General features: G+C 40.3%; 109 protein-coding genes and 1 tRNA gene (1 of these 110 running past the window's edge). 66 read left to right on the forward strand and 44 right to left on the reverse strand.

Annotated features, from left to right (window positions below):
- A partial coding sequence (locus B5X76_RS06425; protein ID WP_139375222.1) for a transposase occupies positions 1-290 on the reverse strand: 290 nt, incomplete at its 3' end.
- An 88-nt stretch (positions 291-378) separates the two neighbouring features.
- Here B5X76_RS06425 and B5X76_RS06430 point away from each other — a divergent pair.
- The 9 genes from B5X76_RS06430 (at position 379) to B5X76_RS06470 (ending at position 14,885) form a co-directional block, all read left to right on the forward strand.
- Positions 379-2,955 (forward strand): SusC/RagA family TonB-linked outer membrane protein, encoded by a 2,577-nt coding sequence (locus B5X76_RS06430; protein ID WP_079642295.1) that lies wholly within the window; start codon positions 379-381, stop codon positions 2,953-2,955.
- A gap of 11 nt (positions 2,956-2,966) precedes the next feature.
- Entirely contained in the window at positions 2,967-4,409 is a 1,443-nt protein-coding gene (locus B5X76_RS06435; protein WP_079642296.1) for a RagB/SusD family nutrient uptake outer membrane protein, read from the forward strand.
- Positions 4,410-4,474: 65 nt separating this feature from the next.
- Positions 4,475-5,986, forward strand: a complete 1,512-nt coding sequence (locus B5X76_RS06440; protein ID WP_079642297.1) for a hypothetical protein — start codon at positions 4,475-4,477, stop codon at positions 5,984-5,986.
- Positions 5,983-6,483 (forward strand): protein-disulfide reductase DsbD domain-containing protein, encoded by a 501-nt coding sequence (locus B5X76_RS06445; protein WP_079642298.1) that lies wholly within the window; start codon positions 5,983-5,985, stop codon positions 6,481-6,483. Before B5X76_RS06440 ends, B5X76_RS06445 begins: the two co-directional genes overlap by 4 nt.
- A 37-nt stretch (positions 6,484-6,520) precedes the next feature.
- On the forward strand, positions 6,521-7,624 hold the full coding sequence (locus tag B5X76_RS06450) for a TlpA family protein disulfide reductase (RefSeq protein ID WP_079642299.1): 1,104 nt from the start codon (positions 6,521-6,523) through the stop codon (positions 7,622-7,624).
- 533 nt (positions 7,625-8,157) lie between these two features.
- The gene (locus tag B5X76_RS06455; protein ID WP_079642300.1) at positions 8,158-8,619 is read left to right on the forward strand and encodes an Lrp/AsnC family transcriptional regulator; all 462 of its coding nucleotides are present in this window, start codon (positions 8,158-8,160) and stop codon (positions 8,617-8,619) included.
- Positions 8,620-9,140: 521 nt separating this feature from the next.
- The gene (locus B5X76_RS06460; protein WP_245800996.1) at positions 9,141-10,160 is read left to right on the forward strand and encodes an APC family permease; all 1,020 of its coding nucleotides are present in this window, start codon (positions 9,141-9,143) and stop codon (positions 10,158-10,160) included.
- Positions 10,161-10,354: 194 nt separating this feature from the next.
- Positions 10,355-11,239: an ABC transporter ATP-binding protein gene (locus tag B5X76_RS06465; RefSeq protein ID WP_079642302.1), complete on the forward strand. Its 885-nt coding sequence runs from the start codon at positions 10,355-10,357 to the stop codon at positions 11,237-11,239.
- The gene (locus B5X76_RS06470) at positions 11,232-14,885 is read left to right on the forward strand and encodes an ABC transporter permease/M1 family aminopeptidase (protein WP_079642303.1); all 3,654 of its coding nucleotides are present in this window, start codon (positions 11,232-11,234) and stop codon (positions 14,883-14,885) included. The genes B5X76_RS06465 and B5X76_RS06470 overlap by 8 nt, the downstream gene beginning before the upstream one ends.
- 67 nt (positions 14,886-14,952) lie before the next feature.
- Here the strand turns inward: B5X76_RS06470 and B5X76_RS06475 are convergent, their stop codons facing one another.
- Entirely contained in the window at positions 14,953-15,741 is a 789-nt protein-coding gene (locus B5X76_RS06475) for a Cof-type HAD-IIB family hydrolase (RefSeq protein ID WP_079642304.1), read from the reverse strand.
- Between the two features lie 127 nt (positions 15,742-15,868).
- Here B5X76_RS06475 and B5X76_RS06480 point away from each other — a divergent pair, with 127 nt between their 5' ends.
- Positions 15,869-17,047: a class I SAM-dependent methyltransferase gene (locus B5X76_RS06480; protein ID WP_079642305.1), complete on the forward strand. Its 1,179-nt coding sequence runs from the start codon at positions 15,869-15,871 to the stop codon at positions 17,045-17,047.
- A 19-nt stretch (positions 17,048-17,066) separates the two neighbouring features.
- Here the strand turns inward: B5X76_RS06480 and gloA2 are convergent, their stop codons facing one another.
- From gloA2 to B5X76_RS06500, 4 genes are all read right to left on the reverse strand, one after another.
- Positions 17,067-17,453: an SMU1112c/YaeR family gloxylase I-like metalloprotein gene (gloA2, locus tag B5X76_RS06485; protein WP_079642306.1), complete on the reverse strand. Its 387-nt coding sequence runs from the start codon at positions 17,451-17,453 to the stop codon at positions 17,067-17,069.
- Position 17,454: 1 nt separating this feature from the next.
- Positions 17,455-18,357 (reverse strand): DUF72 domain-containing protein, encoded by a 903-nt coding sequence (locus B5X76_RS06490; protein ID WP_079642307.1) that lies wholly within the window; start codon positions 18,355-18,357, stop codon positions 17,455-17,457.
- 87 nt (positions 18,358-18,444) lie between these two features.
- On the reverse strand, positions 18,445-19,725 hold the full coding sequence (locus B5X76_RS06495) for a Gfo/Idh/MocA family protein (protein WP_079642308.1): 1,281 nt from the start codon (positions 19,723-19,725) through the stop codon (positions 18,445-18,447).
- Between the two features lie 255 nt (positions 19,726-19,980).
- Entirely contained in the window at positions 19,981-22,635 is a 2,655-nt protein-coding gene (locus B5X76_RS06500; protein WP_079642309.1) for a heavy metal translocating P-type ATPase, read from the reverse strand.
- A gap of 132 nt (positions 22,636-22,767) precedes the next feature.
- On the opposite strand from B5X76_RS06500, the gene B5X76_RS06505 reads away from it, so the two are divergent.
- The 7 genes from B5X76_RS06505 to B5X76_RS06535 all read left to right on the forward strand — a co-directional run bounded on the left by B5X76_RS06505 (position 22,768) and on the right by B5X76_RS06535 (position 31,617).
- Positions 22,768-23,700: a tyrosine-type recombinase/integrase gene (locus B5X76_RS06505; protein ID WP_317042858.1), complete on the forward strand. Its 933-nt coding sequence runs from the start codon at positions 22,768-22,770 to the stop codon at positions 23,698-23,700.
- 13 nt (positions 23,701-23,713) lie between these two features.
- The gene (hpf, locus tag B5X76_RS06510; RefSeq protein WP_079642310.1) at positions 23,714-24,058 is read left to right on the forward strand and encodes a ribosome hibernation-promoting factor, HPF/YfiA family; all 345 of its coding nucleotides are present in this window, start codon (positions 23,714-23,716) and stop codon (positions 24,056-24,058) included.
- Positions 24,059-24,219: 161 nt separating this feature from the next.
- Positions 24,220-24,582 carry a DUF6686 family protein gene (locus tag B5X76_RS06515; protein WP_079642311.1) on the forward strand — a complete coding sequence of 121 codons (363 nt, stop codon included), beginning with the start codon at positions 24,220-24,222 and terminating at the stop codon, positions 24,580-24,582.
- Positions 24,583-24,772: 190 nt separating this feature from the next.
- Entirely contained in the window at positions 24,773-25,300 is a 528-nt protein-coding gene (locus B5X76_RS06520; protein ID WP_079642312.1) for a ferritin, read from the forward strand.
- Between the two features lie 310 nt (positions 25,301-25,610).
- Positions 25,611-28,289 (forward strand): outer membrane beta-barrel protein, encoded by a 2,679-nt coding sequence (locus B5X76_RS06525; protein ID WP_079642313.1) that lies wholly within the window; start codon positions 25,611-25,613, stop codon positions 28,287-28,289.
- Positions 28,286-29,257 carry an NAD(P)H-quinone oxidoreductase gene (locus B5X76_RS06530; protein ID WP_317042859.1) on the forward strand — a complete coding sequence of 324 codons (972 nt, stop codon included), beginning with the start codon at positions 28,286-28,288 and terminating at the stop codon, positions 29,255-29,257. Before B5X76_RS06525 ends, B5X76_RS06530 begins: the two co-directional genes overlap by 4 nt.
- A gap of 74 nt (positions 29,258-29,331) precedes the next feature.
- Positions 29,332-31,617 (forward strand): GH92 family glycosyl hydrolase, encoded by a 2,286-nt coding sequence (locus B5X76_RS06535; RefSeq protein WP_079642528.1) that lies wholly within the window; start codon positions 29,332-29,334, stop codon positions 31,615-31,617.
- A 43-nt stretch (positions 31,618-31,660) separates the two neighbouring features.
- On the opposite strand, the gene B5X76_RS06540 is transcribed toward B5X76_RS06535, so the two are convergent.
- Positions 31,661-32,512 (reverse strand): AraC family transcriptional regulator, encoded by an 852-nt coding sequence (locus tag B5X76_RS06540; protein ID WP_079642315.1) that lies wholly within the window; start codon positions 32,510-32,512, stop codon positions 31,661-31,663.
- Between the two features lie 147 nt (positions 32,513-32,659).
- Here B5X76_RS06540 and fucP point away from each other — a divergent pair, with 147 nt between their 5' ends.
- From fucP to B5X76_RS06580, 8 genes are all read left to right on the forward strand, one after another.
- The gene (fucP, locus tag B5X76_RS06545; RefSeq protein WP_079642316.1) at positions 32,660-33,916 is read left to right on the forward strand and encodes an L-fucose:H+ symporter permease; all 1,257 of its coding nucleotides are present in this window, start codon (positions 32,660-32,662) and stop codon (positions 33,914-33,916) included.
- Positions 33,917-33,928: 12 nt separating this feature from the next.
- Positions 33,929-34,258 carry an L-rhamnose mutarotase gene (locus B5X76_RS06550; protein ID WP_079642317.1) on the forward strand — a complete coding sequence of 110 codons (330 nt, stop codon included), beginning with the start codon at positions 33,929-33,931 and terminating at the stop codon, positions 34,256-34,258.
- A gap of 2 nt (positions 34,259-34,260) precedes the next feature.
- Entirely contained in the window at positions 34,261-35,925 is a 1,665-nt protein-coding gene (locus B5X76_RS06555) for a UxaA family hydrolase (RefSeq protein WP_079642318.1), read from the forward strand.
- A gap of 164 nt (positions 35,926-36,089) precedes the next feature.
- Positions 36,090-37,394 carry an alpha-L-fucosidase gene (locus tag B5X76_RS06560; protein ID WP_079642529.1) on the forward strand — a complete coding sequence of 435 codons (1,305 nt, stop codon included), beginning with the start codon at positions 36,090-36,092 and terminating at the stop codon, positions 37,392-37,394.
- A 1-nt stretch (position 37,395) separates the two neighbouring features.
- Positions 37,396-38,160, forward strand: coding sequence for an SDR family NAD(P)-dependent oxidoreductase (locus tag B5X76_RS06565; RefSeq protein ID WP_079642319.1), 765 nt, complete (start codon positions 37,396-37,398; stop codon positions 38,158-38,160).
- A 102-nt stretch (positions 38,161-38,262) separates the two neighbouring features.
- Entirely contained in the window at positions 38,263-39,117 is an 855-nt protein-coding gene (locus B5X76_RS06570; RefSeq protein WP_079642320.1) for a fumarylacetoacetate hydrolase family protein, read from the forward strand.
- A gap of 90 nt (positions 39,118-39,207) precedes the next feature.
- Positions 39,208-40,038 carry an amidohydrolase family protein gene (locus tag B5X76_RS06575; protein ID WP_079642321.1) on the forward strand — a complete coding sequence of 277 codons (831 nt, stop codon included), beginning with the start codon at positions 39,208-39,210 and terminating at the stop codon, positions 40,036-40,038.
- Between the two features lies 1 nt (position 40,039).
- On the forward strand, positions 40,040-40,828 hold the full coding sequence (locus B5X76_RS06580) for an L-fucose dehydrogenase (protein WP_079642322.1): 789 nt from the start codon (positions 40,040-40,042) through the stop codon (positions 40,826-40,828).
- A gap of 55 nt (positions 40,829-40,883) precedes the next feature.
- On the opposite strand, the gene B5X76_RS06585 is transcribed toward B5X76_RS06580, so the two are convergent.
- The 5 genes from B5X76_RS06585 to panB form a co-directional block, all read right to left on the reverse strand.
- On the reverse strand, positions 40,884-41,942 hold the full coding sequence (locus tag B5X76_RS06585; RefSeq protein WP_079642323.1) for a patatin-like phospholipase family protein: 1,059 nt from the start codon (positions 41,940-41,942) through the stop codon (positions 40,884-40,886).
- A gap of 55 nt (positions 41,943-41,997) precedes the next feature.
- Positions 41,998-42,783 carry a murein L,D-transpeptidase catalytic domain family protein gene (locus B5X76_RS06590; RefSeq protein WP_079642324.1) on the reverse strand — a complete coding sequence of 262 codons (786 nt, stop codon included), beginning with the start codon at positions 42,781-42,783 and terminating at the stop codon, positions 41,998-42,000.
- A gap of 84 nt (positions 42,784-42,867) precedes the next feature.
- A complete protein-coding gene (locus B5X76_RS06595) occupies positions 42,868-43,923 on the reverse strand; it encodes a L,D-transpeptidase (protein ID WP_079642325.1) in 1,056 nt (351 codons plus the stop codon).
- A 282-nt stretch (positions 43,924-44,205) separates the two neighbouring features.
- Positions 44,206-44,805, reverse strand: coding sequence for a hypothetical protein (locus B5X76_RS06600; protein ID WP_139375223.1), 600 nt, complete (start codon positions 44,803-44,805; stop codon positions 44,206-44,208).
- Positions 44,806-44,816: 11 nt separating this feature from the next.
- On the reverse strand, positions 44,817-45,632 hold the full coding sequence (gene panB, locus B5X76_RS06605) for a 3-methyl-2-oxobutanoate hydroxymethyltransferase (RefSeq protein WP_079642530.1): 816 nt from the start codon (positions 45,630-45,632) through the stop codon (positions 44,817-44,819).
- A gap of 200 nt (positions 45,633-45,832) precedes the next feature.
- Between panB and B5X76_RS06610 the strand changes: the two genes are divergently transcribed.
- The 7 genes from B5X76_RS06610 to B5X76_RS06640 all read left to right on the forward strand — a co-directional run bounded on the left by B5X76_RS06610 (position 45,833) and on the right by B5X76_RS06640 (position 51,242).
- The gene (locus B5X76_RS06610) at positions 45,833-46,576 is read left to right on the forward strand and encodes an RluA family pseudouridine synthase (protein ID WP_079642327.1); all 744 of its coding nucleotides are present in this window, start codon (positions 45,833-45,835) and stop codon (positions 46,574-46,576) included.
- A gap of 12 nt (positions 46,577-46,588) precedes the next feature.
- Positions 46,589-47,203: a TlpA family protein disulfide reductase gene (locus tag B5X76_RS06615; RefSeq protein WP_079642328.1), complete on the forward strand. Its 615-nt coding sequence runs from the start codon at positions 46,589-46,591 to the stop codon at positions 47,201-47,203.
- A gap of 135 nt (positions 47,204-47,338) precedes the next feature.
- Positions 47,339-48,172, forward strand: a complete 834-nt coding sequence (pyrF, locus tag B5X76_RS06620; RefSeq protein ID WP_079642329.1) for an orotidine-5'-phosphate decarboxylase — start codon at positions 47,339-47,341, stop codon at positions 48,170-48,172.
- A gap of 160 nt (positions 48,173-48,332) precedes the next feature.
- Positions 48,333-49,187 (forward strand): ABC transporter ATP-binding protein, encoded by an 855-nt coding sequence (locus B5X76_RS06625; protein WP_079642330.1) that lies wholly within the window; start codon positions 48,333-48,335, stop codon positions 49,185-49,187.
- Complete coding sequence (locus B5X76_RS06630; protein ID WP_079642331.1) at positions 49,171-49,983, forward strand: hypothetical protein; 813 nt, start codon at positions 49,171-49,173, stop codon at positions 49,981-49,983. Before B5X76_RS06625 ends, B5X76_RS06630 begins: the two co-directional genes overlap by 17 nt.
- A complete protein-coding gene (locus B5X76_RS06635; RefSeq protein WP_079642332.1) occupies positions 49,984-50,361 on the forward strand; it encodes a GntR family transcriptional regulator in 378 nt (125 codons plus the stop codon).
- A gap of 2 nt (positions 50,362-50,363) precedes the next feature.
- Entirely contained in the window at positions 50,364-51,242 is an 879-nt protein-coding gene (locus B5X76_RS06640) for a hypothetical protein (RefSeq protein ID WP_079642333.1), read from the forward strand.
- Positions 51,243-51,275: 33 nt separating this feature from the next.
- Here B5X76_RS06640 and B5X76_RS06645 read toward each other — a convergent pair whose 3' ends face one another.
- Genes B5X76_RS06645 through B5X76_RS06660 form a run of 4 tightly spaced genes read right to left on the reverse strand, consistent with a single transcriptional unit; the run spans position 51,276 to position 54,816 of the window.
- Positions 51,276-52,085, reverse strand: coding sequence for a phosphate ABC transporter ATP-binding protein (locus B5X76_RS06645; RefSeq protein WP_079642334.1), 810 nt, complete (start codon positions 52,083-52,085; stop codon positions 51,276-51,278).
- On the reverse strand, positions 52,040-52,843 hold the full coding sequence (locus B5X76_RS06650) for a PstA family ABC transporter permease (RefSeq protein ID WP_245800981.1): 804 nt from the start codon (positions 52,841-52,843) through the stop codon (positions 52,040-52,042). The genes B5X76_RS06645 and B5X76_RS06650 overlap by 46 nt, the downstream gene beginning before the upstream one ends.
- A 50-nt stretch (positions 52,844-52,893) precedes the next feature.
- On the reverse strand, positions 52,894-53,781 hold the full coding sequence (gene pstC / locus B5X76_RS06655) for a phosphate ABC transporter permease subunit PstC (protein ID WP_079642336.1): 888 nt from the start codon (positions 53,779-53,781) through the stop codon (positions 52,894-52,896).
- A 48-nt stretch (positions 53,782-53,829) separates the two neighbouring features.
- Positions 53,830-54,816 (reverse strand): PstS family phosphate ABC transporter substrate-binding protein, encoded by a 987-nt coding sequence (locus B5X76_RS06660; protein WP_079642337.1) that lies wholly within the window; start codon positions 54,814-54,816, stop codon positions 53,830-53,832.
- 170 nt (positions 54,817-54,986) lie between these two features.
- Between B5X76_RS06660 and B5X76_RS06665 the strand changes: the two genes are divergently transcribed.
- The 6 genes from B5X76_RS06665 (at position 54,987) to B5X76_RS06690 (ending at position 61,585) form a co-directional block, all read left to right on the forward strand.
- Positions 54,987-57,086, forward strand: a complete 2,100-nt coding sequence (locus B5X76_RS06665; RefSeq protein ID WP_079642338.1) for a HEPN domain-containing protein — start codon at positions 54,987-54,989, stop codon at positions 57,084-57,086.
- Positions 57,087-57,101: 15 nt separating this feature from the next.
- Positions 57,102-57,905, forward strand: coding sequence for a uroporphyrinogen-III C-methyltransferase (cobA, locus tag B5X76_RS06670; RefSeq protein ID WP_079642339.1), 804 nt, complete (start codon positions 57,102-57,104; stop codon positions 57,903-57,905).
- Between the two features lie 183 nt (positions 57,906-58,088).
- Positions 58,089-58,658, forward strand: coding sequence for a precorrin-2 dehydrogenase/sirohydrochlorin ferrochelatase family protein (locus B5X76_RS06675; RefSeq protein WP_079642340.1), 570 nt, complete (start codon positions 58,089-58,091; stop codon positions 58,656-58,658).
- An 8-nt stretch (positions 58,659-58,666) separates the two neighbouring features.
- The gene (locus tag B5X76_RS06680) at positions 58,667-59,362 is read left to right on the forward strand and encodes a phosphoadenylyl-sulfate reductase (RefSeq protein ID WP_079642341.1); all 696 of its coding nucleotides are present in this window, start codon (positions 58,667-58,669) and stop codon (positions 59,360-59,362) included.
- 35 nt (positions 59,363-59,397) lie between these two features.
- Positions 59,398-60,288 (forward strand): sulfate adenylyltransferase subunit CysD, encoded by an 891-nt coding sequence (gene cysD, locus B5X76_RS06685; protein WP_079642342.1) that lies wholly within the window; start codon positions 59,398-59,400, stop codon positions 60,286-60,288.
- Positions 60,289-60,340: 52 nt separating this feature from the next.
- Entirely contained in the window at positions 60,341-61,585 is a 1,245-nt protein-coding gene (locus B5X76_RS06690; protein WP_133585070.1) for a sulfate adenylyltransferase subunit 1, read from the forward strand.
- Between the two features lie 23 nt (positions 61,586-61,608).
- On the opposite strand, the gene B5X76_RS06695 is transcribed toward B5X76_RS06690, so the two are convergent.
- The gene (locus B5X76_RS06695; RefSeq protein ID WP_079642343.1) at positions 61,609-62,430 is read right to left on the reverse strand and encodes an alpha/beta fold hydrolase; all 822 of its coding nucleotides are present in this window, start codon (positions 62,428-62,430) and stop codon (positions 61,609-61,611) included.
- A gap of 157 nt (positions 62,431-62,587) precedes the next feature.
- On the opposite strand from B5X76_RS06695, the gene B5X76_RS06700 reads away from it, so the two are divergent.
- A tRNA-Arg gene (locus tag B5X76_RS06700) sits at positions 62,588-62,661 on the forward strand.
- 223 nt (positions 62,662-62,884) lie between these two features.
- Here B5X76_RS06700 and B5X76_RS06705 read toward each other — a convergent pair.
- Both B5X76_RS06705 and lysS read right to left on the reverse strand, forming a co-directional pair.
- A complete protein-coding gene (locus tag B5X76_RS06705) occupies positions 62,885-63,595 on the reverse strand; it encodes a DUF4397 domain-containing protein (RefSeq protein WP_079642344.1) in 711 nt (236 codons plus the stop codon).
- A gap of 121 nt (positions 63,596-63,716) precedes the next feature.
- Positions 63,717-65,423: a lysine--tRNA ligase gene (lysS, locus tag B5X76_RS06710; protein ID WP_217699628.1), complete on the reverse strand. Its 1,707-nt coding sequence runs from the start codon at positions 65,421-65,423 to the stop codon at positions 63,717-63,719.
- Between the two features lie 309 nt (positions 65,424-65,732).
- Between lysS and B5X76_RS06715 the strand changes: the two genes are divergently transcribed.
- From B5X76_RS06715 to B5X76_RS06740, 6 genes are all read left to right on the forward strand, one after another.
- A complete protein-coding gene (locus B5X76_RS06715) occupies positions 65,733-65,981 on the forward strand; it encodes a type B 50S ribosomal protein L31 (protein ID WP_079642345.1) in 249 nt (82 codons plus the stop codon).
- A 68-nt stretch (positions 65,982-66,049) separates the two neighbouring features.
- Complete coding sequence (locus B5X76_RS06720) at positions 66,050-67,237, forward strand: putative sugar nucleotidyl transferase (RefSeq protein WP_079642346.1); 1,188 nt, start codon at positions 66,050-66,052, stop codon at positions 67,235-67,237.
- A gap of 30 nt (positions 67,238-67,267) precedes the next feature.
- The gene (tpiA, locus tag B5X76_RS06725; protein WP_079642347.1) at positions 67,268-68,032 is read left to right on the forward strand and encodes a triose-phosphate isomerase; all 765 of its coding nucleotides are present in this window, start codon (positions 67,268-67,270) and stop codon (positions 68,030-68,032) included.
- Between the two features lie 4 nt (positions 68,033-68,036).
- Entirely contained in the window at positions 68,037-68,876 is an 840-nt protein-coding gene (gene prmA, locus B5X76_RS06730; RefSeq protein ID WP_079642348.1) for a 50S ribosomal protein L11 methyltransferase, read from the forward strand.
- 2 nt (positions 68,877-68,878) lie between these two features.
- Positions 68,879-70,252 (forward strand): Mur ligase family protein, encoded by a 1,374-nt coding sequence (locus B5X76_RS06735; RefSeq protein WP_079642349.1) that lies wholly within the window; start codon positions 68,879-68,881, stop codon positions 70,250-70,252.
- A gap of 70 nt (positions 70,253-70,322) precedes the next feature.
- Positions 70,323-70,652 carry a helix-turn-helix domain-containing protein gene (locus B5X76_RS06740; protein WP_079642350.1) on the forward strand — a complete coding sequence of 110 codons (330 nt, stop codon included), beginning with the start codon at positions 70,323-70,325 and terminating at the stop codon, positions 70,650-70,652.
- A gap of 59 nt (positions 70,653-70,711) precedes the next feature.
- On the opposite strand, the gene B5X76_RS21950 is transcribed toward B5X76_RS06740, so the two are convergent.
- The 8 genes from B5X76_RS21950 to rpsF all read right to left on the reverse strand — a co-directional run bounded on the left by B5X76_RS21950 (position 70,712) and on the right by rpsF (position 74,969).
- Positions 70,712-70,879, reverse strand: coding sequence for a hypothetical protein (locus tag B5X76_RS21950; RefSeq protein WP_176141006.1), 168 nt, complete (start codon positions 70,877-70,879; stop codon positions 70,712-70,714).
- A 127-nt stretch (positions 70,880-71,006) separates the two neighbouring features.
- On the reverse strand, positions 71,007-71,567 hold the full coding sequence (gene scpB / locus B5X76_RS06745) for an SMC-Scp complex subunit ScpB (protein ID WP_079642351.1): 561 nt from the start codon (positions 71,565-71,567) through the stop codon (positions 71,007-71,009).
- A 9-nt stretch (positions 71,568-71,576) separates the two neighbouring features.
- Positions 71,577-72,701, reverse strand: a complete 1,125-nt coding sequence (mqnC, locus tag B5X76_RS06750) for a cyclic dehypoxanthinyl futalosine synthase (protein ID WP_079642352.1) — start codon at positions 72,699-72,701, stop codon at positions 71,577-71,579.
- A gap of 27 nt (positions 72,702-72,728) precedes the next feature.
- Complete coding sequence (locus tag B5X76_RS06755) at positions 72,729-73,385, reverse strand: HAD family hydrolase (RefSeq protein WP_079642353.1); 657 nt, start codon at positions 73,383-73,385, stop codon at positions 72,729-72,731.
- 6 nt (positions 73,386-73,391) lie between these two features.
- On the reverse strand, positions 73,392-73,712 hold the full coding sequence (locus B5X76_RS06760; RefSeq protein ID WP_079642354.1) for a hypothetical protein: 321 nt from the start codon (positions 73,710-73,712) through the stop codon (positions 73,392-73,394).
- Between the two features lie 167 nt (positions 73,713-73,879).
- Positions 73,880-74,323: a 50S ribosomal protein L9 gene (rplI, locus tag B5X76_RS06765; protein WP_079642355.1), complete on the reverse strand. Its 444-nt coding sequence runs from the start codon at positions 74,321-74,323 to the stop codon at positions 73,880-73,882.
- Positions 74,324-74,337: 14 nt separating this feature from the next.
- On the reverse strand, positions 74,338-74,601 hold the full coding sequence (rpsR, locus tag B5X76_RS06770) for a 30S ribosomal protein S18 (protein ID WP_021072256.1): 264 nt from the start codon (positions 74,599-74,601) through the stop codon (positions 74,338-74,340).
- The gene (rpsF, locus tag B5X76_RS06775; RefSeq protein ID WP_079642356.1) at positions 74,601-74,969 is read right to left on the reverse strand and encodes a 30S ribosomal protein S6; all 369 of its coding nucleotides are present in this window, start codon (positions 74,967-74,969) and stop codon (positions 74,601-74,603) included. Before rpsF ends, rpsR begins: the two co-directional genes overlap by 1 nt.
- Positions 74,970-75,195: 226 nt before the next feature.
- On the opposite strand from rpsF, the gene B5X76_RS06780 reads away from it, so the two are divergent.
- From B5X76_RS06780 to B5X76_RS06800, 5 genes are all read left to right on the forward strand, one after another.
- On the forward strand, positions 75,196-75,756 hold the full coding sequence (locus tag B5X76_RS06780; protein WP_079642357.1) for a Crp/Fnr family transcriptional regulator: 561 nt from the start codon (positions 75,196-75,198) through the stop codon (positions 75,754-75,756).
- Between the two features lie 165 nt (positions 75,757-75,921).
- Entirely contained in the window at positions 75,922-77,310 is a 1,389-nt protein-coding gene (locus B5X76_RS06785; RefSeq protein ID WP_079642358.1) for a TolC family protein, read from the forward strand.
- Positions 77,311-77,368: 58 nt separating this feature from the next.
- The gene (locus B5X76_RS06790; protein ID WP_079642359.1) at positions 77,369-78,337 is read left to right on the forward strand and encodes an HlyD family secretion protein; all 969 of its coding nucleotides are present in this window, start codon (positions 77,369-77,371) and stop codon (positions 78,335-78,337) included.
- Positions 78,338-78,339: 2 nt separating this feature from the next.
- Entirely contained in the window at positions 78,340-79,497 is a 1,158-nt protein-coding gene (locus B5X76_RS06795; RefSeq protein WP_079642360.1) for an ABC transporter permease, read from the forward strand.
- Between the two features lie 57 nt (positions 79,498-79,554).
- Positions 79,555-80,079, forward strand: coding sequence for a GNAT family N-acetyltransferase (locus tag B5X76_RS06800; RefSeq protein WP_079642361.1), 525 nt, complete (start codon positions 79,555-79,557; stop codon positions 80,077-80,079).
- Here B5X76_RS06800 and B5X76_RS06805 read toward each other — a convergent pair.
- The 3 genes from B5X76_RS06805 to glmS all read right to left on the reverse strand — a co-directional run bounded on the left by B5X76_RS06805 (position 80,062) and on the right by glmS (position 85,319).
- Positions 80,062-81,027 (reverse strand): alpha/beta fold hydrolase, encoded by a 966-nt coding sequence (locus B5X76_RS06805; protein ID WP_079642362.1) that lies wholly within the window; start codon positions 81,025-81,027, stop codon positions 80,062-80,064. The two genes, B5X76_RS06800 and B5X76_RS06805, sit on opposite strands and share 18 nt — an antisense overlap.
- A 265-nt stretch (positions 81,028-81,292) precedes the next feature.
- A complete protein-coding gene (locus B5X76_RS06810) occupies positions 81,293-83,476 on the reverse strand; it encodes a DUF4954 family protein (protein ID WP_079642363.1) in 2,184 nt (727 codons plus the stop codon).
- Position 83,477: 1 nt separating this feature from the next.
- Positions 83,478-85,319: a glutamine--fructose-6-phosphate transaminase (isomerizing) gene (glmS, locus tag B5X76_RS06815; RefSeq protein ID WP_079642364.1), complete on the reverse strand. Its 1,842-nt coding sequence runs from the start codon at positions 85,317-85,319 to the stop codon at positions 83,478-83,480.
- 346 nt (positions 85,320-85,665) lie between these two features.
- On the opposite strand from glmS, the gene B5X76_RS21625 reads away from it, so the two are divergent.
- The 5 genes from B5X76_RS21625 to B5X76_RS06840 all read left to right on the forward strand — a co-directional run bounded on the left by B5X76_RS21625 (position 85,666) and on the right by B5X76_RS06840 (position 92,315).
- A complete protein-coding gene (locus tag B5X76_RS21625) occupies positions 85,666-86,049 on the forward strand; it encodes a hypothetical protein (RefSeq protein ID WP_139375224.1) in 384 nt (127 codons plus the stop codon).
- Between the two features lie 69 nt (positions 86,050-86,118).
- Positions 86,119-87,474: a TolC family protein gene (locus B5X76_RS06825; protein WP_079642366.1), complete on the forward strand. Its 1,356-nt coding sequence runs from the start codon at positions 86,119-86,121 to the stop codon at positions 87,472-87,474.
- Positions 87,475-87,495: 21 nt separating this feature from the next.
- Positions 87,496-90,651, forward strand: a complete 3,156-nt coding sequence (locus B5X76_RS06830; protein ID WP_079642367.1) for an efflux RND transporter permease subunit — start codon at positions 87,496-87,498, stop codon at positions 90,649-90,651.
- Positions 90,652-90,655: 4 nt separating this feature from the next.
- Complete coding sequence (locus tag B5X76_RS06835) at positions 90,656-91,744, forward strand: efflux RND transporter periplasmic adaptor subunit (RefSeq protein WP_079642368.1); 1,089 nt, start codon at positions 90,656-90,658, stop codon at positions 91,742-91,744.
- A gap of 13 nt (positions 91,745-91,757) precedes the next feature.
- Positions 91,758-92,315 (forward strand): TlpA family protein disulfide reductase, encoded by a 558-nt coding sequence (locus B5X76_RS06840; RefSeq protein ID WP_079642369.1) that lies wholly within the window; start codon positions 91,758-91,760, stop codon positions 92,313-92,315.
- A gap of 42 nt (positions 92,316-92,357) precedes the next feature.
- On the opposite strand, the gene B5X76_RS06845 is transcribed toward B5X76_RS06840, so the two are convergent.
- Complete coding sequence (locus tag B5X76_RS06845) at positions 92,358-93,215, reverse strand: flavin reductase family protein (RefSeq protein WP_079642370.1); 858 nt, start codon at positions 93,213-93,215, stop codon at positions 92,358-92,360.
- A gap of 34 nt (positions 93,216-93,249) precedes the next feature.
- Positions 93,250-94,224, reverse strand: coding sequence for a fumarylacetoacetate hydrolase family protein (locus tag B5X76_RS06850; RefSeq protein ID WP_079642371.1), 975 nt, complete (start codon positions 94,222-94,224; stop codon positions 93,250-93,252).
- 309 nt (positions 94,225-94,533) lie between these two features.
- Here B5X76_RS06850 and B5X76_RS06855 point away from each other — a divergent pair, with 309 nt between their 5' ends.
- The 3 genes from B5X76_RS06855 (at position 94,534) to B5X76_RS06865 (ending at position 98,196) form a co-directional block, all read left to right on the forward strand.
- Entirely contained in the window at positions 94,534-95,691 is a 1,158-nt protein-coding gene (locus tag B5X76_RS06855; protein ID WP_079642372.1) for a homogentisate 1,2-dioxygenase, read from the forward strand.
- Positions 95,692-95,720: 29 nt separating this feature from the next.
- The gene (hppD, locus tag B5X76_RS06860; protein ID WP_079642373.1) at positions 95,721-96,848 is read left to right on the forward strand and encodes a 4-hydroxyphenylpyruvate dioxygenase; all 1,128 of its coding nucleotides are present in this window, start codon (positions 95,721-95,723) and stop codon (positions 96,846-96,848) included.
- A 121-nt stretch (positions 96,849-96,969) separates the two neighbouring features.
- Positions 96,970-98,196: a Glu/Leu/Phe/Val dehydrogenase dimerization domain-containing protein gene (locus tag B5X76_RS06865; RefSeq protein WP_079642532.1), complete on the forward strand. Its 1,227-nt coding sequence runs from the start codon at positions 96,970-96,972 to the stop codon at positions 98,194-98,196.
- A 57-nt stretch (positions 98,197-98,253) separates the two neighbouring features.
- Here the strand turns inward: B5X76_RS06865 and B5X76_RS06870 are convergent, their stop codons facing one another.
- Positions 98,254-98,781: a TlpA family protein disulfide reductase gene (locus B5X76_RS06870; protein ID WP_079642374.1), complete on the reverse strand. Its 528-nt coding sequence runs from the start codon at positions 98,779-98,781 to the stop codon at positions 98,254-98,256.
- A gap of 211 nt (positions 98,782-98,992) precedes the next feature.
- Here B5X76_RS06870 and metA point away from each other — a divergent pair, with 211 nt between their 5' ends.
- The 6 genes from metA to B5X76_RS06900 all read left to right on the forward strand — a co-directional run bounded on the left by metA (position 98,993) and on the right by B5X76_RS06900 (position 103,781).
- The gene (metA, locus tag B5X76_RS06875; protein ID WP_079642375.1) at positions 98,993-99,940 is read left to right on the forward strand and encodes a homoserine O-acetyltransferase MetA; all 948 of its coding nucleotides are present in this window, start codon (positions 98,993-98,995) and stop codon (positions 99,938-99,940) included.
- 425 nt (positions 99,941-100,365) lie between these two features.
- The gene (locus tag B5X76_RS06880) at positions 100,366-101,484 is read left to right on the forward strand and encodes a metallophosphoesterase (protein ID WP_079642376.1); all 1,119 of its coding nucleotides are present in this window, start codon (positions 100,366-100,368) and stop codon (positions 101,482-101,484) included.
- An 88-nt stretch (positions 101,485-101,572) separates the two neighbouring features.
- A complete protein-coding gene (locus B5X76_RS06885) occupies positions 101,573-101,986 on the forward strand; it encodes a hypothetical protein (protein WP_139375225.1) in 414 nt (137 codons plus the stop codon).
- A gap of 12 nt (positions 101,987-101,998) precedes the next feature.
- Positions 101,999-102,613, forward strand: a complete 615-nt coding sequence (locus tag B5X76_RS06890; protein WP_079642378.1) for a sensor histidine kinase — start codon at positions 101,999-102,001, stop codon at positions 102,611-102,613.
- Positions 102,613-103,395, forward strand: coding sequence for a LytR/AlgR family response regulator transcription factor (locus tag B5X76_RS06895; protein ID WP_079642379.1), 783 nt, complete (start codon positions 102,613-102,615; stop codon positions 103,393-103,395). The genes B5X76_RS06890 and B5X76_RS06895 overlap by 1 nt, the downstream gene beginning before the upstream one ends.
- A gap of 107 nt (positions 103,396-103,502) precedes the next feature.
- A complete protein-coding gene (locus B5X76_RS06900) occupies positions 103,503-103,781 on the forward strand; it encodes a hypothetical protein (protein WP_079642380.1) in 279 nt (92 codons plus the stop codon).
- Between the two features lie 83 nt (positions 103,782-103,864).
- Here the strand turns inward: B5X76_RS06900 and B5X76_RS06905 are convergent, their stop codons facing one another.
- From B5X76_RS06905 to B5X76_RS06950, 10 genes are all read right to left on the reverse strand, one after another.
- Positions 103,865-104,323, reverse strand: coding sequence for a MaoC family dehydratase (locus B5X76_RS06905; protein WP_079642381.1), 459 nt, complete (start codon positions 104,321-104,323; stop codon positions 103,865-103,867).
- A gap of 676 nt (positions 104,324-104,999) precedes the next feature.
- Complete coding sequence (locus B5X76_RS06910) at positions 105,000-105,401, reverse strand: DUF1634 domain-containing protein (RefSeq protein ID WP_079642382.1); 402 nt, start codon at positions 105,399-105,401, stop codon at positions 105,000-105,002.
- Positions 105,402-105,404: 3 nt separating this feature from the next.
- Entirely contained in the window at positions 105,405-106,238 is an 834-nt protein-coding gene (locus B5X76_RS06915; RefSeq protein ID WP_079642383.1) for a sulfite exporter TauE/SafE family protein, read from the reverse strand.
- Between the two features lie 164 nt (positions 106,239-106,402).
- Entirely contained in the window at positions 106,403-106,843 is a 441-nt protein-coding gene (locus tag B5X76_RS06920) for a KTSC domain-containing protein (protein ID WP_079642384.1), read from the reverse strand.
- 103 nt (positions 106,844-106,946) lie between these two features.
- A complete protein-coding gene (locus B5X76_RS06925; protein ID WP_245800983.1) occupies positions 106,947-107,948 on the reverse strand; it encodes a diaminopimelate dehydrogenase in 1,002 nt (333 codons plus the stop codon).
- 97 nt (positions 107,949-108,045) lie between these two features.
- Positions 108,046-108,819 carry a TIGR03915 family putative DNA repair protein gene (locus B5X76_RS06930; protein WP_079642385.1) on the reverse strand — a complete coding sequence of 258 codons (774 nt, stop codon included), beginning with the start codon at positions 108,817-108,819 and terminating at the stop codon, positions 108,046-108,048.
- Positions 108,820-108,821: 2 nt separating this feature from the next.
- Entirely contained in the window at positions 108,822-110,069 is a 1,248-nt protein-coding gene (locus B5X76_RS06935; protein ID WP_079642386.1) for a putative DNA modification/repair radical SAM protein, read from the reverse strand.
- An 83-nt stretch (positions 110,070-110,152) separates the two neighbouring features.
- A complete protein-coding gene (locus tag B5X76_RS06940; protein WP_079642387.1) occupies positions 110,153-110,629 on the reverse strand; it encodes a carboxymuconolactone decarboxylase family protein in 477 nt (158 codons plus the stop codon).
- A 64-nt stretch (positions 110,630-110,693) separates the two neighbouring features.
- Positions 110,694-111,272 (reverse strand): Crp/Fnr family transcriptional regulator, encoded by a 579-nt coding sequence (locus tag B5X76_RS06945; protein WP_079642388.1) that lies wholly within the window; start codon positions 111,270-111,272, stop codon positions 110,694-110,696.
- A gap of 181 nt (positions 111,273-111,453) precedes the next feature.
- On the reverse strand, positions 111,454-111,939 hold the full coding sequence (locus tag B5X76_RS06950) for a hypothetical protein (RefSeq protein WP_079642389.1): 486 nt from the start codon (positions 111,937-111,939) through the stop codon (positions 111,454-111,456).
- Between the two features lie 180 nt (positions 111,940-112,119).
- Here B5X76_RS06950 and B5X76_RS06955 point away from each other — a divergent pair, with 180 nt between their 5' ends.
- Together B5X76_RS06955 and pepF are read left to right on the forward strand one after the other, a co-directional pair.
- Entirely contained in the window at positions 112,120-112,677 is a 558-nt protein-coding gene (locus tag B5X76_RS06955) for an NADPH-dependent FMN reductase (RefSeq protein WP_079642390.1), read from the forward strand.
- 91 nt (positions 112,678-112,768) lie between these two features.
- Positions 112,769-114,643 (forward strand): oligoendopeptidase F, encoded by a 1,875-nt coding sequence (gene pepF, locus B5X76_RS06960; RefSeq protein WP_079642391.1) that lies wholly within the window; start codon positions 112,769-112,771, stop codon positions 114,641-114,643.
- Positions 114,644-114,713: 70 nt separating this feature from the next.
- On the opposite strand, the gene B5X76_RS06965 is transcribed toward pepF, so the two are convergent.
- Positions 114,714-115,343, reverse strand: partial view of a DEAD/DEAH box helicase gene (locus B5X76_RS06965; protein WP_176141007.1) — the 3' end only. It continues 645 nt past the right edge of the window; the window shows 630 of its 1,275 coding nt (coding positions 646-1,275); its start codon lies beyond the right edge, outside the window; it ends in the stop codon at positions 114,714-114,716.

A 115,343-nucleotide genomic window follows, 5' to 3' on the forward strand; every position in this document is an offset into this window, starting at 1 on the left:
GTATATGGACCGTCTCCCTTGGAGAAGATGGCTATGGCCTTTTTTAGAATATCACGCTCTAACTCCGCATCTTTAAGTCGCTTACGCAAAACCCTCAGTTCCTGTTCCTCGGGGCTTATCTTAGGATTGTCCGGGAGAACCTTATTACCATTGTAACGTGGGTTCCTGCGCCATTTACTAAGTAAACTGGGATCAATATCCAATTCGCCTGCAACTTCTGCTACTGAACCTTTAACAACGCTCAAATCGACCGCCATTATCTTAAATGAATCATCAAATTTTCTATGCATCTCTACAAATTTATAATTACTTATTAAATCTGTCTCGCATTAAAGGTAGCAACTCCACCCTGTAGAAAGATTGGGGAATGATGATCAGATGAGTACAGCTGTGGGATCTTCCTTTGCCAAGGGATTAAATTCGTTAGCAGGTTTAAATATTAATGACATTGAATCGATTGATATCTTGAAAGATGCTTCTGCAACAGCGATTTATGGATCAAGGGCTGCTAGTGGAGTCGTAATTATTACTACTAAAAAGGGGAAGCATAATCAAAAGCCCATATTGGAAGCAAACTATTATACAGGGGTGAGCAAGGCGATTACAGAAGAGCTTTTGAATGCCGAACAATATCGCGAAGTGATGTCAAAGGGAGCGAAGAATCTTAATGATTTGCGGGCAAAAAAAGGGTTAGCGGCTGATGCATTGGCGACTTCAATTTTGACGAATCCAGACGTGCTAGGCACTGCATTTACGGACTGGCTTGACTTAATAACACGTACCGGACGGACCCAGAATGCAGATATCAGTGTACGTGGGGGAGGAGCTGGATCAAGATACTACACCTCATTGGCTTTTGCTGATCAAAAAGGAACTTTAGTTGGAACGGATTTCTCTCGCATTAGTGGGAAAATTAATCTAGATAGTGAAATTACTTCTCGGTTACGCTTCATTACGAACTTGGATTACGGTTTTACCAAAAATAATATCACGAATGGAATTTATTCATCAGCACTATATGCGCCGCCCACTTTGGCACCATACAATGCCGATGGCTCACCAGCTGTGTTTGATGCTACTACCTATGGGCTTTCTGCTTCTATGGGTATTCAAAATCCTGCAGCGCTGCTAGCCGGGAAGAATGAATCAAAAAACAATATGTTGTTAGGTTCTATAGCCCTTGAGTTTAATATCCTTTCCAATCTAAAATTTAGATCAACGGTTTCAGCAAATTATAATAATTACCATCAGCTAAATTATATTCCATCGACAGCAATGGTATCTGCGTACAGTGGCGCGGTGAATAGTAATGGTGGTATCGCTACGCAGGGTTATACCAATCAATTGGATATGTTTTATGAAAATAATCTGACTTGGGACAAACAATTTAACGAAAACAATCGAATCTCAGTGCTTGCAGGGACTACTTGGCAGCAATCGAATACCAATTTGTTTAGCGCTTCGGGACAAGGGTTTCCTGACGATTATTTCCTTAATGGACTTAGTTCAGCAGCTATACCTCTCCCGCCAAAAGCTTCAGAATCTCAAAACTCGCTATTGAGTTTTTATATGAGAGTAAATTATGCCTTAAAGGAGCGCTATCTATTAACTTTAACGGGTAGGTCGGATGAGTCCTCGAAGTTTCCAAAAAATAATAGGACAGGTTATTTTCCTTCTTTCGGTGTAGCTTGGAGAGCATCCCAGGAAACGTTTCTTAAAGATGTGTCTTGGTTAAATGAATTGAAATTCAGAGCTAGCGCCGGACGTACAGGTACACAAAATTTTGGGGATAATTTATTCTACACACTTTACACCCCCGCTTCCTATGCTGGAACTAATGCTCTTTTACCTTCACAGCTTGGTAATAATAAAATCAAGTGGGAGACCACTAATCAAAAGGACTTAGGGTTAGATTTCGAACTGTTTTCTTCTAGATTAAGAGGGGCATTTGGCTACTATGAAAAGAACACTTCGGATTTATTGTTTTCAATGAATACGGCGCTTAGTTCGGGATTTACTACAGCTATGATGAATGTGGCGAGTATTGACAATAAGGGGGTAGAGTTTGATTTGAGAGGTGATATCGTACGAAATAAAAACTTCAATTGGAATTTAGCATTAAATATATCGACCAACCGTTCTAAGGTAACTAAAATTAATCGGGATTTTAGCGATCCTTCTGCGGCAGCAAACGATAATCCGTTTTGGGCTGAACAGAGTATGGGAAATACTATATTACGGGAAGGTGAGCCTGTGGGATTAATATATGGATATGTATATGAGGGGATTATCAAAACGCAAGAACAGTTGGATGAATACAAAGCAAAAAGTTTGTATGCTCAATATGGGTTATTGACAAATTTAGATTTTGGCTATCCAATGTATGCTGTTCATACGGATGGTTATTATAAAGGTTATTTTAAACGGGATGTAATCGGAAATGCGCAACCGGACTATTTTGGAGGTATCACTAATTCGATTACGTATAAAAACTTCAATGTTATTGCGCTAACTACTTTTTCTAAAGGGGGTGATATTCTATATCTTCCAGATAATAAGGCTCTTGGTTTGGGGGATCGTGGCAACCGAAGTACGCGTGTTTTATTACCGTCGTATTCTGCTGATAATACGGGTGCAGATCGTCCAACATTAATTTTGAAGGAAACGAATACCCATGGAACAGGAGTGTCTTCTGCTAATGTTTTTGATGCCTCTTACATTAAATTGAAATCGATTTCAGTGAATTATATGATACCTCAAAAATGGATGTCAAGGCTAAACGTGGCTAATGCAATGGTTTATGTGTCAGGAAGTAATTTGTTTACAATAACAAACTACCCTGGTCCGGATCCAGAAACGAGTAATGATCCATACAGTTTAATAGGGGGATATTCTGATTCTGCATCTTATCCTTCTATGCGTCAGTATACATTTGGTGTTCGTTTAGGCTTTTAATTTTTAGACATATGAAAAATAGTTTTAAATACATATATATCAATACTGTTCTTTTGTTAATACTAGGACTGTCATCTTGTGATAAACAGCTGAGTGAAATGCCTGCAAATGCTAGAGTAGAGGGAACGGCAATCACGGATGAAAAGACAGCACAAATTGCTTTAAACGGGGTATACTACCAATTTGCTAATATGGATGCGACTAACAACGTAACTAAATGGGATTACCACAATGTGTCGGGCGGTATGCTTGCTGGTACAATCGGTTATGCAGCTGGGGTGCTAGAGGATGAACTCAATAACAATGTTCAAGCAGGTTACCCCTCCTTTTTTTGGGCTTATTGTTATCGTGTGATTAATGCAGCGAATGGTTTGATTGAAGGGATTGAAAGTACTGATGCTGCAAAGTATACAGGAAATCGACGTAATGAGATACTTGCAGAAGCTCGTTTTTTGAGAGCATATGCCAATTTCAAGTTATTAATGTTCTTCGCTGAATGGAAAAATCTAGATTCTGAAAATGGTGTTTTGCTAAGGGAAGAGTTGAGCTCACTGAGTAATATTAGTAAAAAGAGGAGTACTGTTAAGGAATCGTATGAGCATATATTAGCAGATTTGACTTTTGCAACAAGTAATGCAAAAGCGAGTAATCCTAATTACTATGCCACTTCTTGGGCGGCGAAGGCTTTTAAAATGCGGGTATTAGTAACACGAGGGACATCTGCTGATCTTACAGAAGTCGTAAATCTAGCTAATGATATTACGCAAAATGGACCATTTGTATTGGAGCAAAATCTAAAAGATATTTTTCAGCAGAAGGGTCTGGCAAGTAAAGAGGTATTGCTAGGCGTTAAGCCACAGGCAAATCAAGAAGCTAGTTACTATATATTGTCGAATGCCTATCGTATTGCGGCATCAAGTATATTTGCCGCGAAGGGGTATTATAGAGATTTGTTGAATGGGGATCCTCGACAAAGCTGGATGATTGGTCCGGTATCACCCTATGTTTCTTATTCGCCCAATACGTATTATTTTACCAAGTTTATTCCATACGGTACATTAGCTACTCAGACTTCTGAAACTCAATATGCCATACGCCTATCGGAGGTTTATCATCTAAAAGCTGAAGCCATCATTCGTTCGCAAACAGATTTGACAGAGGCAAAGACTGTCCTTAAAACTGTGCTTGCCAAATCAGGATTAACTGATTTCTCTTTTATCGATAATGCGACAACGAGGGAACAGCTTTGGAAAATTAATACAATGGAGGTGCTTAAGAACTTTTCTGGGGAAGATGCTATAGAATGGTATACTTTAATACGAATGCCAATTGCTGTGGTTACTTCTATCAAACCGACGATTGTGCGTGACGAACAGTTTTATTTTCCTGTCCCACAGAAAGAGTTTGATTTGAATTCGCAGTTTGGTAATCAAAATACGGGGTATGGTATTTAAAATACTCTTATTTGAGATAGTAAGAAATGATTTTGCACTAATAGGTGAGAATTAATAATCAAGACATGAAAAGATACGTAATATTTATGCTTGTCCTTGTGATCCCTTTTGGGGTCACAAGGGCACAAAAAGCAAAACTTAGCTCTCTTAAAGTACTATTTGTAGGCTACAACCCAGCTAAGCCTATGCCTACATTCGAAGCGGGACGTATGGGGCCGGGAGGTCTGTCTGAAGCGGGATTCAAAGCGGAGTACCCAATTCGGATGCCTGCATTCAAACAATTGCTGTCCAACTATTTTTCAACGGTAAAGACGATGGATGTGAGGGAGTGGAAAACGACAGATTCGGAAGCTTATGATGTGACCATTTTCGACTTCCCGACTAAAGAAATTGAGCCAATGATCAATGAAGTCGGAGCAGATGGTAAGCGTGTATACAAGCCAGCAAAATACTTACCAGACGATTTTTCAAAACCTGTCGTATTCATTGCTAGTACTGCTGATCAAATGGGACGTGGTATTGGATTGAAAATAGACTGGCTATGCCTTTGTTTGGATGCGGATGCGCATCATGTCAATAGTACCCATGCTATATTTAAGGGGCCGCTTGAAAAGGTGAGCCCAACCTTCGTTAATAAACCTACACCAGAAGGGGTTTTTCATTACGCTTCAGGCGCCAATATACCTAAAGAAATACCGATGTGGCGGGTGGACAAGACTGGATATTTGGACGCACGGGATGCGCGTGTCGGATTGGTGGCTAGAGGTAATCGTTTTAGTGAATCTCCTGATACGGAGATGATATCCAGTGGGGTGTGCCAGAAGGATGTGGGAGCCGTAGCTCTGGGTAGGCATGGTAATTTCTTTCTATGGGGATTCGGAGCTTCGCCAGCAGGAATGACCGAACAGGGAAAGAAGGTTTTTGTCAATACGGTAGCTTATATGGCAAAATTTAATGGTCGTACACCTATAGCTCGGAAATATAACGATCGGATGGCTACTACGGATGATGTACGAGAGATTGTAGCGGGTGCAAACAAAAGGACATATGATGATTATGTAGTTTCAATGACAAGTTTCAATAAGCAGAATGCTGAAACGATGAAGCGCATTCAAGCAAAAAAAGCAAGTGGTGAAAAGTTGACAGCAGAAGAGGAACAACAGTTGATGTATGCTGGTCGGGAGCAGAAAATCGAAGATTGGGAAGCTTTTATCAAACGTAGAATGGGGAAATTGGCCGCGCAGTTTGGCACAGATGCTGAAGCTTATCAGAAATATATGAACGAAAATATAGATTACATCTATTGTGATCCCAACGAGTTCTTTACCTATACCATAGACGAGGATGTGCGGCAGATAGGAATTTCAAACCACGATGTAAAACTCTTGGACGCTTGTATCGCGATGTTAAAAAAAGGAGACCGCAGTGATTTAGCACTTCGCGTATTGAAACGTTATACAGCCAAAGATTTTACAACGGCAAAGGATTGGGAAAACTGGCTTTCGAAGAACAGAAAAAAACTTTTCTTCACCGAGACAGATGGGTACAGATTTATGGTAGATACATATAGTTTATGAAGACAATTTTCAGCTATTTAATAGCATTTTGTGTACTTCTACCTATCGCATCGAGCCAATCGGTTTTAGACCAGAAAATTGCTATGGCAATAACTGTTCTCCCTTGTGATGAACCTACAGAGCGTGATCCTGTTGCGCTCAATGCGACAGTTGTTTCCGATGGCGATAGCCTGGCTGTAATTGTAAAGGTTCGTATGGCTCCCGAATGGCACATTTACCAATACGTGCCAGATAACGCACCTTATGTACAACTAGAAAACCTCCTCACGCTACCTGAGGGGTTGGTCAAATCAGGCAAATGGACATTTAGTGATCCCGTTCGTTATCTAAGTGATCCCAATGTACTGATCCATGAAGAAGAAGCTTGGTTTGTCCAAAAGGTAGTAGGAAAGGCGAAAACGGGAAGTTTGATCAGCACTGGTTTATATTACCAAACCTGTGATCACAAGCAATGTCTTCCTCCGGTGGAAGTGAAATTAGAGGTCAAAACTAAGTAACGTTAACTCATTTAAGACAACTTAAAAATTAAATAATATGTATTTAAAATCAATTTTAACGACATTAATTCTAGGGATAGCACAGCTATCCCAGGTTTTTGCACAAACGGATAAAGCGGCAGTACTGACTGTTGGAGATACGGCACCCGAGTTACAGTATTCCACATGGATCAAAGGCACCCCATTCAAGATGGATGAGAAGGATATGGTCTATGTTTTCGAATTCTGGGCGACCTGGTGCGGTCCATGTATAGGTGCTATGCCACATCTTTCTGAACTGGCTAAGAAATACGAAGGTAAAGCTAAAGTAGTGGGCGTAAATGTATGGGAGAAAACTAAAGAGCAACCCTATGAATCCGCTATACCAGCGGTCGAAAAATTTGTGAATGCAAGCGGTGACCGTATGGCTTATAATGTCATCATGGACAATAATGCACAGCATATGGGCAACAAGTGGTTATTGGCCGCAGGGCAGAAGGGGATACCATCGACTATTGTCATCAAAAACGGTGTTATCCAATGGATCGGACACCCTATCAAATTGGATGGACCGTTGGATAGTTTGGTGAATGGAACCTGGGATTTGGAAGCTTTTAAGGGAATCTATGCGAAAAGACAGCAGGCTTCCAACAAACAAAGTGAACAAATGGATAGAATCTTCAAGGCGGTGAAAGACGCTGCAGAAGCTGCTGACTTTGAAAAGTTAACAAAGGCGATTGAAGACGGTGCTAAAGAAATCCCTTATTTAAAAGGTGCGTTGCAGTCTACCATGTTTCAGACATTGTTGACCAAAAAGTCTGCAAAAGAAGCTTTTGCCTATGCGGATGTGATGTTGAAAGAGTCGCCTGGTTTTAAAGTCAGCTTAGCTATGATGGTGTTAGAGCAGAATGGTCTTGATAAAAGTAGTTATCTAACAGCTATTGATTGGTTAAAAAGTAATCCTACTACAAATTCGATGATTCTGGATAAAGTAGCTGATGGGTATGTTAAAATAGGGGACTATAAAAGTGCAATATCCACAATGGAACAAGCCGTAATAAAAGGCGAGGAAGAGCTGAAAGATGAGCAATACAAAGGCCGGATATTTGATTATACGGTGGAAGGTTATAAAACAAAAATTAAAGACCTGAAAAAGAAGTAAAGTGAAGAAAATAGTGTTTTCCTATCACTCTTTTCAGTCGTTATAACCGTGTTTGCTTTCTGGGCAAACACGGTTATAACCAGATGCTTGCGGTTCTTTAGTTTTTCATTTCATGATTCGCCAGTCCGCGGATCATGAAAGTTCTTGATGTCAATTGAATACAAACACTTTCAGAAAAAAACACGTCAATAACGCAATCGATTGCGTTAATTCTGATGAAATTGAGTTAATTTTAGTCATTTTATAGATATTTTACTGAATATTGGTTATCCTGTTGTTGTTTTTTAGATTATTGGTGATTTTTGTTGAATAATATCTTGTTGTAAAATGAGTTGCTGTCGCCATAAATTATGGAACTGATAAAGCCTGGTAAAATATATAAACTCACACTGTATCCCGATTGTAAAACGGCAGAAAAGCGAGTGCTTATACTGGAACAAAGAAGTAATAGGGGATTTCAATCCATTGATGAGAATAGCAAGATTTTTTTGAGATTAAAACCATCCGATACTCGAAATTAGATTCCCTTTAACATGAACTTAGATCTGATAGACATAAAGCTACTACGTTTGCTCCAAGAAAATGCAGAATTGAGCAATAAAGATCTGGCCTTCAAGACCAATAAGTCGATTACTACAGTACATGATCGAGTCCGTAGATTAAAAGAAAGTGGATATATCAATAGGATGGTAGCGATTTTGGATAGACAAAAAATCGGTATAGGATTAATATCTTTCTCGCAGGTATTTCTAGTGGACCATGGTGCCGAGTCTCTTAAAAAATTCGAAGAAAGCGTAGCGGCATTTGCCGAGGTGATGGAGTGTTTTCAGATGTCGGGATCTTACGATTTCCTGCTGCGCGTTGCCACACGTGATATGGAAGGGTATCATATGTTTTTGAGAAATAAGCTGTCTGCGCTGCCCAATGTAGATAAGGTGCAGACTTTCTTCGTCCTTTCTGAATCCAAATCCGAAACAGGATTTCCTCTAATGTAAGAGTGTAACTTTTCTGGATATAAAAAAGCGTCTTTTGGTTGGGAACCTAGGACGCTTTAAACTAACCAATTATAAACCTAAAATCTTTCAGTTTTGGAACTTGATTTTATACAACAAATGTACAGACTGATGATGTTTCTTTCCAGCGAAATCGAGGATGACCTTTAATTACACTGTCCGTCTTGATCCATACGGATATAAAGGAGCTATTGATCAATAAAAAAAACTTAGAAATCCGAATTTATTTGTAGGTTTATGAAAATTAACCAATTTTATGAAATATCCATGCAGCAGAAAGTACACAGATACGCATGACAGCGAAGCAGCATGCACACCAATTACAACAATTCGTGCATAATATGCTTTGGATATTCCATATGGCCTTTAAAAGTCAATTTATTTACAGATGAACAGACAGCTTAACCTTTGGGATGCAACCATGATCGTGATGGGATCGATGATTGGTAGCGTTCGGAAAATTCACAGGTTATCTTTTTCCCGCGCTAAATGATGCCGCACCCTTGTTTCAATATGGTGATTTTAAAATTACCTGGATGCAGATACTAGCGATTTGTGTTATTATTCTCCTTACTTTTATTAATACCAGAGGTGTAGAAAGCGGTAAGATCGTGCAATCATTTTTTACCGTTTCCAAAATTGTGGCTTTGGTCGCTTTGGTATTGGGAGGCGCATTTTTGATTGGCAACAATCATTTTGCAGCCAATATCAGTTATGGATGGTCATCCTTTCAAAATATAAATCAATCGGATTGGACCGAAATATCAGGAACAGTATTGATGGGCGGGATAGCTGCAGCTATGGTTGGTTCGATTTTTAGTAGTGTAGCATGGGAAAATGTGACATTCATATCTGGAGAAATAAAGAATGCCCAGCGCAATGTAGTACGTTCTATGATCATCGGTACGTCCTTGGTGATGTTGCTGTATCTTTTTTGTAATTATATCTACCTAGCTGCGCTGACAAGGGATGAAATAGCTTTTGCGGCAAATGATCGTGTGGCGGTGGCAGCAGCCGAAAAATTGTTAGGTCATACCGGGACTTATGTAATGGCTGTTTTGGTCATGATTTCTACTTTTGGATGTGTTAACGGTTTGATTTTGTCTGGAGCCCGTGTATTTCAGACTATGGCAAAAGATGGACTTTTTTTTAAAGGCCTTATTGCAAATAACAAGTATCAGGTACCGGAAAAATCGCTCTGGATGCAAGGTGTATGGGCCTCCTTGTTATGTTTGAGTGGTCAATATGGCAACCTTTTGGATATGGTTTCGTTCGTAATTGTCATTTTTTATATGATTACGGTTTTTGGAGTCATCTACCAACGTTGGAAAAGACCTGATATCGAAAGACCCTATAAAACGTTTCTTTATCCAATTACTCCAATTCTTTATCTTTTAATTGGTACAGCATTCTGTGTCTTGCTGATTTTATTTAAACCGCAATACACCTGGCCTGGATTTATCCTAATCGTATTGGGATTGCCGGTATACTATATGGTGAAAATGGGGGCAAAAACGAACTAGACTGAGATTTTAGGACGACCAATGACAGACTCGTAAACTACGCTATCATCCCGATGGAGGCATAGCGAAACAGAGAGCTATGGCAGTCGAATCGACGCCTATCAATGCTTCCTGGATAATTTTTTATTTTTTACTGTAACATTTCCATCTTGGGAGCTACTAACTAAGTAACTAATTACAAAATTATTCAAAATATGAGCTTAAAAATTAACCAACTGACAAAGACTTATAGTAATGGTGTGCGTGCACTTGATGGTATAGATTTAGAAATTGGCGTGGGGATGTTTGGACTTTTAGGACCAAACGGTGCCGGTAAATCTTCTTTGATGCGTACGATAGCAACCTTGCAATCTGCAGATACAGGCTCAATCTTGTTTAATGGTATGGATGTATTTGCTAATCAGATGGATTTTAGAAAAGTGTTGGGATATTTGCCACAGGATTTTGGTGTTTATCCCAATTTGTCGGCAGAGGAGCTGTTGTCCTACTTTGCACAGCTAAAAGGAATATCATCGGCTGCGGACCGAAAGAAAATAGTGAAAGAAGTCCTGGAGGTAACCAATCTGTATGAAGTTCGGAAGAAAAATGTGAGCGGTTATTCAGGAGGAATGAAGCAGCGTTTTGGTATCGCACAGTTGTTATTGAACAAGCCCAAACTTATCATCGTTGATGAGCCTACGGCGGGGCTAGATCCGGCTGAGCGCCATCGGTTTTTGAATGTATTGAGAGAGATCGGTACATCCAATACGGTTATATTTTCTACCCATATTGTGGATGATGTACGTGAGCTGTGCCACGAATTGGCTATTGTGAATGGAGGTCGGGTGCTGTATCGCGGTACCGCGCAGGCTGGAGAAGAAGCCTTACAGGGAAAAATCTGGAACACTGTGATTTTGAGAGACGATTACGAGGCAGTAAGCAAAGAACAAAATGTGATTTTCGCTAACTATAACCCTGATAATACGTTGAATGTAAGGGTATACAGCGAAGTGAGCCCAGGAGACAATTTTTCAATGGCCAAGCCGATGTTAGAGGACGTATATTTTGTTTCACTTAAAAATGATGCGGCTCATGTTTAGTACTATTTTTAAGTTTGAAATCAAGCGGTGGCTCAATACGCCGGCGTTTTACATCTATTGCTTTGTCTTTTTTATATTGTCGGTATTTGTGATGGCCTCGGCGCTAGGTATGTTTGATGGAGCTACGGGCACTACTTCAAGCCCGATCAAAGTCAACTCACCGTTGAATATCAATGGCTTTCTGAATGCATTATCTACTTTTGTCTATTTTTTATTGCCTACTATCATAGGAGCGGCTGTATATCGGGATTTTAAATATCAGGTACACAGTGTTTTGTTTTCTTATCCGTTGACTAAAGGGACCTATTTGTCGGCCAAGTTTCTGAGTGCACTAGTCGTCACCATTTTGGTGGTTTTTACCACGATCATTGGTTTTGTCGTAACCCAGTATTTGCCCGGCATCAATAAAGATTTGTTAGGACCTACACGAGCCTGGGCTTATTTACAAGCTTTGATACTATTGGTTATCCCCAATTTGATCCTGTTTGGTGCTATGGTTTTTGGCTTGGTAACCTTCACCCGGAATATCTATGTAGGATTTATCTTCGTGCTTCTGCTATTTGTATTTCAATCGCTATTGAGCACATTGACACAGGATATGGACAATAGGTATCTGGTAGCACTTCTCGATCCTTTTGGTTTCGAACCTATTCAGTACTATACAAAATACTGGACTATTGAAGAGCAGAATACGAAGGATTTGCCTTTTATGGGCGTTGTATTATATAACCGTTTAATATGGTTGGGGGTTGCTGCACTAATTCTAGGATTTGTTTATTATACATTCTCGTTCGCGCAAAGTGCTTTTACTTTTTCTAGAAAGACGAAAGGCGATCGAGTCGTCAAAGATAATTTTGGTAGCATTATCCGGGTGAAATTATCGGATGTTAAATACAGCTTTTCTTTCCTGTCTCACTTAAAGGTAGCCTGGAATCTTTCCCAATATGACTTTAAGTACGTCGTTCGTAATTGGACTTTTATTGTCATTATGGTGATTACGGTGCTTATGGTACTTGTGGTTGCCTCTACCGCGGGACAGATGTATGGTACCGAGACTTATCCCGTAACCTGGAAAATGCTTAATACAATAGGTGGGGTATATAGTTTCTTTTTGCAGATATTGATTTTTCTTTTTGCAGGTATGCTCATACAGCGGGCGCAAACAGATCGGATGAATCTTTTGATTGACGCTACCGCTGTTCCTAACTGGACAATGTTGCTTTCCAAGTTTTTTGCTTTGTTGAAGATGACTTGCGTCGTATTGCTGATTAGCATGCTTTCGGCGATCATTTACCAGGCATATCAAGGTTACTATCATTTTGAAATAGGAAATTATGTAAAGGAACTTTTTGGCTTAGATATGATGAAGTATCTTATCCTCATCTTATTTGCCTTATTCGTTCAGTCCCTGTTCAAAAACTACATGGCAGGATTTATGGTGTGTCTGTTTATCACTATTGGGGTACCGATGCTTTCTAAGATCGGTGTAGAACAGGCAATATTTAAATTTAATACGGGCCCGGGCTATAGCTATTCGGACATGAATGGGTATGGCGTATTTCGGAACTATATGATTTATAAGATCTATTGGTTACTGTTTGCTATGGTACTGACCTGTCTGACACTTTTGTTTTGGAAACGGGGTATACTATCCAGTGTAAAGGAGCGGTTGAGCATAGCTAGACTACGTTTTAAACCAACGATTTACTTGCCGTTGATTGTATTTTTGGGTTCGTTTCTCGCTTTGGGAGGAGCTATTTATTACCATAACAACGTTTCTGAACGCTATGTATCGCAAATAGAGAGGGAATTGGAACAGGTGACATACGAACGTCAGTATAAGCGTTATCACAAGCAGGCTCAACCTCGTATAGTAGATACCAAAGTCCTTTTGGATATCTATCCAAATGAACGAAATTATTATGCAGAAGTACTTTTTAAAGTTGAAAACAAAAGTAAAGTAGCTATTGATACGTTGTTTATCAACTATTCGGAGGAGGTGCAACATATGGAAATAGGAAATGATGCCTTTCTGGTAACGCGCGATTCATTACTACACGTCAATATTTATGCACTGCGTAAACCTTTAATGCCGCAGGAGAGTATGGAGATAAAAAGTGTATTGAAGAACAAAGCGAATACATTTTTGAAAGATAAATCACCTATTCTGGAAAATGGAACATTTATTAATAATAGCCTGTTTCCAAGTATTGGCTATAGCGATAATTATGAATTGGTGGATAATGAAGTCCGTGCAAAGTATAAACTGCCAAAACGGGACCGTATGGCCGATCCAACGGATAGCGCGGCACTAGCTAATACGTATATTTCTAGTGAAGCCGATTGGATTCAGTTTGAGACGACAATCAGTACCGCTGAGGATCAGATTGCCTTGGCACCTGGATACCTGATCAAAGAGTGGGTGAAGGATGGACGACGGTATTTTCATTATAAGATGGATCAGAAGATGTTAAATTTTTATTCATTTATCTCTGCACGATATGCTGTTAAGAAAGAGAAGTGGAATGGAATTAATTTGGAAATCTATTATCATAAGGATCATACCTTTAATCTGGATCGAATGATGACATCTATGAAAAAGTCCTTAGGCTATTATGGCGCAGAGTTTAGTCATTATCAGTTCCAGCAGATGCGTATTGTGGAGTTCCCACGCACACATGGTACTTTTGCCCAGGCTTTTGCCAACACGGTACCTTTTTCGGAAGCTATCGGTTTTATAGCTAAAGTGGATGATGATAATCCCGATCAGGTAGATTACCCATACTCGGTGACTGCACATGAGCTGGCACATCAATGGTGGGCGCATCAGGTGATAGGAGCCAATGTAAAAGGTGCTACTATGCTATCCGAGTCTCTGGCCGAATATAGTTCGCTAAAAGTTTTAGAGCATACCTATGGAAAAGGACAGATGCGTAAATACCTGAAAGAAGGGCTGGATAGCTATCTGCGTGGTCGTACGATGGAACAACTGAAAGAAAATCCATTGATGTACAATGAAAATCAGCAGTATATACACTATAATAAAGGATCATTGGTCATGTACGCGATGAGTGATTTTCTTGGTGAAAAGGTTTTCAATTCGTTCTTGAAGCAATATGTCGCTCAGGTGGCATTTCAAGATGCGCCTTATACGACCTCGTTAGAATTTGTTGATCTCTTGAAAAGAAATACCCCGGATTCCCTACAGTATGCTATTAAAGATATGTACGAGACCATTACGCTGTACGATAATGCAATGCATAAGGTAACGTCCAAAAAAATAGCCGAAAACAAATATCAGGTAGATATCGTGTTTAATGTAGCCAAGTACCGGGCAGATGATAAAGGTAAGCGGGTGTATAAAGATGGTCGGAATGGAGCGGATAGTCTGAAAGCTAAGGTTGATGGTAAAGATATTGTTTCATTACCCTTGGCCGATTATGTGGAGATCGGTGTTTTTGCAGAACCTAAGAAATCGGATCATGGTTTTCAGACGGAACAGGCAATTTACCTGAAAAAGCACAAAATAAATAAGATCGATAATAAGATTACGCTATTTGTGGACAAAAAACCATTTGAGGTAGGGATAGATCCTTATAATAAATTGATCGATACCAACTCGGACGATAACCGAAAACGTATTTAGTACACTGTTGTTTTTTTTAAAAGGGAGGCAATTTTAGAATTGACCTCCTTTTTTTTGAAAGTGTTTTTTATAAAATACCGAAATGCTTTAAGGCATTCCATATACCATCGTTATCGACATCATCGGTAATATAATCTGCTATGGCTTTTACCTCTGGATTAGCATTGCCCATCGCTACGCCTAAAGCAACATGTTGGAGCATGGTGATATCGTTACCTCCATCGCCAAAAGCCATGGTTTTGGATAGATCAATACCATAATGTTCGCAAAAGATATCGATACCTACTTTTTTACTTTGTCCTTTCGGATTGACATCGGCAAATAACGGTGTCCAACGGGAGGCAAGCGAATTGGGCATCACCTCTGCCATAAACTGGGCTTCTTCTTCTGGGCCCATAAAGATATTGGTCTGAAGGATAGAATCATGTTCTACATTGTTCATGTCGACCAATGGCGGGACTGGAAGGTTGAGGTGGGCGTACATTCCTGCGATCTCGGGGGTGACATCATGTATGCTGACTTCTTTTTCAGACATAAATGAAAAACTCAAAGGCCTTTCACTTGCATATTTTAGAAGGCTTTCGATGTCTTTTGGATCAATGGCTTTTTTGAAAAGGATATATCCTTCTTTGGAAACACAATAACCACCATTGAAGGTAATATATCCATCGAAGTTTAAGTATCTGACATGGTCTATACTATTAATAGATCGCCCGGTGGAGAGTATGGTTTTAATTCCTTTAGCTTGTAATTGTGCTAGAGCTTCTTCTGTAGAGGGAGACACTTCATGTGTCTTGAAACTTAGTAAGGTACCGTCAATATCAAAGAATACGGCTTCAATTTCTGGATTCTGCATAGTAAATCTGAGTCTATTTCAAACTTAGATAAAATGCTTCGAATTGACGAATGTCTGCTGTGAAATTTAAATTAATTTGACCATGCTTGGATTTTGTATCTTTGTTGCTCAAAATATTATCTGAGAAATGGCAGTATCTTCTTTTATCGAAAAGCTAAGACAAAGTATAACACAGGAAAGTTTCATAAAGTTATCTCTAGGCAACTATCAAGGCACTGAAAATGGGCTGAAGCAAATTCATGTAAAACTCGTGTCTATAAAACGTGAACTGCACCTGTCGTTTACTTTACGTTATAAGACGAAAGATATCACGAAGAACTTTGCGGTAGAAGATGGTTTGCTGCAGATCACTGAATACCTAAGTTTGGGTCAATTTAAAGTGGCGACACTCTTTACCGCGAACGCTAATGTCGTGTGCCAGATGAATAAAAAAGGGGAGTGGTCCGAACGGACTGAAAAAGCGACTGCGAAGAAGACACAAGCGATGAGTCACGATGTGCAAAAGCAACGAAAGATCGGATCTGCTAACAAACCTTATCTTCATGCTTTGCGACTTACGGATCAGAATGGTGAGGTGTACAACGCTGCTCAGGACAAATGGAAACAAATTAACCATTATGTAGAGCTGTTAAGTAGTTCGTTGAATAACTTGCATTCGGAGGATACCATCAGTGTGGTGGATATGGGAGCTGGTAAAGGGTACTTAACCTTTGCGTTGTATGATTATCTTAATAATGAACTCAAGAAGAAAGCAGTCGTAGAAGGTATCGAATATCGGCAGGATCTCGTAGAGCTATGTAATGGTATTGCTGGACAAGCTGGTTTTGATGGCCTGCATTTTTCGCAAGGAACGATTGATGCGTATGAGGCTTCTTGTAAACTTGATGTGTTGATCGCACTACATGCCTGCGACACGGCTACCGATGATGCTATCTACAAGGGAATTCAAAATCAGGCAAAGCTTATCGTTGTAGCCCCTTGTTGTCATAAGCAGGTACGTCGGGAATTGGAACTGGTCAAGGCCAAAAACGAATTGGATTTTATGACGCGACACGGCATCTTTTTGGAAAGACATGCCGAAATGTTGACCGATAGCATTCGTGCTCTTATTCTCGAATACTACGGATATCAGACCAAAGTCATGCAGTTTATTTCAGATGCACATACCCCCAAAAATGTGATGATCGTCGCGGAGAAGCGGGAGATAAATACGGAAAAGCAGCAGGAAATAAAGACGAAACTTCAGGAGTTGAAAGTTTATTTTGGGATTAGGACACACTATTTAGAAAAAATCTGTGGTTTTTAATGATCAAGGTCGTGATAAGTTACCTTTCATAGAGCTCCAGGGGTAATCCATCGGGATCTTGGAAAAAGGTAAATCTCTTGCCCGTGAATTCATCTGTTCGGATGGGTTCTGCGATTATGTTGTTGGCTTGTAGTTTTTCTATCCATGTTTCCAACTGATCCACGGCGAATGCAAGATGCCGCAGCCCTAAGGCTTCTGGATAGGAAGGCCGTGGTACGTGTGTGGGAAATGAAAACAATTCAATGATATAATGTTCATTGATGGCCAGATCCAGTTTGAATGAATCCCGTTCTTTCCTATATGCTTCATTTAAAACCACTAACCCTAAAACCTCTGTATAGAACCTCTTGGACCTGTGGTAGTCACTAACGATAATAGCAATATGATGAATACCGGTTATTTTCATCTTAAAATAAGGTAGGTGGTGTGTTGTTTTTTTGATCTCCTGGTTTTTGTGGAATATTTAATTTAATTCCTAAGGCCTTATTCAGTTTTTCGATAAAATGAGCCGCTAGTAGTGGAGACTCCACTTCAATATTTTGATGGATAAAAAAGTACAGTTGTTGTAAGCCTGCCTCTTTCCACTGTAGGATGGTTTTGATCCATTCATCTAATCTGGTATAATCCGAGGGATGGTTTGCTCCTACATAGCGTACAAAAGCGGTGGGAGTAGTAAGACGCATATGCATCATGTCGCGCCTTCCTGCCGTATCAACCAGTACATTTGTTTTGTTGGTGTCTTCCAAAAGCTGATAAAATCGTTCAGCGATATCTGCAGAAAACCATTCTTCATTACGGACCTCTACTGCTAAAGGATAACCTTTAGGGAAATTTCTTAGAAAAGCCTCTAAACGGTCAAAATCCTTGGGCTTGAAGTTATCTATAAGCTGAAGAAAAGCCATTCCTAGTTTTTCCTCAAATAATACGGTCGCGTCTACAAATGCGGCGACTTTCTCATCCGAATTGAGCAATCTTCCAAAATGACTGATAGATTGGGGTATTTTTGGGAAGAATTTGAAGCCTTCGGGTGTTTTATGCTTCCAGGTCTCCACCTGATCTTTAGAAGGAGAGTTATAGAACGTAGCGTTTAACTCGATCGCGTTGAATTGGGTGGAGTAATAGGCCAATTCGTCTTTAGTACCCCGAGGATAAAATCCTTTTAAATCATTTTTATTCCATTTGGCGCAGCCCACATATACTTCCATGGGTTTGTCCTGTTTATTCCGTTGGAGTAAATCAAAGGTCTCTTGCGGTGTCTCTGGTATCGTAAAATCGATAAGGGAAGGATCTGCTACTTGTCCAAACTTCATAATAGGGGATTCGTTTATATTTTTAACAAAACTGCTATAAAAATAAGCAGTTTTGTTGGAGAATCCCAATAGGACTTTAATAAGGTGTTAAGTTAATTTATAGCCGTTGTGATATTTTGCTTTTATCAAGGTGTTGGCCTCTGGGATATCAAATTTCTTTTTGAGTGGATCCCAATGGATTTTTTTACCTACACGGTAGGCGATATTGCCCATCTGGGAAAAAATGGCGATGTGGGCACCCGCCTCTATAGGAGCATTAACTGCTTTTGGATCGCGACGGTGTATCGCTTCAACAAAATTTGTGGTGTGTTTGTCCAACCCATTATCCACTGGTTTTTGAAGTGGAATTGCTTCCATCTTGTCTTTTTCCGGAATAACTTCCCAACCTCTTCTATTGAGAACCAAAGTCCCGTTTTCGCCTACAAAGGCAACACCGTGATCCCGTTCATAAGGCCCTAGGGTTATTCCTTTGGTGTGTTCCCACACGATATTAAAATTGTCAAATTCGTAAACTGTATTTAAGGTGTCGGGAGTCTCTGAAGCGTCGTTAGGATAGGCAAATTTTCCTCCCGAGGATATAATTGATTTAGGTTCAGATACCTGCATGCCCAATAATGCATAGTCCAGCATATGCACACCCCAATCTGTCATTAACCCTCCGGCATAATCCCAAAACCAACGAAACTCAAAATGAAAGCGATTTGCGTTAAACGGTCTCTTCTTTGCAGGGCCTAACCATAGATCATAGTTGACACCCAATGGTGCTACCGTATCTTCAACGACAGGGATGCCTTGTTTCCAACTGACATAAGACCAGGCTTTGACGATTCTAATTTTGCCAAGCTTGCCCGAATGAACGAAACTTATTGCATCGGCAAAGTGTTGTTGGCTACGTTGCCATTGCCCGACCTGTACAATGCTGTTGTGTTTTTTTGCCGTTTCCACCATCACATTACATTCTTCTATACTGTTGCCCAATGGTTTCTCCACGTATACGTGTTTCCCGGCTTTACAAGCATCCATCATCTGTAGCGCATGCCAATGATCCGGTGTACCAATGATTACAGCATCTACTTCTTTGGAGGCGAGTAGATCTTTGTAGTTTTCGAAAGTCTGTACCTTAATTCCACGTTGCGCAAGTTCGGTTTCCCTCTTTTTGAGGATATTGGCATCGACATCACATAATGCTGTGCATACTACATCAGGATGCTTAATAATGGAATTTAAATTTGACCACCCCATTCCATTGATCCCGATGGCTGCTACGCGTACTTTATTTTGTTGAGCGGAAAAGGATGGAAGTATAGGGGTGAGTAAAGTGGATCCACCTATTAAGGCAGCATTTTTTAAGAATAATCTTCTTTTCACGGTTTATAGTATAATAGGGTTCGTAACTGTTTTAAATAAGTAGGTTACATTACTTATTTATACAAACCTACATAAATTCGCTTTTACGCGCAATAGAGTTGCGCTGTAATATAAAATCGAATTTTGTAGCTTTCCTCATCAATTTAGATTCTTTTATATAGAGGAAATGGCAAAAAAAGACAAATACTTAGTGACAATCCGATTTGGCTGGGGATGTCACTAAGTATTTTTTGAATGTATGCGGTCGACTGTTTGTTACAGCTTCTTTAAATTAAGACGTAATGAATTTGCTATCACAGAAACCGAACTTAAACTCATAGCTGCTGCTGCTATCATTGGAGACATCAGCATTCCAAATACGGGGTAAAGCAAGCCTGCAGCAATCGGTATTCCTATCACATTGTAAAGAAAAGCAAAGAGTAAATTCTCCTTAATGTTTCGCATCATCATGCGGCTTAGGTCAATCGCTTTGGAGACGCCTCTTAGCTCGCCTTTAAGTAAGGTAATGTCCGAGCTCTGTATGGCCACATCGGTACCAGAGCCCATGGCTATGCCCACATCTGCTTGAGTGAGGGCTGGCGCGTCATTTATACCGTCGCCCGTCATTGCTACAATCTTACCTTCTCCTTGCAGTCTCTTTATTTCATGGAGCTTGTCCTGTGGCAATAGTCTTGCTTTAAAGGAATTAATTCCAGTTTCTTTGGCTACGGCCTGCGCAGTAAGTTCATTGTCTCCTGTAAGCATTAGGACTTCTATTCCCAAGCTTTGTACATGCGAAATTATTTCTTTCGCGTTAGCTTTTATCTTATCCCGGACAGCTATAAAACCGGAGTATTCATTATCTACTGCGAGATAAGAAACACTGGATCCCTCGGACTGTAATCGACTCACCTTATCTTTTATTGCAGAGGGGATTTCAATCTTATTGTCGTTGAGTAGGGCTTCATTACCTAAAAGTACTGTGGTGCGGTCTAGTGTAGCTGATACGCCTTTACCTGTGACATTTGTAAAGTCACTAATAGGGGAGAGAGGTATGGATTCAGCTTCAGCTTTGTTGACCATAGCCTCTGCAAGTGGATGTGAACTTTGTTTGTTGATGGAAGCGGCAACTTTTAGAATGTGATTGTCTATGGTCCCGTTTTTATTCTCATAGGTGGTCACTTCAGGTTTTCCTTCTGTTATGGTGCCCGTCTTATCCAAAATAAGATAGTCTATTTTTCGAAGTTGCTCTAAGGCTTCGGCTTTTTTAACCAATATTCCATTTTTTGCTCCCTTTCCAATACTCACCATGACCGACATCGGTGTAGCCAATCCCAAGGCACAGGGACAGGCAACTATTAGAATGGCTAACGCATTGGTGATGGCGTAGGCCAGTCGGTCTTCTACTCCGCTTAACATCCAAATGATAAAAGTAGCGACTGCTATGAGAATAACTATAGGGACAAATACTTTTGAAATCTTGTCCGTGAGCTTTTGTATCGGAGCTTGACTTCTACTCGCATCATTGACCAGTTGTATGATTTGCGAAAGTAGTGTTTCGGCGCCTATATGTGTAGCTTTCATTAAGAAGCTCTGATTGCCATTGATGGTTCCGCCGATGACATTATCATCCTTGTTTTTCTCTACAGGAATAGATTCGCCTGTAATCATGGATTCGTCTATGGACGATGAACCCTCCGTAATGACCCCGTCAATTGGGACCTTATCGCCCGGACGAACCCGTAATATGTAATCTTTTTTGATATCGTTTACAGCTATCCGCTGCTCGATCCCTTCATGTAGCCAAATGGCTTCTGCAGGTGTCAGCTTGATGAGGGCTTTGATAGCGGAGTTTGTTTTGGAATGCGCTTTAGCCTCCATCAGTTGTCCGAGTATCACCAAAGTGATAATGACGACTACCGATTCAAAATAAAGTGGTGGATGTGCGTGGTGGGCCCGCATTTCGGCCGGAAGAATTTGAGGAAACAGCAGGGCAATTATACTGAATATAAAAGCTGCAGCTGTTCCTAAAGCAATCAGACTAAACATATTCAGATTCCAGGTCTTAAAAGAGATCCAGCCTCTTTGAAAGAAAGTCCAACCGGTATAAAAGATCACTGGTAAAGTTAAAATAAATTGGATCCATCCATTTATGTGGGGAGGTATTAGCTTGCTAACCGGATTTCCGGGAAGCATATCGCCCATAGATAGTAGAAATACGGGTAGGGTGAATAGAGTGCTGATAATCAGTTTTTTCTTCCAATCCTGATACGTGTCGTCTTCTGTTTCTGTTTGCTGGTTTGCAACGAGATCCATACCACAAATAGGACAGGCGCCCGGACTGTCTTGTTGTATTTCTGGATGCATCGGGCAGCTGAATACGACTTTTACTGTGGCCTCGGGGATTTTTTCCAGATTCATTCCACATACGGGACACATACCCGCCTTGTCATATACTTTGTCTCCTTCACAATGCATCGGGCAATAGTATTTTCCAGCGTTGGATGAGTTGTTGCCAGAAACAGGTGATTGATGGTGTTTACTGGGCTGCTGTTCGTGTATTTGTTCTACCGGGACTAAGTGCATATTACATACCGGGCAGCGGCCTTTTTCGGGATAGGTCTTATCATGTCCCTCACAAAACATAGGACATATGTACTGTCCGCTTGCTGAGTCAGCTGTTTCTTTTTGAACCGGGTAATTGTTGGTGTGTTTGGGGTCGTATTCGTGAATGTGGTAATTCGTGCCGAGCTCAGCTAACTTCTGTTGCAATAGAGGAAGGTTTGGTGGCGTAGCGCTTTCTATTTCGGCCTGTTCTTTTTCTAATGAAACTGTTGCTTGTATACCTTCGATCTCATTCAGCTTGGCTTCGATATGCGTACGACAACCGTCGCAGGTCATACCATGGATATGATATATGTGTTTATGCATATTGGCTTTTTATTAGTGTCTTTATTGTAAGTTAACACGAAGTTCGGCTTATTGTTAGCAGATATGTTATATAATTTTTAATAAATGATATAGATTGTTGGGGTGTTAATTTTTTTGATTAGATATTGGTTAATGCAGTTCATTTTACTTAAGTTTGGTTACAAGGTACGTAAAGAGGAAGATATGTTTAAGGATCGGTTTATTCGCTTTTTGACGTTTGAAAAACGTTATTCACCACATACGATAAAGGCGTATGAAATGGAGGTGAAATGTTTTTTAGAATTTCTTGAAGCAGAAAAGATACCTTTTGAAGAGGTGGATCATAAGTTGATGCGGTATTACTTTTCGCTGTTGCGGGAGAAAGGAAAAGAAGCTAGTTCTGTAAACCGCGCCATCTCGACATTGCGTTCTTTTTATAAATTTTTACAAAGGGAGCAGCTGATTGCTAAAAATCCAGTACGTCTGGTACAGGCATTGAAAACACCGAAGAAATTACCGGTGGTGATAGAGAAGCAAAAGATGAATCATCTTTTAGAACATATGGATGAAGTGGCCGATGATTTTGAGTCGGTGAGAGATTTTATTATTATGGAGTTGCTTTTCGGTACAGGGATTCGACTTTCCGAACTTTTACAAATAAAGGAGCAGGATATTGACTTTTACAATAAAAAAATCCTTATATTAGGGAAACGGAACAAAGAGCGTTTTGTACCCTTACATTTACACCTAATCGAAGAATTAAAAAGATATTTAGAAAAAAAGAAACTTCAAAATGTAGAAAACAATTCCGGGTATTTAGTCGTTACTAAAGAAGGAAAGCAGGGATATCCAATGTTAATATATAGAGTAGTAAAAAGGTACTTAAGCATGATCACTTCACAGAAGAAAAGAAGCCCACACGTACTGAGACATAGTTTTGCTACCTCATTGTTAGACAACGGCGCAGATTTAAATGCGATCAAAGAATTATTAGGTCATGCAGGATTGGCGGCGACGCAAGTCTATACGCATAATTCGGCTGAGCGATTAAAATCAATTTACAAACAAGCACATCCAAAGGCTTAAAAAAGGAGGAAAAATGAACATTACTGTGCAATCAATTAAATTCGATGCAGACCAAAAATTGGTAGATTTTATCAAAAGGAGAACTGACAAGTTAGAGCAGTATTTGGACAATATCATTGAGGGCGTATGCTATCTTCGTTTGGAAAATGTAGAAGACGAGGAAAACAAGGTGGTAGAGTTGAAGTTTAATATTCCGGGAAGTCAGCTTTTCGCGAAGGCGCAGGCGAAGAGCTTTGAGGAAGCGACGGATATCGCAGTGGAGTCGTTGAGACGACAGATTAATAAACACAAAACTAAAACTCGAACCAACGCAAGTAATCATAAGGAATTACTTTCGACGGAGGAAGAAGAGTTTTAATGGGAGGAGGTACCCATTTATAATAAGGAGAGCGGCTTAGTGATACTAAGCCGCTTTTTTTTGAAAGTTTTATTGATGTATTTTATTTGGATTAATTCTTAATTAAGTTTATATTTGCGCATCATTTAATATTTGTGGTCTAAAAGATAAGATAACCCAAGATGATTTGTCCATTAGCTAACGTAGAAGAGGTGTATACAACGGAACATGGTGCCGTTTATCAGTGTAGTAGAAAAAATTGTTATTGGCTCGAATTTCAGGAGAATACCACGGCTTTTAAGGTCAACGACTTTTTTGTTTTTAAAAAGCGGATCGAACAGATCGATATAGAAGCTATGTTATGTAACTCTTCGCGTTCTTTTGACTTTGAAGTGGTTATGCCGTTTCGTACAGAACGTTGTTTTATTCTTTCTGTTGAAGATGTACTCAATCTCCGTGAGTTGCTGTCGGGCGCAAAATTTATGTTGGAGCTAAATGGTCAGATCCGGTCAATTTTACGTCATAATTCCCTATTGGCGATCTAGTCAAAAGCTGTTTTAAATCATACTGATTCTAAACAAGTTAGCTTATGAATTCCTAATTTAGACTTAATTTGTATTGCACTTTTTTTATTGTTATCCTGTAGATGGGCTTTATCTTTGTATTAGTAAATCAGAAGCGAGGATGGCTTGCTGTGATTTAATATACTAAGTGTAAATATAAAAATATAACGATATGAAAGATTTATTGAAATTAAAGTCATCTTTGGCTGAAGAGATAGAGAACATACTAAATGCCCAGGTTAAAATAGAAGCACATTCGTCAGCATTGTATTTGGCAATGTCTGCATGGTGTGACGATCAAGGGTTGGATAATGCATCTCGATTTTTTGCAAAACAATCGGACGAAGAGCGTGAGCATATGTTGAAGTTGTTCAACTATATAAGCAATCGTGGTGGAAGAGCGATTTCTCCAGAGGTTACCAATATCCCTGTTGATTTCGAATCGTTCCGTGGTGTTTTTGAACAAACATTGGAGCAGGAAATGTTCGTAACAGAGCAATTTAATAATATGGCTGACAAGTGTATGAAAGCTAAAGATTATGTTACGTTCAACTTTTTACAATGGTTCTTGGCGGAGCAGGTGGAAGAGGAATATGTAGCTAGACGTATTCTTGAGATATTTGATGTTATCGGTGAAGAAGGAACAGGACGTTGGGAAATTGATAGACATTTGGTTAAAGTAGCTTTTGATGGCGAATAGTCATTATTAAGGGGTTACCATATTTTATAAAAGGCTGTCGGAATCGACAGCCTTTTCTTGTATACGATTATGTCATATTTATCGTTTTAGGTATATAGACTTTTGATATTTAGGATGCGATTGTTAACGCCGAAAGCCTAATATGAGTATTTTTTATTTGCAAGTGTACAATTAGTTCATTTGGGGAATGATGAAAGTTTTTTTGAATAACAATATTTTAGTATATTGAACTAAGTTAGATTTTGCGGACTTATTGGTGAAATTCTCGTGGTATAAAATAAGGGTTATCATTGTCGTATTTGCTTGTCAAATGCTGACAAATCATGTCCATGCGCAAAATAGTGTGTACGGCCGGGTATTGGATAACAAGGGAAATCCAATCAAGTCTGTTAGCGTCCGAATGACCAGTGAATCGGATACACTTCATAAAATAACAGATTTGCTCGGCAATTTTAACTTCGCAGATTTTAAAGGTAAGAATCTCCATTTTGATTATAAGATGTTGGGGTATAAGAGTGCCAACAAATCAATGCTTGTTGCTGGAAATAATGTCCAACTAGAAGTTCCTACTGTTTATCTCGAACTATTTTCTTTGGAAATACCCGATGTTAATATCTTAAAGGTAATCCCTGTTGTCGTGAATGGAGATACTTTGCAATTTAATTTTAATGCTTTTGATTTTCGGAAAAACTCTTTGTTAGAAGACGCCTTGAAGGGGCTTCCGGGTTTTCAGGTGTTTCGAGATGGCTCTGTAACTTATAATGGAAAGCCAATTAAGAAAGTTAAAGTGGATAATAAGGATTTTTTTGGAGGAGACCTATTGACGGCTACACGGAATCTGCCGGTTGATTTTATACAGAACCTGCAGGTGATTGATTTTTATGGTGATAAAGAGCAGGAAACGGGTATCAAAAGTGGCGAGCCGGAGAAAATACTGAATATAAGTCTGAAGGACGACCACAAGAAAATCTATTTTGGGCAGGCTACTGCTGGTGGAGGAACCAACTCCAGGTATCTGGGAAGCTTTGGCGCAAATAAATTCGACGATGGTCGAGAGATTTCTATTTTGGGCTCTTTTAACAATACAAACACCAACTTGTTTAGCTTTGGCAATCCTGAGGGGGGAGATAGAAATCGCAACTCTATGGATATCGGTGAATATGCCGATCCTATTGACGGGCTTAACGAGGTGAGTTCTGCGGGGGTCAATGTATCGGATAAATGGGGGGAGCATACTTCATTTAATGCGGCATATAGTTTTGTGCGTCAAAAGAATGTAACGGATGGTATATCGAAGCTGACTTCTACCTATGTCGGAAACACGATCACGAAAGAGGAGTCCTACAGGATGCGGAATATCGATCAGAATCATCGGATGAAATTTGGTTTTGATACAAAATTTAAGAATGCGGACGTTCTGAAGATTGAGGGAAATCTTACTTTCAATCAACTGAATGGATCGAATAGAAAACGTACTAATCTGCGTAACTACGAAAAGACCAATTCGGGGGAGTACCGTGATTCTACGTCACAAATCAGTCCAAATGGTGATCTTGAAGCCATGTACTCGAAATCATTTCAAAAGAAAGGCCGAAAACTGGTTGCGAATCTTTTATTAAACTCCAATAATGTAGAGAAGAGGGAGAGTGTATTTGAAGAGTACGATGAGATCGAAAATTACATCAAGTTAGATTCGTTGGATAAGTTTCGTCAGGATCAATTTATCAAGCAGAACAACTATACCAATTCTACTAAAGCTTCGGTATCGTATGTAGAACCCTTTTTTGAACACAGTCTATTCGAATTTAGCTATGAATTTGATATCACGCGTATAGAAGCCATACGATTGGTAGAGGATAAGACTCCTTCTGTCGGACCTTTTATTATAGATTCGTTGACCGTGGATTACGATTATTTTTTTAGAAATAATAAAACTGGCGTAACGTATCAATATGAACCGAATAAACGGTTTAAAATGAATTTTGGGTTTGCTGTACAGCCCTTGTACATGGAGGGGAGATTGACAAAGGATAATGTCGTTTACAAGTATGAAAACATCAATTTAATGCCTAGTGCAAATGTTATTTATCGTTTTTCGAAAAATATGGACTGGCAAATGAATTATAAGGGCAAGAATAATCAACCTTATTTTAACCAGATAGCACCGGTTGTTGATAATACCAATTCGCGCAATATTATTATTGGAAATCCAGGACTGAAAGCAGAATCGGCTCATCGTGTTGCGACTACTTTACGTAAGACATTTACGTCACGGATGCAGTACTTCGAGACAAACTTTGCTTACAATTTTATTTTAAACAAAATTGTAAGTGACAAGCGTTCGGCGACGAACTCAACTGTTCAGGAAACTACCTTTAAAAATACTTCCGGTTATTATGACGTACGGTGGTATTATATGTTTAATACGCCCTTTATAAATGATGATTTTCAGTTGGATTTGACAGGAAATACCGACTATTACAACAATCTTTCTTTTATCGATGAGAAAAAGAGAACAACAAAACAATTGGTATTGACGCAGACTATGCAATTGAAATACGCATGGAGTGACTATGTGGAGTCTGTGTTTAATGCGAACTATGTCTGGAATAATACACGCTACGATATTCCGTTTAAAACGAATATAAATGTAGAAACAATGTTCTGGGGGTTGGGGGCTAGAGGCTATCTGAATGATAATCTTTCTTTGGGGCTTGAGATGTCTCAGCGCTACAATAATGGTTATACCAATAGTTTTATGAATGAGAATCAAACGATAATGAATGGTTTTGTAGAGTGGACTTTCTTCCGTAATAAATCTGCTTTGTTAAGATTGCAGGGCTATGATTTGTTTGACCAGAACAAAGCGATGGGGATTTATTCGGAATATATAGGTAATGATGTATACGAAGCAAAGAACAGTAGACTAGGGCGTTATTTTATGCTGTCATTGAATGTTCGGCTTCAAAAGTTTCCAAAAAAGAAATGATGAAGGCTGTGGTGATAACGCAAGTAGGCGGACCCGAGGTACTAAGGGTGGAGGAGCGACCAACTCCGGTATTGCGAGACAATGAGGTGCTTATCGAGGTGAGGGCAGCAGGGGTCAATAGACCCGATATTTTTCAGCGTAAAGGTAATTATCCGGCTCCCGCCGGTGTCGTTGCTGATATCCCGGGACTGGAAGTGGCTGGCGTAATCGTTGATATGAACGGAGCTTGTGGGGATTTGAAGATCGGCGACAGGGTGATGGCTTTGGTGGCTGGCGGAGGGTATGCGCAATACGTTGCTGTGGATGCTGGTATCTGTTTGGTGATTCCGGATGATCTATCTTATGAAGAAGCGGCCGGTATGCCTGAGACGCTTTTTACGGTATGGCACAATGTTTTTGAACGGGGCAGACTGGCTTCGGGAGAACGTTTCCTTGTACATGGTGGGGCAGGTGGCATTGGTAGCACTGCCATTCAACTGGCACGACTTTGGGGAGCTGAGGTGTTTACTACTGTTGGTTCTTCGGATAAGGTTTTATTTGTCAAAGCATTGGGAGCTTCTCATGTCATTGATTATTCAGGTTTGGATTTTGAAATGACCTGGAAAGGAATTGGAATGGATGTTATTTTAGATAGTATTGGAGGTGCTTATTTCAATAAAAACATTAATCTTTTGGCGGAAGAGGGGCGGCTTGTTATGATCAATGCTATGGAAGGTGCAAAGGTTGAATTGAACTTGATGAAGGTAATGTTGAAACGTATTCATATCACAGGAAGTACATTGCGTAGCCGCTCCATAGCGTTTAAGCGAAATCTAACAAATTCCATCCGACAGGAGGTTATGCCTTGGGTGGCTTCTGGCGCCTATAAAACTCACCTAGCCGCGTGTTTTCCGTATGATAAGGCCAATCTTGCGCATGAACTAATGGAGAGTCGGGGATTTCATGGAAAGATTATATTGACTTTTTGATGTTGCTAAAATAATTTAGCAGTTTTGTATTGTTGGAATATTTTATGATATTTATATTTTCAAATATAACCAGCATGAAACTGAATCTAATCTTATCCTTAGTACTTGCGTTGTTTATCCAATCTAGTTTTGCTCAAAAGATTGGTAAAATTGGTGATCCTTTAGATTATGTGAGTACGTTAGTAGGTACACAGTCTACTTATTTTTTGTCCAGTGGTAATACCTATCCGGCAATAGCGGTGCCTTGGGGAATGAATTTCTGGAGTCCACAGACCGGAAAAATGGGCGACGGATGGATGTATACCTATACAGCAGAAAAGATTCGAGGATTTAAACAGACGCATCAGCCTTCGCCATGGATGAATGATTATGGGCAGTTTAGTATTATGGCTATGGTGGGCAAAGCTACATTCGATGAGAATAAACGTGCTAGCTATTTCTCCCATAAGGCCGAAATCGCAAAACCGCATTATTACTCGGTATATTTGGCCGATTATGATACTAAAGTGGAGATTACACCGACCGAACGGGCTGCTTATTTCCGATTTACTTTTCCTAAAACTGATTCTGCTTTTGTTCTTATCGATGCTTTTGATAAAGGCTCCTTTGTTGAGGTGTTTCCCAATGAGAACAAGATTATAGGCTACTCTACAAAAAATAGTGGAGGAGTTCCCGAGAATTTTAAGAATTATTTTGTGTTACAATTTGATCGTTCATTCGTCAATGTATCAACTTTCGCAGATTCAGTGATGCAGGATGGACGAGTCAAAATCAAGGCCGAACACGTGGGAGCGATTGTCGGGTTGCGCTCTAAAGGTAAATCTGATCAGGTTCTGGTGAAAGTGGCTTCTTCATTTATCTCGCATGAACAAGCTGATTTGAATTTAAGAGAATTGGATGGCCTTAGTTTTGATCAAGCGGTCCAGAAAGGTGCTGCTATCTGGAATAAGGAGCTGGGCAAGTTGGAGATCGAGGGAGGTAATATTGATCAAGTGCGCACATTCTACTCTTGTCTGTACCGTTCATTACTTTTTCCGAGGATGTTTTATGAGCATGACGCCACGGGCAAGGTCGTGCATTATTCTCCTTATAATGGGCAGGTATTGCCCGGATATATGTTTACCGATACTGGGTTTTGGGATACTTTCAGGGCTTTATTCCCGTTTCTCAACCTCATGTATCCAGAAGTAAGTCTTAAGATGCAGGAAGGGCTTGTAAATGCTTATAAGGAGGGTGGCTGGTTGCCAGAGTGGGCTAGTCCTGGCTACAGAAACATCATGGTAGGTAATAACTCGGCCTCTATTGTGGCAGATGCTTGGATTAAAGGGGTACGCTCCAAAGATATTGAGGTTTTATATGAAGCGGTCAAAAAAGGTTCTTTAAAAGAGGGACCGATTACTGCTGTAGGCCGCGCTGGTGCATCTTATTACAATGAATTAGGCTATGTACCTTATGATGTCAAAATACATGAAAATACGGCCCGAAGCCTGGAGTATGCGTATGATGATTTTTCTATATACCAACTGGCCAAAGCTCTAAATAAAGACAAAACTGATTTAGAATTCTACAAAGAGCGGTCGTTTAACTATAAAAAGCTGTTTGATCCAGCGACAGGTTTAATGCGGGGTAAGAATAAAGATGGTTCGTTTCAAAAACCTTTTAATCCATTTAAATGGGGAGATGCATTTACGGAGGGTAACAGTTGGCACTACAGTTGGTCTGTCTTTCAGGACTTTGAAGGTTTAGCACAGTTAATGGGGGGACACCGTGCATTGGAAACAAAGCTTGATTCTGTGTTCGCTTTGCCACCGATTTTTGACGATTCTTATTACGGATTTCCGATTCACGAGATCAGAGAGATGCAGATTGCAAACATGGGACAATATGCACATGGTAACCAACCTATACAACATATGCCTTACGTTTATAATTATGTAGGTGCACCTTGGAAGACACAGTATTGGGTCCGTGAGACAATGAATAGAATGTATACTCCCAATCCTGATGGCTACTGTGGCGATGAAGATAATGGACAGACTTCGGCTTGGTATGTTTTTTCAGCTCTAGGTTTCTATCCTGTTACACCAGCTACGGACGAGTATATCGTAGGTACCCCGCTTTTTGATAAAGTTACATTGCATTTGGATGGTGGTAAGGAATTGGTTATCAAATCCGAAAACAATTCTGAGGATCACCGTTATATCAAGTCAATGACAGTCAATGGTAAGAGTTATACCAAAAACTACCTGCGTCATAGCGAACTAGTAAAAGGCGGAACTGTAAACTTTTTGATGGATGGTACGCCTAATAAAAATAGGGGGGTAAATGCTGAAGATAGGCCATTCTCATTAAGTAAATAATCGAATGGCTGGTGTTTCGTTTTTGGAGAGCGAAACACCAGCCTTAATTTTTTCGGTATTCCGTAGGCGTTACATTTAGTTGTTCTTTAAAGGTTTTGTGAAAGCTTACAAAATTATTGAAGCCACTGTCGTAGCAAATTTCTTTGAGACTAAGACTGGTGTTTTTTAGCAGACGGCAAGCGTGTGCAACGCGGATTTCACTGACAAATTGTATGGGCGTCTTTCCCGTCTTATATTTAAAATACCGACAGAAGGAGTTCTTAGTCATCTTGGCCTGATTGGCTAATTTGCTGAGCTCAATTTTACCCTTATAGTATTCACGGATATAATTCATGACATCATTCATCCTGCGCTCGTCATTGGAATGATTGAGGATGGCATAGTTACTACTCACAAGTTTTTCATAGGGAAGAGCCGCGTATTGGGCCAAGATCTGAAGTAAAGAAGTGAACTTTAATACACCTTCTGCGTCCAGCATGGATTTAAGGTGCTGTCCCAATGAAGGAGGAGCTGCCTCCCTAACCATTAATCCTTTTTCTGAATCCTGTATTAACTGCTTGAGCAGTGCGAGTTCGGGGAGGTTGAAAAAATCCGAACCGGCGAAGTCTTTTTTGAAATGGACTACTATACAGTCTATAGGGTCGTCTAGATAATCGTTTCTTAAGTTTTCAAATAACCAGTAATGTGGTAGATTAGGGCCTATCAGGACTACATCTCCTTCAGTGAAGTTTTGAATGCAGTCGCCTATAAAAAGCGTTCCCGAACCTTTGTATATCCATATAAATTCAAGCTCCTCGTGGTAGTGCCAGCTGTTGTGATTGCGCGGATAGCTATCCTGACGGATATGAAAACTATTGTAATAGGTGCGGTCCAGTGAAAGTTGCTTCAGTTTCATTTTTGAAATTAGTTAACTTTATATTCAAATATAGTTATTGTTTTTTTTAGATGCTGGTAAAATAGTTTATTTATATGGTAAATTGGTTTATGTTTTAATGGAGAAATATAACGTATTTAGTGTCTACCAATATAATCCATTGCTGCTATGACACAAGTAAAGAAGTACACATTTGCAATTATCTTAATAACGTCCTTGTTTTTCTTTTGGGGCTTTATTCATAATCTTGATCCGATTTTAATCAAGCATCTGCGGAGTGCTTTCAGTTTGACCCATTTTCAGGCTTCTCTGGTAGACTCAGCTGTTTTTATAGCCTATTTCTTTTTAGCTATTCCTGCAGGTATGATCATGAAACGTTATGGTTATAAGTCAGGTATTCTAGTTGGACTTTCCTTATTCGCCTTGGGCTGCTTTTTATTTATTCCCGCAGCCAATACCATCAGTTATCCATTCTTTCTAGGGGCTTTGTTTGTCCTTTCTTGTGGATTGACTATATTGGAGACGGCAGCAAATCCTTACATTACGGTTTTGGGAGAACCAGCCAAGGCTACACAGCGGTTGAATTTTGCCCAATCTTTCAATGGGCTGGCTGCCTCTGTGGCACCGATCGTCGGTGGGGTGTTTATACTTGCCGAAGAACCTAAATCTGCTGCGGAGTTGGCTTCTATGACGGAACAGGCTAAGACGGCTTATATTCAGGCTGAAACCTCGTTGGTAAAAGGTCCTTATCTCATTTTAGGACTTCTTATCCTTTTTGTAGCTGTACTGTTCTTTTTAACAAAGCTGCCCGAGATTAAGGAGGAGGAAGGTGAGTCGTCAAAAGGTTTTCTCGGGGCATTGCGTCATAAAAATGTACGATGGGGCGTGTTGGCTCAGTTTTTTTACGTTGGCGCACAGATCTATGTATTTAGCTTTTTGTTGGTATTTGCAGAAGATGCATTAGGTATGAGTGGTCAGGATGGTAAATATTATGCAGGATTAGCCGGGTTTCTATTTATGATAGGTCGTTTTATAGGTACTTTTTTTATGCGTTATGTGAAGCCCTATAAGTTGCTGATTATCTATAGTGTTATCGCTATCCTTTTGTGCCTGGTTGTTATTTACGGCACAGGGTTGGTGACATTGTATGCATTGGTGGGGATCACATTTTTTATGTCCATCATGTTTCCCACTATTTTTGCGTTGGGCATTGAGGGTACTGGAGCCGATACCAAGTCTGCATCTAGCCTCATTATCATGTCTATCGTGGGAGGAGCCGTTATTCCTCCGTTAGCGAGTAAAGTGACGGATATCACGGGAAATATTCATTTGTCTTATTACATTACCTTACTTTGTTTCATCGTAGTTTTGTTCTTCGCGTGGAATAATAAAGGAAAAGAAGCTATAAGTGGTACACAAGAGTAAAAAATATAGTATATGAACACATATGCACTGGCATTGGATCTGCAGAATGATCCAGTTTTGATTGAAGAATACGAAAATTATCATCGGGCAGTATGGCCAGAGATAAAGGAATCTATAACGAGCTCCGGTATCGTTTCGATGGAGATATATCGCTTTGGAAATAGGTTATTTATGTTAATGAATGTAACTGATGACTTTAGTTTTGAGCGGAAGGGGGAGATGGATGCTGCCAACAAAAAGGTTCAGGAGTGGGAGGCATTGATGTGGAAATATCAAAGCGCTATTCCTGGCGCTAAGGAGGGCGAGAAGTGGGTGATAATGGATAAAATATTTGAATTGTAATCATGAATAAAGAGAAAATGCTGTTTTTGCAAATACATCCAAAGGATAATGTATTAGTGGCTCTTAGAGATCTTTCTAAGGGTTTGTCGGTTGATTTTGAAGGGCGGTCTTTTGAGTTGGAGCAAGATGTGCCTGCTAAGCATAAGTTTAGCATACATGCTTTAGCAAAAGACGCTGAGGTATACATGTATGGGGTTCTTGTAGGTAAGGTGAATCATGATTTGAAAGCTGGGGAACTGATTACTGTGGAGAATCTACGGCATGCATCTGAGGATTTTCAGTTGGGGAATAGAAAGCTGGATTGGCATAAACCCGATGTGTCTAAGTTTTTAAATCGTACTTTTCGCGGTTACCACCGTAGCAACGGTACCGTCGGAACAGCCAACCATTGGCTGGTTATTCCGTTGGTTTTCTGCGAGAATAGAAATGTGTTAACACTTAAAGCAGCACTTGAGGAAAAGCTGGGTTATACATTGGATAGTAAAGATTATTCAGATGAAGTTGATGAGTTGATTTCCAAGTATAGTGCCGGTGCTTCTGTCGAAGAACTACTTCAGGTGGATCTTTCTTCTGCTAGGGCAAATAAGTCAAAGAATCGCTTATTTCCGAATATCGACGGTGTCAAGTTTTTGAATCACGATATGGGATGCGGGGGGACAAGAATGGATTCGGATGCCCTATGTGGGCTATTGGCTGGGTATATTACACATCCCAATGTAGCGGGGGCAACAGTGTTGAGCCTCGGTTGTCAACATGCCCAAGCTTCAATATTAAAAGCCGAGATATTAAAGCGGGATCCGAACTTTGATAAACCTTTGTTTGTCTTCGAACAACAACTGGAGGGGACGGAGAAGGGATTAATGCAGAAAGCAATTAAGGCAACATTTACCGGAATGGTGACGGCTAACCGGGAGGAACGTCGAGAAGCAGGACTGGATAAACTATGTGTTGGGTTAGAATGCGGAGGATCGGATGGATTTTCAGGAATTTCTGCGAATCCGGCCCTAGGGTATTTGTCCGATATCTTGGTTGCGCTTGGTGGTTCGGTGATACTTTCAGAGTTTCCTGAGCTTTGTGGTGTCGAGCAAGAGTTGAGTGATCGTTGTATAGACGAGCCTACTGCGGAGAAGTTTATGCATCTAATGAAGACTTACAACGCAAAAGCGGAAGCTGATGGATCTGGGTTCTATATGAATCCTTCGCCGGGAAATATCCGCGATGGCTTGATTACTGACGCGATCAAGTCTGCGGGTGCGGCAAAGAAAGGAGGGACCTCTCCGGTAGCTGCTGTAGTAGATTATCCCGAGTTGGCTAATGGTCCGGGATTGAATCTTTTATGTACTCCCGGCAATGATGTAGAGAGTACTACGGCGGAGGTCGCGGCGGGAGCCAATGTGGTGTTGTTTACGACAGGACTAGGAACTCCAACAGGGAATCCGATAGTCCCTGTTATCAAGCTTTCTACGAATACGAAAACCTTTGAAAAAATGCCAGATATCATTGATATTAACTGTGGACCTATAATAGATGGCGAGGAGACAATAGAAGAGGCTGCACATCGTATCTTAGATTATGTCATTGCGGTAGCGAGTGGAGAGCAGATTGCTAAAGCCGTGCAACTGGGGCAAGATGATTTTATCCCATGGCGTAGAGGTGTGTCGTTGTAGTCATTGAATATTAATTCTGCTGCAATAAGCAGCTGCTGATAACTATTAAATATTACCTAGAGATGAAATACCAATGTTTAGCGAAGCACAAACATACATGAGTATTCCATATGACAGATAAAAATCAAACCGAGCTTGCGAGCTCATGTAATAATTATACACATATGAAAAAGATTGTATTTGCATGTTTGTTATTGTTTCAGGTGTTCGTATCGTTGGGACAAGAACAGTATCAACCGACTAAGGAAAACTTACAGCATAGAAAATGGTTTGAGGAAGCCCGTTTCGGGGTATTTATCCATTGGGGAGTTTATAGTGTTTTGGGAGATGGCGAATGGGTAATGAATAATCAAAACTTCGGATTGGCTGAATACGAATTATTGCCTAGATTTTTCAATCCCATTGACTTTGATGCACGAGAGTGGGCGAAGTTGTTCAAGCAGAGTGGGGCTAAGTATATTACATTTACCACGAGGCATCATGATGGTTTTTCGATGTGGCATACAAAGCAATCTGGTTATAACATCGCGGAGGCAACTCCTTTTAAACGGGATATTGTGAAGGAGTTGGTCGATGCTTGCCGTAAAGAAGGTATTAAGGTCATGTTCTATTATTCGTTGCTGGATTGGAAAAGGGATGATTACTTGCCTTTTGGGCGTACAGGAAAAGGCATTATTGGTCGAGATTCAACTAAAGGTAATTGGGATGGTTATATAGGGTTTATGAAAAATCAACTGACGGAGCTGCTGACAAACTACGGTAAGATAGACGGAATCTGGTTTGACGGACATTGGGATAAACCGAATGCGGATTGGCATTACAAAGAGATATACAGTCTTATCCACCGTTTACAACCGCAGTGTTTGGTGGGCAATAATCATCATATTGCTCCCATAGCGGGAGAAGATTTTCAGATGTTTGAGCGGGATCTTCCTGGTCATAATACCACCGGGTTTGGTACCAAAGCCGAAGATATAGGCGCTTTACCAAAGGAAGTCTGCGGTACTATTGCAGGGTCTTGGGGCTTTGATATTAAGGATAGAAAGCGAAAGACCTTCAAGGAAGTCTTGAGCTATCTCATCAAAGCAGGCGGGCATGGTTCAAACCTGTTGTTGAATGTTGGCCCTATGCCAAATGGAGCTATACAAGATTATCAACAGGAACGGTTAAGAGAGATTGGGGGTTGGTTGAAGAAGTATGGGGCGAGTATTTATGGCACTGAGGCTGGTGGCATAAGCCCGACCGACGACTATGCATTTACGCGTAAGGGAGACGTGGTTTATCTCCATGTGTTAAATACACAGCTCCGTGCACTTCATGTAGCTGGGTTTGCCACAAACGTGAAGTCGATCACTTCATTCGATGCGAAAGACAAAATAGATTATAAGTTAGAAGGTTCAAACCTTCAGGTAAGTTTACCGGTTCAGAAGGTAGATGAACCTTATGTATTAATAATAAACACGAAATAGCATGTCAAAATTAGTTGGAAAAGTTGCCATTGTAACTGGGGGTGGTAGTGGAATAGGAAAAGCCATAAGCGAGCTATTTGCTGAGCAGGGGGCTTTTGTGCATATATTGGATCTCGATCAGACTGGCAGCGAGGCTGTCGTAGCGGCAATTCGTCAAAAAGGGGGGGATGCCATGGTGCATGTGTGTAGTGTGGCTGATCAAGGGCAGGTTGAGGAAATTGTGGCCAAAATCGAAAAGGTAGATATCTTAGTTAATAATGCGGGTATAGCGCACGTAGGTAATCTAGAACATTGTACAGAGGCGGACTTTGAGCGAGTGTTTAACGTTAATGTTAAAGGGGCTTATAACGCACTATATGCGGTGGTACCCCGCATGAAAGAGAATGGTGGCGGAGCGATCTTGAATTTAGCTTCTATAGCTGCGGTAGTAGGCATTACGGATCGGTTTGCCTATTCGATGAGCAAAGGAGCAATCTATGCGATGAGTATGTCGGTAGCAAGAGACTATATGAAAGATAACATTCGTTCTAACTCGATATCTCCAGCTCGGGTACATACGCCTTTTGTGGATGGATTTATCGCGAAAAACTACCCTGGTAAAGAGTCGGAAATGTTTGAGAAACTCTCTCAATCCCAACCTATCGGAAGGATGGCAAAACCAGAAGAAATTGCTAAATTAGCCCTGTTTCTGTGTTCTGAAGATGCCGCTTTTATTACCGGAAATGATTATCCCATAGATGGTGGATTTATAAAATTGAATAATTAAAAAAAAGAGATATGAGATTAAAGACATGAGATTTGAGACGAATACACAGTCTGATATCTCAGATCTAATATCCCATATCTCAAGATCTAAATACTAAAAGAAATGAAATTAATACGTTACGGCGAGTCCGGTAAAGAAAAAATAGGGGTTCAGATTGATAGTGTAAATTATGATGTTGCTGCATTTGGCGGTGATTATAACGAACAGTTCTTCGCTGAAAATGGATTGGCAAGATTAGAACAATTTGTTAAAGCAAACGAAGGTAAGTTGGTCGAGATACCTGCAGGCAGTCGATTGGGATCTCCATTTGCAAGACCTTCGAAGATTGTTTGTATAGGGCTTAACTATAAGGATCACGCAGCTGAAACCGGTGCTGCAATTCCTGCTGAGCCCATTATATTCATGAAGTCTACCACTGCTCTAGTAGGCCCTAATGATCAGGTTGTTATTCCTAAGAATTCGGTGAAGACCGATTGGGAGGTGGAGTTTGGTATTGTGATAGGGCAGAAAGCAACTTATGTAGAAGAGTCGGAAGCCTTGGACTATGTTGCTGGTTATGTGTTGCACAATGATGTTTCAGAACGTGAGTTTCAAATCGAAAGAGGCGGTACTTGGGACAAAGGCAAGGGATGTGATACTTTTGCACCGATGGGGCCTGTAATGACTACAAAGGAAGAAATCCCGGATATCAATAACGTACGCCTTTGGTTAAAGGTGAATGGTAAGACTTATCAAGATGGAAATACAAAAAATCTAATTTTTTCTGTAAAGCACGTCGTGTCTTATGTTTCTCAATTTATGACTTTATTACCAGGCGATGTTATTTCAACAGGTACACCTGCCGGAGTAGGTCTTGGTTTTAATCCTCCGATTTATCTTAAAGAGGGCGATGTTATCGAGCTCGGAGCAGACTACTTGGGCGAGCAGCGCCAGGAAGTTAGTGCGTGGCGCAAGTAAGTTCAGCTAGAAGCTGAGCATTGCGAAGTCCCGAATAGGGACGCGTATCCGGATTAGAAGTAAGAAATTGAAAATAAGAAGTTAGAAATTATGCGTATAGATTCTCATCAGCACTTTTGGTTGTACGATTCGGTCAAGGATGCGTGGATAACGGATGATATGAAGGTTATCCAACGTAATTTTTTGCCCAATGATATTTCAAAAACACTTAAAGATAACAGGATGGATGGGGTTGTCGCGGTTCAAGCCGATCAATCCATTCGGGAGACGGAATTTTTGGTAGAACTTGCCACAGCCTACAAGATGATCAAAGGGATCGTCGGTTGGGTCGATTTGCGTGCGGAGGATATCGAAAGTCAGCTTCTAAAGTTCTCTGATTTTCCTGTTATCAAAGGGTTTCGTCATATTGTTGAAGCAGAAGCGGAGGGTGACTTTTTGATTCAACCTGAATTTCAACGGGGTATCAAGGCGCTGACGAAATATAAGTATAGCTACGATCTATTGGTAAGACCAGTACATTATGCAAGTACTTTAAAATGTGTAGCAGATAATCCGGAGCAGCAATTTATACTGGATCATATGGCCAAGCCTGCCGTTGCGGCAGGAGAATTTGCGGAATGGGCTGCTTTTATTACAGCGCTTTCTGCTTTTCCGAATGTGTACTGTAAAATTTCGGGCCTGGTTACCGAGGCAGACTGGAAGGCTTGGTCTATCGCGGATTTTGAGCTGTATATCAGACATGCGGTCGATTCGTTTGGCAAACGGCGGATCTGTTTCGGATCAGACTGGCCTGTTAGCACGCTAGCCGCTACATACGAGCAACTATTAGAGATTTCGGAAGCCTACTTAGAAGGTTTTACCGATATAGAAAAAGCTGATTTTTTTGGAGGTAATGCCGTCAGGTTTTATAATTTGAAATAATATGGATCTTAATTTGAGAGAAAAAGTTTTTATCGTTACGGGAGGAGCAAAGGGAATCGGCCGTGCCATAGCGTTGGCTTTGGCTAGGGAAGGTGCTATTCCTGTGATTGTCGGACGTAAACAGGAAGACAATTTAGCGGTACAGACCGAAGTTGAAGCTATTGGTGGTCGGGCACTGTCTGTAGAGGCCGAGTTGTCGGATCCGAGTACCTGCGAACGTGCGGTAGCCGAGACGTTACGTGTTTTTGGAAGAATTGATGGATTGGTCAATAACGCGGGGCAAAATGATGGTGTAGGATTGGCGAGCGGAAATTATGAACGCTTTGTTGCCTCTTTACATAAAAATTTGATTCATTACTACTTGATGGCTCATCATGCATTGGATGCTTTGAAAGACTCTAAAGGGAGTATCATTAACATCAGTTCTAAAACGGCTGAAACCGGGCAGGGTAATACTTCGGCTTATGCGGCATCAAATGGTGGGCGTAATGCGTTAACTAGAGAATGGGCCGTAGAATTATTGCCGTATGGTATACGCGTGAATGCGATTGTTGTAGCTGAAGCAGCAACGCCACAATATGACACCTGGATAAAGACGTTGGAGAATCCCGAGGAAACGCTGAAGAAAATCACCAATCGTATTCCATTGGGCAATCGAATGACTACAGCGGATGAAATTGCCGATACGGCTGTTTTCTTGTTGTCCAGTCGATCCAGTCATACCACCGGGCAGCTAGTTTATGTGGACGGCGGTTATGTTCATCTGGATCGTGCATTGATTAAAGAGTAACTGTTTTTACAGCATAGGCTGTTTGTCGGAGCTTACGGCCTATGCTTTTTAGAGACTATCCTTTTGAAAGGAAATTCCATACCGATTTTTTCCTTCGCTCTACTTCTTTTTGATCACGAATCAGTTCTTTTGCTAGTTTGTCTAGTATCGCTTCATTCTCGCTTATGATCTTATCTGCCAGTGCGACAATTTTTTGAATGTTGGACTTACTTGCTGCATCCATCCCAGGATCTATGGAAGACAAATTATTTGGTTCGATCCGAATGTAATTATCGGCCTGATTTACGGATCGGAATAATTGTCGGATAAAATAATCATTACTTTCAGACGAACTTGATGTCATGATATCGACCAATGCCGGTCCAATGGAGATAGCCCATTTTTTCTTGAAGTCTTCGTAATTGTAGGCGTTTTTTGTAACTCCGGTTCCTAGAGATAGGATATGTACGTCGTTTATGTTAAAGGTGTTGAAGTTTTTTAAAACTTCAATCAATGCAGAGATCGCTGGGTTGTGCGCAAATAGTCCGCCATCAACAAGGACATACCGCGTATTGGCGAGGGAGAATATCTCGGCAACTGAAAAAAATGTAGGTGCAGCAGAGGTTGCTCTACAGACATCGCGCAAATAGAAATCTCTCGAGTCACCGTGGGTTATGGCCTTTTGTTGCCGAAAGAGCTGGTTTTTTCGAAGCTCTATATTGTAGGCGGTTATGATACAGGGCTTAATCAATTCACTAAGCTTGGCGTCACCAAAGTAGTCGTATAATACTTTTTCGATAACCTCCTCATTATAGATTTCGCTCACCAGACCAAATTTGCTTAAGAATCGGCGCCAGTTGCTTGCCGAGAAGATACTTTCGCCATGCTCCAGATAGATATCCAATGCCTCTCTTGCGGAGTATTTTGGTTTTGTGCGATCTTGGTCTGATGGGAATAGTAATATAGAAGTCAATATGCCACCTGTACTGGTACCTGAGAAAAAGTCAAAATATTCGGATATATGAGATTTGGGATTCCCGCTAAGCTGTTTTAGCCTGTCCTCCAGAGCTACGATTACCATACCAGGGATGATCCCTCTTATTCCACCGCCATCAATAGAAAGTATTCGCTTCATTATTTTATTGACTTACAGCTAAAAGTAGCGAATTTATAGCTAAAAACAAAGGAGCTTAATTTAAAGCTCCTTGTGTTGTTCCAGTTTCACTAAAATCTTTTTGAGCGATTAATGTTGTCGGTGCTTTTTTGAATACTTTCGTCTGTGCTAGGTATTCCTTATTATCGGCATAAATAAACAACATGGTACCGTCTTTTATGGTATTTATTATAGGGGTATTCAGTTCTCTCGGCAATGCCGGACAACCGTAGCTGCGACCAAGTCTTCCGGTGGCATCAATGACTGCCTGACTGCTATAGGCTGCGCCGTGGATCACAACTGCACGTGGTTTAGCTTGGTCGTTAATTCCTTTTTCTAGTCCGTCAAGTACTAAAGAGTAACCATTTCCTCCTTGATATGTATTGGCCGTTTTATAAAATCCTAAAGAACTTTGATAAGAGCCGTGTCTGTTCGAGAAAGAAGTAGCATACTTCTCACCACTATTTCTACCGTGTGAGACAATAGTGTGAAAAAGTACTTTTTTGTTTTTCAAATCTATAACCACCATTCGTTTGTCGGTAGATGGCAGCGAAAAATCTATAACGCTAATAATATCCTTATTTCTGAAAGACATGTTTTGATAGCCATTCATAGCCATCTCAAATGCTTCAAATTTAAGCTTTCCTTTTAACGAAATTTCCTCGTATAATTTTTCGATGTTGAATAGATTATTCTCTTCCTTTATAGAGTCTACATTTTGGGTAGTAGCGAGAGGTTGAGATTTTAGTTGATTAGATTGACTACGGATTGCAAAAAGACCTGCAAGCGATGTTAGTCCTATAATAGCTATTGTTTTTTTCATATACACACATTTTCCTTCCGCCTACAAAGGTCGTTACCAATGTGTTATAAAAATGTTAATAAATGTTAATTTTTATCGAAATGGTTAATCTATGACAATTACAAGGGAAGAAAATGGCTTAATCCAATCGTAAACGAACTTTGCATGGGAGGAGGCATTCCTAACACACATGTGCGATCGTGGCGTAGTGCCGAGTGTCCAGCTGTGTTCGATAATCTTAGCTTTGGGGTCATTGGTAGGTACACCATGGATATAGGCGCCATTTGTGAATCTACTGGCCCACGGGGCGTAACCAGCTATCTTAGTAGTGCCATCGGCGTAGTAAAACATCTTGGTTTTTTGTTCCTGGAGTAAATATATCCCTACAGGAGTCTCCATTCCATACGGCGGGTTGTGCTTACCTGTGGTTGCAGGGTTCATGCTTCTTATGATCCAGCCATCACCCCGATGCTCTAGTGCACATATGTTTTGGTTTGTGACGTCAACCACTACCACATGTTTAAATGTGGCGGTGTCTCCAATGGACTTGATATAGCGTTTGGGGATATCCCATTCTCCATCGATATTGGTAAGGCCTTTGATTCGGACCATTTTTAACGTATCGCTGGACAAAAGCTTGACAAGAGAACCATCTCGGCCATAAATGGTTGGTATTTTCGTCTCACCGACTTGGTATAAAGGAGCCGATTGATAGCGTTCGGTGCCCAGGGTATCAGAGACCCTTTTATAAGCATTCCTTTTGAAACTTGCTACAGTAGGGGCTTCTCCATTTTTATTTTTATAGTTTACAACCAAACCGTAGTTATTGTGTTCACGTTGGAAATTTTCGATATACGCCAATTTCTCTTTAATCTTGTCCCATTGAAATACCCTGAAAGTATCCTTGTATTTGTATTTATCTTCTAAGGTATACTTTTCGTAGGCGAGATCTTTTGTAAGTACGATGTCTGATGCAGTACGTGGTTTGGCTTTTTCTTTTTCTTCTTGTTCTTTTTTTGCCGCGGCGATACTATCAAGTTTTATTTTTCCGCTGTCAACGGTTTTTGGAGACGCCTTGCGGTCGCAAGAGGAAAATAATACAAGCGCGATGGTGAAAAACAAAAGGCAACTTGCGCGGCCGATGCTACATGGATATTTCATATAAAAGGATAATCTTAATAATCGAGAAGTGTATAGCAACGTTTGTACCAAAAACGATTGAATTTATTTTTATTGGTGTTTTATGTGTATAAATAGCTGTTTTCAGCTAGAAAGAAAAAGATACCTGAGCTTTCTTCAATCTCTGCTTAAGTCCCCTGAAGTCTCCTCAAGTCCGTTCAAGTCTTCTCTAACTGGGATATAGACAGTGTATCCCTACGGTGTATTTCTTAATATCTCTGCAAGATCGAAATCCGTATGTTTCCGCGGTTTGGGGGATGCATGCTAAATAATCGGAAACAATTTGGTTTCTGATGGTCTACTTAGCGACTGCAGTTTGTCAAAGAAAATCTTATTCCTGGGGTTTTCTAAAAGCAGGTAAGGCAAAAAGACAATTTTCGTTCCGATGGAAATTTGGTAATACCCCAGCAGCATACCGTTGTTTTTTTGCACGGCCTGTACTTCTTTAAGCTCTTTGATATCTTTTAGCAAGTTGAATTTAAGCGAGCTCCCATCCAGCCATTCGATATGTGTTTCCTGTGTTTCGGAATCATAGTGTATTTTTTGATTCCTGATTGTCTTAATATGATTGTTGAATACAAAAAATTGCGCTATAAGGTATAGACTTATAGGCAGCATGATCAATGCAATTTTGAATTTAGCGGCAATAAGTAAAATGATAAATAGTAATATCATTCCCGTACCAACAGTATACAGTACACGTTTTAATCCCTGCTTTAACAAATGAGTAGGCATTCCGATCTCTGTCACACGCGAGGACGAGGGGATTTGTTCGGTTTTGCTGAAATTGAAAAAGTTAAGCCGGCGGAGGATAAAGTATATCAACACCGCCAGCAAAATGCCTATAATGATTATTTTACCCAAAGCTTATTTCTTTAGTACTGTTCGTTTTCATTGGGGTATTCTACCGCTTTTACATCGGCTACGTACTGTGCCGCCGCTGTAGTAATCTGTTCGTAAAGGTTAAGATACTGACGCAAGAATTTTGGTTTAAAGTCTTTTGTCATGCCCAACATGTCGTTTACCACCAATACTTGTCCATCGCAGCCCGCTCCAGCGCCGATGCCTATAGTCGGGATATGCAGGGATTTGGAAACTTCCTCCGCCAGCTGAGCCGGGATTTTTTCAAGCACGATTGCAAAGCAACCCGCCTGTTGTAAGGCTAGGGCATCACTTTTTAGTTTGTCGGCTTCAGCATCTTCTTTGGCGCGGACACCGAAACTTCCAAATTGATGAATCGATTGCGGTGTTAAACCCAAGTGACCACACACTGGAATACCGGCATTTACGATCTTTTTGATATTGTCGATTATTTCTTCTCCACCTTCCAGTTTGAGCGCGTGGGCGCCAGATTCCTTCATCATCCTTACTGCGGCGTCATAGGCTTTTTCTATTGATCCCTGATACTCGCCAAAAGGAAGATCGGCCAGTACCATCGCCCGTTGACAGCCTCTAACAACAGCCGCCGTATGATAGATCATATTATCTAATGTAATAGGGAGGGTTGTTTCATAACCAGCGAATACATTGGCTGCGGAGTCGCCTACTAAAACGATATCTACTCCAGACTCATCCAGAGCTCTCGCCATAGAATAGTCATAGCCTGTCAGCATACTTATTTTTTCGCCGCGTAATTTCATTTCTTTGATAATAGAAACGGTAACGCGCTTAATGATTTTATTTACGGACATGATATAAATGTTATGCTGCAAAATTATAAATAATATACCGCTGGTCTGCATAATAATGTAAAAACCTTATGTTGCTAAATAGTCGTCTAGTTTTTATATTTTTCCTCTATAGTAAAATTTAATGGATGAGGAGAGCTACATAATTCGCCTTTACACGCAATATAATTGCGTGTAAAGGCGAATTTATGTAGGTTTGTATTATGATTCAAAACGACACCCGTTTATTTAAATATCCAAAATTTAGTGATCTCATTATTCACGAAGACGATAACCTTATTGTCATCAACAAACCTCCATTTATAGCTTCTTTGGACGAGCGTGAAGGAGGCGAGGTTAATATTCTTCGTTTGGCAAAGCGGTATTACGCGGATGCACAGATCTGTCATCGATTGGATAAAGATACATCCGGCATACTTCTGATTGCTAAAAATCCAGCAACCTACCGTCTTGTCTCTATCGAGTTTGAAAAGAGAAGAGTAAATAAGATATATCACGCGATCATACAAGGGACGCATACATTTGATAATCTAAAAGTAGATCTCCCTATCCTGAATCAAGGTAATAAGAATGTAAGTATCGATCGGGCCAATGGTAAACCCGCTGAGACTATTTTTACTAGTATTCGCTATTTTAAACACTTTACCCTGGTGGAGTGTAAGCCTATAACAGGTCGAATGCACCAGATACGCATACATTTAGCCACACAGCATGCAGCCATCGTTGGAGATGCCATGTACCGCGGCAAACCTGTATTTCTATCCCAGATCAAGAAGCGCGGATTTACGATGTCGAAGGATGAGGAAGAGTTACCTATTATGAAGCGCTTTGCACTCCATTCGAAAAGAACAGATTTTGTTATCGATGGTAAGAGCTATTCGTTTGAGGCTGATTATCCGAAAGATTTTGCAACCTTGTTAAAGCAATTGGAGAAATTTGATACCTAAAACGTATGCGTCATGGCAGATAAAAAGAAAGTTAAAAATATAGTTAGTTGGGTGATTTTTGTTTTGGCTATGGGATTGATTCTCTGGTCGCCAAGCCGGATTTTTATTCAGCAACAGTTGATGAAAATAGGTTTCTTTAAACCAAAATTGGAGAAACCTGTTGAAGAGATAGCTTCGAAGGATACTATAGCGGATAATAATACAGCTAGTGCTGTGCTGGATAAGGCTTCATTCGTGAGTGCAGACAACAAAGCCTATGAGACGGAACAGCTAAAAGGCAAAGTATTGTTTATCAATTTTTGGGCGACTTGGTGCCCCCCTTGTAGAGCAGAGATGCCTTCGATACAGACCCTCTATGATAAATTCAAAGGGAACGATAAGATTGAGTTTTTGATCGTAGAGATCGAGGGAGATGTAGAAGGAACGGATAAGTTCTTGAAAGAACAGAAACTGCAACTACCTATCGTATATCCAAATGGGGAGATTCCTGCCAATTGGTTAGGTGGTTCAATTCCAACAACTGTTATTCTTGATAAGAATGGAAAGATCGCTGCAAAGGAAGAAGGTATGTACGATTATTCTACGAAAGAGGTAGAAGAGTTTGTTCGAAATTTGATTAACCAATAATAATTAGATGAAATATCCATGTTACAGAACAGTATAAACACGAATGACCGCGAAGAAGCATATTCTTTGCAACAAAATCGTGTATAATATACTTTGGATATTCCATAGGACCATTAAAAGTCAGATTATTTACTTATGAATAGACAAGAGCTCGTCGAGCAGATTAAAGAAAAGCAATCCTTCCTCTGTGTTGGATTGGATACAGATATTACGAAGATACCGGAACATCTATTAGAAGAAGAGGATCCAATTTTTACATTTAATAAAGCTATCATCGAGGCTACTGAAGATCTTTGTGTAGCTTATAAGCCGAATATAGCATTTTATGAGAGTTATGGTGTAAGGGGCTGGCAGTCTTTACAGAAGACCTGGCAGATTATTCCTAAAACCTGTTTCAGTATTGCGGATGCCAAGCGCGGTGATATTGGAAATACATCCAATATGTATGCGCAGGCTTTTTTTGATGAGGCGGTTTCTGGGATGGGGTTCGATTCGATTACGATAGCACCCTATATGGGAAAAGATTCGGTGACTCCATTTTTAGATTTTGAAGGTAAGTGGGCCATAGTGCTCGCATTGACTTCCAATGAAGGGAGTAAAGACTTTCAGAATTTTTCCAACAGTAATGGAAAGCATTTGTTTGAAGAAGTGATCGATAAGGTGAATTGCTGGGGTACCGCCGAAAATTTGATGTATGTCGTGGGGGCAACGCGTGGAGAAGCTTTTTTGAAAATTCGGGAACATGCTCCAGATCACTTTTTGTTGGTGCCAGGGGTAGGGGCCCAAGGTGGATCGCTTCAGGATGTTTGTCAATACGGCATGAATAAAGATTGTGGCTTGTTGGTTAACAGTACACGAGGGATAATTTATGCTTCAAATGGAAGGGACTTTGCCGAACGTGCTCGTGAAGAAGCGCAGAAGCTTCAAAAGGAAATGGCATTAGAGCTTATTCAAGCCGGGGTGATTTAATGCCTGATTATTTTGGCATCAATAGCCTTTTTTAGCGAAAAGATATAGTTATAAGTGTATGGAGCGATCATTAATAGATCGCTCCATTTTTTTTAGAAATATTTTTTGAAAGTTGATATATCTATACTATATTAGTGTATTATTTAAATAGTACACCAGTATGATAACTATTAAAAACTTAAATTTTAGCTATTCCAAGTCTCGTCCTTTATTCAAAAATTTGGATTTGAATTTACAGGGAGGACGTATTTATGGATTGCTTGGGAAAAATGGTGCTGGGAAGTCCACTTTATTGAAGAATATTGCAGGACTGGTTTATCCTCAGGAAGGAAGCATAGCCGTTCTGGGTAAAGATCCGACTCAGCGATTGGTAGAAACTTTGCAGCAGATCAGCTTTATCCCAGAGGAGTTTCACTTACCCGCAGTCAAGTCTGACGCCTTTGTGAAGGCAAATTCGGGTTTCTATCCCGATTTTGATCACAGTTATTTTAAAGAGCTGATTCAAGAGTTTGCTATTCCTGTTCATGAACAGCGGTTGGCGGACATGAGTTATGGACAAAAGAAAAAATACATTATTTCTTTTGGTTTAGCGAGTCGAACAAAGTTAATTATCATGGATGAGCCTACGAATGGTTTGGATATACCTTCTAAAGCGCAGTTTAGAAAGGTTATAGCGTCGGCTTTAACGGATGACCGTTGTTTTATTATTTCTACACATCAGGTTCGTGATCTGGATAATTTAATTGATACCGTAATCGTACTCAATGATCGTAAGGTGGTCATGAATGCTACTATCGATCAGTTGGCCAATTCGTTTTTGTTTCGGAAAATGGTCGAATTGCCTTCAACAGTCATCTACGCAGAACAGGCGATGGGAGGTTATAACACGATTTCGGTAAACAGTGGAGACGAAGATTCAAAAGTAGATCTTGAGTTACTTTTTAATGCTGTTTTAGAACAAAAGATACAATTTGAAAACCTTTTAAACACCTCGAACAATGAACAATACGCTTAATAGTAATCGCCTTAGCATGCTGATTCAGAGGCAATGGATAGAATTTGGTAAAATTTACCTGATGTCATTGGCTGTGTTGGCAGGGATATTTATTGCTTTCTACGGCTATAGTATCTATGAGGTATACCGACAAAATGCAGATAACCATGCTTTACAGTCTATGTTGTCTTTTCGCCCTTATCTTTTTGTCTTTATGGGCTTATTATTTATCACCATCATATCGGGAACCTATTTTTCTAATCTTGGGCAGAAACCTAAAGCTATCTTTGAATTGCTATTACCGGCCTCGAAGTTAGAAAAGTTCTTTGTTGCCATATTCTACACGACCATCCTGACCACGGTATCGTACCTGTTGATTTTCTTTTTGGTCGATCTAGGCTTTGTCAGTTATATCCGGTCAAATTTTTCTTCTTCATACAGCTATTTCGATCAGGAAAGCGGGCGTGAGGTCGTAGTTGATCAATTGATGTTTTTTTATAAGCAAGAAATCAATCCTAAAGTGTATTTAATGACCTTTTTGCCTTATTTATTAAGCGCTCTTTTCCTTTTGGGATCGATAATGTTTACGAAGTTCCAGTATATCAAATCAGCTGTCTTACTAACGGTTTACATTTTATTATATATCTTATTTATGCTAAAGGTGATTCAGTTTTTTACACAGGATACTATACGTATTAGTGAAGGGGTGTTTAGTGAAGAGGTAAATATATTAAGAGTTATCTGTGTTCTAGGAGTATTGGTGACAGTCGCTGTATGGGGGATTGGGTATTTGAGATTGAAAGAGAAGGAGGTTTAAATGGATTTTAATAACGGTAAGGCGATCTATTTGCAGATTGCAGAACATGTATGCGAGCAGATTATGTTGGAACATTGGAAGGCCGAGGATAGGGTCCCGTCGGTACGGGAGCTTGCTGTGGAGCTGGAGGTGAATCCCAATACGGTAATGCGTACCTATGATTTTTTACAGCAGCGGAATATTATTTATAATAAACGCGGGATTGGTTTTTTTGTTAGCCCAAATTCAAAGAGCGAGGTGCAGGCGTATAAGAAAGGTATTTTTATAGAAGAAGAGTTGCCTCGGGTTTTTAGAAATATCTATTTATTGGATATAGGGCTGGACGAGTTGAAAGATCGTTATCAATTATTTGTAGATCAAAATTTTAAAACAAGTTAGTTATGAACAGAAGTACAAAGATATTAATCACTTTAGCGATATTACTATTTGTGATACCTGTAGGAGCTGTGGTGTTGTATACGGCATCGACTAATGTAGATTCAAAGGAATATGCAGAATCCGTAAAAAAGGAAGGGCAGGACCCCAATGCTCAGGATCATTTCCTGGTAACCCATAAGCTAAAAACATTTAATAATATCCATATTGCTAGTGATGGGTATAGTTATGTGAACCTGTACTTGGTCGAGAGCAAGGACTATGCGGTAAAGGTGGATAAGAGAAATGAAGGGCATGTTGTATGTAGTGTTGATGCATCTGGAGGATTGAAAATTGAGTCAAATCCGGGAAGTCGATTTTCAATGATATCGATTTACGTATTTTCACCTGTAATCGGCGAAGTACACCTGTCGAATATGCAAATCGGAAACCTAGAAACGAATTTAGATAGTCTACGCATAGTCGGAGATCGCATAGCTAATACAATTCGGTTTGGAGAAAACAAAAAACTAGCGCGCTTGTCTTTATCGTTAACAAATTCCAACATTAATTTAGGAAGTGCCTTGGAGGATTGGGCTCCGAATGAGTTGGAAGCTTTAAAGGTATTGTCTCTCAATTTGGATAAAAGCAACCTAGCGTTGAACACCAAAAATTATCATCAGATAGATGCATATTTGAATAATTCTGGGCTTGCAAATGCTTTTTTTGAACGGAATGGGGAAGACAGCGTAAAGTATGCGATCGAAGATCTGAAGCTGACTACAATAGGTAAGTCGAGAGTGCAATTTAATAAAGGAATTTCGATAAATCGTGTCTCCGGAAAATTATCGGATAGCACGGTGACAAGTTTGCCGATATCACTACTCCGAGATCTTATCAAATAGTAAAAAGAGAGGCTGTCTAAACAGCCTCTCTTTTTAACTGATGAAACCCCTTACATATTGTTGGGTAAGTTCATGCTGTGGGTTCAAAAGAATATCTTCCGTTTTTCCAAATTCTATTATCTCGCCGTTGTATACAAAAATGATGTAATCAGAAACCCGACGCGCCTGTCGAAGGATATGAGTTACTAAAACAATGGTGTAGTCATTCTTTAGGTCTATCAGCAGATTTTCAATGGTCTGTGTAGATATGGGGTCTAAGGCAGAGGTGCTCTCATCCCCAAGAATGATCTCTGGTTGGACTGCGAGGCCGCGTGCAAGGCAAAGCCTTTGTTGCTGTCCGATAGACAGGCTGGTTGCCGAACTATCCAACCTGTCTTTGACCTCGTCCCATAGTCCTACATTTTTCAGCTGATTTTCAACAATATGCTGTAGTACTTTTTTGTTTCTTTCCCCATGTATCCGCGGGCCATAAGCTATATTATCGAAGATAGACATAGGTAATGGAAAAGGACGTTGTGAGAGCAGTCCCATTTTCTTCCGGATATGAGTTACTTCGGCATCTTTTGCATATATATCCTCTCCGTTTACGAGTACCGATCCAGATACTTTTACATTCTTACTGTCATCCATAAGCCGATTCAACGTCTTGAGCAGGGTCGTTTTTCCACAGCCCGAGGGGCCAATAATGGATGTTATCGAATTATTCGGAATATCGAGATTAATATTTTTTAATATATGTTTGTCTTCTATATACACATTCAAATCCTTGATTTGGATGTGGGGCAACACAGGAAGACTTACAGTTTGTGTTTCTTCTGTTTGGAAGCTAGAATGTGTGTGCATATGACGATAAATAAAATTATAAATGTTAAGATCAGTGCAGAAGCGTATGCCCGTCCTTGAACTTCGGGAATAGGGCTGCTAAGCTGAAAGAATATAGCCAATGGTAGCGTCGCTGCCGGTTCATCAATGTATAGCGGCAGATTATCACTAAACCCCGTGGTAAGGAGTACCCCCGCAACATCACCTATGGCCCTGCCAAAGGCAAGGAGGACTGCAGTAAATATCCCTGGTTTTATGTATTTTAATAGTACTTGTGCGGTTTCCCATTTTGTTGCCCCAAGAGATGTTGTGATGTTTTTAAGGTCTAACGGGATGGTTTTCAGTAGTTCGTCCAGCGTACGTACGACTATCGGAATGGTGAGTAGTGTTATCGTGATAACACCTCCCAGAAGTGATGCACGGATACCTAACCACACCATAATGCTGAAAGCGATGGCACCATAAACAATTGACGGGATTCCAAACAACACGTCGAACAATAACCTTGAAGCGCGCACTAGCGCAACGCTTTGGTTGGTATAGATATTAAGATATATGGCTATAGGGATGCCCAGTAGACAGGCGAGAATAGTCGATAACCCGGCTAAGTAAAGCGAACCTAAGATGGCATTTAAGATACCTCCCTCTTTTCCTATGTAAAAGCCCCCTTGAGGGACTTGACTGATCATTTCCCAGCTTAAAAAGGGGAGCCCCTTAAATAGGATGATTCCAATTATTAAGAAAAGCGAACCCGTAATAGATATCCCTGCTAATTGCATGAATAGTTTTGCGATTTTTTCTTTTCGTAATCGTGATTTGATAGTTGACATTAGACTTTTTCCTCCAGTTTATTTAAAATAACACGCGAAATCAGGTTGAACCCGAAGATGATTACCAATAATAGTAACGCAGCAAACATTAAGGCCGCATCATAGCGCGGTATAGACATCATCTCTCCGAAGTTGTTGGCTATCAATGCCGGTATGGGGTAGCCTGCATCGAATAGGGACTTGGGTACCTGGGGTATATTTCCACAGACCATTAACACAGCTATAGTCTCTCCAAAAGCTCTGGATATAGCCAGTACTACCGCCGCGAGGAGTCCCGGTCTGGCTTTTTTGATAATTACTTTTTGTATTGTTTCCCATTTGGTGGCACCGAGAGACAATGAAGCTGATTTTAACTCAGCTGGAATTGTTTGTAAGACTTCTACCATAATACTGATCATAATGGGGAAGATCATAACAGCAAGGACTATTCCTCCCGATAGCACCGAGTACCCCGAGGTAGAGCTTCCGAAAAACGGAGCGATATAATCCGCAATTAATGGTACAACAAATAAAACACCCCAGACGCCATAGAGCACCGGAGGGATAGCAGCTAATACGTTCATTAAAGGAAGTACCGTGTTTCGGAGTCTATCGGAGGCGTATTCGACAAGGTACAAGGAAGCCATAATGCACAAGGGGACAGCTATTGCCAGAGCGATGACCGTTACCCATACGGTGCCCATAATAAATGGCAGGAATCCAAACTTTCCCTTTAAAGGAGACCAAATACTTTGTGTCAATATGGAAAATAGACTTTGATCTTCGAGGAGCGGCAGGGCTTTAATAGTCAATCCAATACCTATAAAGGCAATTACAGATAGGGTTAATATAAGCAATGTTAAAAAGGCTCTCCGTATCCACCGGTCTTTCCATAGTCTTATTTTCATATGTGTATAGTTGTTATATTAGGCAGCTCCAGTTTGTTTTTCATTATTTTATTTACTCTTGTTACTCGGTGTTTCCGACTTTATCTTTTCCAGTTCGATTGCCAGTTGTGATTCCGTCATTGGGACATATCCATTAGCGAGGAGATGTCTCTGTTGTTTTTTGTCTAGGACAAATCGAATAAAGGCCTGGACCAACGGGTTTATGTTATCCTTCTTAACGACGAATGCCAATGGTCGCGAAGGAGGAGATGGGTATTTACCCGCGGCCACAGCGGTTGTCAATTCATCTATGGTATTGTAAAAATTTTCTTCTTCATCTATTTTGCCATTGCCATTCTTGTCGAGCGGGATAACGTCAATATCGGCTGCGGTTCTTTTGGAGGTTAGATCGTATACGTAATTGATGTTATTGAAGCCGATTGCCATCGGTTCGTCTTTTACGGCCTGTGCTAAGCCAGGATCACCAAATATTCCTATGCCTTTTAGATCTTCTTGATTTTGCCCGAAGAACTTGGCCCAGGTTTCGGCAGCTCCAGCAGCATCAGATCTTACATAAGCGCGGATCGGTAGATCCACAAATCTAGGATCGATATCGTTCCATTTCTTGTAGCTATGCGTGACGAAGATTCCTTCCAGTTCCCTTTGCGTCAAGCCCCGCTCTTTGATCAGGCCGGCATTGGGATGTTTAGCGTTGTAGGTGCCGAGTACTGCATCTTTTGCTACAAATATAGGTAGCGCTCCCTTTGTTAATTCCTGCTGGTGCAGATCCCTTGATACAAGACCTATATCCATCATGTCTGTCAAGACATCTGTGATTCCTTTTCCTGCTCCTCCAGCAGAGATATTAAAGCGTACATTGGGGTGTATTTTCTTAAAGTCTTCACTCCATAAAACTACGATTGGGTACAAAGCAAATGCGCCAGAAATAGATATATTTCCTGAATAACCTGTCTCGCTATCATAGCTGTTTGTTTTTTTTGGCGCGCAGCTTAGTGAAAATAGTATTGTTAATATGCTGATAGTTAGTTTATTCATCGTTTGTGTTTTGACTTCTCTAATTTCAGTTTGCGTCTTTTTTTTACAAATATATACTAATTTGGTAGATTATATAGTTATTGTTGTTTTTCTTTTATACATTTGTTTCGTCGTTCCTAAAAATACAGAAATGGCAAGCTATAGATTAATGGAGTTTTAGCTGAAAAAATATGCAGAGTTTTCGTACTGAATTAGAGAATCCTATTGTCGAGCAGGAAATAATTGAGCTGGATAGGAAGATTAGGGCTTACCAAGAAGGAAAGTTGCCCGAGGAAAAATTTAGGTCGCTTCGTTTGGCAAGAGGGGTGTATGGACAACGTCAAGCAGGTGTTCAGATGGTTCGTATCAAGTTACCTTTTGGGAAGGTCACCTTTAAGCAATTGCTAAAGATTGCAGCGATATCTGATGAATATGCGAGTCGTAACCTTCACCTTACCACAAGACAGGATATACAGATTCATTACGTAAGCTTGGATAAAACACCGGAGCTATGGGCTAAGTTGGCGGCCGATGATATTACACTTCGGGAGGCCTGTGGCAATACCGTCCGAAATGTTACAGCTTCAGCGACGGCAGGGGTAGATCCAGACGAACCCTTTGATGTATCGCCCTATGCCCAGCAAACATTTGAATACTTTCTGCGCAATCCGGTCTGTGCAGAGATGGGGCGTAAATTCAAAATAGCCTTTTCATCGTCGGATAAGGATACGGCATTTTCCTATATACATGATTTCGGATTTATCCCCAAGATTAAGGTGGTTGATGGTGTAGAGCAGCGGGGCTTTAAGGTGTTATTGGGCGGAGGCCTTGGTGCACAGCCTATATTAGCGGAGGAAGTGTTCGAGTTTCTGCATGAAGATCACATCATCCCTTATATGGAAGCCACGCTTCGTGTATTTGACCGATATGGAGAGCGTAATAACCGTAATAAGGCCCGGTTTAAGTATTTAGTCCAAAAAATGGGCTTAGCCGAAGTATTGCGTTTGATCGAGGAGGAAAGGGTAGCAAATAAAAATCAGATTTACGTGGTGGATCGTGGTCTGGTAGAATTACCCGAATTGCCTACGGATAAGGTAGCGGTTACACTGCCTGTTGACGAGAAGGCCTATGAATTGTGGAAACAGACCAATGTATTTCGTCAGAAGCAAGAAGGGTATTACGGTGTATATGTCAAGGTATTAACTGGAGATGTATCGACAGATAAGGCCAGGGAGTTAGTTGAGGGGATAAAAAGCCATGTCGCGGATGATATCCGTATTACCCAAGGGCAGAATTTACTGTTTAAGTACGTCCGTGAAGAGTCCTTGCCGCACTTGTTTAACCTATTGACGCGGTTGGATCTGGCTAAGGCCGGGTTTGACAGTACAGCCGATATAACGACTTGCCCCGGTACGGATACCTGTAATCTAGGAATTTCTAATTCTACAGAGATGGCGCGCGTGCTCGAAGGGTATATACACGAGTTTTATCAAGATTTTGTATTAGAGCAGCGGTTGAAGATAAAGATTTCAGGCTGTATGAACTCCTGCGGGCAACATGGATTGGCACATATTGGCTTTCATGGCAGTTCTGTAAAAGCAGAGGGTAAGGTCGTGCCTGCAGCACAGGTGATGCTGGGGGGCGGTACCGTCGGCGACGGCAAGGGACGCGTTGCCGAGAGAGTGATTAAAGTGCCTACCAAGCGTGTACTTCAGGTGGTCGATTTGATTCTCGCGGATTATAAATCAAATAAGACGTTAGAAGAAGATTTTCATAGTTACTACGACCGATTCGGTAAAGATTATTTTTATAAGCTTTTGAAGCCGCTGTCGGATCTGAGTACATTGACGGGAGAAGAGTTTATCGACTGGGGACATCAGGATACCTTTGCGACAGCAATAGGTGTCGGCGAGTGTGCCGGTGTGGTGATTGACCTTGTCGCTACTTTGCTGTTTGAGGCAGAGGAAAAAATAGATTGGGCCAAGCAGGCGCTGGATAAGCAACAATATGCCGATGCCATCTACCACAGCTATAGTGCGTTTGTGTGGACGGCCAAGGCCTTGCTGTTGGACAAAGGTATTAATGCAAGTACACAGATTGCGGTGATAGATGCTTTCGATGAGACGTATGTAGCAAGTGGTGATTTCCAATTTCCTGTCTCCTTCTCCGATAGGGTATTGCAGATAAATAAATATGAACCGTCAAAAGATTTTGCCCAGGCGTATCTGACACAAGCTACAGCATTTTATTATGAGGGGGCTGAACGGAGAGCGGTTCTAAAGTTGAATTAAAAAATAGAATAACGAATGAATACAATACAACCATTTGTGACGCTAGTAGGTGCAGGTCCGGGAGATCCTGATCTAATCACGTTGAAGGGAATAAAGGCAATTGAAAGTGCCGACGTCATTTTGTATGATGCCTTGGTGAATGAATCTTTATTATCTTATGCTAAAGCCGGCTGTACCAAGATATATGTGGGCAAGCGTGCGGAGCAGTTGTCTACCTCACAAGATTATATTAACAGATTGATGGTGGATTATGCGTTGACGCATGGGCACGTCGTAAGGCTCAAAGGTGGAGATCCCTTTGTTTTTGGTCGTGGGGGCGAAGAATTGGATTATGTGCATGGGTTTGGTATTGCCACTGCTGTGGTACCGGGGGTGTCTTCGGCTATCGGACTGACCGGTCTACAGAAAATCCCATTGACCTACCGAGGCATTAGTGAGAGCTTTTGGGTTATTACCGGGTCAAAATCTGATGGCAGTCTGTCGCTAGATCTTACCCACGCAGCCGATACCGATGCTACCGTTGTGGTATTGATGGGCTATGCCAAGTTGCAGCAGATCGTAGCCTTGTACAAATCCCGTCAAAAAGCGGATCTTCCTATTGCTGTCATCCAAAATGGCTCCTTACCGAATGAGCGTATTGCATTAGGAACCATAGATTCAATTATTGCAGAGGTAGAGAAATCTAATATTGGCGCTCCAGCTATACTCGTGATCGGAGAAGTGGTGCGTAAACATGAAGCGTTTAATGATTTGCGTAAAGAGATTCAATATTTAGCTACAGAGAAAGTCAAAACGCATAAACAGGCTGTACAACCCTGATTAATGTCGCCTTAGCGGGTTGCCAATTGCAGGAATGATGATTCGTTGTGGCAACCCGGTACAGCGACGAGTTTTGGGTACTTTTGCGGACAAAAGTACCTTGCCCGTCCGGCAAAGAGGACAAAAAAGAAATTGGCAATAGTGATGTTTTTAGTTTTAATTAAACTGTATTTATAAGCAAAGATGAATAGATTGTTCCCCATATTTCTTAAACTCGAACAATTGCAGGTATTACTGGTAGGGGCTGGACCGATAGCTCTGGAAAAGATTACCGCTTTACTACGTAGTAGTCCCGGTGCCAAAATTCGGGTGGTGGCTAGTGTGGTGGCGGATTCATTTCGGGATTACATTGCCGGACAGGCGACTGTCGAGCTGCATGAAAGGCATTTCCGTGAAGCGGATCTAGATGGTGTTGATCTGGTCGTATTGGCATCCAATAACCCGGAGTTTAATGAGGAAGTCCGCTTGTTAACCAGAAAACGTAATCTTCTATTAAATGTAGCCGACAAGCCCGATTTGTGCGACTTCTACCTGGGCTCCATCGTAGAGAAGGGGAATCTCAAAATCGGCATCTCCACGAACGGAAAGTCTCCAACGATTGCCAAGCGCCTGAAAGAGTTTTTAAACGATTTGCTGCCCGAGGAGATCGACGAGACCTTGGGATTGATGCATGAGATGCGGGAACAACTGAAGGGTGATTTTCAGGAGAAAGTAAAAGCGCTTAATGCGCATACACGCGAACTGATAAAATAAGGTATAGCATGATCGATTTATTGAAAAAGGCATTATCTGGTTTAGACGCACAGCAAATTGTTTCTTATATTGTCCAAAATTATGCTGGACGTACCGTTTTTTCGACGTCCTTTGGTATAGAAGACCAGGTTATCACAGAAATGCTTTCGAAAGAACCTCAGCAGGTATCTATTTTTACGTTAGAAACAGGACGGTTATTTCCTGAAACCTATTACGTATGGAATAGAACCTTAGAACGTTATAATTTGCCAATAAAAGCCTTTTATCCACAGACAGATGCTGTGGAAGCCATGGTTTCGGACAAAGGTCCTTCTAGTTTTTATGAGAGCGTAGCCAATAGGAAAGAATGCTGTTTTATACGCAAGATCGAACCTTTAAAGCGGGCGATAAAAGGCTTTGATATCTGGATCACAGGGATTCGTGCCGAGCAATCGCCCAATCGGGAAGAGATGGATTTTCTGGAGTGGGATGAGGCGAATTCAATCGTTAAGGTGCATCCCTTATTTTATTGGTCATTGGACGACGTGGAAGCTTTCTTAAAGCAGTTTAATGTGCCTTATAATCCATTGCATGATAGGGGATTCCCCAGCATAGGATGTCAACCCTGTACCAGGGCTGTAAAAAAAGGAGAAGATTTTCGTGCGGGCAGATGGTGGTGGGAAGATAAAAGTAAAAAGGAGTGTGGGTTGCATGGTGGAAGCTGAGCCTTGCGAAGTGAAAAGTTATAAGTTAGATAAAAATGGATTATTTAGATCATTTAGAGGCAGAAGCCATTTATATTCTCCGTGAGGTCGCGGCACAATTTGAAAAACCGGCCCTGTTGTTTTCCGGGGGAAAAGATAGTATAACATTGGTGCATCTTGCTAAGAAGGCATTTCGTCCCGGCAGGTTTCCTTTTCCTTTGGTGCATATTGATACAGGGCATAATTTTCCGGAAACTATTTTGTTTAGAGATTGGCTGGTTGATCAGATCGGTGAAAAGCTGATTGTCGGTTCGGTTCAGGATAGCATCGATGCGGGACGGGTTGTGGAGCAAAAGGGTAAAAACGCAAGTAGGAATGCATTGCAAACCGTGACGTTGTTGGATACGATCGAACGATATGGTTTTGATGCCTGTATTGGAGGGGCACGGAGAGATGAAGAAAAGGCACGTGCTAAAGAACGTATTTTTTCGGTACGGGATGAATTTGGGCAGTGGGATCCCAAGCGTCAGCGTCCCGAGTTATGGAATATATTTAATGGCAGGATACATAAGGGTGAAAATGTACGCGTGTTTCCCATCTCAAATTGGACAGAGCTGGATGTGTGGAACTACATAAAGCGGGAGCAAATAGCGTTGCCTTCAATCTATTTCAGTCACGAGCGCGATGTCGTGTGGCGCAATGGACAGTGGATGGCTAGTGCAGACTGTCTGCAAATTGATGAAGCAGACAAGGTAGAGCATCGGTCTGTGCGTTTTAGAACAGTAGGAGATATGACCTGTACTGCCGCAGTAGACTCTGTCGCCGTAGAACTCGATGATATTATCTCCGAGATAAAGGCTTCGACGGTGAGTGAAAGAGGGGCTAGAATGGACGATAAAGTGTCTGAAGCAGCGATGGAAGAACGGAAAAAACAAGGGTATTTTTAGTGTTTAGTATTTAGTACATAGTATTTAGATATTAGATTTTAGACAATAAGAAATGAACATATTAAAATTTATAACGGCTGGGTCAGTAGATGATGGCAAGAGTACGCTGATCGGTCGCTTGCTATACGATACCGATTCTATATTGGACGATCAATTGGAGGCTATTCAAAAAGCGAATCGGAAGAATGACGACGGTACGGTCGATCTTGCTATCCTCACCGATGGATTGAAGGCCGAACGGGAGCAGGGTATTACCATCGATGTGGCCTACAAATATTTTCAGACCGAGGTGCGTAAATTTATTATTGCCGATGCACCAGGACATATTCAGTATACCCGTAATATGGTGACCGGAGCCTCAAATTCTGATTTGATCATTATCTTGATAGATGCCCGCAAGGGGGTGATCGAGCAGACCAAAAGACATTCTTTCATCGCTAAATTATTGTCTTTGAAAAAGGTGCTGGTCTGTATCAATAAAATGGATATGGTGGATTATAGTCAATCTGTTTTTGACACGATCAAGTCGGATTATCAACGATTAGCGGACAATTTAAATTTACAGGACGTAGATTTTGTACCGGTCTCGGCACTTAAGGGAGATAATATTGTTTTTTCTTCCAAGCATATGCCTTGGTATACAGGTCCGACTTTGCTGCATTATCTGGAGACGGTTCAGTTTGCCGACAAAGGAACCGGCGCTTGGCGCGTCCCTGTTCAATGGGTCGTACGCCCTCAGACGGTAGATCTTCCGGATTATAGGGGCTATGCCGGTCGGGTAATAGGCGAGGGGCTGAAAGTAGGAGAGGAAGTTGTCGTATTGCCTAGTGGGGTAACGAGTAGGGTAAAGGCTATAACGTTTGACGACGTGGATCTAGCGCATGCGGAGGATGGGCAGTCTATCATTGTCCATTTAACAGATGATATCGATATCTCAAGAGGCGATTTTATTGTTAGTGCCTATTCGCAACCACATACCGAGCGTAGTTTTGAGGCCAATATTAGTTGGTTTGAAAGTAAGGCGTTGGATGTAAATCAGGTGTATCTTTTACAGAATCAAACCAAGGTAACTAAGATTAAGGTTGCTGAGATTAAATACAGGTACGATGTCAATACACAGGAGATGGTTTATGACGATCGTATAGGATTAAATGATATCGGAAGGATCGTCGTAAAGGCGGCGGACGAGGTCGTTTTTGACCTGAATAATGAACTCGCTGTAAATTCGCGGGCTATATTGATTGACCCACGGAGCAATTTAACGGTTGGCGCCCTGACTATAGAGGAATTGGTTTAATCCCTCTATGAACAGTTTTCTCCTTACCGAAGGAGAAAACTGTTCATATGTTTATTAAAAGCCAATGGTTGCTCTAGGTTCGGGAGGTGTCCCGCATCCTCTATTTCTACGAATACAGCATCAGGAATCCGCTGGCTCATTTCTTCCATTAGAATCTTTGGCGTGATTTTATCTTCACTTCCCCGGATGAGGAGCGTCGGGATCTTAATACTATCCAGCATATCCGTATTGTCCGTTCGAGATGCCAGCGCCAGTAAGGTCGCACATATCGATTGAATCGAATTTCGTCGAATGCTACTTTTGATCAATTCTATAGCATCTTCGTTTTCCTCCGCATTTTTTTTTGCAAAGAGATTGTCTATAAATCCTAAGGCAAATGGTCTTCTTCCGTGTCTCAAGATGGCCTGTATACTATCAAAACGTTTTTGTTTGGCCGTATTGTCGTCTGCTTTGTGATGGGTATCCGATAGGATGAGTCCTTCTATTTTGTCTGGAATTAATTGATAGATACGTAGCGCGATGTATCCGCCCATAGAAACGCCGCAGAGAGTTACTTTTTCAAGCTCCAATTTGGCAAGTAGCGCTATGATATCCTTTGCGAATACATCAATACTGAAAAATCCATGTCCACTTGTAGACAGTCCGTGACCGCGCACATCCACAGCGATGCCTGTGATATTGTCCTCTAAAGATTCCAATTGAGGGCGCCAAGAGTTCTTGTTGAAAGGGAAACCATGTAAGAAAATAATAGTACGTTCTTCTGTCTCTGTGGCCTTTTTGATGTGATAAGATAGACTGATATCCTCTACTCTTATTTTGCTGCTACGAATAATACGCTCTGTCATAAAAAATAAAATGTAATTCAATTACTATCAGCAATATATAAAGAATAATGCTCTTTTTTGACTAAAAAGGAAGAAAAATATTTGAAATATTGAAAAAAGTACTGATATTTGCATCACTGAAACGGAGTAAAACTACGGTTTTGCAAAGCTTCGAAAAGCATTCCTAGCTCAATTGGATAGAGCGTCTGACTACGGATCAGAAGGTTAGGGGTTCGACTCCCTTGGAGTGCACAGGTTAAAGGATTCTCATTCGAGGATCCTTTTTTTTGTTTTCTTTGTACCTATCTGAAATACTTTACTTTTTAATGGGTCCCATCTTCTGGGAATTGATTGAGACGATCTCTATTAAGTGTGTAAGCTATTGCTAATAGTATGCTAGGTCTGGAGAAGTAAATAAAAAAAAGAGGGTATGCCTCTGTGAGACATACCCTCTATATAGAATGAAGATGTAATTTTAATATTGCGCCACTACACCAATGTACAGTGGTTTTTCTGTTGAGTTTTTGTCTCCTGTAAGTATAATACTGTAGTATCTACCTGCAGCGAGGTCTACGGAGCGTTCGATCAACGTATTGTTGCTTTCGTCTGTTACGATAATATTGGTTTTACCGCTGTTTTGTGCTACGAAGGTAGCGTGAGTTAGGTTTTCACCTGTTAACACATCTTCTATCGCTCGGTTGCTGTATATCGGAGTTTCCTTGCTGTTTAAATATACATTAACCTTGGCGGTATTGTTTGCCAGATGAAAGAAACGAAGGGCTGATTTGGTACCTAGATTTTCAACTTCTTTGTCCTCTGCAATAATCTGCTTTGGTTTTTCCAAAGTTCCGTATACAAATGAAGTATAATAAGAACTGTCTTTGAAGGTATATACAGTGTCAATCAGCGTCTTGCTATCTGCAGATATTGTTTTGATTTTTCGGTTTCCGGTGTATAGGTAGCTAGGCGGCGTACCGAAGGTATTATACTGCAATGGATTGTGTGGCGATTGTAGGTAGTTGTTGTCCGCCATATGTAGGATATATGGAGAAGCTGTGTAAGCATTGACCATTGTTAACGTTGCCCGTGGGATGTTATTGATATCGTCATTATCTTTAAGACATCCGCTTAATACTGATACACTTAGGAGGGCAATAAAGAATAATTTAATAGTTTTTGTTTTCATCTTTCTTAATGCTTTTGTTTTGGGATTATAACGGAAGGTTTTTTGGAAAAGCTACAGTGATGAACAAAAAAAAAGCAGAAATCTTTTAATTTCTGCTTTTTTCTATTTGTTTTTAGTGGTATTATTTTTTTGAGATATATTTATTGTCACCATCTAAAATGATGTCAATAAGGTCTTTTTGGCGTAAACTCTTGGTCGCATTGTCCCATTTTTTTCCGCTTAAACCTGTTTTTTCTTTGATTTCCGATAGTGAAGCCTGTTCTTCTGTCAACAGATCTAAAACGGCTTTTTCATCGCCTGTTAGTTCGATAGCCACTTCTTTTTTCTCAGGTCTCATCTGAGGGAAAAATAGTACTTCTTGGATCGAAGGATTGTTTGTAAGGAACATAATAAGTCTGTCCATACCGATACCTAACCCTGAGGTTGGAGGCATACCGTACTCTAGTGCTCTAAGGAAATCTTGGTCGATAAACATGGCTTCATCATCCCCTTTTTCTGAAAGACGCAATTGCTCCTCAAAGCGTTCGCGTTGATCAATAGGATCATTTAGCTCGGAGTATGCATTAGCGACTTCTTTGCCACATATCATTAACTCGAAGCGTTCTGTGAGTTCAGGATTGCTTCTGTGCTTTTTTGTAAGCGGTGACATTTCTACCGGATAGTCGGTAATGAATGTCGGCTGAATGAAGTTGCCTTCACATTTTTCGCCAAAGATTTCATCGATCAATTTGCCTTTTCCCATAGTTTCGTTTACGTCGATACCCATTCCTTTGGCAGCGGCACGGATCTCATCTTCGGTTTTCCCGGTAATGTCAAATCCAGTGAACTGCTTAATGGCATCGGTCATCGTGACGCGCGGATAAGGTGCTTTGAAGTCAATCTGATGTTCGCCAAATACGGCTTTAGTAGTACCGTTGACCTGTTGAGCACAGTGTTCTAAAAGTCTTTCGGTAAAATCCATCATCCAGTTGTAGTCTTTGTAAGCTACGTAGATTTCCATTACCGTGAATTCTGGATTGTGCGTGCGGTCCATTCCTTCGTTTCTGAAGTTTTTAGAAAACTCATAAACACCATCAAAACCACCAACAATTAAACGCTTTAGGTATAGTTCATTGGCAATTCTTAAATATAAAGGAATATCTAGCGCATTATGATGTGTTGTAAATGGTCTTGCAGCGGCGCCACCAGGGATAGCTTGTAAGACTGGAGTCTCTACTTCCATATAACCTGCGTCGTTGAAGAATTGACGCATAGCGATATATAGTTTCGTTCTTTTGATAAACGTTTCTTTGTTATGCGCATTTACGATAAGATCTACATAACGCATTCTATAGCGTTGCTCTGGATCTGTAAAAGCATCAAAAGTTTTGCCTTCGGCTTCTTTTACTACAGGGAGTGGACGTAGGGATTTGGTAAGTACAGTGAGTTTTTCTGCGTGTACAGATATTTCACCACTTTGTGTAGTGAATACAAAGCCTTCGATACCGATGATATCTCCGATATCTAAGAGTTTTTTGAATAGTGTGTTATATAAGGATTTGTCTTCTCCGGGGCAAAGGTCATCTCTTTTTACATAGACTTGGATACGGTCTGTAGAGTCTTGGATTTCGATAAAAGAGGCATTCCCCATGATACGACGGCTCATGATACGGCCAGCGATTAAAATATGCTTGTAGTTAATCTTGTCGCGTTCGTAATTTTCTAGTATATCAGCAGCAGTAACATTCACCTTGAATTCGTCGGCAGGGAAGGGGTTAATGCCTAAGTCGATGATGCCTTGTAGATTTTGTCTACGTTGTAATTCCTGTTCGGATAATGCAATACTCATGTGTTATTTTTTTGAAAAATGTATGTGCCTATATGGCTAGAAACAACCCTACATATTGGATATGAAATCTTCTTAGTGCGAAGGTTCGTTTAAATAATCAGCAAAAGTAACAAAATCGCAGATAAAAATGATCGATTAATCGCCTTATATTTTAAAATATTGTTACTTTTGTGCCTCGATATGCGTTCTCCTTGTTTGAATAGGTGGATAATTATCCCGGTGTGGATAAATATTATTTTGCAAATTATTGTTAAATAGATTATCTTTGCACCTCAATTGTTGAATATATAGTAGTAATCATAAGATAAAATGAAAAAAGATTTGCATCCATCAAACTACAGATTAGTTGTTTTTAAAGACATGTCAAATGAATATGCTTTTGTAACTAAATCATGTGTAGATACAAAAGAAACTATCACTTGGGAAGATGGTAATGAGTATCCATTGGTTAAATTAGAGATTTCTCATACATCACACCCTTTCTATACGGGTAAAATGAAATTGGTTGATACAGCTGGACGTATCGATAAATTCCGTAGCCGTTATAACAAAAAGTAATCACCATATTATATATGGTATGAGGTCCCGATAATATACTTATCGGGATTTTTTTGTATTTTAGAAGTATGTCTTTTTCTATTGTTTTATTTGACGATTGTTCCTCTAGAGAACGATTACAACCTTTGACCTCGACTCGTCCTACGGGCAATCTTCGAGTTGGAATATGGACTATAGATCAAAAATGGCGTCATATTTTTGATGCTGATGTGGCTTATTTAACGCGGAATTACTTGCGTGAGAAATTCCCCGCAGCACCTATTGGCCATGAAGACTATTTAATCATTGATAGCCGGGTATTGCCCATTGCCGAATTGATTGATGAAATAAAGGGGCTACAAGTAAATCAAAAGCTCCTTTCGAAAGACGGCGATTGGATTGCATTACGGTTGACGAGTTTAGATGGTTTTAATGAACAAGCTTTGGGAAGCGCCACAGCCGTGTTGTCCACGTGCAGTATCAATCGGTTACATTATCCAGAAGATATTTATTTAAATAATGCGGAGCAGATTAGTTTTGATCTGGGCTGTCTGGGTGTACAGGCTGCTAACGCCAATGCGTATCCGGATTGTTGTTTTTTTGGGACATCAATTTACATAGGTGATAACGTGCTGTTAAAACAGGCTGTTTTGGATTCGACCCAAGGGCCAATTTATATCGGTGAAGGGGCTGTTATAGAGGCTGGTGCGGTGATTCATGGTCCTGCAGCGATTGGCGCTGGCTGTCGTGTAAAAAGTGGGACGGTCGTGTATATGAATGTAACTGTAGGGGCTAATAGCACAATTTGTGGCGAATTGAATAATACGGTGATTTGGGGTAACTCTGCCAAAGGACACCTGGGATACCTGGGCTGTGCGGTAGTGGGTGAAGGGTGTAATATCGGAGCCGGGACGAATAATTCCAATTTAAGAAACGATTGGAAAACGGTTCGTCTGTATGATTATTCGGTAGGAGGGATGAGGGACACGGGACTTCAGAAATGTGGCGTAGTGATCGGCGACCATGTTATGCTGGGAATCGGTTGTAAAATTAATACAGGAACGGTGATTGGGGTGGGTGCTCAGATTGCAATCTCGAATTTTATTCCGAAATTTGTGCCGGACTTTAGCTGGCTTACGGATTTGATCCAAGATCGTTATATCTTTGCAGACTTTATAGCGATGCTACAACGCAAGGCTTTGGTCAAAGGAGAGTTTTTTGATGATGAAGACGAGAAGATGTTGTCTTCTGTTTATGAAGAAGCACAAAATAGATAGATAAATAATCAACACTAAATAAATAATATTATGCGTAAAAAAATCGTAGCAGGAAACTGGAAAATGAATCTAGGTTATGAAGATGGGTTAAGCCTTTTTTCTGAAATCGTCAATATGGTGAAGGATGAAGTTATTGGGGATCAAGAGGTCGTGGTATGTAGTCCTTTTATTCACCTGTCTTCTATCGCTAAATTGGGTGCTGCGGTCAAGAACGTTAGTATAGGTGCGCAGAATGTTCATCAGGCAGAATCGGGTGCATATACAGGAGAGGTTTCGGCATCTCAGGTCAAATCTGTCGGTGCAAGTTATGTAATTTTAGGTCACTCGGAGCGTAGAGCTTATTTTGGAGAAACTGATTCGCTATTGGCAGAAAAAGTTAATGTGACGCTAAAACACGATTTAAAACCTATTTTCTGTATCGGAGAGACGAAGGAAGAGCGTGAATCAAACCGCTTTTTTGAGGTTATAAAAACCCAATTGGACCAAGGGGTATTTCACCTGTCGGCTGATGAATTTGCTAAGATCGTATTGGCATATGAGCCGGTATGGGCAATCGGAACGGGATTGACTGCTTCTCCGGAGCAAGCTCAGGAGGTTCATGCGTATATCCGGGAGGTAATTGCAAACCGTTATGATGCTACAGTAGCGGATAATACGACTATTTTGTACGGTGGAAGTGCTAATCCTTCGAATGCTGCTACTTTGTTTGCGCAGAAAGATATCGATGGAGGACTGATCGGAGGGGCGTCCTTGAAATCTAGAGATTTCTTGGAAATTGTGAAAGTATTTAATTAAAATAATGAGGTATACAGCTGTTAATTTTATAAGTGCTGACATCCAGGACTGGCAAAAGGATTTGCTTATTGCCGAGCTTGGAGATATTGGGTTTGATACCTTTGAAGATAGCGACGAGGGATTTAATGCGTATATCCCGAGTTCAAATTTGGATGTACAGCGTTTGGAAACGTTGTTGTTGGATCAGGTTGTGGATTATCAGTTGGATTATTCTATAAAAGAAATCGAAGAGGAAAACTGGAACACCCTTTGGGAAAGTAATTTTAATCCGATCTTGGTGGATGATGTCTGTTATGTGAGGGCTACTTTTCATGAGGCTAAACCGGAGTACCTGTACGAAATCGTAATTGATCCTAAAATGTCTTTTGGCACAGGACATCATCAGACTACTTCGATGATGTTGTCTTTTATATTGGCGAATGACTTTAAGGGGAAACGTGTTCTGGATATGGGATGTGGCACAGGGATTCTGGCTATATTGGCTGCTAAGAAGGGAGCATCATCGCTATTGGCAGTGGACTATGATTCGATCTGTGTGGATAGTGTGGAAGAGAATAAAGTGCTTAATGGAATAACGAATTTAGAAAGCAGACTGGGGTCTAAAGAGGTTATTGAGGGCGGTATATATGATACTATTCTGGCAAACATAAACAGGAATATTTTGTTAGATCAATTAGATACTTATGAGGCTGTACTGGAGAAAGGTGGCGAATTGTATTTGAGTGGTTTTTATGAAGTTGATGATTTGGATATTATAAAGCATAAATGTGAAGGTCTAGGGCTCTTTTTTAAAGAAAAGAAAGTTATGGACCAGTGGTGTGCAGCAAAGTTTGTTAAAGGATAATCATGCGAATACATTTTATAGCGATTGGGGGCAGTGTGATGCACAATTTGGCGATTAGCTTAGCCAAGTTGGGGCATCAGGTGACTGGTTCTGACGATCAAATTGTAGAACCTTCAAAATCCCGTCTTAAGGAAGCATCTTTGCTGCCTGAACAAATAGGGTGGAATGCGGACAAGATCACCGCGGATATTGATGCTGTTATCTTGGGGAAACATGCCTTGGCTGATAATGTGGAGTTAATGAAAGCCCAAGAGCTTAAGGTCAAGATCTATTCTTTTCCAGAATTTGTTTACGAGCATAGTATTGATAAGATTAGGGTGGTGATAGCCGGGACATACGGTAAGACGACAATTATCAGTATGATCATGCATGTGCTTAAGTATCTAAATCGGGATTTTGATTATTTAGTTGGCGCAAAGCTGGAGGGCTTTGATGCGCTGATTAAACTTACCTCTACAGCGCCTATAATGCTTATAGAAGGGGATGAGTTTTATGCATCCTCTATCGACCTACATTCTAAGTTTCACTACTATCATCCGAATATTGCGTTAATCAGTAATATACAGTGGGATAACTTCAAAATGCTCATGACCGAAGAGGAGTATCTTGGTCAGTTCGAAACTTTTATCGATACGATAGTCCCGAAAGGAACATTGATTTATAACAAGGAGGATAGCAATGTTGTTAAAATCGTGGGGGAGACTAAGGACTGTAAGATTAATAGACATGGATATAGATTGCCTAACTATACTATAAATAAGGGTGTTACCTATTTGGAGGTCGGTGAAAATGATATTCCTTTGCAGGTGATCGGAAAACAAAACCTATCAAATATTGCGGGTGCCTATACGGTTTGTGAATGGTTAGGAATTAAGAGAGATGAGTTTTACGAGGCTATCCGGAATTTCAAAAGTTCAATCCGCTACCTGGAATTTGTGGCAAGTGCTGAAGGATCTGTTGTTTACCAGGATTTTGCCCACACACCAACTAAGTTAAAATCCAGTATACATGCCATTAAAGAACAGTTTTCTGATTTTAAGTTACTGACTATCATTGAGTTAAATCCTTATGATGTGATTGAAGGCGACAAGTTGGAGCAGTATGATAGTAGTATGATGGAGTCGGATACTTCCATAGTTTTTATCAATAAGAGCAATATAAAAGAAAAAAATGTAGTTTTAGATAATATCGTAGACAGAATTGTTAAGGTATTTAATCATCCTAACCTTTTGGTCATAACGGATCCTATGGATTTGTATGGTTTTCTGGAAGTGTTTGATAGTAAGGGGTATAATATGCTATTTATGAGTTCTAGCAACTATAGTGGTATCAATATGCTCAAGTTTGCCGATAAATTTTTAACGAAAGTTAGTTAAACTGTTTTTGTTTTTCTTTTTATTTTAACAATTAATTTTTACTTTTGAGGTAAAACATAACATTTACCGAATGAATGCTTTAGGAAAGAAAATTAGGTTACTAAGACATCAAAAAGGCTGGAGCCAAGAGGATGTTGCAAAGAGGTTAGATATATCTATTCCTGCTTTTTCAAAAATTGAAACTGGAATTACAGATGTGAATTTATCACGTCTGAATCAGATTTCCAAATTATTTGGTCTGTCTTTAGTCCAGTTGCTGTCTACTTCGGATGTAGATGACGATAAAGATCGAATGGACGAGTTGAATGAAATGAATAGAAAACTACAGCTTCGAGAGATCGAGGTAATTGATTTGCAGAAGAAGGTGATTGATCTTTATGAGCAACTTCATAAGAAATAGAAAAGGCGATTTTTAAAATCGCCTTTTCTATTATAGGAGGATCTTCTTACAACTTAGCGCTAGAAATCATCTTCATCCTCATCGTCAAAGTCGTCAAACCCGCCCATACTGGCGTCCATTTCTAATCCGAAATCATCTTCATCATCAAAATCAGAATCGTCCTCAGGACCGTTAAAATTGACTAATTCCTCATCAATTTCAAACTTTTCGACACTCTCGTTCATCATAGTAAGCTAATTCTTTCTGTTATTAATTCTATCGTAAAATTAGATAAGAAAATCAAAACATAAAATTTTTTTTAAAAAATATAGGTTTGATTATCAGGGTACTCATTTTGAATAAAGTGGATTTGCCTTAATCTATGATCTCTCCGATACTGTTTTCTTCATTTATGATATCTTTAAGTTGTGGCAAGTCTTTTACCGAGTTAATGCCAAAATGATTCATAAATTGATCGCTCGTGGCATAGAGTAACGGCTTGCCTATACTTTCGGCCTTTCCTGCAATTTTTATCAGATCCTTTTCCAATAAACGTTGTATGGAATAGTCACAATTTACGCCTCGGATCTGCTCCACTTCGAGCTTGGTGATCGGTTGTCTATATGCAATGATCGCTAGGGTCTCTAATCCGGCCTGGCTTAACTTTTTACGATCTCTATGTGCCTGTAACTGATTGATAGCATCGTGGTATACCACTTTGGTCAGAAACTGATATTTGTTATTGACTGGAGTGAGCGTGAATATTGAATCTTCATCTTCGTACTTGGTCTTGATTTTATCCAGAAATGAACTTACTTCGTCTTTGTTGATATCAATCAACAGTGCATCCTGAAGTACATGTTTGATTTCATTTGCAGAGATCCCTTCTTCGGAAGCGAAAATCAGTGCTTCAATATTGAGCATTATATCTTTCATTGGAGAAGACTAATAATTTATAACTTGTTCAATCATTGATTGTGGTATTTCTCTAAACTGATACGTCTGTGTGCGTAGCTGCGGCTCGAATCCAGCTTCTTTGATGGCATCTTGAATCGATTTTGATGTAAAACGATGGGGTGCTCCAGCTGCTGAAACTACATTTTCTTCTATCATGATAGATCCAAAATCATTGGCCCCACTGTGTAGACATAGCTGTGCCACCGGTTTTCCTACGGTCAACCAGGACGCTTGGATGTTTTTGATATTGGGTAGCATAATTCGACTGAGGGCAATCATACGTATGTACTCGTCTCCAGTGACATTATTGGCAATGCCACGCAGCCTTTTTAATAAGGTGCCATCGTCTTGGAAGGGCCAAGGTATGAAAGCGATGAAGCCATGGCTATCCGCCGGCTTTTCACTTTGGACCTGCCGGATCCATTCGAGATGCTCAAAGCGTTCTTCTAAGGTTTCTATATGACCGAACATCATGGTGGCTGATGTCGGAAGATTGATTTTATGAGCGGCCCGCATGACATCTAGCCATTCTTGGCCACCACATTTTCCTTTGGAGATTAATCGACGAACCCTATCATTTAATATTTCGGCCCCAGCACCTGGAAGCGAATCTAATCCGGCTTCTTTGAGTGCGGTCAATACCTCAAGGTGGGACATTCCTTCTAATTTTGCAACGTGCGCTATTTCGGGTGGACCTAGCGCATGCAACTTGAGTGTAGGGTATAGTTCTTTAAGCTGTTTGAAAAGGTCTTGGTAGAAAGCAATTCCTAAATCGGGATGATGTCCTCCCTGTAGCAACAGTTGGTCTCCGCCGTATTTAAAAGTTTCTTCTATCTTAAGCTTATAGGTCTCTATATCCGTAATGTAGCTGTCTTCGTGACCTGGTCTTCTAAAAAAGTTGCAAAATTTGCAGTTGGCGATACAGACATTTGTCGTATTTACATTTCTATCTATTTGCCAGGTAACTTTACCATGTGGGACTTGTTGTTTTCTCAATTGATTCGCAACATGAGCCAGTTCTGTAGTGGTTGCATTCTGGTATAGAAAAATACCTTCTTCTTTTGAAAGAAACTCAAATTGAAGTGCACGCTCTAGTAGATTTTCAACATTCATTAGTAGCAAAGATAAGTAGTTTTTTAATTAATCTATAAGATTTAGAAGACTAGGGAGCTTGATTTCTGTATAATCTGAGATATAAAAATCGCAAGGAGGGAGTTCGCTTTTGCTGTGGGAGCTTAACACACCTACGACTTTCATATTTGCATTTATAGCTGCGCTGACGCCCGAAAATGAATCTTCAAATACAATACAGTGCTCTTTCGGAACGTTGAGCTTGGCCGCAGAGCTGAGGTATATTTCTGGATCTGGTTTGTGCTTTTTAACGTCTTCGCTGGACATAAAGGAGTCCATCATATGTCTTATGTTCAGCCCGTCAACAATAAGGTCCATATTGGCTCGTGGAGCAGATGTGGCAACCGCTGTTTTAATTTTTTCCTGTTTTATTGATTTTAAAAAATCAACATATCCAGGTATACCTTCTATATGCTGTGCATAGATACTCCGGAATAGCCCTTCTTTTTCCTTTTCGAGCTCTAATAATTCGTCGCCCTCTATCTTTCGCTCGAAAAAATGGGACATAATGTAGGAGTTATGTTTTCCATACATATGTTGTTCGAATTGTGCGAGATTGTAGGAAATGTGGTGCTTGTCAAAAAAAGCCTCGAAGGCTTTAGAATGATACGGATTCGTATGGGCGATAACCCCATCCATATCGAATAATATAGCTATTTCTTGCATCTATTTTTAGTCTCTTCTGATAAACTCCCGGTCTTCGTCGGAAAGAGAATTGGGAGCGTAAGGTGATGTAGGGTCTGTATCTGTGGTCTGATCTGTTATTACAGGACTATTAGGATTAGTAACAGCGTATTCTTTTGGATGTTTTTTGCGGCGTCTGAATAGAATACCGCCTGTGATCATCCCTATCACATAAAAAGTAGCGAGTATGATTAACTTTGATGTCCTAATCTCTCCAAAGAACCAGAATGAACTTTCTTCTTTATTGTTAAATAAGATGATGACAACAATTGCCAGTAGAATTGCAATGATGATTGTTTTTGGTCTCATATTAAAATACTGATTTAGTTCTGCTTTGTGGGCAAAAGTACTAAAAACTTTTAGGATCCGCCAGTTGCTGTGGCACTCTGCGGATTTAAAGCTTTTGAGGGGGTCTAGAAAAATAAAAAAGGAGATAACATTTGTTATCTCCTTTGTATTTTTAGTGAGTTTTAGAATTACTCAGCTACTACTTCGAAAGGAACTTGAACTTTAACTTCTTTGTGTAAGTTTAAGTTAGCTACGTATTCGCCAATTGTTTTAGGCTCTACTTCGAAAGTAATACGACGACGATCTACATCGTAACCTTGGGCTTTCAACGCATCAGCAATCTGAATGCTGTTTACTTTACCGAAGATTTTGCCAGTTTCACCAGCTTTAGCACCAATAGAAAGTTTTACATTTTCTAATTTAGCAGCTAATTCTGTAGCGTCTTTCTTGATTTTGTCTTGTTTGAACTGAGCTTGTTTGATATTCTCAGCCAATACTTTTTTTGCTGATGGCGTAGCCAAAGTAGCAAATCCTTGAGGAATTAAGTAGTTACGGCCAAAACCTGGTTTTACTACTACGATATCGTCTTTCTCACCAAGGTGTTTAACATCTTGTTTTAATATAATTTCCATTTATCGTATCCTCCTTATTTTAATGAATCTGCTACGTAAGGCATTAGACCGATGATACGAGCACGTTTCACGGCTTGAGCTACTTTACGCTGGAACTTCAATGATGTACCCGTAAGACGACGAGGTAAAATTTTACCTTGATCGTTAACAAACTTCATAAGGAAGTTAGCGTCTTTATAATCGATGTACTTAATACCGTTTTTCTTGAAACGACAGTATTTTTTACGGTTGTCCTCTACTTTAGGAGCTGTCACGTATTGGATGTTTTCTTTTGACATTAGTTTGCTACCTCCTCAGTTTTAGTTTCAGCTTTCTTGTTGAATGCACCGCTGCGTTTTTTCTCGCTGTAAGCAATAGCATGCTTCTCAAGAGCGATAGTTAAGAAGCGCATCACACGCTCATCACGCTTGTATTCAACCTCTAGTTTTTTAATTAATTCACCTGGAGCCTTGAATTCAGTTAAGTGATAAAATCCAGTTGTTTTTTTCTGGATCGGATACGCTAATTTTTTCAAACCCCAATTATCTTCTGCGATAATTTCGGCTCCGCCTTCTGTTAAGATACTTTTGAATTTTGCGATTGTTTCTTTCGCAGCATCTTCTGAAAGCAACGGGGTAAGAATGATTACAGATTCGTACTGTTGCATTTTTTAAATAGTTATGTTAATTTAAATTTTTCCGTAACTCACGGAAGTGCAAAGATAGGAATATTTTTCTTTTTTTTATTATCTGCTTATAAAAAACAAAAAGTAAATCAGCAGAATAGCTGCGATCTTCGCCTGTTTATTTATAAGAAGTTTGAAATAACATTGTTTTTTGTGTTACAAATAGATATATTCAAGTTGAATTGCACGATGTCGACAAGAAATTACCATGAGAATTATTGACTATTTGAAAAGTCTATACCCTATAAATGACGAAGTAGAGTTTTTCTTTGCTAAAATGGCTGAAACTAAAAGTTACAGTAAAGGAGAGATAATCTTTTCGCCGGATAGCTATTTAAGACATGTCTATTTTATAGAAAGTGGATTTACAAGGATCTACTATAATAAAGGGGACCGCGACGTAACCCATTATTTTTTTGGACCGGATACCTTTGGTACGGGGATCGAAAGTCTTTTTTATCAAAAGCCCTCGGTATTTGGTTTTCAGGCACTAAGTGATACCGTTGTTATGGCCATTCCGTTTTTGGCGATAAAGGAATTGGCGGAGACGAATATTACGATGAATCATATTATTCAGAAGATTCTATTGGATTCGTTGATCAGTTTTTCAAGACGCTTTTATAATATGCAGTTTGAGACGGCCAGTGAGCGATACCAGTCCTTAATGCTTGAAAATCCAGCGTTGTTTCAGCAGGCTACATTAGGACATATCGCTTCTTATCTGGGGGTTTCACAGCAAACACTTTCGGTAATACGTGGTCTGAAATAGTACGTTTTTAAGATATCTTAAAATTTCAGCAACAAATAAGCTTTATTTTTGTCTTAGTTTAATAAATAACGTGAAATTATATATACATATGAAATACTCCTATTTAGCGAAGCACAAACACTTAGGAGTATTCCATATGATAGATAAAAATCAAACTATATACATATGAAATACATGTCTTGTTGTATTTTTCTCTTGTTTTCTCTCGGATATTGTCTTCCTGGTCTACGGGCTCAAGAGCAACTTTCCGATTTTAAGCATCCCGTAGAACAGGCTATTAAACATAATAAGGGTTTGCAGAATGCATACCTGGAAAATCAAAAGGTCGTGTTGGAAAGGGAAGAGGTGAAAGGTAAATTTTTGCCGACGGTATCCCTTAATGGCGGGTATGGTTATCTCAACAGTACTGTCGATTTGGATCTACCTACTCATCAGCTCCCTATAACCGGCATAAATTTGTTTGAAGGCTCCCAGCGCTCTAATCTTTCTACACAGATTGCTATGGCTGGGGTTACAGCAAAGCAGGTTATTTTTAGTGGTCTACAGATCACGAATGGACAGAAGGCTTTGGAACAGAAGTTTAAAGCCCAATCGTTGATGCGCGAAGCAGGAAAGGACCAGATCGCCCAAGAGGTAATGTATTCCTTTGATCAATTGATGTTATTGAGAGAAGTAGATCTTCTTATTCAGGACTCCGAACGGAGGTTGAACAAAGAGCATCTGAAGGTTGTTAAGGCTATCGATAATGGCTTGGCTATTCCTTATGATCGTGATAAGATAAAACTGGCCATGCTTGAATTGGAAAGTAAAAAGGCGGAAGTGAGTAGTAACCGGGAATTGTTATATTTCAAATTGGAGGAGTTGACGGGCTTGGACAAGGATCAGTTGAAATCGGTGGTCTATCCATTGACTGAAATTGCTGTGGTTTTAGATGAAGCTACTGTGATGAATCGTAAGGAGTTGCAGGCACTGGAAGCATCGCAGAAAGCTTATGGATACGCCTTAAAAAAGGAACAAGGAGCGAAGCTGCCGTTAGTGTTTGCCTTTGGAAATGTGTCTTATTTGAACGCGTTTGATTCGCGGTTTACATTAAAAGACTTACCGCAGGTGGGCGACGTAAAAATGAAGACTAACCACCTGCAGCTAGCACCTAATTATGCCGTAGGAGTTGGTCTGAAATGGAACGTGTTTGAAGGTAAGTCGCATAAAAGCGCGATTGAGAAGGCAAAACTAGATATTCAGATTAATGCGAATAAGCTAGAAGATACGCGGGAAAAGCTGAGTTTACTGCAACGTAAAACCCGTTCGGATTATGAGCTTAGTCTGAAAAAAATCGGTGTAAATCAACAGCAAGTCGCTATCGCAAAGAATAATTTGCATTTGGCTTCGAGACAGTTTGAAGAAGGATTGAGCGATGTCACCGAACGACTGGAAGCAGAGAACGAATTCTATAAGCAATCGTTGAATTATTATAGCCAAGTGCTTAATCAACGCAATGCTGTGGCCGAACTTTTAAAGGCGAATGGAAACCTTTATGAAACAATTGTAAGATAATTTACGGGATCTTGTTGAACGGAAATGTCTTAAAGCTAAAACAAAAAAATTATTAACGATGAAAAATACGCTTTACATAATCTTCGCTACCTTATTCGTACAAGGATGTTCCAGTAACAATACGAAGCAACAAAAGGTGTTGGAAGGCAAAATCGAAAGGGATCAGATTGCGGTGACGACTAAGGTGCCTGGGAAAATCCAGAAAATATTAGTTGAAGAGGGACAGATGGTACAGCAGGGGGATACTTTGGTGATTTTGGAGCTTCCAGAAGTAGATGCTAAATCTATTCAGGCACAGGGCGCATTGGAGGCTGCCCAAGCGCAGTATGATATGGCTGTCAAAGGAGCTACAGATGGACAATTGACCCAACTGAATGCAAAAGTTGCGGGGTTGAAGGAACAGTATGATTTTGCAAAAAAATCATTGGACCGTATGCAGAATCTGCTGCGAGACTCATTGGTTGCCCAGCAAAAATATGATGAGGTGTATGCTAAGTATCAAGGTGCAAAAAATCAATATTTAGCGGCTCAGGCAGAATTGGCCGATGTGAAACATGGAGCACGTATTGAGCAGCAGAAGATGGCATTGGGACAGAAGGAAAGGGCTATAGGAGCTGTTTCTGAGGTCAACGTGGCTGCAAAAGAAAGGTATATCATCGCTCCACAAGCCATGTCGATCGAAAACATAAATTTAAAGGTTGGGGAATTGGCTTTGGCGGGTTACAGTCTAGTATCCGGGTATATCGTAGATGGGACCTACTTTAGATTGACCGTACCGGAAAGCCGTGTCAAAGAGTTTCAAAAGAATGCTGTCAAGACGCTTACCATCCCTTATCTCGATAATAAAACGCTAACGGCAAAAGTAGAAACAATCAAATCTTTGAGTAATTATGCCAGTATCAGTACAGCATATCCTGATTTTGAGCAACAGGAAACTCTTTTTGAAGTTCGGTTGAAGCCAACAAGTACCACAGACAATAAGGAACTGTTAACCAAGGCGACTTTTATCGTTAAAGACGAAAAATAATTATGAGGAACTTTTGGCATTTAATCAAAAGAGAATTTGGCTTATTCTATCAGAATAAGGTATTGCTTGTTCTTTTTTTAGGCGCTCCGATCATGTACGGTGTACTGGTAGGCGGGGTGTACAAGAAAGGTAAAGTAACGCACCTTCCTATCGTAGTCGTTGATGAAGATCGTAGTCCTTTGTCAAAACAGCTGATCGATATGTTCAACGAAAATGAGGTTATTTATGTAGCTGAACTAATGAATGATCCATTTGGTGCTAAGGAAGCGGCGATGAAAAAGGAGGCTACGGTAGTGGTACATATTCCACGTAACTTCTCGTCGGATGTTAATTACAACCGGAGTACCGAATTGACGTTGTTTGTCAATGCTTCAAATACCTTGACTTCTAATTATGCGATGATGGCTGTCAATGTTTGTGCAGCGACAATGAAAGCCGGTATACAGATAAAATATCAGGAAAAGAAAGGGGTGCCCAGCTATGTGGCTACCCAGCAGTATGAACCCTTTAAAACGACTATCGTAAAGCAGAATATACGTAGTGGTAATTACCTGTATTTTATGCTGCCTGGGGTTTTGCTTACGGTATTGCAACAGGTAATGATGCTGGGATTGGCACTGAGTTTCGCTTCGGAGTTTGAAAATAATACTTTTGGAGAATTGGTCACTAAAAGTTCGAATGTCTTTATACTTATTCTTGTAAAGATCATGCCTTATATTTTAATGTCATTCTTTATCTATGGATTGTATTACGGATACTCCGTCTATTATAAAATGCCTTTGCATGTAGAGGGCTTAGCTTTTTTTGGGGCTTCTTTTTTATTTTTACTGGCAGTAGCTTTTTTAGGTATCCTGGTGAGTATAGCTATTCCGAGCCAGCTGAAGGCTACCGAAATCTTGATGGTCATTGCAACGCCTTCTTTTATACTCAGTGGGTTTACCTGGCCTTTGAGTCAAATGCCGGATTGGATTGTTTGGATAGCAAAACTTATACCGTTGACACATTATTTGCAGATTTTCAGAACCATGGTTATCGAGCAGGGAACGGCCGACCTGATAAGGTCTTCTGTATGGGGACTGGGAATTATTGCGATGGTATCTTTTTTGGGGTCGGTCATTCTTTTACAGCTAAAGGTTAATAAGGTTAAGGCGGTGAAGTAGGTGAAGGAGGTTGGAAAGAGGTATAGGTATTTGATTAATATTTCCTTATTTTGAAGAATGATTGAAAATATTGCTTTTAGAAAGGCCGTAGCGACGGATGTGGATGATATATGGTCTATCCTTGATGAAGCTATCCGTAAACGCAAGGATGAAGGTTCGGATCAATGGCAAGATGGGTATCCCAATAGAGACGTTATCTTAGCTGATATCGAAAAGGGGTATGGTTTTGTTGCTGAACGAACGGAAACGGGACTGCTGGCTTATATCGCTATTATTGGAGACATAGAGCCTGCCTATGAAAAATTAGAAGGGGAGTGGCTCACGATACGTCCTTATACAGTAATACATAGATTGGCAGTTTCACAAAGTGACCCTATAAAAGGCTTGGGGACCTGGATGATGCGGGAAGCCGAGAAAGTTAGCTTATCGTGGGGGCGACCAAGCATAAAGGTGGATACAAACTATGATAACGTAGGGATGCTACGTGTATTTGATAAACTAGGATACGTGTATTGTGGTGAAGTCTGTTTTAGAGGCGGAGCACGTCGCAGGGCATTTGAAAAATTACTGGACGTTAACTGATGGGGTATGGGCTAAAAGCCACTGTCCAATATCGGAGAAAACCTGTTCTTTGTTATCTTCCTGTAGTATTTCGTGACGCTTTTCGGCGTAGATTAACGTAGTGATATCTTTAAAACCGGCCGCTTTTAGTTGTCGTTCGGTATGGTTTATTCCTTTACTAAAGTCGCCGATAGGATCATTTTCTCCGCTGACCAGAAGTATGGGGAGATTGGCTGGGATATTTGTATACCAACCTTTTTTTGTTGCCTCTAAGAGTAAGATTAACAAGGTATAAAAGGCATTGTTGGTAAATGGAATGCCGCAACGACTATCTTGCTTAAATCGTGTTCTATTGGATTTGCTGAGGCTCAGCCAACTTGTTTCGTCAAAATCTGCTTCCTTTTGAAACTTACTGTTGTTTATCTTGCTAAAGATCCCATTGATCAATTTACTTCGTTTCTTTGGACTGAATTTGTTTAAGAGCGAGAGTAAACTTCTAAAGATTTCAGCTCCCGGTGTTTTGGCACCTGTACCTATCCACACACTTCCATCAAATTCGGAACCAACTCGTTGTAATACATTACGGGTGATAAATGACCCCATAGAGTGCCCAATAATAAAATGAGGTAGGTTCGGATGTGTGTCCTTCAGATAGCGATGTAGCCCTATAGCATCTGAAATTAGTCGGTCTTGTGGCTGTTCCTTTTGAAAATAACCCTGTGCGCTCTCATTGATCGCTGTGTTGCCATGTCCTATGTGGTCATAAAGGAGTACTGCAAAACCGAGATTGCCGAGGTATTCAGCAAAATCCAGATAGCGATCGCTATGTTCTTGCATGCCATGCAGTATTAAAATCGAGGCAACCGTATTTTGCGCTACTGGTTCTATGTAAGTGCTGTACAACCCATTTGGAGCTACGCTCTTGTCATTGTTTGAAATGTCAATATATTTTGTGCTGCTCTTTACCATGGAATGAATGTTCTCGAATTTAATTCAATATACCATTTTTATAGGTTATTTCGTTGCCTTTTTGTGTGTTTTAACTTTAGAGGCTGTATCAAAAGTAGAATTTATCGTCATTTCGACTGTAGCGCAGCGAAATGGAGAAATCTAAAGATTTGAAATTTAAGTTTTTAGATTTGCTTCGCAGAGCTCTTCGAGGTTTCTCGACTGTACTACGTTTCGCTCGAAATGACGTGAGAGTTTCAATTATGATACAGCCTCTTTTGGATAATTATTCTTGATTTAATAATTTTTCTACTCTTTCTTTAAAGTCGATGTATTCTTCTTTCTGTTTGTTTAAGAAGCTATTGTCCGCTAGTTTTCCTATTACAGATTCCATTTCTTCCATGGAGTCGTATGCCAACAGGCGGAAGGGATTCTCATAGTCCTTTGCTCTTGATTTTTCTATTTCTAAACAAATCCATTCCTTTGTTTTAAGACTCTGTTCCAGACAGTCCTGTATAAAATCGGTGGTCCATTCGTTGATTGGAAGGTTCGTTATTTCTGCCAAAGAGGCTATTGCATGGGTCGTTTTGTCGTTTTGATAAGTGCTACTCCATCGGTGGTAATGTTCATGGATGGTACTCCAAGAATCGACTTTTCCACTTTTTATATCCTCGATGAGAGTCTGTACCTGTTGATTTTGAATTAATTGACCACCAATGTTTTCAAATTTAGCACGGTGTATATCAGCTAGTTGCTGCTGGGCATCCGATAACTTAAAGGTTCTTTTTTCGAGTGCATCTGCTAGGTGTGTGCTGCCGTAATAGTGGATCATACGTTTAAAGAGTCTGTAACAGGCTCTGACTTTTATCAATATGACTTTTCGTGTAGAATATTCGGTATCGGTCAGGTGTATTTCTCTTTTATCAAGATCAAAATCTTGATCCTCCAGCAGCTTAGATCCTAAAATTTTGGGATCCATTTGAGGATTCAAATCTGACCAGGTCTTCCCCACAGCAATTTTGATCTCATCCAATGCGTCAAACATCTCATTGATCGTATCGGGAGCCAATACATCGTATTCGATGTGTTGGTTTTTTAATGTTCTTTTGTCCCGGGATGTAAATTTGAACGTATTGCGCATTAACGCATACATATTGTATAAAAACCAATATCCAGGAACTATCAATAAACGGTTTTTCTCGATGTCGTTGCTGACTAGAGAAAAGGGAATGCGGATATCTAATTCATGCAAAAAGTCTCCTTTGACTAAAAGTGTATATGACGCAAATCTAGAGTTATGTTTGATACTCACGCATAGACCCGGCCAAAAACCCCGTCCGGCAATGATCTCTCCGTCTGCGGCGCGAGAATTGTGATTAGACCCAATGGTAGCACCTGCTGCCATATTACTCTGTCCCTTGATCAGCGCTGCGCAAAGGAAGGAATTGTTATGATGCTGTTCGTGAGCGGGAAATAGGAGGGAGTTCAGTACCTCACAACATGATATGGTGGAGTTGTCGCCCAGAAAGGAGTTAATCAAGCGTGCACCATACTTTAGCTGAGAATGGGAAGAGAGAATAAAGCGTACTGCTTTTACGCCGTAAAATATTCTACAACCGTACCCTATTATGCCGTTTACGATTTCACAGCCTTCGCCAATCTGGGTAAACGCTTCTTCACTGGAATTTATTGTGACGTTTTTGAGCTTATTTACTCCTTTTATATAGCTATAGGGGCCGATTTTGACATCCTTTATGGTATTTGAATTTTTAAGGACGACGTGATCTGCGATGGTACTGTAATATCCTCTCTTTTTTGAAAAGCTGTTGTCTGTTATTTCTACTAATCTGTCTTGAAATACGCTGTCGTTTCGAAGACGAGACCATAAATAGACATCGGCAGCCTGCATTCCATCAAAAGGAATTACGGATCGACCTCCATTTTCATTACAGAGCTCCATCCATATTCGCTTTTCCGGGAGCTCGTCGTCTTTGAGAATCCCATTTCCAAATTTGGCACTGTTACTACTTTCCATTTCATTGATGTTAGAAAGTATAACACTATCTCCGATAATAAAATGAGACATGTAACGGACATGATGTATAGCGGAGTACGCGCCAATGTCTGAGCTTACGATAGTCGAGTTGTATATACCACAAGGGAGACGAAGATCTCTATAGGAAAGATATGCCTGGCGCATTGGCCCGATACGGACTAATCCATAGAATTTTGAGCTTTGAATCTGTTCTGGAAAAAACGGATCGCTAACGAGCACCTCCGACCAATTGGAACTGTAGTTAAGTTGATCCGTAAGTTTTTTTACCTCTAGGCTTGTCAATGGACGAAAGACCTTTTCTGCACCCAACTGTTCATTCCTAATATAGTATTCGTCGGCCTGAGCCGGAATATGCTTCGGCGAAATAAAGCCATATCCAAGATTGGCTAAAGGTTCTTGTGTGATGAAGGTCATACTACTCTACTGTTACAGATTTGGCTAAGTTTCGAGGTTTGTCCACGTCACAGCCTCTTGCAATGCCTATATAATACGCTAATAATTGTAATGGAATTGTAGAGAGTATCGGAGCGACAATTTCGTGCGCTTCGGGGATCTCGATAACATCGTCGGATAGGGAGGAGGCGAGTTTGTCATCACGGGATACTAAAGATATAAGCTGTCCTGAACGTGCCTTGATCTCTTGCATATTGCTGATGATTTTTTCATGGATTTTATCTTTTGTAGCGATGAATAATACCGGAAGATTCTCATCAACTAGGGCTATAGGTCCGTGTTTCATCTCTGCGGCTGGATAACCTTCGGCGTGGATGTAGGATATCTCCTTGAGCTTTAAGGCTCCCTCGAGTGCTATAGGGAAATTGTAGCCACGGCCTAAGTACAGAAAATCTCGGGCATTGGCGTATTTATGTGCTATGGCTTTAATTGTTTCGATCTGCGTATCCAGTATTTCTTGGGTTTTTTCGGGGATGAGTTGAAGTTCGCGTACCAATAATTCTGCTTGTTCAGGAGCTATTTTTTGTTTGTATTTGGCAAGTTTAATAGCAAAAAGCAATAATGCCACGAGTTGTGTGGTGAAGGCTTTCGTGCTGGCCACCCCAATTTCTGGGCCTGCATGGGTGTATATCCCTGAATCGGAGAGCCGGGCAATAGAAGATCCAACAACATTTACTATTCCAAATATAGTTGCGCCCTGTTGTTTGGCGTTTTCCAAAGCGACTAAAGTATCTGCTGTCTCACCACTTTGGGAAATAGCAATAATAACGTCTTCTTTATCAATTATAGGGTTTCTGTATCTAAATTCTGATGCATACTCGACCTCGACAGGAATCCGACATAATTCCTCAATCCAATATTCAGCAAGCAAGGCCGCATGCCAGCTGGTACCACATGCGACAATGATGATTCGATGGGCTGATAGTAGTTGGTCTTTAACCCTCTCAAGACCACTTAACGTTATTTGATGGGTATCCGCATCAACCCTTCCTCTAAGACAATCTTTAATAGCTTTAGGTTGCTCCACTATTTCTTTCAGCATAAAGTGGGGATATCCCGCCTTTTCTATACTAGCGAGCTCCATGTCGAGTTGCTGAATAAATGGGGTTACCTGTTCGTTGCCTAGATTTTTGAGTATAAGCTCGTCAGGTCTTATAATAGCGAGTTCATAATCGTTGATGTACACCACTTCTTTGGTATGCCCGAGCATTGGAGATGCATCTGAGCCTAAGAAATGTTCGCCCTGCCCGATACCTATGACCAATGGGCTACCTTTGCGTGCTGCTATTATGGTGTCTGGCGTGTCCTGATCCAGTACGAGTATAACGTAAGCTCCTGTAATGCGTTTGAGCGCAATTCGGATTGCTTCCTCTAAGGGACAATCGTTGTTGATCTTTATATCTTCAATAAAATTGAGAAGGACTTCGGAATCGGTTTCACTTTTGAAGACATATCCTTTTTTGAGTAACTCCTCTTTGATAGAAGCATAGTTTTCGATGATTCCATTGTGTACAAGAGCTAGCTTGCCGCTTTGGGACGAATGGGGGTGTGCGTTATAGTCCGAAGGTACACCATGTGTCGCCCATCTGGTATGTCCAATCCCTGTTGTAGACGAAAGGTCTGTCGATTTGATCAGTTCCTCTAAGGCTGCGACTTTTCCAGCGGTTTTGGAAATCAGTAACGCTTGTTGCGAATGAAGTGCAATACCTGCACTGTCGTATCCGCGGTATTCAAGTTTGTGCAATCCTTCTATCAAGTAAGGATATGCTTCTCGATGGCCTACATAGCCAACAATTCCACACATAGTATCAAGTTTAATCTGTTAATAGGAAGTCAAAATTATGAATTTTCGATAAAACAATCGATTGCGTAGTGTTTTTTAACAAAAAAATATTTTTTAAATAAGATATGTGGTAAAATGGAAATTTTTGGGAGTAGATGCTGTTAATATGCTATTGTTAGGAACTGTGCTTGTCCCGGTATCTGAAAAATGGGAAGCGTAAAATAGGTGTTACATCTATTTTTGATGTCTCGAGGAATAGCCTGTATTTCCTCAATTGAAGGTTTTTTAGGCCGAGGAGCGCTACAAAATTTTATATTCGAACGCAATTGTATTGCGTATAGTGGTAAATTTATGTAGGTTTGCCTTGATGAGTAATTTTGATATCATAAAAAGCAGTTCGTTCGCCTTCATGTTGCGGATTGTAGGTATTTTTATGGTTTTTATTCTGACTTCGTGCCCGATAAAGGCATCTATCAAGCAAAATTCTACGCAGCAGGCTTCTTCCGGATTAGGTATTAAGCAATCCAAACTAATAACTTCGTCGGAAGTCCGTTGTGTGTTGGACGGTAAAGAGAGTGTCGCAAAAGTTACCAATTCGGCTATTGAACTCTCACCATCCATCGTATTAATTACTTTTTTTTGTTTCCTATTTTTAAGTGTTTCTAAAAATAGGGTTAGAATACGCTTACCGCAAGTTCCTAATTCGGGAACCAATAATCTTTTTATATTCTTTAATCGATTCAATTTATAGCATTCAGACACGTTAATCGCCTAAAGGCATTTTTATAATTGTGTTTTTTTACTATAAATTTTACAATCCATGATCAACAAGTTATGGGCTTGTTTGCTCGTTATGGGGACTGCACTCATCTCTAGTGGTGTACACGCGCAGGTACTTCAGAACTATTGGCAACAAGCTAAAGTAAACTATAAAGGATTTTCTATTAGAGACCGAGAAATCGGTATAGCCCGCTTAGACAGTGCCGCAGCATTGGAACATTATAAGCCGCAGGTCTGGCTTCAATATCAACAGGGATTTAGCTCATTAAACAATGTGTCTGGAGCGTTCTATCCGATGCCTGGTATTTTTAATATCTCCGGTTCCAACACATCGGGTGGTACGTCAAATACCTTCAATCAGTACGCTACGAGTAGTCTTAATTGGGACTTAGTCAATTTCGGTCGTAAAAATGCGGATCGGAATTTAGGTGCTACTGCCGTAAAGCAGTCTACCTGGGAATCTAATCAATACCAGCTCTTGATACAGCATGAGCTTGCTCAACGGTATATCAATTTTTTGTATTATCAAACGCTCTTCAATTGGTATCAGGTGCACCTGAAAAGGTATGAGGATATCTTAGAACTGACACGGGATTTGGCGATAAGTGGTATAATTCCCAGTGCAGATACGCTTCTCGTCTCTTCTTCGTTAAACAACGTTTCGTCTGAACTGTCGCAGGTCTCGGGACAGCTTAAAGGAAATGTATATGCATTATCCGAGTTTGTCGGTGATACTGTTGATACTGCCGTTGACCAAACGGATCGCTTCTTTAAACTATTGGAAGAGAATGCGTCAGGATTAATTGTTCAGCCTGTTTTGGAAATAAAGAAATTAGAATCTGAAAAGCTAGACTATTTGATGGAGAAATCAAAGCGGCAAAGCTTACCACGTGTGATGGGAATAGGAGCAGTATCTAGTCGCAGCTCGGGGGTATCCTCAGAAGGTGTCGCGTCTAATAGTTACGGTGATATGTTTCAGAATTATGCGCACAATTACTTTGTTGGTGTAGGGGTGAGTTGGAATCTGCAACAGCTGTTTACAGCAAAGTCTGACCGAAAGATTTTTGACGCGAAACGCCAAAAAGTTGACGAAGAGTATCATCTATTGGATCGAGAAATTGAAAAACGTGTATTGGATCTGGAAACGCAAGAAAAGCTGACGGTAGATGGTTTGGTCGATTCAGAGCGAAGTAAAAGAGAGGCTTCTGAAGCCTATGATATGTACAGGGTACGGTATGAAGGAGGATTAATCAATTTGGCAGAACTTCTGCAAGTACAGGCCATTTTGCTTCAAAATGAAAAGCAGAATCTCCTACATTATTACAATTACTGGAATATTGCTTTAAAACGATCTTTTCTTGAAGCAGATGTCAATAAGGTGATTCAACATTTCTAATCGATAACTATTTATATACATATGAACATTATTAGAACAGCGCTGAGGAAGCCTATTGCATTCATTATGGTAATCATAGCGATCGCGTATTTTTCCTGGCCGGTAATCCAAAAGATAAAAGTCGATATTTTTCCTGAGATAGAGTCGCCTGCCATGTATATCGCAATGCCCTATGGTGGGCTGTCGCCAGCCTACATGGATGGTTTTATGGCCAACGAATTTCAAAAGGTTTTACTTTTTGTTAATGGCGTTAAGGAAATGGATTTTAAAAGTATCCAAGGACTTTCCTTGATGAAGTTGACATTCTATCCCGGGACTGATATGTCTCAAGCGTCTGCCGAATTGAGTATGCAGGTGTCCCGTGCGATGGGTTTTTTGCCTCCAGGAGCTGTGCCTCCTATGGTGGTTCGCTTTGATGGTAGTTCGCTCCCTGTAGGACAATTGGTGTTTGATAGTGAAAAACATTCAGTCACCGAATTGCAAACTATGGCCATTACGAAGGTACGTCCTATGTTTGTGAATATCCCGGGAATAACGGCCCCAGCTCCTTTTGGCGGCAATATGCGTAGTCTCGTGGTGAATATTGATCCACAAAAGATGAAAGCCTCTGGGCTTAGTCCAGAGGAGGTCACTTTGGCTATTACGAAAAACTCGGTCCCATCGCCGGCTGGGAATATACGGTTGGACGATAAAAACCTTATGGCGCCGATCAATTCTATTGCTGCTGGTGTAGAAGAGTTTTTACAGACACCGATTAAGACCGTTGCCGGTGGGACACTATTGGTCGGCGATGTTGCTACGGTGTTGGATGCAGCAGATCAAACGGTGGGGTATGCGTTGATAAATGGAAAACGTTCGGTTTACCTTCCTATTATTAAGAAGCCAGACGCATCGACGTTAACTGCGGTGGACAATCTTAAAAAGTCTCTGCCCATGTTGGAAAACCTCTTGCCCGAGGGGGTTAAAATCAGTTATGCCTTTGATCAATCGGTTTACATATCGAGATCACTGTCTAACTTGATTTTTGAAGGTGCCTTGGGCGCTCTTTTGACGGGGCTTATGGTTTTTCTTTTTTTTGGCGATGTGCGTGGTGCGTTAATCGTTGTCTTGACCATACCTATTGCTATTATTACAGCAGTGATAACACTGTATTTCTTTGGACAGAGTGTGAATATCATGACGTTGAGTGGTCTGGCACTATCTATAGGGATTTTGGTGGACGAGGCCACGGTTACGATAGAGAATATTCATCAACATATGGAGTTGGGAAAATCGAAACCTAGGGCCATCTTGGACGCCCTTTTAGAAATATCGGCACCTAAGTTGTTAATATTGCTCAGTATCCTAGCTGTACTTACCCCTGCATTTATGATGAGTGGTATCCCTAGGGATATGTTCATGCCTTTGTCGCTAGCCGTTGCATTTGCGATGATAGCCTCATTTATTGCTTCTCAGACTTTTGTGCCTATCATGGCTAATTGGATTATGAAATCCAAGGTGCATGGGAGATTAGTCCGTAAGAAGCGGTCGTTTATGGAACGTGTCAATGTGAAGTATGCATTTTTGGTCCGTTCTCTGGTCCGTAGATCCACGGTGCCTACTATTGGGTACCTGGTCTTGAGTATTGGTGCTATATTTCTGCTATTTTCTTTATTGGGTACTGACATTCTTCCACGATCGGAAGGCGGTGATTTTCAGCTGCGGATACGGCTACCGGAGGGGACGAGACTGGAAACCAGTGAAGAAACAGTTCGTAAGATCGGAGAATCCATTACAGCGATGCTACCTGTGAATAGTGTAAAGATGAGCTCTGCATTTGTAGGGATGCACCCCTCAGCTAACCCAATAAATCCCATTTTTTTGTTTAACAGTACAACCGGAGAGGGGGTTCTACAGTTATCGTTGAATAAGAAGTTGATCGGTGTAAAGAATGATGAACTTAAGGAGCAGATCCGTGAGCGGATCCGTGAAAAATTTCCGTCGGTGGTCATAAACTTTGAGCCGATGGAGCTGATGGATAAAATTATAGGGCAGGGAGCTATGACACCTGTAGAGGTTAAAGTTAGCGCGTCCCAACTTCAGGCTGCAGAATCTTATGCTAAAAAACTGGTTTCTAAGTTGTCTGCTTATGAGTTCTTGAGAGATGTGCAGATTGCAGAGCCCTTGCATTACCCGGTGATTGATATTAAGTTGGATCGAACCCGACTCGCACAATTTGGACTAACAGTACAAGAGGTGTCTAGAAATATTTCAACGGCGACATCGTCAACCCGATTTACAGATAAAAATCTATGGGTGGATCCTAAGTCTGGGCTGGTATTCCAGGTTCAGGTTCAAGTGCCAGAGAACTTAATACAAGCTGTAGAGGATCTGCGCGCTATGCCTTTACAAAAAGGACAGCGTTATCCAATCCTGGAGGATGTAGCAACGATTACATACAGTACTGTTGCAGGCCAGGTGAATCGGCGAGGTCCGAATCGCTATGTTACAATATTGGCAGATCTTTATAAAACGGATTTAGGTACAGCTAACAAGGCCGTAGATCAGGCGCTTCTAGAAATAGGAGAGGTGCCTAAGGGAATGCGTGTATGGAAAGAAGGTACCTTGCCTTTATTGGAAGAAACGCTGTCCGGGTTATTAATAGGATTGTCTATTGCTATCGTCGTTATTTTCTTCATGATGAGCGCGTATTATCAATCTATCCGTGTTAGTTTGGTCATTCTTTCGGTGATACCAGCGGTAATCGCCGGTAGTTCGTTTTTCATCTGGGTTTTTGGTAGTACGTTGAATCTACAGTCTTACATGGGGATCATCATGTCGATCGGGGTGTCTGTCTCGAATGCGGTGCTATTGGTCAATCAGGCAGAACAGAACCGTAGAAAGTATTTTATATCGGCCCAGTTTGCGGCAATTGTTGCTGCAAAATCTCGGCTACGCCCCATTCTGATGACTGCCGCTGCAATGGTTGCGGGTATGATTCCTATGGCCTTGGGGATGGGGGATGGTGGCGAACAGATTGCTCCCTTAGGACAAGCTGTAATTGGTGGTTTGATCACTTCTACTGCTGTCATCTTATTGATGATACCACTGATTTTTTCATTGATGATGAAGAAAGCTACGTATTTGGAGCCTTCACTAGATCCTGATGATGTAAATAGTAAGTTTTATAATAATTAAAGAAATGGTAAGATATAGTTTTTTATTAGTGCTTGTCGTATTCCTTGGCTGTAAGCAAAAGGAGGGGGATAAACAGGCAAAGCAGCAGGCAAAAGCAGATATGCTTGAGGTGGAAGTTTCGCACCCTCAATCCTTGCAACCTGAATACAGTCTTAAAGTGACAGGTGAACTGCAGCCACAGGAGTCTGTTGCGTTGTTTTCGAAGGTAAAAGGTTTTGTAAGGCAGATTCACGTTGATGTGGGGGATTATGTTCGCAAAGGACAGTTGCTCGCACGGATGGAGGCGCCCGAGATGGATATGCAGAGTACGGCCGATCGGGCGAAACAGAATCAGCTTATGGCTAATTATGAAGTGAGTAGGCTTCGCTATAAGAGGCTCCATGATGTAGATGGACGTAAAAAAGGGGCTATCTCGGCGCTAGAGCTGGAGAAGGCACACGGCGATATGCTAAGGGATAGTGCCGCGGTCGTAGAGGCTGGTGGGACTTATCAAAAGTCGAAACAAATGGAAGATTATCTGTTAATCAGGGCGCCCTTTTCAGGTATTATTACCCAGCGTAATTTTTCGACAGGGGCGCTTTTGGGGGACAACGGGATACCGATGTTTAATCTAGTGGCTAATGATAAGCTTAAGTTGAAAGTGGTGGTGCCGGAGGTGCATGGACAATCTGTGTCGGATAGTACTACGGCAGAGTTTCAGGTGTTGAGCGTGCCCAATCGGATATTCACGACGAAATTGAAAAGAAATGCAAAATTCATTGATCCAACCACACGGTCACTGAGCTTAGAGTTTGAGGTAGCGAATGCCGATAAAGGTTTAATCGGGGGAGATTTTGCGGATGTAAAACTCTCTTTGCAAAGGACACATAAAACAACATTTGTGCCTAAAGGGGCAGTCGTTAACGCTCAGTCTGGTATATTTGTCGTAAGAATCGGGGAAGATGGTAGCACAGAACGCGTACCGGTGCGACCGGGAATTTCGTATAATGATCTGATTGAGGTATTCGGTAGTATCCGTTTGGAAGATCGTATCGTGAACCGCGCATCTGAGGAACTAACAAATGGAAAGAGGGTAAAAACTGTAATGAAATAATACTTTAAATATTATGCTAAAGAAGAAACAACAATTAGTGCTATTAATCTCGATTGGACTATTTATGGTCGGTTGTACCAATACTGCCAAAGAAAGAGGGGGTAAGGATGAAGAAATTTTGGAAAGCCCGGTGGAGCTGGCTGCGGAAGCGAGTGGGGAGATGGTGAAAGCTAGTTTTGTTGATATCAATAATGGTGTTACGACGCTGGATTCACTCCGTGGAAAAGTGGTGGTGATGAATTTTTGGGCTACCTGGTGCCCTCCTTGTATCCGCGAGATGCCCTCATTGAATAAGCTGTTTTTAGATTTAAAATCTAATAAAGGGATTGTATTTATGGCAATAGATGTCGATGTAGATATAAAAGGAGCGGCTAAGTTTATGGCTAAAAACAAGTTCGATCTCCCTTTGTATACCCTGCATTCACCTTTGCCTGCGGAGTTGGAAACCAATTCTATCCCTATGACGGTGATTTTAGATAAAAATGGGAAGGTTGCTGCTAAGCATACAGGGATGGTTGATTTTGGTAATCAGAATATTAAGACAAGTTTGATGAAACTAGTTGATGAGTAATTGCTAAAAAAAGGTCAGGGGATTTTCCTGACCTATTTTATCTTATAGGGTACGAAGTAAAATTTGCCAGGCTTTTTGTAAGGAGCCCTGGTCCAACAGTTGTGCAGCATGCAAATGTGCCGTCTGGATATCGGTATACGCAGCATCTATTTCTAAAGTATCATCGATAGTAGGTATTGTTTCTACATTAGCAAGTAATCCGAGATGATTTCCAGTTAGCACTTTTGACAAGCGAACGGCTTCAGGGAGGTTGTCTACTCCAATTCCTAAATTGCGTAGAGGCTTGGGAACCAAGAAAAGGTTGTCCTGGGTAACCCTGCAATACCAATCACCTCCTAATCGGGCGACTAAATCTAATTCATGTTGCTGTATGTTGTTTTTGTCGTCAAGAAGGTGTGCTTGCACATGCATAGCAAGTACCTCTGCCAAAACAAGGTTTCCTGCTCCGGGGAGCTCACTAAGCGGTATAACCTGCTGTACGCGGCACTCGAGCTGAATCGGCGACTCGGCTACACGGGGAGGAGCAATATATACAGAGGGTATTGGGGTTAATCCTGCTTTCTCAAATTCATTGATTCCTTCGGCGTACTCTGTACTCGCTAAGGATTGCTGCTGTACGAGGTCGTAATTCACTATGTTAATAACAACTTCATCAACCTCTAGTATATTTTCTAACGTGTGTTTTGTTGATCCGTCACGCATCCGTCTTAATGGAGAGAATACACAGATCGGAGGCTGGTGAGACATCAGGTTAAAGTAGCTGAATGGACTTAAATTGACTTGTCCTTTTTTATCGATTGTACTGGCAAAGCATATAGGTCTAGGTGCGATCGCATACTTAATCAGATTGTCAAATATAGCTTGATCCTTTTTGGGATCAAAACTTATCGTGTTACTCATATTGGCTATGTTAAATATTGTGCTTATTTTCTGGTTACGCTGTTGTTAAAACAATTCTGTTGTCAAGTATGCCTAGTCCGGTTACTTCTAAAGAAACGGTATCACCTTCCATGAGCCATTGATCCTGATGATCGGGATTTTCGAGGCGCCCAGTTCCATTCAGTTCGAGAAAGCACCCCGTGCCTACAGTACCAGATCCTATTACATCTCCAGGGAAAAGCTCCACCCCATAGGATGCGCGTTCAATTATCTCTGCAAAGGTCCAATCCATATCAGCGAGGTTGCCTAATGAGACTTGTTGTCCATTGACTTTACAGGTCATTTTTAAGTTGTAACAATCGCCGGTATGACCTTTAGGAGCGGCTGTTTTGTAAGGTAGAAGTTCTTCCTTAGTCACTAGCCAGGGACCGATGGCGGTTGCGAAATCCTTGCCCTTAGCAGGGCCTAAATTCAATTTCATCTCTTCCATTTGGAGTTTTCGGGCACTGATGTCATTCATGATCATGTAGCCGGCAATATAATCGTCTGCATCAGCTGCTTTGATATTCTTGCCTCGCTTATTTATAACAATGGCGACCTCCAGTTCAAAGTCAAGCTGTTCCATATGTAAAGGCATGCAGGAAATATCTCCAGGACCAAAGATAGCACGATGGTTGGTGAAATAGAAAACCGGGAACTGATCGAACTCCGGAATCATCTCCAATCCGCGATTGCGTCGGGATGTGGCGACATGCTGTCTAAAAGCATAAGCATCCCTACAGGATGAAGGGAATGGGACAGGAGCAAGCAATGTTGCCTCGGATAGCGATATCGCTTGAGGGTGAATTTCACGTTGTTTTATTTTTTCTTCGATACGGCGTAGCGCAGCCATACTATCGTCGCCACCTAAAAGAAAATCCTGCATGGAGGTCGGCAATGCCGTGTCTAATTCTGAACAGGGGTATATTTTATCCGCTATTAATAAGGCAAGATGTGGTGTGTTTTTATAAAGGCAAGTTACAATTCTCATAATAAGAGCGGTGTTAAAGCGGATTCAATTATAGATTTATGCTGCAAATATACATATGATTACAAAAATTAAAATATTTAGCTTAAGAATATTGAATAATATTTTTACCTTTACTGTATTATAAACCCAACGATGTACAATTTTGGCATACATAACGCTAAGTTATCCTTTGGATTGATCGCTTTTATTAAGGCGATGATAGCGGATATTGTATTTGCGCAATATTAACACATTTACTTCTTAGACTCGAACTAGTACTCATCGAGTAGTTTCATCTTTAATTTTTTGACAGTTTAAAACTAGAGGATTATGACATTTTATCATAAGCTCGGGCAAGTCCCCGCAAAGCGGCATACCGTATTTAAAAAGGAGAATGGCGATTTATACGCCGAAGAATTGGTGTCTACGCACGGTTTTTCAAGTGTTTACTCCTTAGTCTATCATTGTCATCCACCGACATTGGTCAAGCAAATCCGCGAAGCCTATGATGTGTCTCCTAAGATTGCGCGGGAGAAACATCTTAAACATACGAGTTTAAAAGGATTTTCTTTGGCTCCGACGGATGATTACCTGGAGAGCCGTAAACCGGTTTTGGTCAATCATGATCTTCATATCTCTTTGGCAGCGCCGCGAAAGTCTATGGAGGATTATTTTTATAAAAATAGTCAGGCTGATGAGATAATTTTTATCCATGAAGGTAAAGGGGTATTGAAGACAGGATACGGAGAAATTAGCTTTTCGTATGGAGATTATCTGGTTATCCCACGAGGTACAATTTATCAAATGCATTTCGAATCGAGCGACAATAGACTACTCATTGTAGAATCTTTCTCTCCGGTACGCACGCCCAAACGTTACCGTAATGAGTTCGGTCAATTAATGGAGCACGCCCCGTTTTACGAACGTGATATCCGTGTTCCTGAAAATCTGAAAACATTTGATGAGATGGGGGATTTTGAAGTGAAAATAAAAAAAGAAGGTTTGATTTATCCTTATGTGTACGGTAGTCATCCTTTTGATTTTATTGGTTGGGATGGTTATCATTACCCTTGGGCTTTTTCTATACATGATTTTATGCCTATAACGGGTATGCTGCATCAGCCACCGCCAGTACATCAGACATTTGAAACAGACGCTTTTGTATTGTGCAGTTTCTGCCCACGCTTATACGATTATCACCCGTTGGCCGTACCGGCTCCTTATAATCATAGCAATGTGGATTCTGATGAGCTTTTATACTACGTGGATGGTGATTTTATGAGCCGTAAATCGGTGGATAAAGGACAGCTCACGCTGCATCCAGGGGGGATACCGCACGGTCCTCATCCGGGTACGGTAGAAAAAAGTATCGGTCAGACGCGGACAGATGAATTGGCTGTAATGATAGATCCATTCAGACCGCTAATGCTCACCGAAGATGCTTTGGCGCTTGAAGATCCGGATTATTATAAATCATGGATGAGTTAGTAACTAATTAATAAACATATCATATTATCATGACACAAACTTTTGCGGAGAAAATTGCGAAGGCGCAAGACTTTCTTCCTATTAATGGTACCGATTATATTGAATTCTATGTCGGTAATGCGAAACAGGCTGCACACTATTACAAAACTGCTTTTGGATTCCAATCTGAGGCTTATGCGGGGCCAGAAACAGGGGTTAAGGACAGGGCTTCTTATGTGTTAAAACAAAACAAAATAAGATTGGTGCTAACCACTGCTCTACGCTCTGAACATCCTATTTCTGAACATGTGAAAAAACATGGTGATGGCGTGAAGATATTGGCCCTTTGGGTGGATGATGCCCGCAAATCTTTTGAAGAGACAACCAAGCGTGGTGCAAAGGTATACCAAGAGCCTATCTGTACACAAGACGAACATGGTGAGGTGTGGACTGCTGGGATCTATACGTACGGAGAAACAGTCCATATGTTTGTAGAACGCAAAAATTACAAAGGAACTTTTATGCCAGGTTATGAGGCTTGGGTAAGTGATTATAATCCCGAAGATACAGGTCTTCTTTACATCGATCACTGCGTTGGAAACGTGGACTGGAACAAAATGAACGAGACTGTTGAGTGGTATCAAAATGTGATGGGATTTGTGAATATTTTATCATTTGACGACAAGCAGATTAATACGGAGTACTCGGCCTTGATGAGTAAGGTAATGAGTAATGGAAATGGTTATGTTAAATTCCCAATCAACGAACCTGCAGAAGGAAAGAAAAAGTCACAGATTGAGGAATATCTGGATTTTTATGAAGGAGAAGGGGTGCAGCACGCGGCCTTAGCAACAAATGATATTGTCTCCACAGTGAAAGCATTGAAAGCACGTGGAGTAGAGTTTTTGGGAGCTCCTCCGGAAGCATACTATGATATGTTGCCGGAGCGGGTTGGAGTGATCGACGAAGAAGTGAAAATTATTCAGGATTTGGGAATTTTGGTAGACCGGGACGAAGAAGGTTACCTTCTTCAGATCTTCACCAAACCTGTTGAAGATCGTCCTACGTTGTTTTTCGAGATCATTCAGCGTAAAGGTGCACAGAGTTTTGGTGCTGGTAACTTCAAAGCTCTATTTGAAGCTATTGAGCGCGAACAAGAGAGAAGAGGGAATTTATAAAACAAGAATAGCTGCTTTTAGAGATTAAAAGACGAATTATTTATATATGAAATACTCATGTTTAGCGAAGCACAAACACCCATGAGTATTCCATATGGCAGATAAAAAAAGTTGTACACATATGAAAGAATTACTTAAGGAGTTTGAATATAAAAGGCCAGAGATTGTATTTGAGTGGAAGGATAGAGAGACTGAGGCTGAAGGTTGGGTCGTTATAAACTCCTTGCGCGGTGGTGCTGCAGGTGGAGGTACGCGCATGCGTGCCGGCTTGGATCGTAATGAAGTGGAGTCCTTGGCGAAGACTATGGAAGTTAAATTTACCGTATCAGGACCAGCGATAGGTGGGGCCAAGTCGGGAATTAACTTTGATCCTAAGGACCCTAGAAAGAACGAGGTATTGGCCCGATGGTTTAAAGCCGTTACCCCTCTACTTAAAAACTATTATGGTACAGGTGGAGATCTCAATATTGATGAGATTCATGATGTGATCCCTTTAACCGAAGAGTATGGACTATGGCACCCACAAGAAGGGGTGTTGAATGGACATTTCAATGTTCGGGAAAGTGATCGTATTCGCCAGATAGGTCAGTTGCGTTATGGGGTGTCGAAAGTGTTGGAAGACACTTTTTATAGTCCAGATTTGAAGCGCAAGTATAAAGTCGCTGATATGATCACAGGTTTTGGTGTAGCTGAATCGATACGACATTTTTACGATCTTTATGATGATGGGTGTAAAGGCAAAAGGGCTATCATACAGGGCTGGGGCAATGTCGCTGCTGCCGCTGCTTTTTATCTTTCAAAAATGGGGGTTCGTATCGTAGGAATCGTCGATCGTGTTGGCGGATTGATTAATAAGGAGGGATTTGGTGAAGAGGAAATCACGCAGCTGTTCCTGAATCGTAATGGTAACGAACTTGTTTCGCCCGATATGATTCCTTTTGACAAATTGCAGGAAGAAGTATGGCGTGTTGGCGCCGAGATATTTGTCCCTGCTGCAGCTTCTCGTCTTGTTTCGAAAAACCATGTTCAACAGTTGGTCGATAATGGCTTGGAGGTGATAGCGAGTGGCGCCAATGTGCCGTTTGCTGACAAGGAAATCTTTTACGGACCTGTCATGGAGTATGCGGACCAGCAAGTGGCTGTTATACCAGATTTTATTGCTAATTGTGGAATGGCAAGAGTGTTTGCTTATCTGATGCAAACGAGTATTGAAATCAGTGATGATGCCCTCTTTTCCGATGTTTCAAAGGTTATCTTGAATGCTTTAAAGGATATTCGCGATATTTCAAAAGAGCGAACACATATCTCTTCTAAAGCTTACGAAATAGCTCTCCGTCAATTGATCTAGCATAAAAACTTTCATACGGATATTTTCAGGAAAAAGGGGGCTTAAAGCCCCCTTTTCTTATTTTTTGCTGTATTTTTTTATGATATCTTCTATGACTGCTGTAGTAAGCTCATGGTCTGTAAGCGTGGGAAAACCTTCCCAGCGAACGATACCTTCTGGATCGATTAGAATACAATGTGGGATTCCTTTGACTTCAAGTTCTTTTTTTAGTTTGCCTTGTGTGTCTATTGCATTGTAGTAATCTATTTTAATATCCTTCGCATTTTTAACTTTGTCTGCGGTCTCATCTGAGATTCCGATAATGACTAAGTTTTCATTGTATTTTTTTTGCCATTCATTTAGTTCGGGAATAACTTTTCGGCAGGGACCACACCAAGTAGCCCAAAAGTCTACCAGTACAAACTTTCCTTTTGTGTTTGGAGTTTCTGAAAGCCACTGTTCGACTGCTAATTGAGGCGCTTTTTCGTTGATAATGGACTTTGCCCAAAGTTTTTTGCCATTATTGCTTTCTTGACTATAGCCAAAGGTAACTGTGAGACATAGCAATAGTGCGGCAACGATTTTTGTTGTTAATTTTTTATCCATAGGATTGTTGTATTTTGCTGCTTTCTTTGTTATTAGGGTTTACGTAGGCAATTTACGATTGTTTTTTTCTTTATGCAAGCGTTGCAATTATTTGTACAATTCTAAAGGTTGTCATTGGACTGGAAGAAATTCCTTGATTGTGGATTTTTAATTACTGGGTATTTTTGGTACTTTTACTGCTGAATTTAAGGTGAAATAAGTGTAAATTAGTATGCCTGTCAAGATACCCGATAACCTGCCCGCTATAGAACTTTTAAAAAGTGAAAGCATATTTGTAATGAGTGACCTCCGTGCTAGTGAGCAGGATATTCGCCCGTTGCGGTTGCTTATTCTTAATCTTATGCCTCTTAAAATCTCGACTGAAACTGATTTTGTTCGATTATTGTCCAATAATCCCTTGCAGATAGAAGTCGATTTTTTACATTTAGAATCTCATACTTCTAAAAATACCTCTGCGGAGCATTTGGAAATGTTTTATAAAGGATTTTCTGAGGTTTCCAATGATTTTTATGATGGCATGATCATTACTGGCGCTCCTGTAGAGATGCTTCCTTTTGAAGAAGTGACTTATTGGGAAGAGGTGACACGTATCTTTGATTGGGCCAAAACTCATGTTACTTCAACATTGTACATATGTTGGGCCTCTCAAGCAGCACTCTATCATTTTTATGGCGTTGAAAAACAACCTTTAGATAAAAAGCTATTTGGCGTTTTTCAACACACGGCTCTTGATAAAACAAATCCTCTTTTTAGAGGTTTTGACGATGAGTTTTTTATCCCTCATAGTAGGCATACTACCATTTCGCAGTCAGATATTGATAATAGTAAGGACGTGGAAGTGTTGTCAATGTCTGATGAAGCTGGTTTAGCTATCGCTGCTTCAAGAGGGGGGAGAGAATTCTATTTGACAGGGCATTCTGAATATGCTCCGTATAATCTACACGAGGAGTATGTTCGTGATCGTGATAAGGGATTGGAGATTGATATCCCATTAAATTATTACACGGATGATAATCCTGAATTGCCACCTAAGGTAAGATGGGTAAGTCATGCAAATCTACTTTTTAATAATTGGTTAAACTATTTCGTATATCAAGAGACTCCATTTGACTTGAAAAATGTGCCACAGTTGGGTGACCTCCGAAATACGAATGGATAAAATACAATAACAGCAGCAAAGCTCGTTTTCAAACATTGTATGTGGGGTTAATGTCAAGATAAGAAAAAACGCCTGGAGCTGGGAGCAACAGACGTTTCTAACTAACCAATTATTAACCTAAATTATGAAATTACAAGTATAACGTCATATTATTACCTTTAGTATGTGCGGGAGCAATTTTTTCTTGTATTGTGCTGTTTTTGTTACAAATACCTGGCAATATATTTTGTTATTGACCGAATTAGTCGTTCTTAGGGGCCAAATTCTTGGAATATCTCAGCTCGGGGATGTGCATTTTAGATCTTAAACATTTCCTACTTTTTATTGTTTTTTGTATGATGGGGTGTGATTTGGAACTGGTTGGTGTGGCGGATTTTTTAGAATAGGTAGCTAGATGCGTATTATTATGATTAAAAGCGAAAATTATGGATAGACGGTATTATTGGGTTATATTCTTCTTGTTAATCAGTTTTCATTGGAGCCTTGCCCAACCATCCCTACAGCGCAGGTTAATTCTAGTAGGAGATGCAGGAGAGGTTAATAGCGCACAGACCGAGGTGATAAAACATGCTCGTCATCAGGTAGAGGCTAATAGAACCACTGTCTTTTTTTTAGGGGATAATATTTATCCGTCTGGGTATCAGAATAATACCCCAGAGCTGGAGCTTAGGAGCCAGAATATTCTGAAAAGTCAATATGAAGCTTTTAAAGGCTTATATGTTCCTGTTTATTTTATTCCGGGCAATCACGATTGGGCGCATTCTGGCAAGGATGGCTTAAAATCGATACAAGCTCAGGGACATTTTTTAACGCAGCTATCAGATAGTTTGATTCAGATGATCCCAAAGAATGGTTGTCCAGGTCCTGTTGAGGTAGATCTTTCTGATAATCTAACTGCCATAGTGTTAGATAGTGAATGGTGGATGTTTCCATATGAACGCCATAGTTTGGACCAAGATTGTGGTGCCAGATCTGAAGAAGAGGTGATATCTCAGGTAGAGTCGTTGTTTTTAAAGAATAGAAATAAAACAGTTTTATTGATAGCGCACCATCCCTTGCAAACCAACGGTTCTCACGGCGGATATTTTAGCTGGAAAGACCACGTATTTCCGTTGACAAATGTCCAATCGCAGCTGTATGTGCCATTGCCTGTTATAGGTTCATTGTACCCGCTACTACGACGCACTGCTTTAAAGTCGCCTGAAGATTTGGTGCATGTAAAGTATAAAACTTATAGAGATAAATTGTACCAGGTATTTAGTGGTTTTCCGAATGTTATCTATTTAGGGGGACATGAACATGGTCTACAATTATTGCAGGATTCGGTGGGGAGGCTACAGGTGGTTAGTGGCTCCGGTGCTAAGGAAACATACCTGCGAAGAAAACCAAATGCTTTATTTCTATACCAAAAGCAGGGCTATGTGATTTTAGATTATATGTCAGATAGATCCGTTGTATTACGTTATTTTGAGGAGAAAGATGGGGGTGTGACGGAAGCCTTTCAATATGAGGTGCCCTACAAAGAATTTTCAGTTATCAAGTAGACATGCCTAATGTGAATATCCTTAATCTTCATTGTTTTCTGATAAAATCTGTACTTTCGTAAAATCACTAATTGAACTCAAAAGACTAATGATGAGATGTAAGCACATGGATTACCCCTTTGGTTTGTGGATCAAGCAGAGCTTTGTCTTTGCGCTGACAGCAACCTTGCTAATAGCTTTGGCCTCTTTTACCGGAGGTTTTATGAGTACACGGAGCGTCATCCAAATTTGCATTACGTTTTTAGTTATTTTAATCGTTGCGTTAGATAATATCTGTATTCATATTTATTTTAAAGTAGAAGATCCTGTCAAGTCGCCCCTGTATGTCAAGGTGATTAGTTTTGGTAGTGCGATTTTGATAATCTGGATATTTCATTATATAGAGCGTTTTTTGGGGATCACTGATGATCGATTGCGAGGTATTTTGGTTCAGAGCCCGCTTCGTAACCTTACATTTATTAGCGTTCAGGGGAGCTTGTTAAACGTCGTGGTGCTATTGTGACTTTATTTTTTGATGTCTGAGCATGCCAAAGTACACCATAAGTTGGAACGGTCTCGATTGGAGCGCTCTAGAGAAGAGGCTATAAATCTAATGATGCGGCAACAAATACAGCCTCATTTCTTATTTAATGCGTTGGCGACTTTAAAGACACTGATTGTAAAGGATCCTGGTATGGCACAAAATTATCTGGTACAACTATCTGATTTTTTGCGAATCACCATTGCCTCTGTTAAAAATGGCGAGTTGGCGAGTATAGACCAGGAGATCAAGTTGTGTGAAGACTATTTGAATATGCAAAAAATCCGTTTTGGGGAGGCTTTGCATTATCAGGTGGATGTTTCACTCGATGTAAGAGAGAAGCAATTACCTATATTCTCTATCCAACCATTGGTAGATAATGTTTTGAAACATAACTCATTTACTGTCCAAAATCCTGTTCGTATATGCGTCGATGAAAGGGATGGCTGGATAGTGGTTCGGAATAATAAAAATATTCAATATCAAAAGGTGGAATCTAATGGTAGTGGACTCCGTAATCTGGTGGAGCGGTATAAGTATTTGTTTGTACAAGGGGTAGAAATTGACGAATCAAACGATTTTTTTGAAGTGCGTATTAGGATTCTGTAATGAGGATAGTTATAGTAGAAGATGAGATCCTGGCTGCCGAAGACTTAGCGCAAACGCTACAACAAGTATTGCCACAGTCGGAAATCATAAAGCATGTACAATCGGTTCATGAAGGGCTGGTGTTCTTTGGAAGCGATCCTAAGATTGATTTGATTTTTTCGGATATTCAGCTGGGCGACGGTCTTAGTTTTCAGATTTTTAAAGATGTCAATGTCACTGCGCCTATTGTTTTCTGTACGGCGTATGATAATTATTTGCTTGAGGCGTTTAAGACAAATGGGATTGATTATATTCTAAAACCGATATCAAATTCTGCTGTTGCGCAAACAATACAAAAGTACTTTGGCTTACAACGACAATTAAGCCAGGTCATATCAAATGCTGGTATGGGGGAGGAAGGTGTCTACAGTACCTTATTGGGGCAGATGCAGACTAATAATAATGCCGTAATAGTGTACCATCACGACCGTATTATACCCTTGTCTTCGGAAGAAATCGCTTTGTGCTATATCGAATATGAAAATGTATTTATTAAGACTTTTGATGCCAAAGAATACGCAGTAAATAAGAGCCTAGACGATCTGGAAAAGCTACTGGGGATCGGCTTTTTTCGGGCTAATAGGCAAAATCTAGTTAATAGAAAAGCGCTAAGGCATGCTAGTTATACATTATCTAGAAAGTTGTCCTTGGAGTTTTGTATGACACATGAAGCTAAAGTATATGTCAGTAGGGAAAAAGCTAGCGTTTTTCTCCGTTGGTTGGAAGCAAAAGATATTATGTAACAAGCCTTGTTACGGTTCGCCCCTTATTTTGTCCGTTTGAGCTTGAAACCGATTAAATAGGTCAAATAAATTCTTGATTTTTGAGGCATTATTATTTAAAAGGAAAGATGATAACGGTAAAGGCTATGTATAACTTTGTAAGTGTTTTCAAAACAAATATTCAAACGTTGACGGATAAACTTGTTGTTTTAGAGGGGTTGCGCTCATTAAGAATACCGATTGTTGTGAGCTTAGATCTTGAAGATGAAGATCGTGTTTTGCGTGTTGAGTCTCCCGAACATATTGTAAGTCAGGTTTTGAAAAAAGTAGATGAATACGATTTTAAATGTGAGGAGCTAGATAGTTTTGTAAGGGGTGTCCCGTTGGGGAATGTGATGCTATCTTGAGATCTGCGTAATCACATGGATATGATATATCCCGGACGAGTGGGCATTAGATCTGCCGACTTGTCCGGGAGGATAAAAGTTAGTTATTCGAAGTGATATAAAAACACGACATCACCAACATATGCTGGTTTTGGATTATCTTTAATAATTAACGTCGCTTCAATTGAAGCTTTAACGGTACCTCTCAGGTTAAGTATTGAATTTACTTTTGCTTGCAATTGTACTTCATGATCCACTAATACTGCCTGTCCAAACTTTAAATTTTCGATGCCGTAATTGATTTCCATCTTTAAGTTTCTTACGTCTGCAATCTGTTTCCATAAATAAGGAATTAATGAAAGCGTAAGATAGCCATGCGCTATAGTCGACTTGAAAGGGCTGTCAGTTTTTGCCTTTTCTTGATCGATATGAATCCATTGATGATCTAAAGTGGCATCTGCAAATCGGTTGATCTGTTCCTGATCGATTTTGTGCCAATCGGAAGAGCCGAGTTGTTTTCCTTCGTAGGACTTGTACTCTTCATAATTGTTTATTATTACCATTTTAAGAAAGTTGTGTTTAATATTTAAATGTAAATATTTTGGATGTAAGTTAATAAAACTTTTCTTAGCTGAAGTTAATTCTTTTTATTTAAAACAGAAGGTGATTGAATGGCTTGATTTCGTTTTAATTGTAGAAATGCGAAAGGGTTTAGACTAATCTAAACCCTTTCTGGCTTTTTGTATTCATACCTTTTTTTTCTGTTTCGTTGTTTCTTTTTTCGCTCAAACCAAATGTCTAAACTTTGCAGATACAATCAAAAAGCGTTTATCTAGAAGAGGTTGTACTATGTGTAACACCTCAATAACTGTTGCTCTTTGGTATAAGAACGACTATAAATGAATAATATTATGTGAGCGGCAAAAAATAAATTATTCTTTTTGAAGGATTCGGTCCATGTCCAATAACTATTATCTTCTGTTCTAAATGTCGGTGGAATAGTAGGACTAAAAGTTTTCTAATGAGCAATAAAAGAAAAAAAAACGCCTGCAGCGGGGAGCTACAGGCGTTCTTAACTAACCAATTATTAACCTAAATTATGAATACCCAAAGATAAGATGAAAACCTTAAATTAAGTGTTAAAGATTTGTTAATATTTGTTTGGTCTCAGTGTTGTTACATGATATTTTATTTGGGTATCATGTGTTATTTTGAAATTATATAGTATTTTATCGGCTATTAACCCTTTATGCCGCTGAGTATACTTGCTATGATAACAGCTAGAACAATTAAAGTGATAATAACGTACATGGTGTCTTTCTCGATAATAAACCCGAAGAGCGATCCCATCACTCGTAGGATAGGTGTGCCTATCAGAAGCAGTACACCGAATTGGATGATCTGCGGTATGTTAAATTGGGATGCTCCCAGAATGATCCCCGATATTGTTGTATTTGAAGTTGGCTCTCCTACAAATTCTTTGTAATTTGGTATGGGATCCTGTCCATGGAGCATCAGATATAGGACACCTCCTAAGATTAGGGTTATAGAGGCGAAGATAACACCAATGCGCAAGATTTGTCCTACTAACATAGAGATGTCTTTATCGTTCCAGTAATACCTTGAGAAGACTCGTTTCATGTTTTAGAATTTATGTTGTATGCCGTTGAAAATCATTTGTAAGGCAACCAATGTAATTGCTACAGCAAATATTAAGCGTAAGGTCTTGGGATTCATTTTTTTCAATAGTTTCGAACCTGTGATCGCACCGCAGAGAACGCCTAGTATTACTGGAAAAGCAATTCCTGGCTCCATGTAACCGCGTTGCAAATAGACAACAGCAGATGCAGCGGCAGTGACACCTATCATAAAATTACTGGTGGTTGTACTGACTTTGAAGGGGATTTTCATCATGCTGTCCATAGCTAATACTTTTAATGAACCAGAACCTATTCCTAAAAGACCTGATAGCACTCCTGCTACCCCCATCAAGGAAAAACCACCTACTACATTGGTCAATTTATAGGGGATTTTTTGACCGTCGACGGGGTAGGTGCTATTCAGTTTGAGTTTCTCGGCAAGCATGGAACCTCCTTCATGTGCATATTCATTTTTTTTACGCACAGTCATTATCGCAGAAAAAATCAATACAATACCGAAGATAATTGCGATGGTATTGGTAGGCATATAGATGGCAATCATAGCGCCGATTACGGCCCCGACAGTTGTCGCAATTTCTAAAAACATACCTAATCTTATATTCGTAATCCCCTCTTTTACATAAGCTGTAGCTGCTCCTGAAGAAGTAGCGATAGAAGCTAGCAATGCAGCACCGATTGCATACCGGATATCTACATGAAATAGAAGAGTTAATAAGGGGATGACAACTACACCTCCTCCCAAACCTGTCAATGAACCTAAAAGACCTGCTATGAAAGTGCCTAGGAAAAGAATAATAGTAAAAGTCAGAATTGTCATATACCAAGTTGTTAAAAGCAGTAAACTTAGGAGGTTTTTGTTGCTTTTAAAATTTTATTACTTGAATAAATACAATTGTTACATCGGAAAAGTGGAAGTCAATTAAAAAAAAGCTCCACTATTTATGAAAATACTATAATAGTGGAGCTTTTGATATTGAGGTGTTAACTCGTCTTTAATACGTTTCTATACGAGTACTTTGGATAAACGTGTCGTTTGGCAAAACGAGCGGGAGAATCTGCATTTACCAACTTGATGTATTCATTTCTCGGTACGTTAAAATATTCATATTGACTGCCATCAAGAAATGTAAGTGTCAAGATTTGACCTTTCCAATCAAAGTCAGAGATTGATGAATTTGTTATCGTACTCTGATAAATAGGCATCTGATTTTCTAAGGTTTCAGGACAGATACTTACCAAAAAATGATAGGCTTCGATCATTTCTTTGCTTTTTTCTTCTGCTGCTAAAAGGCCTTCTTGATCATTGGCAAATCTATCCGGATGACACTCCTTCATTATCTGGCGGTAGCGTGACTTCAATGTACTGAGATCAACTTTGCTATCCACATCTAACAGTCTTCTATAGTCCGCTATTTTTTTCATGGCGCAAAGGTAATTAAATCTATAGTAGTAATTATATGTTTTCTACAAAATACATGTAAATTACAGCATACTTTTTTAGATAGCTTGTTTTTTCTAACCTAGATTATAATAAAGTTCGACGGAGCTCTTCGTCCGATTTGGGTGAGAGGTAAGACAAAGGGATGTCCAATACGGTGCGAGCGCCGGATTGTCCTTGTCTGGCCATCCTGCCTACGGCACGGGCATACGCAACAAGCACACTTGCTGTAAATTCTGGATTGCTTTCTAGCGCCAAGCTAAATTCAATACGTTGTTTTGCACCACTCCCTGAAACCCCGGATCGAAACACAATTCCTCCATGCGGCATCGCACTGTGGTTTTGTCTCAATTCTTCCTCGTCGATAAAGTGTACTGCTGTTTCGTAATCAGCGAAATAATTAGGCATAGTCTTTATCGTGTTTTCAATAATACTAAGGTCTGCTGCAGCTTCTGCCACAACATAGCAGATGCGTTGGTGCTTTTCTGCTGTTGATAGTATAGGATTTTCTCCAGATCGTACCAATGCTAAAGCGCTATCAATAGGGAGCGTATATTGGACACCATTTTTGACGCCTTGAACTCGTCTTACTGCGTCTGAATGTCCTTGACTCAATCCCTTACCCCAAAACGTATAGTCTTCGCCCTCTGGAAGGACGCATTGTCCAATCAGTCTTGCCAGAGAAAATAATCCTGGATCCCAACCGGTAGAGATTAAGCTTAAAGTGTTGTTTGATTTAGCGGATTCATTCACTTTGGTAAAGTATTCCGGTATTTTGGCATGCGTGTCAAAACTATCTACCGTATGGAACATTTTGGATACCTCCAGTACTTGTTCTGGTAGATCGGTAGACGAACCACCGCATAGAATCATAACATCGATAGCCTCACGGTAATCTTTCAAGAAATTCATCGGTATTGCTTGAGTCTCGCAATCAAGAGATGAAGGCTCACGTCTCGTAAATATAGCTACTAATTCCATGTCTGGATTTTGCTTTATTGCTTTTTCTACCCCTTTCCCAAGATTGCCATATCCAATAATACCTATTCTCAAAATATCCGTAGTCGTTTTTTCCATATTAGGATTCATAAATTTTTGTTTAAAGCAGCGAATCTACAAAAAAAACAAAGGTTTCAGCAGAGTTATACCGGTAGTTGGTATATAAGGATGTATTTTGACACTGCTTTTAATTATTGTTCATTTTCTCTGGGAGATATTTCCAATATCTTTTTGGCACATGACGTAGATGTAGCTTCAGATTTTTACGTGCCTCTATATTGGTGCTTTGAAAATAGCCCTGCCATAATCTTGTGTAACGATTGTCATCTGGATCTAGGGTTATATTCGCCACTGATTTTTGAAGTGCGGTTGATCGGTCTAGACTTAAGGTTACTTCTGTTACGCTATGAAGATCATAATGTATACCATAGCGACGTTTATTATCATAGATAAGCCACTGTTGATCGGCGTATCTTTTTCTAAAAAAAGAGATAATCAATGGCAGTACGTTAAAATCTGGTTCTATGATGGCTACGTACATTCCGCTAGATTCCTTTTGAAAGCGGATAAAAGCTTTCATGCGATGACGCTCTCGACTCACTTTGCGAAGTGTTTGATGAAACTGTAAAATTCGCTCATCTCCGTAATTATGTAAAAACGTGGAGCTATTTGTCTTGAATGCAGAGATGATCAATTCAAAAATTATTTGATGTATATTAGAATCTTCAGCTAAAAAAGCACGCCAAAAATCGGCAGCCCCATCTTTCGTAAACAATTTGACCAGGCCATCGGATACACGTCGAGCCTTTGCCAAGTCAGATTGGATGTATTTAGGTTTTTCAAATAGAGATTCCTGAAAATCAGATTCTAATTGTAGTTGTACATCAAACTCACGACTCTCGAACGTCGTAAAAATAGCTGTCAGAAGACCTTCATAACTACCGTCATAAATATAAATCATCTTTAAAATAAGGATAGTTGAGGTGTAGCTGTATTTTTGCAGACCGATCCTTTTAAGATATGCTTTCGGATGTTTTCCATCTTAATCGAACCTAACGGAATGACAGAATCCGTACAGATCATAAAATGCTTTGCTCGATTGTAAGCTATTCCCATTTTTTTGATTTGATACTCGTGGAGTTTCCCGAATTTTCGGGCCTGGATTATCTTCATCGCGGATTGTCTACCTATACCGGGAACCCGAATAATCATCCAATAATCGGCTTTATTGATGTCGATAGGGAAGAACTGAGGATTTCGTAAAGCCCAGCTTAATTTAGGATCAATCTCCAGCTCTAGATGCTGAAAATCCGGATTGAGGACCTCTTGAATTTTGAATCCATAGAATCGCATAAGCCAGTCTGTTTGGTATAATCTATTTTCACGGACCAAGGGAGGTTTAGTTCCTATTTGAGGAAGTAGGCTGTTCGTATTCGATATGGGAATATACCCTGAATAGTAAACTCTTTTTAAGTTATAGTTTGTATAAAAGTTGTCGGCTACCTGCATTATTTCATAATCACTTTCTGCTGTTGCTCCAATGACCATCTGCGTGCTTTGTCCTGCCGGGACGAACGTAGGTGTATGTTTAATGAGTTTTTTTTCTTCTTTGTATTGTTTTAGTTTGTTATTGACAAAGGCCAAAGGCTTTTTGACCGACTCATGGTTTTTTTCTGGAGCCATAAGTTGGAGTCCGGCATCGGTCGGCAGTTCTAAATTGATACTCATTCGATCTACGTATAGCCCGGCTTCCTGTATCAGCTCTTCACTCGCTCCAGGGATTGTTTTAAGATGTATATAGCCATTGTAGCGTTCTTCTGTACGAAGTTTTTTGACGATGCGTAAGAGTCTCTCCATCGTATAGTCGGCACTTTTGAAAATACCGGAACTTAAAAACAAGCCCTCTATATAGTTACGACGGTAAAAATTCATCGTAAGACTAACGACCTCTTCTACTGTAAATGCAGCACGCTGTACATCATTACTTCGTCTGCTCACACAAAAAGCACAGTCATATATACAGTGATTGGTCAATAGCAATTTTAATAAGGATACGCATCGACCGTCTTCGGTATAAGTGTGACAGATACCAGAATATGAAGCATCGCCTATACCGCCTGTATTCTGTCTCTTTGAACCTGATGAGCTGCAGCTAACATCATATTTTGCTGCATCTGCAAGGATTTTTAGCTTCTCTTCTAATCTCTCCATAAGACAAAAATACTAATAAAATTAGTATTTTTGTCTTATATCTGTGAATATATTTTTAGTATGCCAGGTTAATGTAGCTGGTATTAGATCTTGACTTTGTCTAGACCCAAAATTCTATCCAGTGAGCCCGGTTCTGCACGAAATCCAACACCAAAGCGATTGAGTGCATTAATCAGTGTAATAATCATACTGAGTTGGCTGATCTCTGTGTCGTCAAAGTGTGTTTTTACCGATTCGTAAACAATGTCGTTGGTAGATTCTGGGCTAAGCTTTGTCAGTGCTTCGGTCCATAGCAACGCAGCTTTTTCTTGTTCTGAGAATAGAGGAGATTCTTGCCAGGTATTTAAATGGAGTAGACGTAAAGTGCTTTCACCATCACGCACCGCTTGCTTGGAATGTATGTCTATACAAAATAGACAACCGTTGATCTGTGAAGCACGTAACCGGACAAGGTGTACTAAGGGGGGGCTTAATCGAGATTTTCCAACCAATGCATCTAATTCCAAAAGTTTGCTGTAAGCTTCTGGTACAAATGAACTGTAATTTAATCGTTGTGCCATAATTATATCGTAATTTGTATACTTCAAAAGTACGCTACCCGGAGGAGGAAAAAGTTGAACAGGTTCAAGAAAAACTTTTCCTTCTTAATTTGCTTACGTATTCCGCCGAAAGTCCTAGATAGCTTGCAATAAGATATTGTGGCACACTATTTACAAAATCAGGAAAGTTGTCTCGAAATCTGAAGTAAATTTCTTCCTTAGAATAACTCAGTATATATTTCATTCTTGTCTGGTATGAGCCGTATCCTATCTGATACATCTCCCTGAAATACGATTCCATTTTTGGAAAGTCGAGCAGAAGTTTCTTCTTGTTGGCGATTGTTATACTGAGTAATTCGGATCCTTCTATTGCTTGGATATAGAAGCTAGTAGATTGTTCTTTCTGCATTGCGAGGTAATCGGCTATCCACCAGTTTTCTAATGCAAATTGAATGGTATGCTCAATTCCCTGATGATCGACACAGTACATATGAACACAGCCCGTCAGTACAAAATAGTCTTTCACAAAACGATCACCTGCTTGCATTAGTACGCCCTTTTTTGGGACGTTTTCATGTTGAAAATAACCGATAATTTCAGCAAATTCATTCTCCTCGAGCTGAACAAATCGATTTATATGTTGGAATAGGGCGTGTTGTCTCATCAATCAGTTGTGTTGTAAACTGGTTTATCTCATTCTTCTCGTGCAATATACAGTCTAAATTTAATTTTACTTGTTTTTGTTCACTTCTTTTTGTTATTCGCTAGGTTTTTTTTCTTCCGTTTGGACCCAGAAAAGTGGAGGTGCCTCGTTTTTGGATACAGGTATCTTACTAGGAGTCGACTCAAATCAAGTAGGGGTAATTTTCCGATAATTGGGGATGTATTTTATTTAATGAGTCGGTGAATGCTTTAATCACCGTTTTAGGAAGTTTTTCATTAACATCGATATACACATCTAATTGTCTAAGAAGGAATGCCATCTGAAGCCACTGGGCGAATGTTATTTCCATAGCATAAAAGTCTTCATCATAGTCGTGGTCATAGTGAAAGACCATTCCTTCTTTATCGAATAGCCATCGATCTCCACTTCCGGTTCCAGCAAAGCACCAATAATCGACGTTAGAAAATTGTTTGGATTCATTTATTGCTTCAACCGAATTGTACAATATGCTGTCGCCTGATAGCTCTATTGTCTTGATCTGTGTTACTATCTTCCGATATCTATCTGAAAAGGGGAAATCAATGGATTTTGGGAAGTTCTGTACAGAAACTTTTTGATGGGTAATTTCGTTATCGATTGCGTTATCTTCCTTAATAAAGAACTCCATATTTTTAAATTTTAAAACCAACGATTAAAATTAAAGGATTGTTCTGGGCTAGCATATCCCAGAATACAATGATTTTTTAGTCGCTAGGATATTATGGTAGGTCAGGTACAAACATTTGCTGTATCTCACTGTTCTATATTTAAATAGGACGCAAGATTTTTACATTTAAAAGATTAAGTCATGGAAAACAAAAAAATAGGTATAATAGTCGGATCTATTCGAAGAGACGCTTACACCGGAATGGTCGCTGATTATTTAATACAGCATAGCCCTGCGGGATATCAGTTCGAACGTATTGGTATCGCTAACCTACCTCTTTACAATCAGGATTATGATTCGGAAGGGGAGCCAGATAGCTATGCGCCATTTAGAGCTCAAGTAAAATCTCTAGATGGTGTAATACTCATTACACCCGAACATAACCGGTCTGTACCGGCAGCATTGAAGAACGCACTAGATGTGGGATCGCGCCCTTATGGCAAGAATGTCTGGGACCGCAAACCTGCTATGATTATATCTTCGTCTATAAGTGGCCTCTCTGGATTTGGAGCCAATCATCACCTTAGACAAGTGCTGACATTTTTGAATATGCCTACCTTACAACAACCAGAAGTATATCTGGCCAATATACAAGATTGTTTTAAAGAGGATGGAAGTTTAGGAAAAGAGGACTATGGTAAATTTTTACAAAAAGCCGTGGCTGCTTATCTGGATTTTGCAACGGAATTTATGGATTGATCGTTTGTTGTAAGGAGCTCTTTGCTATAATTAATCCCAATGGAAGATAAATTTTGTAAATTCGGGGCACAAACTAGACATTAATAAAGTTATGCTCAAGAAAACACAATTGATTACCGCTGCAATGTTATTTTCAACGACGATTGCAGTAAGCCAGATGAAAGTTCGCGACGAACTACCCGACAAATACAAATGGGATTTGAGTCCTCTTTACGCCACAGATGACGTGTGGAAAGAAGAAAAGGCACGTGTACAGCAGAAAATGAAACAGGTTGCTTCATATAAGGGCAAATTGACACAGTCTGCTTCTGTACTTCTAGAAGCATTGAATCTGAATAGTGCATTGATTAAAGATATGGTCAGATTATCGTCGTACGCTTCGATGAAATCGGATCAAGATACGCGGGTGACCAAATATGCAGGTATGAAGCAAGAATTGCAACAACTCTTTGCAGAATTTGGCGCATTGGCATCGTTTATGGAACCCGAGTTGCTGACCTTGCAGGAAGACCAGCTAAATACCTTCATTGCTCAGGAAAAGTCACTTTCCGCTTACCAGTTTTATATCAAGGATCTACTTCGTAAACGGGCACATCGAGGTTCCGAAGAGGTTGAAAAGATAATGGCTTATTCGTCGTTGATGTCGGGAAATGCGGCGAATATATTTAGTACATTTTCCAATGCAGAGTTTCCCTATCCAGATATTGACCTTAAGGGGGAACGTGTTAAGCTTAATTCGGCAAACTTTTCGCTGTATAGAGCTAGTGAAGACCGCGATGTACGAAGTAAAGTGTTCGCTGCTTATTTTGGTAAGTTAAATGAATTTCAACGGACTTTCGGCGCTCAGCTTTACGGAAATATTAATGCTGCATTGTTTGCTACAAAAGCGAGAAATTATAATAGCACCTTAGAGAGAGCGCTCGACGATGGTAATATTCCTACAGCTGTATTTCACAATCTTGTCAAGAATGTAAATGGTAATTTAGAAACTTTTCACCGCTATCTAAATCTTCGCAAACGTATGATGGGCGTAGATACGTTGCATTACTACGATCTTTATGCTCCTTTGGTTGACAAAGTGGATTTGGAATATACTGTTGAGGAGGCGGTCGGTAATATCTTACAATCGTTGAAGCCGTTGGGGACGCCATATACTGATGTGTCTAAGAAGGCTTTCAATGAGAGATGGATTGATATGTATCCCAATGAAGGTAAGCGATCTGGCGCTTATTCCAACGGATCGGCCTACGACGTACATCCCTATATCCTCATGAATTATAATGGCAAGTACAATGATATGTCTACGTTGACCCATGAGCTAGGGCATACCATGCATAGTTATTTGACAAATAAAAAACAGCATTTTGCCAACGCGGACTATTCTATTTTTGTTGCAGAAGTAGCTTCGACACTAAATGAAGAGCTATTGAACGATTATATGCTTAAGCAGATCAAAGACGACAAAGTTCGTTTAGCTATTTTAGGTAATTACCTTGAAGGTGCCAAAGGTACATTATTTCGCCAGACGCAGTTTGCTGAATTTGAATCTATGATACATGACAAAGTCGCTAAGGGCGAAGCACTCACGGGCGAAGACTTTGATAATATGTATCTCGAACTGACTAGACGTTATTATGGTCATGACAAAAATGTCTGTATCATTGACGATTACGTCAAGTCCGAGTGGTCATATATTCCACATTTTTATTACAATTTTTACGTATATCAATATGCGACATCATTCACGGCTTCGACAGCACTTTCAGAAAAAGTACTTCGAGGTACTGATGCGGATAGAAAGAGATATTTGGATTTTCTCGCTTCGGGTAGTACCAAGTACCCTGTAGATCTTCTTGTAGATGCAGGTGTCGATATGAATACTTCTGAGCCTTTTGACCTGACCATTGCCAAAATCAATAAAGTAATGGCTGAGATGGAGTCGATCCTTACGAAGATGGGCAAATAGATAGGGGACATGTAGCATAATGAATAAAAGCCGTATTAATACGGCTTTTATTCTATACGGTGTTTTGAGATTACCGTTTCTTATTTTTCATTGTCATTTTGGCTTTAGCTCCACCACCATAATTGTAGGTTTTACTATTACTTTCCTTTTTTTTATGAAAAGCTCCGCCTTGTGACTCATCTATCTCACTTTTGGACTTCGTATTATTGGATGGGCGATAGATAAGAAGATCGTCTGGAAGAGGCATTACGGGGATCTTCTCGCCAATAGACTGTTCAATCTTCTTTACTTCTGGCAACTCAATATCTGTAGCAAAAGTGATCGCAATGGCTTCATCATCAGCTTTCTTTGTGATATGATCAACAAATACGTCCCTGTTTTCGGGTATTTCAAAATGAAATATAAATGGTATCCCGCTTAGATCAATATCCTTTGTCCCTTCGTTTGCTACAATGAGTATCCGACACTCGGGTATTTGCTTAAAATCATTGATATCATCAATCCCCGAATCGTCATGAAAAAAAGGATGTAATACGGTGACTTCTCCTTTTTTAGCATGTAGGCTTTCGCTTAACTTTTGCGCGGTCAGTCTACTGTTTACAAATACCACGACTTTATCAAATACTTCTTCGTCGCGCATCAAGTTATTTAGGAGATTGATTTTTGTGGTAAAATTAGGCACATGATACAGCATCATTTC

It is taken from the genome of Sphingobacterium nematocida (assembly GCF_900168125.1).
GTDB lineage: Bacteria > Bacteroidota > Bacteroidia > Sphingobacteriales > Sphingobacteriaceae > Sphingobacterium > Sphingobacterium nematocida.

Excerpts from the sequence above, each read along its gene's own strand:
- rplI (WP_079642355.1), bottom strand. The coding sequence starts at position 74,323 with ATGGAAATTATATTAAAACAAGATGTTAAACACCTTGGTGAGAAAGAC.
- hpf (WP_079642310.1), top strand. The coding sequence starts at position 23,714 with ATGAACATTACTGTGCAATCAATTAAATTCGATGCAGACCAAAAATTG.
- B5X76_RS06515 (WP_079642311.1), top strand. The coding sequence starts at position 24,220 with ATGATTTGTCCATTAGCTAACGTAGAAGAGGTGTATACAACGGAACAT.
- B5X76_RS06845 (WP_079642370.1), bottom strand. The coding sequence starts at position 93,215 with ATGAGTAACACGATAAGTTTTGATCCCAAAAAGGATCAAGCTATATTT.
- B5X76_RS06540 (WP_079642315.1), bottom strand. The coding sequence starts at position 32,512 with ATGAAACTGAAGCAACTTTCACTGGACCGCACCTATTACAATAGTTTT.
- mqnC (WP_079642352.1), bottom strand. The coding sequence starts at position 72,701 with ATGAATGTTGAAAATCTACTAGAGCGTGCACTTCAATTTGAGTTTCTT.
- B5X76_RS06955 (WP_079642390.1), top strand. The coding sequence starts at position 112,120 with ATGGAAAACAAAAAAATAGGTATAATAGTCGGATCTATTCGAAGAGAC.
- prmA (WP_079642348.1), top strand. The coding sequence starts at position 68,037 with ATGAGGTATACAGCTGTTAATTTTATAAGTGCTGACATCCAGGACTGG.
- B5X76_RS06480 (WP_079642305.1), top strand. The coding sequence starts at position 15,869 with ATGGCAGTATCTTCTTTTATCGAAAAGCTAAGACAAAGTATAACACAG.
- B5X76_RS06440 (WP_079642297.1), top strand. The coding sequence starts at position 4,475 with ATGAAAAGATACGTAATATTTATGCTTGTCCTTGTGATCCCTTTTGGG.
- B5X76_RS06580 (WP_079642322.1), top strand. The coding sequence starts at position 40,040 with ATGGATCTTAATTTGAGAGAAAAAGTTTTTATCGTTACGGGAGGAGCA.
- scpB (WP_079642351.1), bottom strand. The coding sequence starts at position 71,567 with ATGAAAGATATAATGCTCAATATTGAAGCACTGATTTTCGCTTCCGAA.
- B5X76_RS06890 (WP_079642378.1), top strand. The coding sequence starts at position 101,999 with ATGTCTGAGCATGCCAAAGTACACCATAAGTTGGAACGGTCTCGATTG.
- B5X76_RS06830 (WP_079642367.1), top strand. The coding sequence starts at position 87,496 with ATGAACATTATTAGAACAGCGCTGAGGAAGCCTATTGCATTCATTATG.
- B5X76_RS06650 (WP_245800981.1), bottom strand. The coding sequence starts at position 52,843 with ATGCAATTAGCAGGGATATCTATTACGGGTTCGCTTTTCTTAATAATT.
- B5X76_RS06865 (WP_079642532.1), top strand. The coding sequence starts at position 96,970 with ATGAAAGAATTACTTAAGGAGTTTGAATATAAAAGGCCAGAGATTGTA.
- pyrF (WP_079642329.1), top strand. The coding sequence starts at position 47,339 with ATGAATAGACAAGAGCTCGTCGAGCAGATTAAAGAAAAGCAATCCTTC.
- B5X76_RS06945 (WP_079642388.1), bottom strand. The coding sequence starts at position 111,272 with ATGAGACAACACGCCCTATTCCAACATATAAATCGATTTGTTCAGCTC.
- B5X76_RS06490 (WP_079642307.1), bottom strand. The coding sequence starts at position 18,357 with ATGAAGTTTGGACAAGTAGCAGATCCTTCCCTTATCGATTTTACGATA.
- gloA2 (WP_079642306.1), bottom strand. The coding sequence starts at position 17,453 with ATGAAAATAACCGGTATTCATCATATTGCTATTATCGTTAGTGACTAC.
- B5X76_RS06470 (WP_079642303.1), top strand. The coding sequence starts at position 11,232 with ATGTTTAGTACTATTTTTAAGTTTGAAATCAAGCGGTGGCTCAATACG.
- B5X76_RS06935 (WP_079642386.1), bottom strand. The coding sequence starts at position 110,069 with ATGGAGAGATTAGAAGAGAAGCTAAAAATCCTTGCAGATGCAGCAAAA.
- pepF (WP_079642391.1), top strand. The coding sequence starts at position 112,769 with ATGCTCAAGAAAACACAATTGATTACCGCTGCAATGTTATTTTCAACG.
- B5X76_RS06475 (WP_079642304.1), bottom strand. The coding sequence starts at position 15,741 with ATGCAGAATCCAGAAATTGAAGCCGTATTCTTTGATATTGACGGTACC.
- cysD (WP_079642342.1), top strand. The coding sequence starts at position 59,398 with ATGGATTATTTAGATCATTTAGAGGCAGAAGCCATTTATATTCTCCGT.
- B5X76_RS06695 (WP_079642343.1), bottom strand. The coding sequence starts at position 62,430 with ATGACAGAGCGTATTATTCGTAGCAGCAAAATAAGAGTAGAGGATATC.
- B5X76_RS06500 (WP_079642309.1), bottom strand. The coding sequence starts at position 22,635 with ATGCATAAACACATATATCATATCCATGGTATGACCTGCGACGGTTGT.
- B5X76_RS06810 (WP_079642363.1), bottom strand. The coding sequence starts at position 83,476 with ATGACCTTCATCACACAAGAACCTTTAGCCAATCTTGGATATGGCTTT.
- B5X76_RS06680 (WP_079642341.1), top strand. The coding sequence starts at position 58,667 with ATGATCGATTTATTGAAAAAGGCATTATCTGGTTTAGACGCACAGCAA.
- panB (WP_079642530.1), bottom strand. The coding sequence starts at position 45,632 with ATGTCCGTAAATAAAATCATTAAGCGCGTTACCGTTTCTATTATCAAA.
- B5X76_RS06735 (WP_079642349.1), top strand. The coding sequence starts at position 68,879 with ATGCGAATACATTTTATAGCGATTGGGGGCAGTGTGATGCACAATTTG.
- B5X76_RS06705 (WP_079642344.1), bottom strand. The coding sequence starts at position 63,595 with ATGAAAACAAAAACTATTAAATTATTCTTTATTGCCCTCCTAAGTGTA.
- B5X76_RS06615 (WP_079642328.1), top strand. The coding sequence starts at position 46,589 with ATGGCAGATAAAAAGAAAGTTAAAAATATAGTTAGTTGGGTGATTTTT.
- B5X76_RS06805 (WP_079642362.1), bottom strand. The coding sequence starts at position 81,027 with ATGGTAAAGAGCAGCACAAAATATATTGACATTTCAAACAATGACAAG.
- B5X76_RS06660 (WP_079642337.1), bottom strand. The coding sequence starts at position 54,816 with ATGAATAAACTAACTATCAGCATATTAACAATACTATTTTCACTAAGC.
- B5X76_RS06915 (WP_079642383.1), bottom strand. The coding sequence starts at position 106,238 with ATGACAATTCTGACTTTTACTATTATTCTTTTCCTAGGCACTTTCATA.
- B5X76_RS06900 (WP_079642380.1), top strand. The coding sequence starts at position 103,503 with ATGATAACGGTAAAGGCTATGTATAACTTTGTAAGTGTTTTCAAAACA.
- B5X76_RS06590 (WP_079642324.1), bottom strand. The coding sequence starts at position 42,783 with ATGAAAAAAACAATAGCTATTATAGGACTAACATCGCTTGCAGGTCTT.
- B5X76_RS06855 (WP_079642372.1), top strand. The coding sequence starts at position 94,534 with ATGACATTTTATCATAAGCTCGGGCAAGTCCCCGCAAAGCGGCATACC.
- B5X76_RS06880 (WP_079642376.1), top strand. The coding sequence starts at position 100,366 with ATGGATAGACGGTATTATTGGGTTATATTCTTCTTGTTAATCAGTTTT.
- B5X76_RS06550 (WP_079642317.1), top strand. The coding sequence starts at position 33,929 with ATGAACACATATGCACTGGCATTGGATCTGCAGAATGATCCAGTTTTG.
- B5X76_RS06565 (WP_079642319.1), top strand. The coding sequence starts at position 37,396 with ATGTCAAAATTAGTTGGAAAAGTTGCCATTGTAACTGGGGGTGGTAGT.
- B5X76_RS06530 (WP_317042859.1), top strand. The coding sequence starts at position 28,286 with ATGATGAAGGCTGTGGTGATAACGCAAGTAGGCGGACCCGAGGTACTA.
- B5X76_RS06575 (WP_079642321.1), top strand. The coding sequence starts at position 39,208 with ATGCGTATAGATTCTCATCAGCACTTTTGGTTGTACGATTCGGTCAAG.
- B5X76_RS06675 (WP_079642340.1), top strand. The coding sequence starts at position 58,089 with ATGAATAGATTGTTCCCCATATTTCTTAAACTCGAACAATTGCAGGTA.
- B5X76_RS06755 (WP_079642353.1), bottom strand. The coding sequence starts at position 73,385 with ATGCAAGAAATAGCTATATTATTCGATATGGATGGGGTTATCGCCCAT.
- B5X76_RS06790 (WP_079642359.1), top strand. The coding sequence starts at position 77,369 with ATGAAAAATACGCTTTACATAATCTTCGCTACCTTATTCGTACAAGGA.
- B5X76_RS06885 (WP_139375225.1), top strand. The coding sequence starts at position 101,573 with ATGATGAGATGTAAGCACATGGATTACCCCTTTGGTTTGTGGATCAAG.
- B5X76_RS06560 (WP_079642529.1), top strand. The coding sequence starts at position 36,090 with ATGAAAAAGATTGTATTTGCATGTTTGTTATTGTTTCAGGTGTTCGTA.
- B5X76_RS06435 (WP_079642296.1), top strand. The coding sequence starts at position 2,967 with ATGAAAAATAGTTTTAAATACATATATATCAATACTGTTCTTTTGTTA.
- B5X76_RS06520 (WP_079642312.1), top strand. The coding sequence starts at position 24,773 with ATGAAAGATTTATTGAAATTAAAGTCATCTTTGGCTGAAGAGATAGAG.
- B5X76_RS06785 (WP_079642358.1), top strand. The coding sequence starts at position 75,922 with ATGAAATACATGTCTTGTTGTATTTTTCTCTTGTTTTCTCTCGGATAT.
- B5X76_RS06665 (WP_079642338.1), top strand. The coding sequence starts at position 54,987 with ATGCAGAGTTTTCGTACTGAATTAGAGAATCCTATTGTCGAGCAGGAA.
- B5X76_RS06640 (WP_079642333.1), top strand. The coding sequence starts at position 50,364 with ATGAACAGAAGTACAAAGATATTAATCACTTTAGCGATATTACTATTT.
- B5X76_RS06445 (WP_079642298.1), top strand. The coding sequence starts at position 5,983 with ATGAAGACAATTTTCAGCTATTTAATAGCATTTTGTGTACTTCTACCT.
- B5X76_RS06595 (WP_079642325.1), bottom strand. The coding sequence starts at position 43,923 with ATGAAATATCCATGTAGCATCGGCCGCGCAAGTTGCCTTTTGTTTTTC.
- B5X76_RS06465 (WP_079642302.1), top strand. The coding sequence starts at position 10,355 with ATGAGCTTAAAAATTAACCAACTGACAAAGACTTATAGTAATGGTGTG.
- B5X76_RS06505 (WP_317042858.1), top strand. The coding sequence starts at position 22,768 with ATGCAGTTCATTTTACTTAAGTTTGGTTACAAGGTACGTAAAGAGGAA.
- B5X76_RS06780 (WP_079642357.1), top strand. The coding sequence starts at position 75,196 with ATGAGAATTATTGACTATTTGAAAAGTCTATACCCTATAAATGACGAA.
- B5X76_RS06800 (WP_079642361.1), top strand. The coding sequence starts at position 79,555 with ATGATTGAAAATATTGCTTTTAGAAAGGCCGTAGCGACGGATGTGGAT.
- pstC (WP_079642336.1), bottom strand. The coding sequence starts at position 53,781 with ATGAAAATAAGACTATGGAAAGACCGGTGGATACGGAGAGCCTTTTTA.
- B5X76_RS06760 (WP_079642354.1), bottom strand. The coding sequence starts at position 73,712 with ATGAGACCAAAAACAATCATCATTGCAATTCTACTGGCAATTGTTGTC.
- B5X76_RS06585 (WP_079642323.1), bottom strand. The coding sequence starts at position 41,942 with ATGAAGCGAATACTTTCTATTGATGGCGGTGGAATAAGAGGGATCATC.
- rpsF (WP_079642356.1), bottom strand. The coding sequence starts at position 74,969 with ATGCAACAGTACGAATCTGTAATCATTCTTACCCCGTTGCTTTCAGAA.
- B5X76_RS06895 (WP_079642379.1), top strand. The coding sequence starts at position 102,613 with ATGAGGATAGTTATAGTAGAAGATGAGATCCTGGCTGCCGAAGACTTA.
- B5X76_RS06940 (WP_079642387.1), bottom strand. The coding sequence starts at position 110,629 with ATGGCACAACGATTAAATTACAGTTCATTTGTACCAGAAGCTTACAGC.
- cobA (WP_079642339.1), top strand. The coding sequence starts at position 57,102 with ATGAATACAATACAACCATTTGTGACGCTAGTAGGTGCAGGTCCGGGA.
- B5X76_RS06630 (WP_079642331.1), top strand. The coding sequence starts at position 49,171 with ATGAACAATACGCTTAATAGTAATCGCCTTAGCATGCTGATTCAGAGG.
- B5X76_RS06720 (WP_079642346.1), top strand. The coding sequence starts at position 66,050 with ATGTCTTTTTCTATTGTTTTATTTGACGATTGTTCCTCTAGAGAACGA.
- B5X76_RS06455 (WP_079642300.1), top strand. The coding sequence starts at position 8,158 with ATGAACTTAGATCTGATAGACATAAAGCTACTACGTTTGCTCCAAGAA.
- B5X76_RS06925 (WP_245800983.1), bottom strand. The coding sequence starts at position 107,948 with ATGAATCCTAATATGGAAAAAACGACTACGGATATTTTGAGAATAGGT.
- rpsR (WP_021072256.1), bottom strand. The coding sequence starts at position 74,601 with ATGTCAAAAGAAAACATCCAATACGTGACAGCTCCTAAAGTAGAGGAC.
- B5X76_RS06740 (WP_079642350.1), top strand. The coding sequence starts at position 70,323 with ATGAATGCTTTAGGAAAGAAAATTAGGTTACTAAGACATCAAAAAGGC.
- B5X76_RS06555 (WP_079642318.1), top strand. The coding sequence starts at position 34,261 with ATGAATAAAGAGAAAATGCTGTTTTTGCAAATACATCCAAAGGATAAT.
- B5X76_RS06930 (WP_079642385.1), bottom strand. The coding sequence starts at position 108,819 with ATGATTTATATTTATGACGGTAGTTATGAAGGTCTTCTGACAGCTATT.
- B5X76_RS06835 (WP_079642368.1), top strand. The coding sequence starts at position 90,656 with ATGGTAAGATATAGTTTTTTATTAGTGCTTGTCGTATTCCTTGGCTGT.
- B5X76_RS06645 (WP_079642334.1), bottom strand. The coding sequence starts at position 52,085 with ATGCACACACATTCTAGCTTCCAAACAGAAGAAACACAAACTGTAAGT.
- fucP (WP_079642316.1), top strand. The coding sequence starts at position 32,660 with ATGACACAAGTAAAGAAGTACACATTTGCAATTATCTTAATAACGTCC.
- B5X76_RS06795 (WP_079642360.1), top strand. The coding sequence starts at position 78,340 with ATGAGGAACTTTTGGCATTTAATCAAAAGAGAATTTGGCTTATTCTAT.
- B5X76_RS06715 (WP_079642345.1), top strand. The coding sequence starts at position 65,733 with ATGAAAAAAGATTTGCATCCATCAAACTACAGATTAGTTGTTTTTAAA.
- metA (WP_079642375.1), top strand. The coding sequence starts at position 98,993 with ATGCCTGTCAAGATACCCGATAACCTGCCCGCTATAGAACTTTTAAAA.
- B5X76_RS06850 (WP_079642371.1), bottom strand. The coding sequence starts at position 94,224 with ATGAGAATTGTAACTTGCCTTTATAAAAACACACCACATCTTGCCTTA.
- B5X76_RS06535 (WP_079642528.1), top strand. The coding sequence starts at position 29,332 with ATGAAACTGAATCTAATCTTATCCTTAGTACTTGCGTTGTTTATCCAA.
- tpiA (WP_079642347.1), top strand. The coding sequence starts at position 67,268 with ATGCGTAAAAAAATCGTAGCAGGAAACTGGAAAATGAATCTAGGTTAT.
- B5X76_RS21950 (WP_176141006.1), bottom strand. The coding sequence starts at position 70,879 with ATGATGAACGAGAGTGTCGAAAAGTTTGAAATTGATGAGGAATTAGTC.
- B5X76_RS06625 (WP_079642330.1), top strand. The coding sequence starts at position 48,333 with ATGATAACTATTAAAAACTTAAATTTTAGCTATTCCAAGTCTCGTCCT.
- B5X76_RS06610 (WP_079642327.1), top strand. The coding sequence starts at position 45,833 with ATGATTCAAAACGACACCCGTTTATTTAAATATCCAAAATTTAGTGAT.
- B5X76_RS06635 (WP_079642332.1), top strand. The coding sequence starts at position 49,984 with ATGGATTTTAATAACGGTAAGGCGATCTATTTGCAGATTGCAGAACAT.
- glmS (WP_079642364.1), bottom strand. The coding sequence starts at position 85,319 with ATGTGTGGAATTGTTGGCTATGTAGGCCATCGAGAAGCATATCCTTAC.
- B5X76_RS06910 (WP_079642382.1), bottom strand. The coding sequence starts at position 105,401 with ATGAAACGAGTCTTCTCAAGGTATTACTGGAACGATAAAGACATCTCT.
- B5X76_RS06905 (WP_079642381.1), bottom strand. The coding sequence starts at position 104,323 with ATGGTAATAATAAACAATTATGAAGAGTACAAGTCCTACGAAGGAAAA.
- B5X76_RS21625 (WP_139375224.1), top strand. The coding sequence starts at position 85,666 with ATGAGTAATTTTGATATCATAAAAAGCAGTTCGTTCGCCTTCATGTTG.
- B5X76_RS06450 (WP_079642299.1), top strand. The coding sequence starts at position 6,521 with ATGTATTTAAAATCAATTTTAACGACATTAATTCTAGGGATAGCACAG.
- B5X76_RS06950 (WP_079642389.1), bottom strand. The coding sequence starts at position 111,939 with ATGGAGTTCTTTATTAAGGAAGATAACGCAATCGATAACGAAATTACC.
- B5X76_RS06570 (WP_079642320.1), top strand. The coding sequence starts at position 38,263 with ATGAAATTAATACGTTACGGCGAGTCCGGTAAAGAAAAAATAGGGGTT.
- B5X76_RS06920 (WP_079642384.1), bottom strand. The coding sequence starts at position 106,843 with ATGAAAAAAATAGCGGACTATAGAAGACTGTTAGATGTGGATAGCAAA.
- B5X76_RS06840 (WP_079642369.1), top strand. The coding sequence starts at position 91,758 with ATGCTAAAGAAGAAACAACAATTAGTGCTATTAATCTCGATTGGACTA.
- B5X76_RS06690 (WP_133585070.1), top strand. The coding sequence starts at position 60,341 with ATGAACATATTAAAATTTATAACGGCTGGGTCAGTAGATGATGGCAAG.
- B5X76_RS06525 (WP_079642313.1), top strand. The coding sequence starts at position 25,611 with ATGCTGACAAATCATGTCCATGCGCAAAATAGTGTGTACGGCCGGGTA.
- lysS (WP_217699628.1), bottom strand. The coding sequence starts at position 65,423 with ATGAGTATTGCATTATCCGAACAGGAATTACAACGTAGACAAAATCTA.
- hppD (WP_079642373.1), top strand. The coding sequence starts at position 95,721 with ATGACACAAACTTTTGCGGAGAAAATTGCGAAGGCGCAAGACTTTCTT.
- B5X76_RS06870 (WP_079642374.1), bottom strand. The coding sequence starts at position 98,781 with ATGGATAAAAAATTAACAACAAAAATCGTTGCCGCACTATTGCTATGT.
- B5X76_RS06825 (WP_079642366.1), top strand. The coding sequence starts at position 86,119 with ATGATCAACAAGTTATGGGCTTGTTTGCTCGTTATGGGGACTGCACTC.
- B5X76_RS06430 (WP_079642295.1), top strand. The coding sequence starts at position 379 with ATGAGTACAGCTGTGGGATCTTCCTTTGCCAAGGGATTAAATTCGTTA.